This is a genomic window from Alcanivorax sp. VBW004 (genome assembly GCF_009718865.1).
Lineage (GTDB): Bacteria > Pseudomonadota > Gammaproteobacteria > Pseudomonadales > Alcanivoracaceae > Alcanivorax.
In genome coordinates this window covers 440,943-556,285 of the sequence record NZ_WNHC01000001.1, presented here as the reverse complement: position 1 = coordinate 556,285, position 115,343 = coordinate 440,943, and the positions used below count along the sequence as shown (strand labels likewise).

At 60.0% G+C, this 115,343-nt stretch carries 100 protein-coding genes (2 of these 100 cut by a window edge); 41 read left to right on the top strand and 59 right to left on the bottom strand.

The window, feature by feature from the left end; translation table 11 throughout:
* The 3 genes from F1529_RS02580 to nudE form a co-directional block, all read right to left on the bottom strand.
* Positions 1–838: the 5' portion of an alpha/beta hydrolase gene (locus tag F1529_RS02580; RefSeq protein WP_155131902.1), read on the bottom strand. Its footprint begins 50 nt before the window's first position; the window shows 838 of its 888 coding nt (coding positions 1–838); it begins with the start codon at positions 836–838; the stop codon falls past the left edge of the window.
* Between the two features lie 178 nt (positions 839–1,016).
* Positions 1,017–1,832: a 3'(2'),5'-bisphosphate nucleotidase CysQ gene (cysQ, locus tag F1529_RS02575; protein ID WP_155131900.1), complete on the bottom strand. Its 816-nt coding sequence runs from the start codon at positions 1,830–1,832 to the stop codon at positions 1,017–1,019.
* A 178-nt stretch (positions 1,833–2,010) separates the two neighbouring features.
* Entirely contained in the window at positions 2,011–2,559 is a 549-nt protein-coding gene (gene nudE / locus F1529_RS02570; RefSeq protein ID WP_155131897.1) for an ADP compounds hydrolase NudE, read from the bottom strand.
* Between the two features lie 56 nt (positions 2,560–2,615).
* Between nudE and yrfG the strand changes: the two genes are divergently transcribed.
* From yrfG to F1529_RS02535, 7 genes are all read left to right on the top strand, one after another.
* A complete protein-coding gene (yrfG, locus tag F1529_RS02565; protein ID WP_155131894.1) occupies positions 2,616–3,269 on the top strand; it encodes a GMP/IMP nucleotidase in 654 nt (217 codons plus the stop codon).
* 21 nt (positions 3,270–3,290) lie between these two features.
* Positions 3,291–3,677, top strand: coding sequence for an RNA-binding S4 domain-containing protein (locus tag F1529_RS02560; RefSeq protein ID WP_007149216.1), 387 nt, complete (start codon positions 3,291–3,293; stop codon positions 3,675–3,677).
* Positions 3,678–3,722: 45 nt separating this feature from the next.
* Positions 3,723–4,577 (top strand): Hsp33 family molecular chaperone HslO, encoded by an 855-nt coding sequence (hslO, locus tag F1529_RS02555; protein ID WP_007150498.1) that lies wholly within the window; start codon positions 3,723–3,725, stop codon positions 4,575–4,577.
* A gap of 366 nt (positions 4,578–4,943) precedes the next feature.
* On the top strand, positions 4,944–6,485 hold the full coding sequence (locus F1529_RS02550; protein WP_007150625.1) for a phosphoenolpyruvate carboxykinase: 1,542 nt from the start codon (positions 4,944–4,946) through the stop codon (positions 6,483–6,485).
* Positions 6,486–6,702: 217 nt separating this feature from the next.
* Entirely contained in the window at positions 6,703–7,995 is a 1,293-nt protein-coding gene (locus F1529_RS02545; RefSeq protein ID WP_155131891.1) for an NAD(P)/FAD-dependent oxidoreductase, read from the top strand.
* Positions 7,996–8,117: 122 nt separating this feature from the next.
* Positions 8,118–8,531, top strand: coding sequence for a 3D domain-containing protein (locus F1529_RS02540; RefSeq protein WP_155131888.1), 414 nt, complete (start codon positions 8,118–8,120; stop codon positions 8,529–8,531).
* A gap of 69 nt (positions 8,532–8,600) precedes the next feature.
* A complete protein-coding gene (locus tag F1529_RS02535) occupies positions 8,601–9,512 on the top strand; it encodes a YihY/virulence factor BrkB family protein (protein WP_007150093.1) in 912 nt (303 codons plus the stop codon).
* Positions 9,513–9,530: 18 nt separating this feature from the next.
* On the opposite strand, the gene F1529_RS02530 is transcribed toward F1529_RS02535, so the two are convergent.
* Both F1529_RS02530 and F1529_RS17755 read right to left on the bottom strand, forming a co-directional pair.
* Positions 9,531–10,892 (bottom strand): TrkH family potassium uptake protein, encoded by a 1,362-nt coding sequence (locus F1529_RS02530; protein WP_155131885.1) that lies wholly within the window; start codon positions 10,890–10,892, stop codon positions 9,531–9,533.
* On the bottom strand, positions 10,889–11,539 hold the full coding sequence (locus tag F1529_RS17755) for a TrkA family potassium uptake protein (protein WP_007150526.1): 651 nt from the start codon (positions 11,537–11,539) through the stop codon (positions 10,889–10,891). Before F1529_RS17755 ends, F1529_RS02530 begins: the two co-directional genes overlap by 4 nt.
* A gap of 186 nt (positions 11,540–11,725) precedes the next feature.
* On the opposite strand from F1529_RS17755, the gene F1529_RS02520 reads away from it, so the two are divergent.
* Positions 11,726–12,919: a lytic murein transglycosylase gene (locus F1529_RS02520; RefSeq protein WP_155131882.1), complete on the top strand. Its 1,194-nt coding sequence runs from the start codon at positions 11,726–11,728 to the stop codon at positions 12,917–12,919.
* 149 nt (positions 12,920–13,068) lie between these two features.
* Here F1529_RS02520 and F1529_RS02515 read toward each other — a convergent pair whose 3' ends face one another.
* Positions 13,069–14,460, bottom strand: a complete 1,392-nt coding sequence (locus F1529_RS02515; protein ID WP_155131879.1) for a PLP-dependent aminotransferase family protein — start codon at positions 14,458–14,460, stop codon at positions 13,069–13,071.
* A 176-nt stretch (positions 14,461–14,636) separates the two neighbouring features.
* Between F1529_RS02515 and F1529_RS02510 the strand changes: the two genes are divergently transcribed.
* From F1529_RS02510 to F1529_RS02495, 4 genes are all read left to right on the top strand, one after another.
* Positions 14,637–15,338 carry a DJ-1/PfpI family protein gene (locus F1529_RS02510; RefSeq protein ID WP_155131876.1) on the top strand — a complete coding sequence of 234 codons (702 nt, stop codon included), beginning with the start codon at positions 14,637–14,639 and terminating at the stop codon, positions 15,336–15,338.
* Between the two features lie 163 nt (positions 15,339–15,501).
* Positions 15,502–15,939, top strand: a complete 438-nt coding sequence (locus F1529_RS02505) for a carboxymuconolactone decarboxylase family protein (RefSeq protein WP_155131873.1) — start codon at positions 15,502–15,504, stop codon at positions 15,937–15,939.
* Between the two features lie 61 nt (positions 15,940–16,000).
* Complete coding sequence (locus F1529_RS02500) at positions 16,001–17,122, top strand: PQQ-dependent sugar dehydrogenase (RefSeq protein ID WP_155131870.1); 1,122 nt, start codon at positions 16,001–16,003, stop codon at positions 17,120–17,122.
* A 712-nt stretch (positions 17,123–17,834) separates the two neighbouring features.
* On the top strand, positions 17,835–19,805 hold the full coding sequence (locus F1529_RS02495) for a CocE/NonD family hydrolase (protein ID WP_155131867.1): 1,971 nt from the start codon (positions 17,835–17,837) through the stop codon (positions 19,803–19,805).
* Between the two features lie 41 nt (positions 19,806–19,846).
* Here the strand turns inward: F1529_RS02495 and F1529_RS02490 are convergent, their stop codons facing one another.
* A complete protein-coding gene (locus F1529_RS02490; protein ID WP_155131864.1) occupies positions 19,847–20,197 on the bottom strand; it encodes a VOC family protein in 351 nt (116 codons plus the stop codon).
* Positions 20,198–20,366: 169 nt separating this feature from the next.
* Here F1529_RS02490 and F1529_RS02485 point away from each other — a divergent pair, with 169 nt between their 5' ends.
* Complete coding sequence (locus F1529_RS02485; protein WP_155131861.1) at positions 20,367–21,566, top strand: MFS transporter; 1,200 nt, start codon at positions 20,367–20,369, stop codon at positions 21,564–21,566.
* Here the strand turns inward: F1529_RS02485 and F1529_RS02480 are convergent.
* The 3 genes from F1529_RS02480 to ompR form a co-directional block, all read right to left on the bottom strand.
* On the bottom strand, positions 21,560–22,165 hold the full coding sequence (locus F1529_RS02480) for an outer membrane beta-barrel protein (protein WP_155131858.1): 606 nt from the start codon (positions 22,163–22,165) through the stop codon (positions 21,560–21,562). The genes F1529_RS02485 and F1529_RS02480 overlap by 7 nt on opposite strands.
* Before the next feature lie 842 nt (positions 22,166–23,007).
* Positions 23,008–24,327 carry an ATP-binding protein gene (locus F1529_RS02475; RefSeq protein WP_007150769.1) on the bottom strand — a complete coding sequence of 440 codons (1,320 nt, stop codon included), beginning with the start codon at positions 24,325–24,327 and terminating at the stop codon, positions 23,008–23,010.
* A 73-nt stretch (positions 24,328–24,400) separates the two neighbouring features.
* Entirely contained in the window at positions 24,401–25,111 is a 711-nt protein-coding gene (ompR, locus tag F1529_RS02470) for a two-component system response regulator OmpR (protein ID WP_007150894.1), read from the bottom strand.
* Positions 25,112–25,292: 181 nt separating this feature from the next.
* On the opposite strand from ompR, the gene F1529_RS02465 reads away from it, so the two are divergent.
* The 10 genes from F1529_RS02465 (at position 25,293) to rsd (ending at position 37,989) form a co-directional block, all read left to right on the top strand.
* A complete protein-coding gene (locus F1529_RS02465) occupies positions 25,293–26,648 on the top strand; it encodes an HlyD family secretion protein (protein ID WP_155131855.1) in 1,356 nt (451 codons plus the stop codon).
* Positions 26,641–30,252: an efflux RND transporter permease subunit gene (locus tag F1529_RS02460; RefSeq protein ID WP_370456935.1), complete on the top strand. Its 3,612-nt coding sequence runs from the start codon at positions 26,641–26,643 to the stop codon at positions 30,250–30,252. The genes F1529_RS02465 and F1529_RS02460 overlap by 8 nt, the downstream gene beginning before the upstream one ends.
* A 137-nt stretch (positions 30,253–30,389) precedes the next feature.
* The gene (locus F1529_RS02455; protein ID WP_007150289.1) at positions 30,390–30,752 is read left to right on the top strand and encodes a PleD family two-component system response regulator; all 363 of its coding nucleotides are present in this window, start codon (positions 30,390–30,392) and stop codon (positions 30,750–30,752) included.
* A gap of 182 nt (positions 30,753–30,934) precedes the next feature.
* Positions 30,935–33,310, top strand: a complete 2,376-nt coding sequence (locus F1529_RS02450; RefSeq protein WP_155131852.1) for a Tex family protein — start codon at positions 30,935–30,937, stop codon at positions 33,308–33,310.
* Between the two features lie 104 nt (positions 33,311–33,414).
* Positions 33,415–34,977 (top strand): glutamate--cysteine ligase, encoded by a 1,563-nt coding sequence (gshA, locus tag F1529_RS02445; RefSeq protein ID WP_155131849.1) that lies wholly within the window; start codon positions 33,415–33,417, stop codon positions 34,975–34,977.
* 254 nt (positions 34,978–35,231) lie between these two features.
* A complete protein-coding gene (rmf, locus tag F1529_RS02440; RefSeq protein WP_007150230.1) occupies positions 35,232–35,423 on the top strand; it encodes a ribosome modulation factor in 192 nt (63 codons plus the stop codon).
* A 176-nt stretch (positions 35,424–35,599) separates the two neighbouring features.
* Positions 35,600–36,103 (top strand): disulfide bond formation protein B, encoded by a 504-nt coding sequence (locus F1529_RS02435; RefSeq protein WP_007148921.1) that lies wholly within the window; start codon positions 35,600–35,602, stop codon positions 36,101–36,103.
* 7 nt (positions 36,104–36,110) lie between these two features.
* Entirely contained in the window at positions 36,111–36,494 is a 384-nt protein-coding gene (locus tag F1529_RS02430; protein WP_007150322.1) for a CidA/LrgA family protein, read from the top strand.
* Positions 36,484–37,209, top strand: coding sequence for an LrgB family protein (locus F1529_RS02425; RefSeq protein ID WP_007151085.1), 726 nt, complete (start codon positions 36,484–36,486; stop codon positions 37,207–37,209). Before F1529_RS02430 ends, F1529_RS02425 begins: the two co-directional genes overlap by 11 nt.
* 279 nt (positions 37,210–37,488) lie before the next feature.
* On the top strand, positions 37,489–37,989 hold the full coding sequence (rsd, locus tag F1529_RS02420) for a sigma D regulator (protein ID WP_007149591.1): 501 nt from the start codon (positions 37,489–37,491) through the stop codon (positions 37,987–37,989).
* Positions 37,990–38,302: 313 nt separating this feature from the next.
* Here the strand turns inward: rsd and F1529_RS02415 are convergent, their stop codons facing one another.
* Together F1529_RS02415 and F1529_RS02410 are read right to left on the bottom strand one after the other, a co-directional pair.
* The gene (locus F1529_RS02415; RefSeq protein WP_155131846.1) at positions 38,303–39,043 is read right to left on the bottom strand and encodes an FKBP-type peptidyl-prolyl cis-trans isomerase; all 741 of its coding nucleotides are present in this window, start codon (positions 39,041–39,043) and stop codon (positions 38,303–38,305) included.
* Positions 39,044–39,065: 22 nt separating this feature from the next.
* Positions 39,066–39,407, bottom strand: coding sequence for a DUF4124 domain-containing protein (locus F1529_RS02410; protein ID WP_007149274.1), 342 nt, complete (start codon positions 39,405–39,407; stop codon positions 39,066–39,068).
* Between the two features lie 198 nt (positions 39,408–39,605).
* On the opposite strand from F1529_RS02410, the gene F1529_RS02405 reads away from it, so the two are divergent.
* Positions 39,606–40,343 (top strand): ParA family protein, encoded by a 738-nt coding sequence (locus F1529_RS02405; protein ID WP_007149675.1) that lies wholly within the window; start codon positions 39,606–39,608, stop codon positions 40,341–40,343.
* Positions 40,344–40,530: 187 nt separating this feature from the next.
* Here the strand turns inward: F1529_RS02405 and bioA are convergent, their stop codons facing one another.
* On the bottom strand, positions 40,531–41,805 hold the full coding sequence (gene bioA / locus F1529_RS02400; RefSeq protein ID WP_155131843.1) for an adenosylmethionine--8-amino-7-oxononanoate transaminase: 1,275 nt from the start codon (positions 41,803–41,805) through the stop codon (positions 40,531–40,533).
* A 213-nt stretch (positions 41,806–42,018) separates the two neighbouring features.
* Complete coding sequence (locus F1529_RS02395; protein ID WP_039927441.1) at positions 42,019–42,501, bottom strand: TIGR02444 family protein; 483 nt, start codon at positions 42,499–42,501, stop codon at positions 42,019–42,021.
* A 116-nt stretch (positions 42,502–42,617) separates the two neighbouring features.
* Between F1529_RS02395 and F1529_RS02390 the strand changes: the two genes are divergently transcribed.
* On the top strand, positions 42,618–44,534 hold the full coding sequence (locus tag F1529_RS02390; RefSeq protein WP_155131840.1) for an ATP-binding cassette domain-containing protein: 1,917 nt from the start codon (positions 42,618–42,620) through the stop codon (positions 44,532–44,534).
* 41 nt (positions 44,535–44,575) lie between these two features.
* Here the strand turns inward: F1529_RS02390 and F1529_RS02385 are convergent, their stop codons facing one another.
* The gene (locus F1529_RS02385) at positions 44,576–45,292 is read right to left on the bottom strand and encodes an anti-sigma factor domain-containing protein (protein WP_155131837.1); all 717 of its coding nucleotides are present in this window, start codon (positions 45,290–45,292) and stop codon (positions 44,576–44,578) included.
* Positions 45,289–45,834 carry a sigma-70 family RNA polymerase sigma factor gene (locus F1529_RS02380; protein ID WP_007149568.1) on the bottom strand — a complete coding sequence of 182 codons (546 nt, stop codon included), beginning with the start codon at positions 45,832–45,834 and terminating at the stop codon, positions 45,289–45,291. Before F1529_RS02380 ends, F1529_RS02385 begins: the two co-directional genes overlap by 4 nt.
* 167 nt (positions 45,835–46,001) lie before the next feature.
* Between F1529_RS02380 and F1529_RS02375 the strand changes: the two genes are divergently transcribed.
* From F1529_RS02375 to F1529_RS02360, 4 genes are read left to right on the top strand one after another with little or no spacing between them, the layout of a single operon-like run.
* Positions 46,002–47,522, top strand: coding sequence for a DUF4331 domain-containing protein (locus F1529_RS02375; RefSeq protein WP_155131834.1), 1,521 nt, complete (start codon positions 46,002–46,004; stop codon positions 47,520–47,522).
* A gap of 25 nt (positions 47,523–47,547) precedes the next feature.
* The gene (locus F1529_RS02370) at positions 47,548–47,787 is read left to right on the top strand and encodes a hypothetical protein (protein ID WP_007149977.1); all 240 of its coding nucleotides are present in this window, start codon (positions 47,548–47,550) and stop codon (positions 47,785–47,787) included.
* A complete protein-coding gene (locus F1529_RS02365) occupies positions 47,774–48,940 on the top strand; it encodes a tetratricopeptide repeat protein (RefSeq protein WP_196220354.1) in 1,167 nt (388 codons plus the stop codon). Before F1529_RS02370 ends, F1529_RS02365 begins: the two co-directional genes overlap by 14 nt.
* On the top strand, positions 48,937–50,055 hold the full coding sequence (locus F1529_RS02360) for a HupE/UreJ family protein (RefSeq protein WP_155131828.1): 1,119 nt from the start codon (positions 48,937–48,939) through the stop codon (positions 50,053–50,055). The genes F1529_RS02365 and F1529_RS02360 overlap by 4 nt, the downstream gene beginning before the upstream one ends.
* Before the next feature lie 359 nt (positions 50,056–50,414).
* Here F1529_RS02360 and F1529_RS02355 read toward each other — a convergent pair whose 3' ends face one another.
* On the bottom strand, positions 50,415–51,581 hold the full coding sequence (locus tag F1529_RS02355; RefSeq protein ID WP_007148333.1) for an acetyl-CoA C-acetyltransferase: 1,167 nt from the start codon (positions 51,579–51,581) through the stop codon (positions 50,415–50,417).
* A gap of 410 nt (positions 51,582–51,991) precedes the next feature.
* Between F1529_RS02355 and F1529_RS02350 the strand changes: the two genes are divergently transcribed.
* Complete coding sequence (locus F1529_RS02350; RefSeq protein ID WP_155131825.1) at positions 51,992–53,152, top strand: lipid A deacylase LpxR family protein; 1,161 nt, start codon at positions 51,992–51,994, stop codon at positions 53,150–53,152.
* A 188-nt stretch (positions 53,153–53,340) separates the two neighbouring features.
* On the opposite strand, the gene F1529_RS02345 is transcribed toward F1529_RS02350, so the two are convergent.
* From F1529_RS02345 to F1529_RS02285, 13 genes are all read right to left on the bottom strand, one after another.
* Complete coding sequence (locus F1529_RS02345; RefSeq protein WP_063520082.1) at positions 53,341–53,754, bottom strand: YciI family protein; 414 nt, start codon at positions 53,752–53,754, stop codon at positions 53,341–53,343.
* 26 nt (positions 53,755–53,780) lie between these two features.
* Positions 53,781–54,227 carry a nuclear transport factor 2 family protein gene (locus tag F1529_RS02340; protein WP_155131822.1) on the bottom strand — a complete coding sequence of 149 codons (447 nt, stop codon included), beginning with the start codon at positions 54,225–54,227 and terminating at the stop codon, positions 53,781–53,783.
* 104 nt (positions 54,228–54,331) lie between these two features.
* Positions 54,332–55,579, bottom strand: coding sequence for an RNA polymerase sigma factor (locus F1529_RS02335; RefSeq protein WP_155131819.1), 1,248 nt, complete (start codon positions 55,577–55,579; stop codon positions 54,332–54,334).
* A 16-nt stretch (positions 55,580–55,595) separates the two neighbouring features.
* A complete protein-coding gene (locus F1529_RS02330) occupies positions 55,596–55,979 on the bottom strand; it encodes a sirohydrochlorin chelatase (protein ID WP_007149158.1) in 384 nt (127 codons plus the stop codon).
* Between the two features lie 178 nt (positions 55,980–56,157).
* Positions 56,158–57,003 carry a histone deacetylase gene (locus F1529_RS02325; protein WP_230457690.1) on the bottom strand — a complete coding sequence of 282 codons (846 nt, stop codon included), beginning with the start codon at positions 57,001–57,003 and terminating at the stop codon, positions 56,158–56,160.
* A 136-nt stretch (positions 57,004–57,139) separates the two neighbouring features.
* Positions 57,140–58,495 carry an efflux transporter outer membrane subunit gene (locus F1529_RS02320; RefSeq protein ID WP_370456934.1) on the bottom strand — a complete coding sequence of 452 codons (1,356 nt, stop codon included), beginning with the start codon at positions 58,493–58,495 and terminating at the stop codon, positions 57,140–57,142.
* A gap of 289 nt (positions 58,496–58,784) precedes the next feature.
* Positions 58,785–60,719, bottom strand: a complete 1,935-nt coding sequence (locus F1529_RS02315; RefSeq protein WP_155131813.1) for a MacB family efflux pump subunit — start codon at positions 60,717–60,719, stop codon at positions 58,785–58,787.
* Positions 60,719–61,882, bottom strand: coding sequence for an efflux RND transporter periplasmic adaptor subunit (locus F1529_RS02310; RefSeq protein ID WP_155131809.1), 1,164 nt, complete (start codon positions 61,880–61,882; stop codon positions 60,719–60,721). The genes F1529_RS02315 and F1529_RS02310 overlap by 1 nt, the downstream gene beginning before the upstream one ends.
* 271 nt (positions 61,883–62,153) lie before the next feature.
* Entirely contained in the window at positions 62,154–62,834 is a 681-nt protein-coding gene (locus F1529_RS02305; RefSeq protein ID WP_299125151.1) for a DUF4336 domain-containing protein, read from the bottom strand.
* A gap of 59 nt (positions 62,835–62,893) precedes the next feature.
* Complete coding sequence (locus tag F1529_RS02300) at positions 62,894–63,109, bottom strand: DUF3820 family protein (protein ID WP_007149068.1); 216 nt, start codon at positions 63,107–63,109, stop codon at positions 62,894–62,896.
* Between the two features lie 112 nt (positions 63,110–63,221).
* Positions 63,222–63,842: a cation diffusion facilitator family transporter gene (locus tag F1529_RS02295; RefSeq protein ID WP_196220353.1), complete on the bottom strand. Its 621-nt coding sequence runs from the start codon at positions 63,840–63,842 to the stop codon at positions 63,222–63,224.
* Entirely contained in the window at positions 63,842–64,768 is a 927-nt protein-coding gene (locus F1529_RS02290) for a cation diffusion facilitator family transporter (protein ID WP_370457068.1), read from the bottom strand. Before F1529_RS02290 ends, F1529_RS02295 begins: the two co-directional genes overlap by 1 nt.
* A complete protein-coding gene (locus F1529_RS02285; protein ID WP_155131803.1) occupies positions 64,768–65,109 on the bottom strand; it encodes a DUF3703 domain-containing protein in 342 nt (113 codons plus the stop codon). Before F1529_RS02285 ends, F1529_RS02290 begins: the two co-directional genes overlap by 1 nt.
* A 96-nt stretch (positions 65,110–65,205) precedes the next feature.
* Between F1529_RS02285 and F1529_RS02280 the strand changes: the two genes are divergently transcribed.
* Entirely contained in the window at positions 65,206–65,619 is a 414-nt protein-coding gene (locus tag F1529_RS02280; RefSeq protein WP_155131800.1) for a helix-turn-helix domain-containing protein, read from the top strand.
* A gap of 167 nt (positions 65,620–65,786) precedes the next feature.
* Entirely contained in the window at positions 65,787–66,179 is a 393-nt protein-coding gene (locus F1529_RS02275; RefSeq protein ID WP_007148686.1) for a hypothetical protein, read from the top strand.
* A gap of 194 nt (positions 66,180–66,373) precedes the next feature.
* On the opposite strand, the gene F1529_RS02270 is transcribed toward F1529_RS02275, so the two are convergent.
* From F1529_RS02270 to F1529_RS02255, 4 genes are all read right to left on the bottom strand, one after another.
* Positions 66,374–67,486: a DUF1513 domain-containing protein gene (locus F1529_RS02270; protein WP_155131798.1), complete on the bottom strand. Its 1,113-nt coding sequence runs from the start codon at positions 67,484–67,486 to the stop codon at positions 66,374–66,376.
* A 110-nt stretch (positions 67,487–67,596) separates the two neighbouring features.
* Positions 67,597–68,631, bottom strand: coding sequence for an imelysin family protein (locus tag F1529_RS02265; protein ID WP_155131795.1), 1,035 nt, complete (start codon positions 68,629–68,631; stop codon positions 67,597–67,599).
* A gap of 36 nt (positions 68,632–68,667) precedes the next feature.
* Positions 68,668–70,062, bottom strand: coding sequence for a di-heme oxidoredictase family protein (locus F1529_RS02260; protein ID WP_155131792.1), 1,395 nt, complete (start codon positions 70,060–70,062; stop codon positions 68,668–68,670).
* A 115-nt stretch (positions 70,063–70,177) separates the two neighbouring features.
* Positions 70,178–71,467: an imelysin family protein gene (locus F1529_RS02255; protein ID WP_155131789.1), complete on the bottom strand. Its 1,290-nt coding sequence runs from the start codon at positions 71,465–71,467 to the stop codon at positions 70,178–70,180.
* Positions 71,468–71,746: 279 nt separating this feature from the next.
* On the opposite strand from F1529_RS02255, the gene nhaD reads away from it, so the two are divergent.
* Positions 71,747–72,976 carry a sodium:proton antiporter NhaD gene (nhaD, locus tag F1529_RS02250; protein ID WP_007148570.1) on the top strand — a complete coding sequence of 410 codons (1,230 nt, stop codon included), beginning with the start codon at positions 71,747–71,749 and terminating at the stop codon, positions 72,974–72,976.
* A 35-nt stretch (positions 72,977–73,011) separates the two neighbouring features.
* On the opposite strand, the gene F1529_RS02245 is transcribed toward nhaD, so the two are convergent.
* Positions 73,012–73,545 carry a hypothetical protein gene (locus F1529_RS02245; protein WP_155131786.1) on the bottom strand — a complete coding sequence of 178 codons (534 nt, stop codon included), beginning with the start codon at positions 73,543–73,545 and terminating at the stop codon, positions 73,012–73,014.
* A gap of 85 nt (positions 73,546–73,630) precedes the next feature.
* The gene (locus F1529_RS02240; RefSeq protein ID WP_230457689.1) at positions 73,631–73,906 is read right to left on the bottom strand and encodes a hypothetical protein; all 276 of its coding nucleotides are present in this window, start codon (positions 73,904–73,906) and stop codon (positions 73,631–73,633) included.
* A gap of 221 nt (positions 73,907–74,127) precedes the next feature.
* Between F1529_RS02240 and F1529_RS02235 the strand changes: the two genes are divergently transcribed.
* A complete protein-coding gene (locus tag F1529_RS02235) occupies positions 74,128–74,436 on the top strand; it encodes a hypothetical protein (protein WP_039926707.1) in 309 nt (102 codons plus the stop codon).
* Here the strand turns inward: F1529_RS02235 and F1529_RS02230 are convergent, their stop codons facing one another.
* A complete protein-coding gene (locus F1529_RS02230; RefSeq protein WP_230457688.1) occupies positions 74,437–75,585 on the bottom strand; it encodes a BamA/TamA family outer membrane protein in 1,149 nt (382 codons plus the stop codon). It lies immediately after the preceding gene.
* 122 nt (positions 75,586–75,707) lie between these two features.
* Between F1529_RS02230 and F1529_RS02225 the strand changes: the two genes are divergently transcribed.
* Positions 75,708–77,276, top strand: coding sequence for a phospholipase D family protein (locus F1529_RS02225; protein WP_230457687.1), 1,569 nt, complete (start codon positions 75,708–75,710; stop codon positions 77,274–77,276).
* Positions 77,277–77,296: 20 nt separating this feature from the next.
* Here F1529_RS02225 and F1529_RS02220 read toward each other — a convergent pair whose 3' ends face one another.
* From F1529_RS02220 to F1529_RS02210, 3 genes are read right to left on the bottom strand one after another with little or no spacing between them, the layout of a single operon-like run.
* The gene (locus F1529_RS02220; RefSeq protein ID WP_230457686.1) at positions 77,297–77,611 is read right to left on the bottom strand and encodes a hypothetical protein; all 315 of its coding nucleotides are present in this window, start codon (positions 77,609–77,611) and stop codon (positions 77,297–77,299) included.
* Entirely contained in the window at positions 77,598–78,137 is a 540-nt protein-coding gene (locus F1529_RS02215) for a DinB family protein (RefSeq protein ID WP_155131776.1), read from the bottom strand. Before F1529_RS02215 ends, F1529_RS02220 begins: the two co-directional genes overlap by 14 nt.
* 13 nt (positions 78,138–78,150) lie before the next feature.
* Positions 78,151–78,396, bottom strand: coding sequence for a serine protease (locus tag F1529_RS02210; RefSeq protein WP_155131773.1), 246 nt, complete (start codon positions 78,394–78,396; stop codon positions 78,151–78,153).
* Between the two features lie 250 nt (positions 78,397–78,646).
* Between F1529_RS02210 and F1529_RS02205 the strand changes: the two genes are divergently transcribed.
* Genes F1529_RS02205 through F1529_RS02190 form a run of 4 tightly spaced genes read left to right on the top strand, consistent with a single transcriptional unit; the run spans position 78,647 to position 83,001 of the window.
* A complete protein-coding gene (locus F1529_RS02205) occupies positions 78,647–79,438 on the top strand; it encodes a DUF3348 domain-containing protein (protein ID WP_230457685.1) in 792 nt (263 codons plus the stop codon).
* Positions 79,435–81,681 (top strand): DUF802 domain-containing protein, encoded by a 2,247-nt coding sequence (locus F1529_RS02200; RefSeq protein WP_155131767.1) that lies wholly within the window; start codon positions 79,435–79,437, stop codon positions 81,679–81,681. The genes F1529_RS02205 and F1529_RS02200 overlap by 4 nt, the downstream gene beginning before the upstream one ends.
* On the top strand, positions 81,681–82,319 hold the full coding sequence (locus F1529_RS02195) for an OmpA family protein (RefSeq protein ID WP_155131764.1): 639 nt from the start codon (positions 81,681–81,683) through the stop codon (positions 82,317–82,319). Before F1529_RS02200 ends, F1529_RS02195 begins: the two co-directional genes overlap by 1 nt.
* Complete coding sequence (locus F1529_RS02190; RefSeq protein WP_155131761.1) at positions 82,309–83,001, top strand: DUF2894 domain-containing protein; 693 nt, start codon at positions 82,309–82,311, stop codon at positions 82,999–83,001. Before F1529_RS02195 ends, F1529_RS02190 begins: the two co-directional genes overlap by 11 nt.
* A 213-nt stretch (positions 83,002–83,214) precedes the next feature.
* Here the strand turns inward: F1529_RS02190 and F1529_RS02185 are convergent, their stop codons facing one another.
* From F1529_RS02185 to F1529_RS02165, 5 genes are all read right to left on the bottom strand, one after another.
* Entirely contained in the window at positions 83,215–85,296 is a 2,082-nt protein-coding gene (locus tag F1529_RS02185) for a BCCT family transporter (RefSeq protein ID WP_155131758.1), read from the bottom strand.
* Positions 85,297–85,375: 79 nt separating this feature from the next.
* The gene (locus tag F1529_RS02180) at positions 85,376–85,948 is read right to left on the bottom strand and encodes a DUF502 domain-containing protein (RefSeq protein ID WP_155131755.1); all 573 of its coding nucleotides are present in this window, start codon (positions 85,946–85,948) and stop codon (positions 85,376–85,378) included.
* Positions 85,949–86,081: 133 nt separating this feature from the next.
* Entirely contained in the window at positions 86,082–86,459 is a 378-nt protein-coding gene (locus F1529_RS02175) for a VOC family protein (RefSeq protein ID WP_370456933.1), read from the bottom strand.
* A gap of 424 nt (positions 86,460–86,883) precedes the next feature.
* Positions 86,884–87,207, bottom strand: a complete 324-nt coding sequence (locus F1529_RS02170) for a hypothetical protein (protein WP_155131752.1) — start codon at positions 87,205–87,207, stop codon at positions 86,884–86,886.
* Positions 87,208–87,319: 112 nt separating this feature from the next.
* Positions 87,320–88,138, bottom strand: coding sequence for a serine protease (locus F1529_RS02165; RefSeq protein ID WP_155131749.1), 819 nt, complete (start codon positions 88,136–88,138; stop codon positions 87,320–87,322).
* A 326-nt stretch (positions 88,139–88,464) separates the two neighbouring features.
* Here F1529_RS02165 and F1529_RS02160 point away from each other — a divergent pair, with 326 nt between their 5' ends.
* Entirely contained in the window at positions 88,465–89,226 is a 762-nt protein-coding gene (locus F1529_RS02160) for an integron integrase (protein ID WP_196220352.1), read from the top strand.
* A gap of 177 nt (positions 89,227–89,403) precedes the next feature.
* Entirely contained in the window at positions 89,404–89,730 is a 327-nt protein-coding gene (locus F1529_RS02155; protein ID WP_155131743.1) for a tyrosine-type recombinase/integrase, read from the top strand.
* 271 nt (positions 89,731–90,001) lie between these two features.
* Here F1529_RS02155 and gcvPB read toward each other — a convergent pair whose 3' ends face one another.
* The 14 genes from gcvPB to F1529_RS02090 form a co-directional block, all read right to left on the bottom strand.
* A complete protein-coding gene (gene gcvPB / locus F1529_RS02150; RefSeq protein WP_155131740.1) occupies positions 90,002–91,468 on the bottom strand; it encodes an aminomethyl-transferring glycine dehydrogenase subunit GcvPB in 1,467 nt (488 codons plus the stop codon).
* On the bottom strand, positions 91,465–92,841 hold the full coding sequence (gene gcvPA / locus F1529_RS02145) for an aminomethyl-transferring glycine dehydrogenase subunit GcvPA (RefSeq protein ID WP_155131737.1): 1,377 nt from the start codon (positions 92,839–92,841) through the stop codon (positions 91,465–91,467). The genes gcvPB and gcvPA overlap by 4 nt, the downstream gene beginning before the upstream one ends.
* A gap of 153 nt (positions 92,842–92,994) precedes the next feature.
* Positions 92,995–93,381, bottom strand: a complete 387-nt coding sequence (gene gcvH, locus F1529_RS02140) for a glycine cleavage system protein GcvH (RefSeq protein WP_007151349.1) — start codon at positions 93,379–93,381, stop codon at positions 92,995–92,997.
* Between the two features lie 184 nt (positions 93,382–93,565).
* The gene (gene gcvT / locus F1529_RS02135) at positions 93,566–94,645 is read right to left on the bottom strand and encodes a glycine cleavage system aminomethyltransferase GcvT (protein ID WP_039926692.1); all 1,080 of its coding nucleotides are present in this window, start codon (positions 94,643–94,645) and stop codon (positions 93,566–93,568) included.
* Between the two features lie 136 nt (positions 94,646–94,781).
* A complete protein-coding gene (locus F1529_RS02130; RefSeq protein ID WP_155131734.1) occupies positions 94,782–97,742 on the bottom strand; it encodes an Ig-like domain-containing protein in 2,961 nt (986 codons plus the stop codon).
* A gap of 18 nt (positions 97,743–97,760) precedes the next feature.
* Positions 97,761–99,119: an OmpP1/FadL family transporter gene (locus F1529_RS02125; RefSeq protein ID WP_155131731.1), complete on the bottom strand. Its 1,359-nt coding sequence runs from the start codon at positions 99,117–99,119 to the stop codon at positions 97,761–97,763.
* 321 nt (positions 99,120–99,440) lie between these two features.
* Positions 99,441–102,683, bottom strand: coding sequence for an Ig-like domain-containing protein (locus F1529_RS02120; RefSeq protein ID WP_155131728.1), 3,243 nt, complete (start codon positions 102,681–102,683; stop codon positions 99,441–99,443).
* A 12-nt stretch (positions 102,684–102,695) separates the two neighbouring features.
* Positions 102,696–103,073, bottom strand: a complete 378-nt coding sequence (locus F1529_RS17570; RefSeq protein WP_230457684.1) for an outer membrane protein transport protein — start codon at positions 103,071–103,073, stop codon at positions 102,696–102,698.
* A gap of 33 nt (positions 103,074–103,106) precedes the next feature.
* Positions 103,107–104,051: a hypothetical protein gene (locus F1529_RS02115; RefSeq protein WP_230457683.1), complete on the bottom strand. Its 945-nt coding sequence runs from the start codon at positions 104,049–104,051 to the stop codon at positions 103,107–103,109.
* 718 nt (positions 104,052–104,769) lie between these two features.
* Positions 104,770–107,937, bottom strand: a complete 3,168-nt coding sequence (locus F1529_RS02110) for an Ig-like domain-containing protein (RefSeq protein ID WP_196220351.1) — start codon at positions 107,935–107,937, stop codon at positions 104,770–104,772.
* Between the two features lie 12 nt (positions 107,938–107,949).
* The gene (locus F1529_RS02105) at positions 107,950–109,314 is read right to left on the bottom strand and encodes an outer membrane protein transport protein (protein WP_039926687.1); all 1,365 of its coding nucleotides are present in this window, start codon (positions 109,312–109,314) and stop codon (positions 107,950–107,952) included.
* 427 nt (positions 109,315–109,741) lie between these two features.
* Positions 109,742–111,121, bottom strand: coding sequence for an OmpP1/FadL family transporter (locus F1529_RS02100; RefSeq protein WP_155131722.1), 1,380 nt, complete (start codon positions 111,119–111,121; stop codon positions 109,742–109,744).
* Between the two features lie 101 nt (positions 111,122–111,222).
* Positions 111,223–114,516 carry an Ig-like domain-containing protein gene (locus tag F1529_RS02095; protein WP_155131719.1) on the bottom strand — a complete coding sequence of 1,098 codons (3,294 nt, stop codon included), beginning with the start codon at positions 114,514–114,516 and terminating at the stop codon, positions 111,223–111,225.
* A gap of 298 nt (positions 114,517–114,814) precedes the next feature.
* On the bottom strand, positions 114,815–115,343 hold the 3' end of the coding sequence (locus F1529_RS02090; protein WP_007150382.1) for an iron ABC transporter permease. 1,046 nt of this gene lie beyond the right edge of the window; the window shows 529 of its 1,575 coding nt (coding positions 1,047–1,575); the start codon falls outside the window, past its right edge; its stop codon occupies positions 114,815–114,817.

The following is a 115,343-nucleotide window of genomic DNA, read 5'->3' as shown; positions in this document are numbered from 1 at the left end:
CCCGGGCCTCGCCCTGATAGATATCAAAATGGCCCACCGGGTAGCGCTTCACGCTGGGCCTTGCCATGGCCGCGGCCGCTTTTTCTGCGGCGCTGGCCGGCGCCACGGTATCGGTCTCACAAATCAGGATCAGCGCCGGGCAGGTTACCTTGCTGGCCTGGGTCACAGGCCGGAATAGCGGCAACGCCAGGGCAATTCGCCCCGCGACTTCATTGGGCACATGCGCCGGCATCAGCGCGGTATAACCGTCATAGGCGTCGTGACTGGACATGGCGGCCAGCTCACCGGGCCGCCCTGCCGAAGGCAGCATTTTGGGCCCCAGCCCCAGCGCACTGCTGCCCACATCCCACAGGCCGATGCCGGTCATTTTCAGCGCCTGCCCGATGCCCGCATAACGGATCACCTCCATTACCGACGCCATGCCGTCCATCATCGGGCACTGGGCAATAATGCCGGCCACCGGCTCCCGGGTCGCCACGGCAGTCACCAGGCCACCACCAAAAGACGTCCCCCACAGCACGATGCGTTGGTTATCCACTTCCTCAAGCTTGCGCACACAGCCCAGCGCCGCTTGCCAGTCCGCCACTTCCCGGTGGGGCAACAACACCTGACGCGGCATCCCTTCACTTTCACCAAAGTGACGGTAGTCGAACAGGAACACCGCGTAACCGGCCTCGACAAAAGCGTCGCGAAACGGCGCCAACCCGCATTCCTTGGTGAGGCCAAACCCGTGCCCCATGACCACCGTCAGGAAAGGGCCTTTCCCCTCGGGCAGATACAGATCCCCCCGGCAGGATTGCCCCTCACTGACGAAACGTAATTCACGCATTGCGCTCATGGAAACTCCTTGTCTGGTATAGCTGACGCCTGACGCCAATCATAAAACCGCAGGGTGGAAAATGCCGATCAGGCCCCCCCCTTTTTTGACTGCATTGCAATGCAGCATGCGTTTGTGACGTGGCTGCACCCCTGTCTTCAGGTTCTACTCTTTAGCGTCATGCTTCATGCATCTGGCTTCAAGCGTTCAACGCCGGGGCGATAAAACGCCATTCTTCAATGCTCTGCCCCAGCACCAGGAAGTGCGGGTTGAGAATATCTTCCTTATTGTACTGCAACGGCTCGAAGGCGGTGTTCACCACCACCCCGCCTGCAGCCGTCACCACCGCGTGGGCGGCGGCGGTATCCCACTCGCTGGTGGGTGCCAGGCGCGGGTAAATGTCCGCGCTGCCTTCCGCCACCAGGCACAGCTTCAGTGACGACCCCATGGAGGCGCGCTCCACCTCGCCCACTTCGTCACGGATAAAGGCTTCCAGCTTTTCCACCGCCTCGCCACCATGGCTACGGCTGGCGACCATCACCACCGGCGTGGTGCGGGCACGGCATTGAATCGCCTGGCGCTCACCGTTGTGCTCTTTAAAGGCACCCACACCCTGGCCACCCAGGTAGGTCACTGCCGTTACCGGCACATGCACCACGCCCAGCACCGGGGTCTCGCCTTCCACCAGCGCGATGTTGACGGTGAACTCACCATTACGCTTGATAAATTCCTTGGTGCCATCCAGCGGGTCCACCAGCCAGAAACGCGGCCAGTCCTTGCGATCCGCATAGGCAATGCCGCCGGATTCTTCGGAAAACACCGGAATCTCCGGGGTCAGCGCCTGCAGGCGGGCCTCAATGATCTTGTGCGCCGCCATATCCGCCTCGGTAATGGGCGACTTGTCATCCTTGGTTTCTACCCCCAGATCATCACGCTCATAGACAGCCAGAATGGCGTCCCCCGCTTCACGGGCAATCTCGGCAAGCGGTTCCAGCAGGGTATTAAAGTCGGTCATTTACAGATTTCCTATCGTTCAACATTGGTATTTGTAGGCGCCAGCCTGCTGACAATCATGCGAGATACGAGTAACGAGTCGCGAAAGGCAAAACCGGTTTTCGAAACTCGTTACTCGTACCTCGTCACTCTTTCGCTTGCAGGCAAACTCCAACGGCAGGTATTAGATAACGCCAGGATCAAGCCCGCTGCTCCAGCAACCGTTTGGTCATTAATAACGCTGCGATCACCCGCGCCTCGGTCACATCGTCACGTTCGATCAAACGATCCAGCTCTGACAGTTTCCAGGGCACCACGTCCAGTTCCTCCGGCTCATCGCCGGGCAGGGATTCTTCGTACAGGTCTTCCGCCAGCACCACCTTGATGCGGTGCCCCATATAACCGGGGGACAGGGTCATCTCTTTCATCAGACTCAGCTGTCGCGCGCCATAACCGGCCTCTTCCTTTAACTCCCGGTTGGCCGCATCACGCCAGTCTTCACCGTGTTCGTAAGCCCCCTTGGGCAGGGTCAACTCATAACTCTCGGTGCCAGCGCCATATTCCCGGATCATCACCACGGTGTCGTCATCCAGCAGGGGCACCATCATCACCCCCGCGATCGGCGGGGTGCGCAAACGCTCGTAGGTGCGCTCAACACCGTTGGTGAAGCGCAGGTGAAGCTCTTCGATCCCGAACAGCCGGCTCTTTGCTATCAGCCGGGTGTCGAGAATCTCCGGTTTCTCATCCATAATTACCTCTGAGCCTACTAACCGAGGCAAGACTAACCCGAACACGCAGGAAATTCATGATTGACTGGCAATCCGTCGACACCGTGCTGCTGGATATGGACGGCACCCTGCTGGACCTGCAATTCGACAACTGGTTCTGGCAACAACACGTGCCCGACTGCTACGCCCGGGAAAAGGGGCTGGAGCAGACCGAGGCCAACCGCATTATCCACGACTGGATCACCAGCCACCAAGGCACCCTGAACTGGTACTGCCTGGATTTCTGGACCGCCGAGCTGGGTCTGGAAATTGCCGGCTTGAAAAGAGCCGCTGGCGACCGCATCTCCGTGCGGCCGGGAGCAGAAGCCTTTCTGCAAAAGCTTCAGGCCTCGGACAAGCAAGTGATCATGGTCACCAATGCCCACCGCGATGCACTGCACTTAAAGCTCGAACGCACCGGCATTGACCAGTATTTCGACGAGCTGGTGTCCAGTCACGACTACGGCCACCCCAAGGAAGCCCAGGCGTTCTGGCAGCACCTGCAGCGGCACCTGCCCTTTGAGCCGGGCCGCGCACTGCTGGTGGACGACTCCCTGCCGGTATTGCACAGCGCCCGGCAATACGGCATTGGCCAGCCGGTGAGTATTCTGCACCCGGATTCCAGCCTGCCCAAACGGCTTGATACGGACCCGTTTCCGGCCATTGATGACTTCCTGGCCGTGCTGCCCTGACGGCCAGGTGTGGGGAAACCGATGGAAAGCGTACGCATAGATTCCTGGCTCTGGGCCGCCCGGTTCTTCAAGACCCGCACCCTGGCCAAAACCGCCGTGGAAGGCGGCAAGATCCATATCGATGGCAGCCGCACCAAGCCCAGCAAGGCGGTGCAGCCCGGCCAGACAGTGACCATTACCAAGGGCACCGAACATTTCGAGGTCATCGTCCGCGATCTGAGCAGCAAGCGCGGCCCGGCCAAGGTGGCCCAGACGCTCTATGAAGAAACCCCGGAAAGCGTGGCCAAACGGGAGATGAACAGCGAGCAGCGAAAACTGGCCCGGGCCGCCACCGCCGCTCCGGACCACAAACCCAGTAAAAAGGAACGCCGGGATATCCAGCGCTTCAAACGAGACAATCTGGAATAACGATTTTCACGGTGGCGTCACCGCGATCAACCTCAGGACATCATCATGCAAGACCACAAGCAGCGCTTCCTTTTCCCCGACTCCGACATTCGTGGCGAACTGGTACAGGTAGAAAGCAGCGTCAGCCGTATCCTTGAAGGCCACAGCTACCCGCTGCCCGTACAGGGGCTGATCGGCGAGGCGGTCGCGGCGGTGGCCCTGCTGGCCAGCACCCTCAAGTTCAAGGGCCGGCTGGCCCTGCAGGCCCAGGGCAAAGGCCCGGTATCGCTGCTATTGGCCGAATGCAGCCACGACGGTGAGCTGCGCGCACTGGCCCGCCACAGCGACGGCCAGGACTGGAGCCATGGCGACATTCAGACACTGATCGGCGAAGGCACCATGGTGATCACCATCACCCCGGATCAGGGCCGCCAGTACCAGGGCATCGTCCCGCTCAGCGGCGACACCCTGGCAGAATGTCTGCAAGGCTATTTCCAGCAATCCGAACAGCTGCCGACCTCCCTGTGGCTGGCCAGCGGCAACAACCGCGCGGCGGGCCTGCTGCTGCAACGCCTGCCCAACCAGCTTGCCACCACCGACGGCAACAACCAGATGTGGGAACACCTGGATGCACTGGCCAGCACCCTGCAAATGGAAGAACTGCTGAACCTGGATGACCAGACCATCCTCCACCGGCTGTTCCACGACACCCCGCCCCAGCTACCGGACGCCCAGCCGCTGCAATTCGGCTGCACCTGCTCCCGGGACCGTAACCGCAATGCACTAATTTCCCTGGGCAATCAGGAGCTGCAGCAATTACTGGACGAAGACGGCGAAGTGACCCTGACCTGCGATTTCTGCCGTCACCAGGAGCATTTTGACGCGGTGGACCTGGCGGAGATGATCCGGGAAGGCAATTAATAGTTAATAACTCGCGGTTTTGCTCTGTCTGACTTGGAACGCAAGAGGCCGCGCCCATAGCCTGGGTGCGGCCTCTTGCGTTCCGAGACAAGGCCTAGCGGCCCCGCGCAACTATTCACTATTCATTATTAACTATTAATTGCCTCTGGCGCCGTGACCGCATGGTCCGATGGGGAATCGCCACTGATTCTCTTTTCTGGCATAATCGCGCGCCTGTGCTGATCAGTGGCGCCACTACTGGTCCCTTATTGGTCTTGTCCGGTCTCTGTCCGGGCACGAGACCGGCACTGTGTATCCGCAATGCGAACTTGAAGGTTGCACGGCCATACCCGCTGTAACCGCACGGCCACAAGCCCAGGAATAACCATGACCGATCCGATTGTTTATAACGACCTCAGCCCGGCCCAGCTGGTAGAGCTGGCTGTTCAGCGCAACGAAGGCCGCCTGGCCGATAACGGCGCCCTGGTAGTGGAAACCGGCCACCGTACCGGTCGCTCGCCCATGGACCGTTACATTGTTGACGAGCCGAGCACCAGCGAGCACATCCATTGGGGCGCCATTAACCGCCCCATCGACAGCGACAAATTTGACGCCCTGTGGGACCGCGTTACCGCGGCCGTTGCCGAAAGCGACGCCTTTATTTCCCACCTGCATGTCGGCGCCGACACTGATCACTACCTGGCCGTGAAAGTGACCGCGCAAACCGCGTGGCACAACCTGTTCGCCAACACCATGTTCATCCGCCCGGAGAAGTACAACCCGCGCAGCAAGGAAGAATGGCAGATCCTCCACGCCCCGCACTTCCAGTGCGACCCGGAGCGTGACGGCACCAACTCCGACGGCTGCGTGATCCTCAACTTCGCCCAGCGCAAGATTCTGATTGCCGGCATGCGCTACGCCGGTGAAATGAAGAAAGCCATGTTCTCCGTGCAGAACTTCCTGCTGCCGGAAAAAGACGTGCTGCCCATGCACTGCTCCGCCAACGTGGGCGAAGACGGTGATGTGGCCCTGTTCTTCGGCCTGTCCGGCACCGGTAAAACCACCCTGTCCGCCGACCCGAACCGTTACCTGATCGGTGATGACGAGCACGGCTGGGGCAAGGATGTGGTCTTCAATATCGAAGGCGGCTGCTACGCCAAGTGCATCGACCTGAGCCAGAAAAACGAGCCGGTCATCTGGGACGCCATCAAGTTCGGCGCGGTACTGGAAAACGTCATCATCGACGACAACCGCACCGCCGACTACGCCGATGTGTCTCTCACCCAGAACACCCGCGCCGCCTACCCGCTGGAAAACATCGACAAGAAAGTCGACGAAAACCGTGCCGGCGAGCCCAAGCACATTATCTTCCTGACCTGCGACCTGACCGGCGTTCTGCCTCCGGTGTCCAAGCTGTCCAAGGAAGCGGCGGCGTACCACTTCCTGAGCGGCTACACCGCCCTGGTGGGTTCCACCGAAATGGGTTCCGGTGGCGGCATCAAGAGCACCTTCTCCACCTGCTTCGGCGCGCCCTTCTTCCCCCGTCGTGCCGGCGAGTACGCCGAGCTGCTGATCAAGCGCATGGAAGAATTCGGCTCCACCGTTTACCTGGTGAACACCGGCTGGACCGGTGGCCCCTTCGGTGAAGGCGAGCGTTTCAGCATTCCCACCACCCGTGGCGTGGTCAACGCGATCCTGTCCGGCGAACTGGACAATGCGGAAACCGAGCACCTGGACATCATCAACCTGGATGTGCCGAAAACCGTTTCCGGTGTGGACAGCAACCTGCTGCAGCCCAAGAAAACCTGGGCCAACCCGGAAAACTACGAAGCACGTGCCCGCGACCTGGCAGAGCAGTTCCAGAAGAACTTCGCTGACAAGTACGCCGATGTGTCCGATGAGATCCGCGCTGCCGGCCCCAAAGCGTAACTGACGCAGCACGCTTCACGCTGCAGGCAACACGCAGAAGGCGCCTCCAAGGCGCCTTCGTTGTTTGTAGGCACGCAGACGCACCTCTCACGCAAAAAAAGCATCGACGCCAGACCGTAAGTACAGCTCTTCCCCCCCAACAAGTCGTAATACCATGCGACAATTGGACATGACATGTCCAAAGGCTAGACTTGCCGTCTTAGATAAAGGACTTCTCATGAGCAAACCCAGAATTGTTGTTGTCGGCGGTGGTGCCGGTGGTCTTCCGCTGGTCACCAAACTCGGCGCCAAGCTCGGCAAATATGGCAATGCCGATATCACCCTGGTGGATTCATCCAACATCCACGTCTGGAAACCCCGCTTTCATGAAGTCGCCACCGGCGCCATCGATGCGGACCTGGATGCGGTGGATTACCGCGCCCACGCCCAGCTCAACCATTACCGGTTTGAACCCGGCACCCTGACCCAGGTGGATACCGCCGGGCAGACGCTGACCCTGGCGCCCCTGCACGATGCCCATGGCAGCGAAGTCCTCCCGGAGCGCAAGCTGAGTTACGACTATCTGGTGCTGGCCACCGGCAGCCAGAGTAACGATTTCGGCACCCCCGGGGTACGCGACAATTGCCTGTTCATGGACAGCCGCGCCCAGGCAGAACGCTTCCGTGAGCGTTTCCTCAATGCCTGCCTGCACGCCAACCATGAAAGTAAACCGGTCTCCGTGGCCATCGTAGGTGGCGGCGCCACCGGGGTTGAGTTGGCAGCGGAACTGCACCACGCCGTCAGCATGCTCAATTTTTATGGCCACGAACATCTGGACCGCAAACACCTGCAGGTGGATATCATTGAAGCGGCGCCGCGTATTCTGCCGGTACTCAGTGAGCGGGTCTCCGCCACCGCCACCAAACGCCTGGAAGGGCTGGGGGTGAAAGTGCGCACCGGCGTCATGGTGGCCGAGGCCACCCCCGAGGCGCTGGTCCCCAAAGACGGTGATCCCATCAAGGCCGACCTGCTGGTCTGGGCCGCCGGGGTGAAATGCCCGGAATGGCTGAGCCAGATTAATGGTCTGACCACCAACCGTATCAACCAGGTGGAAGTGGAGCCGACCCTGCAGGCGAAAGGCCAGAAGAACATCTTCATCATCGGTGATGCGGCCTTCCTGATCCCGGAAGGCGCGGAACGTCCGATCCCGCCGCGAGCCCAGTCCGCCCAGCAGATGGCCCAGCACACCGCCCGCAGCCTGCAACGGCTGCTGATGAATCGCGATCCGAAACCCTTCGAATACAAGGACCACGGCTCGCTGGTGTCGCTGTCCAACTACAGCTCGGTGGGCATGCTGATGGGCAACCTGAAAGGCGGCAACTTCTTTGTGGAAGGCTGGCTCGCCCGGATGATGTACATCAGCCTGTACCGTATGCACCAAGCCGCGCTCTACGGCTGGCCGCGCACGATCATGCTGCTCATCGCCGGTCGCTTCAACAAGCTGGTACGCCCGCGACTGAAACTGCACTGACCCTGACAGCTTCCTGAGCACACAGCAGGCCCGGGGCGTTTCGGCACCCCGGGCTTTTCTTTGATGGCATCTTCACACCCTCCCTGCCAGTGTGGTTCTTATCACACAACACAGGGGGAACCATGCACGACGTATTGCCACGCACCTTGCAACTCGGCCAATGGATCACCGGCCTGACGTTGATCCTGGCCATCACCGGCTGTGACAACACCACCGAAGTCAGCCGTGAAGTCAGCGCCTCTGCGTACACCCTCTCCGAAGCAGAAACCAAGAAAGGTAACGTGGGCCTGGCCGCCTGGGGCGACCAGCTGGAGCCCGGCATGAAAGCCATTGCCGTATCCCGCGACCTGATCAAGGCGGGACTCACCCACCAGACCGAAGTCCGCATTGACGGCTTGCCCGGCACCTATCAGGTGCTCGACAAGATGAACAAGCGCTGGACCGATCACATCGACATCCTGATGGAAGACCGGCAGACAGCACGGGAATGGGGCCGACAGCCAGTCACCATTCGCTGGGATGTGCCCGCGGAATAAGCCATCAGCATTCGCCTCTCCCGGCGGCAGTCGCTACACTGCCAGCAGGACACTGACGCCGGGATGACAATGAAAGCGATCGCACTCTACTGGTTCGGCATTTTCAAAAACACGGTGCGCCTGTGGCTGGAGGGCAACGCCGTCAGCTACGCCGGCTCGCTGGCTTTCTTCACCCTGTTCTCTCTTGCCCCGGTGATTATCCTGGCGGTCAAAGTCATCTCCCTGGTGATGACCAGTGACGCCGCCATGACCGAAATTCTCGGCCAGCTGGAAGCCACCATCGGCCCGGAAGCGGCCAACGAAGTCCGAAACGCCATCGCCAATACCCAAGCACCCAGCCAGGGCCTGCTCGCCGGCATGCTCAGCCTGCTGGTCATGATCATTGGCGCCACCACCGTGTTTGCCCAGATGCAGCGCTCCATGAATGCCATCTGGGAGGTGATGCCGCGCCCTTCACGCAACACCATCGCCGCCCTGATCAAAAGCCGGTTGCTGTCGCTGACGGTGGTGATTTCGCTGGGTTTTGTATTGCTGGTCTCGCTGCTGCTGAACGTGGTGGTCCAGGCAATCATCGTCTATGCGGAAAGCTGGCTACCCATTCACGGCGCAGTGGTAGTGGTCGTTGAGATGAGCGTCTCCCTGCTGGTGATCGGCCTGCTGTTCGGCACCATGTTCCGGGTGTTGCCCGATGTGGTACTGAACTGGAAAGCCGTTATGCCTGCAGCACTGGTCACCGCGATCCTGTTTTCTGTCGGCCGCGCACTGATCGGCCTGTACCTGGCCCATACAGCCACGGCGTCCACCTACGGCGCCGCCGGGTCCCTGGTGGTGTTGCTGATGTGGGTGTACTACTCGTCCATGATCCTGCTGTTCGGCGCCGCCTTCACCCGCGCTCACTGCGAAGCACGGGGCCTGAAGATTCTGGCCCGCAGCACAGCTATTCGCGTGAAGCGCCAGCAGATCGACCTCCCCGCGCAATAAGCCATTCTTCGTTATCAATTAACCGATATAAACCTCGCCTTCCGGATAACGCACCACCGGTTGGCGCGGACGGGTCAGCAGGAATGACAGCGTCAACGGGCCGATCCGGCCCACAAACATGACCAGCATGATCACCCACTGCCCCGCTGACGACAGCTCACCGGTAATGCCCCGCGATAACCCCACGGTGCCAAACGCCGACACCACTTCGAACGTGAGATCCTCAAAGCCCAACCGGGCATCGGTGACCGACAGTGCCATCAACGCCACAAACACCACCCCGCAGGCAATAAAGGTAATCGCCAGGGATTTGTACACCAGCGTTGAAGAAATCTGCCGGCCGAAGATCACCGGCAGGGGCCGCCCACGCAGGAAAGCCCGCGTTGCCAGCAGCAACACCATAAAGGTGGTTACCTTGATACCACTACCGGTGGAATTGGTGCCCGCACCGATAAACATCAGCAGCAGATAAAACAGGCTAGTCGGCAGCGACAAAGCGCTCATGTCCACCACATTGAACCCGGCAGTACGCGGCGTCACCGCATGAAACCAGGACGCCGCCAATTTGTCGCTGACACTCATATCACCCAGGGTGCCGGGGTTATTCCACTCCGCCAGCATGAAGAACAACAACGTGGCCGCCAACAACACCCCGGTGCCCACCAGCATCAACTTGCTGTGCAGGGACAACCCGCGCCAGCGCCAGCCTTTTCCGAAATCCGCCAGCACCGTAAAGCCCAGCCCGCCCACGATGATCATGGTGGTAATGATCAGCACAATGCCCCAGTGCCCACCCCAGCCGGTGAGGCTGTCGGCACTGAGCGCAAAGCCCGCGTTATTGAATGCCGACACCGCATAGAACAGGCTGTGAAACGTGCCCTGCCCCCAACCCAGCGCGGGCACCCAGACACACATCAATAGCGCCATACCCACCGCCTGCACCACCACTACCACCACCAGGATCCGGCGAATCAGCCAGGCGATATCACTGACCCGACTGTAGTTCATGCAATCACGAATCAACTGCTGCTCACCGATACCCAGCCGATGCCCAATGGCCAGCAAGGTGGCCGCCGCAAAGGTCATGATGCCAATGCCGCCGGCCTCAATCAGTAGCAGCAACACCCACTGGCCGAACAGGGTGAACTGGCTGCCCACATCCACCACCGACAGGCCCGTCACCGTCACCGCAGAGGTAGCCGTGAACATGGCCTGCAACCAGCTGATTGGCGAATGGGTAGCGATAGGCAACTTGAGCAGCAACGCGCCCAATACGATTAAAAAGAAAAAACTGCCGGCCAGCGCCACTGGCGGAGACACCAGCGGCTTGTGGATATGGGGGCGGGAAACACCAAAACGGCGTGCGAACCAGGGCCTCATTGCGCTTTGGAAAACCGCAGCAAGTCATGCAGCGTGCCCATCAGCACCAACTGGTCTTTCTCTTGCAATTCCAGCCCTTCAAACGGCGCTTGCCACACCTGGGTGCCGCGCTTGACCAGCGCCAGGCGCAGCTCTTCATCCTTCAGCGGCAGCTCGGATGCGGTCATCCCGGCAAAGCGTTTATCCACCTTCACCTCTACCACCAGCCAATCGTTACCCAGGGAAATATAGTCGAGCATTTCCGGGTGCACGATGGTCTGGGCAACGCGGATGCCCATTTCATGCTCCGGGTGAATAATCCGGTTGGCCCCCAATCGCGACAGGATCCGGTGATGGGGTTCACTGATCGCCTTGACCCATACCTGTTCCACCTCCGCACTTTTCAGCGCCAGGGTAGTCAGAATGCTGGCTTCCAGATTTTCACCAATGGCGACTACCACCGCATCAAAGGCTGGCAAATCCAGCTCGGCCACCACCTTGTCACTGGTGCCGTCGGCAATCAGGGTTTGCGACAGTTTGTCGGCGTAATACTCCACCCGCTCACCATCGATATCCACGCCCATGACATCGTGCCCCAGGCGCGTCAATTCCTGCGCAATGGTGGAACCAAAACTGCCCAAACCGATCACAGCATACTGGTGCTTCACAGGCCCTCCTTGCTTGAAGCAATGGCAATAGCAAAAGTCTGCACCTTTTATTTGCCGCTGTCATCGCGGCAATCCGGGCAACCGTAAAGACAGATTTTTTCTGTTTTTTTGTTGTTATGTGCCGCACCCCGACAACAACAGCGTTATGCTCTGTGTCGCCTTATTCCGTTTGATGGTGGAGACCCCATGCCCTCGATTCGCGCCGCCCTGTTTGCCAGTGCCACCCTGCTCGCCAGCCATGCCAGTTATGCCCTGGACAACGCCGAGTTTGAACAATGCATGGCCCAATTACGGGCCCAGGCCGATGAGGCCGGCATCCCGGCCCAGGTGATCAGCCGCAGCCTGAATACCGTCAAACTGAACCAGCGGGTGATCGAACTGGATCGCAGCCAGCCGGAATTCACCAGCAGCTTCGCGGACTATTACACCCGCCGGGTCAGCGAAACGCGTATCGAAACCGGCCGTAAAAAGTACCGCGAACAACAACCCCTGCTACAGGCACTCACCCGCGAATACGGCATCCCCGGCCATTACCTGGTCGCTTTCTGGGGGCTGGAAACCAATTACGGCGGCTTTCTGGGCAGCATCCCGGTACTGGATGCACTCAGCACCCTGGCGTGCGAAGGCCGTCGGGGCGATTACTTTTCCGGCGAGCTGATGAACGCTTTGCGCATCATTCAGTCCGGCGATGTGGAAGCCAGCCAGATGGAAGGTTCCTGGGCCGGCGCCATGGGCCAGACCCAATTCATGCCCGCCATTTTTCTCAAGTACGCGATCGATCACGATGGTGACGGCCGCCGCAATCTGTGGAAAAGCGAAGACGACGCTCTCGCCTCCGCGGCCAATTTCCTGCAAGGGCTGGGCTGGCAACGGGAACAGCGCTGGGGAAGGGAAGTCACGCTGCCTGACAATTTCGATTTCCAGCTAACCGGTTTCGCCCATCAGCGCAGCCTCAGTGACTGGGCCAAGCTGGGTGTGCGCATGCCCAATGGTCAGCCCCTGCCCCAGGCAGACATGGAAGCGGCACTGGTGGTCCCGTCCGGCCATAACGGCCCGGCCTTTCTCGCCTACCAGAATTTCCGCGTGATCATGGGCTGGAACCGGTCAGAATCCTACGCCATTGCGGTGGGCCGGCTGGCGGACCGCATTGCCGGCGGCGGCGCCCTTCACCAGGCGCCCGTTCCTGCCCCCAAACTGAATCGCGAGCAGGTCACCCGGCTTCAGCAGACGCTGAATCAACAGGGCCATGATGCGGGCGCAGAAGACGGCCTGCTCGGACCCAGCACCCGCCAGGCCCTGGCCCGTTACCAGCAGGCCAATGGTATGGTGGCGGACGGTTTCCCGGATCAGGAAGTGCTCACCCATATCGGCGTTCTTTAACCGGTCAGCTCTGCCACAGAAGCGGCACAGCGAAGACGTCGCCGACGGCGAAACAACCGCAGTCGCGAAAAGCGAGTTTCGAAAGGCAAAACCTGAAAGAGCGGAAATGTCAGGTTTTCGTAACGCGAAACTCGGACCTCGAAACGGTTTTATCGGGCCAGTGCCCCGGCCAGGGCACTGACCCCATCCTCGATGGTGTCGTCCGGCAGGGCACCGAACCCCAGCAGCACGCCCGGCACCGCCGGTTCCGCCATATATAAACTCTCCAGCGACATGGCGGTAACGCCCTCTCTGATCAAGGCGTCAGCCAAGTCCCTCACCGGCGGCGTGCGCACCGCAATATGCAACCCGGCCATCTGCGGCAGAACCGTCAGCGCCGATTGCCCCCGCAATGCAGCAAGCAGTTTTTCACGGCGTGATGCGTAGCGGCGCTGCATCCGCTTCAAGTGACGGGCAAAGTCACCCTGCTCGATCAGATAGCCCAGCGCACGCTGGGTCAGGTCGTTACTGCTCGAGTCGGTCAGCGACTTGGCCTGCAACAACGCAGCCTGCAAACCGCCCGGCATCACTATGTACCCCATACGAAAACTGGCATGGAGCACTTTTGAAAAGCTGCCCAGATACGCCACCTGCTGATGATGATCCAACCGCTTGAGCGCCTCCAGTGGTCGCCCTTCAAAACGAAACTCGCCGTCGTAGTCATCTTCCACTATCAACATCTCGGTAGCACGGGCCCGCTCCAGCAATGCCAAACGCCGGGAAAGGCTCATCGGCATGCCCAACGGAAACTGGTGCGATGGAGTCACATAGACCAGGCGTGCCTGATCTGGAATGCGATCAACACACAGCCCCTCCTCATCCACCGGCACAGGTATCACTTTTGCCCCAACCGCCTCGAACACTGCCCGGGCAGGAGGATAGCCCGGCTCTTCCATTGCCACGCAATCCCCGGGAGCCAGGCGCACCCGCGCCAACAAATCCAGTCCCTGCTGGGCGCCTTGCGTAATCAGTAATTGATCCGCGCTGCATGGCAGCCCACGGCTGTAGCCCAGATAATCGACCAACCCCAGGCGCAGACGCAGGTCCCCCTGCACCTCGCCATAAAGCAAAGTCTCCGCCTGCTGATCCCGTACCGCCCGGTTCAGACAGCGCCGCCACGCCTGCCACGGTAGCTGTTCCCGCTCGGTCACCCCACCCGCAAAATTAAAACGCCGAGCGGGCGCGCTCCCCCACACCGGATGCATCACCCAGTGGGGTCCAGGGCTCACGCCTGCCGGCAATATCGCCACCGCTTCACTGGCAGGCAAACGGGCAACAAAGGTACCGCTACCCGGCCGCGCGCAAAGAAAGCCTTCCGCGATCAGCCGTTCATACGCCACCACCACCAGTTGCCGCGACAACGCCAGTTCACGGGCCAATACCCGGCTTGGCGGCATCCGCTCCCCCACCTGCAAGCGGCCATCCTGCATAGCCTGGCGTAGCTCACGGTAAAGCTGAGCCTGCAACGGCCCTTCGCCATTCAGCACCAGATGCAGCTGCAAATTGGTCTCCTTAATAATAGAAAACTGGTCCTTTTTACCAAACCATATGGCGGTAGATTAGCATCAGGATGAACACGACTCATCGACTTTGCGCTACGGCCTCGCCCGTTAAGCCATCGTGCCATCATCAATATTGACGAATGCGAATGAACTGTTTCCATCAAAAGGCAAACCCAATGAATAGCAAAAAGCGGATAGTGAGAATCACGATACTGATTGTCGTGGCGCTGTATTCATTACCCTCCATTGCCGCAGACCAGCGAATTGGGATTCTGGTTTATGACAAGGTGCTAACGAGTGATGTCACGGCACCAGCGGAAGTGTTTGGTGTCGCGACGAGAAAGTCGTGGTTTTCAAACTATGAGGTACTTTTGATTGGCGTAGATAAAGACACAACCGTTGTGACTACCGAGGAAGGGATACGCTTGACGGTCGACAACACCATTTACGACAGCCCCAAACTGGATGCACTGATCGTAACCAGCTCCTATGTTATGGACTCGCTGTTTAAAAACGCTGATCTAACAACATTTCTTACCGAACAGGCAAAAACCGCGTCATGGCTGGCCAGCAATTGCTCCGGGGCTTTTTTGTACGCCCACGCAGGCTTGCTTGATGGCTACACCGCTACCACCTGGGCTGGTGGCGAACCCCAGTTACAGCGAGAGTTCCCCAGGATCAATGTGATCGAAGACCGCAATGTCGTCGTTGACCGCAACAGGATATCCAGCAACGGAGGCGTCCCATCCTACCAGGGCGCGCTAGTCTTGCTGGCTCAAATGAGCAGCAAGAGAAAGGCCAGGGAAGTCTTTGAAACCATCCAGTTGAACCGCCTGATTCCGTGGACCGACATAACCCAATATTTACCTGAAGAGTAAGCCTGTCTTGTGGCGGGACCCGGTCAGCGAATTGCAGCGTGTTTGCCTCCCAGCACATCGTGTGCCAGAAACACGTCTCCCGCCGCCACGGCTTTACGACGGCACAGAGCACATGACGCCGACCGTTCCCGAGTCGGAACACTGACAAAAGGACTGCATCATCATGAAAGCCCGATTCAATTACTACACCGCCTCACCGGACACCATGAAAGCCATGTTCAACACCCAGGCGGCCATCGACGCCACCGGGCTGGACAAGCGACTGATTGCCCTGGTGGAACTGCGGGCTTCGCAGATCAACGGCTGTGCCTTTTGCATGCACATGCACGCCGCCCAGGCACGCAAACTGGGGGAGGACAACGCACGCATTGATACTGTCGCTGGCTGGCGGGATACCGACTGGTTCAGTGAGCGGGAGCAGGCTGCGCTGGGCTGGACAGAATACCTGACCCGCCTCAGCCAGGGCGGCGATGGCGACGCCGCCTATGAAGCTCTGGCGGAACACTTCAGCGAGAAAGAACGCAGTGACCTGAGCTACGTCATCGGCGTTATCAATATGTGGAACCGTTTCAGCGTTGGCTTCCAGACGCACCCGGAGTAAACGGTTTTATCTGCCACAGCCCCATGGCATGCTTCGAATCATATTCGATTCGGAGCCTGCCATGCGTCCTGCCATTACCGCCATGCTGTCCAGCCTTGCCCTCATCGCCTGCGCGGACACCACCGCCACCCTGGAGCCACAAACCAACGACAGCATCACCGCTACCGAGATCACCGATGGCCTGCATCATCCCTGGTCACTGGCGTTTGTCTCAGACAACGAATGGCTGATTACGGAACGGCGCGGCACACTGCGACGGGTTGTGGATGGCGAACTGCAAGACACCAATGTGGATGGCGTACCGGACGTCGTGGCCTCCGGCCAGGGCGGGCTGTTTGATGTGCTGCCCCACCCAAACTTCGCCGAGAACCAGCGCCTGTACCTGAGCTATGCCCAACCCTGCGGCGACGAGGGCGGCACCACTGCGGTGGGCTACGGCACCTATGAAGCCGGCAGCCTGAACGACTTCCAGACGGTGTATGTGGCAGAGAAATCCTGCACCAATACCGCCAAACATTTTGGTGGCCGCATCCTGTTCGATAATGACGGCTACCTGTTCCTGACCATTGGCGACCGCGGGCAACGCGAGCGCGCCCAGAATACCCAGGATCCAGCCGGCAGCGTTCTGCGTCTGCACGACGATGGCCGCATCCCGGAAGACAATCCGTTGGTGGGCCAGGCCGACCAGGCCAGCGAGATCTGGAGCTGGGGCCACCGCAATCCCCAGGGCCTGGCCCTGCATCCACAAACCGGCAAACCCTGGTTGAACGAACACGGGCCCCGCGGGGGCGATGAGATCAATGCGGTAAAACCCGGCGTCAATTATGGCTGGCCGGTGATTACCTATGGGCGGGAATATTACGGCCCCAGCATTGGCGACACCGAGAAAAAAGGCTATGCCCAGCCCTTGCTACACTGGACCCCTTCCATCGCGCCCGCCGGCATGGCCTTCATTACCAGCGACCGTTACCCCGACTGGCAAGGCCACACGGCAAACGGTGCACTCAAATTGCAGCATCTAAACATGGTGGCGTTTGACGGGCAGCAGCCAGTCAGCGAAACCCGGCTGCTGAGTGATCGTAAACAGCGCATTCGCGACGTTCGCCAGGGGCCAGACGGTTACCTGTACCTGCTCACCGACAGCAACAATGGTCAGCTGCTGAAACTGAACCCGGCAGAGTAGTAACGAAGCGCTGATTAGCGCGACCGTCTCGTATTTCACCGCAGGATGCCTGGCCCTCAAAGCAACACCGCCTGGTGGCCAGGGCCTGTTAACACTACCGAGATGACACCTGTTGAGCCCCAAAAGCCGTCAATCTAGGCATGAGGAGTGATGTTTGGTGGCTCCAAATGAGTGACGAATAACGACGAGTGACGGCTTTTGGGGCTCAACCCGAAGGGCTGGTCCCTTTTTCCGCCCAGCAGCGCCATCCGCTGTTTATGTAGAATGACTACACGGCACACCGACTGACACCACTGGACGAAAAAACGCATCCAGCAGGCGTTATCTCGGTAGTGTTAACAGGCCCTAGTGTGTCTCACGAACCAAGACTTCAGTGACCACAACGCCACCAGCTCTTCGGCTCAGAGCCTCACACCCGGGGGAACCGGGGTCCGGCTTTCCCAACAGCAAACTGCCCAGGCAAAACGCAAACCCCAATCACCCCAAACCACTGAGCTACGCCGCACCCGGTGACTCCGCCATCAGTCCTGCCACCACAAACGTCTCCGACCAGAGACAGATTACAGTCCGTCACAAAAGCCCCAGCATCTTTCACGCTTGGGCACCAAGGTACCCACAGATTTGCACTGCCATCCCGCCTACGCTGATACACCTATAAAAAAATGTCTCGCTCCATGGCGAGCCGCCACCATAACAACACAGGGACCGCACCATGCCCGCTTCATCCTCAGCGCGCCTGAATGGCCGCACTCTGATCGTCATTCTCCTTGGCCTGGTACTGCAACTGACCGCCTGCGGCGGAGGTAGCGGCAGCGCCCCGACCGTTGCCAATGCACCCAACAGCCCCAACGCCAACACGGGCGGCGACAGCGGTGACGATACCGATAACGATGCTGGCGAGGAGGAAAGCACACCGGTGAATCTGGCCTGGAGCGAGCCCTACCAGCGCGACGAGGAATACCCGAACACCGTCAACCTGCCCCAGAAGCTGATCACCATGCGCGACGGCATTCGTCTGGCCGCCACCGTCACCCTGCCAGCGGACGAAAACGGCAATGCCATCGACGGCCCGTTCCCGGTGATTGCGACCTTTACCGGTTACAACCAGGCGCTCGGCGCCATCGGTGCCGCCGACCCGGCGCTGGTGAAAAGAGGGTACGCCTACATCATTGTGGATCTGCGCGGCACCGGGGCAGCGGAAGGCAGCTGGCAGGCATTCAGCCAGATTGACCAGGACGATATCGGTGAGTTGCTGGAGTACATCAAGGTGCAGCCCTGGAGCAACGGCAGCATCGGCATGAACGGCGCGTCTTATATGGGCATCACCGGCCTGCTGGCCGGTGCCCAGGAAGACCCGGCGGTGAAAGCCATTTTTGCCATCGTGCCCATGGGCGATGCCTACCGGGATATCGTCTTCACTGGCGGGCAGATCAACGCAGGCTTTATTCCCCTGTGGGTCACCCTGGTCACCGGGCTGGGCATCATCCCCACCCCCGCCGGGCTGGATAACGGCGAACCGGGCTATTACCTGACCACCCTGCTGCAACATTTGCAGGGCGCCCTCACCGAGTTTCAGGTACCGGTGGTGGCCGGTGCGCTGATTGGCGATGAAAACAAATACGACACCGAATTCTGGCGCATCCGCTCACCGCTGGAACAGATCGACAAGATCACCGCGCCGACCTTTGTGGTGGGCGGGTTGAATGATATTTTCCAGCGCGGCGAGCCACTGATTTATGAAGGCCTGAAAGACCACACCACCGCCAAGCTGCTGATCGGCCCCTGGGAACATCTGGACGGCTCCTCCGGGGCCGGCCTGCCCGCCGATGGCGTGCCGGCCCTGGGCCCCATCCGCTTGGCCTGGTTCGACCAGTACCTGAAAGGCATGGACACCGGCGCTGGGGATTTCCCGCCGGTGACGCAGTACTACACCGGCGAAGAACGTTTCGTCACCGCCGCCGATTGGCCACACCCGGACGCGCAAGCGGAAACCTTTTACCTCCATGGCCAGCCCGGCGCCCCCTTGTTCGGCAGTATTTCCCACAGCGCTCCAACCACCAGCAAACAGACCAGCCTGCTGCAGACGCCGGTCAATGGCCTGTGTTCCGCCAGCGCCAGCCAGTGGACTGCAGGTGTGCTCGGCCTGATCCTGCCGCCCTGCTCGGCACAGGACAACGTGGCCAATCTGCTGGAAGCGGTGTACACCAGCGAACCGCTGGAAGAAGACATGGCCATCAACGGCCCGATCACCGGGCAGATCTGGGCGTCCACCACTGCCCTGGATACCAATGTCACCGTGCGCGTCAGCGTGGTGGGCGACAACGGCATTGCCCGGCCACTAACCCACGGCATTCAGATGGCGTCCATGAGTGCCTTTGATGCCAGCCGCTCCCGTTTTATGAACGGCAAACTGATCCAGCCCTGGCATCCGTTTAGCGCAGAATCAAAACGGACGATCACCCCGCTGACCGCCTTCCGCGCCGATGTGGAAGTGTTCCCCACCAGCGCCCTGATCAAGGCCGGGGAAAAGCTGCGCATCAGCGTGGGCACCAGTGACCTGCCCCATGGCCTGAGCCCGATCCCCGACCTGCTCACCAGCCTGCTGGGCGCCATGACCATCTACAGCGCCCCGGCCATGCCATCGCGGGTGAACATTCCGCTGGTGCCAACCAGCGCCCTGTGACGCCATACCGCCTCTCCACCCTGCTCGGGCAAGAGGGGCGGTTATTGATGCTGCAAAATATTCAACAGTCGATCGAACGGGTCACGTACATAGAAGCGTCGCACGCCCCAGGGCTCATTCACCGGCCCGTATTCCACCGGCACCCCCGCCTGCTGCATCCGCTTCAATGCCTCGTCCAGATCATCCACTTCAATGGACAGGTCCGGTACCGCTGTGCCTGAACCACCCTGGGAGCCAAAACTCAGCTGCACCGTCATGGTTTCTGCCGAGCCATAGGTCTGGAACCAGCCATGATCCATAATCCGGTCCAGGCCGAGAAGGTCGCCATAGAAGGCCTGCGCCTTGCCCAGATCGCCCGTGGCCACATTGGCCATGATGCGTGTCACTTTCATCGTTTCTCCTTCATTATTTCTTTATTCTTGCGCATTGTTCCTGCTGGCGTTTTCTTGCCTGCTCCGGGCACTAAACCATTTTTCGCATGCTAGAATGAACCCTGTTCAATATCGACAGTCTCACCCCATCCGTCACAGACCTGCCCGCTGCCTTCATCCAGGAACCTTTATGTCCTCCGACTCCAGTCGCTTGCTTCGCCTTTCCCTCGCTCTGGCCCTCGGCGGCTTTGGTATTGGCAGCGGCGAGTTCGTCATTATGGGGCTGATGCAGCGCGTGGCCACCGACCTGCAAGTACCGGTTCCGGATGTGGGCTATGCCATCAGCAGTTATGCGCTGGGGGTCGTGGTCGGTGCGCCGCTGATTTCCGCTCTCGCCGCCCGGGTGCCCCGGCGAGGATTGTTGATCGCCCTGATGCTGGTGTTTGCCGTGGGCAACATGACCAGCGCCCTGGCCACGGATTTCTGGACCTTCGTGGGCCTGCGCTTTCTCGCCGGGCTGCCCCATGGCGCCTACTTTGGTGTCGCCGCCCTGGTGGCGGCCTCCGCCGTGCCGTATCACATGCGTGCTCGCGCCGTCGCCCGGGTGATGAGCGGGCTGACCATTGCCATCGTGGTCGGCGCGCCCCTGGCCACCTGGGCGGGCAATCTGTTCGGCTGGGAAGTGGCCTTTATCGGGGTGGGCGTGATTGCCCTGTGCACCGCCCTGTTGATCCGCCTGTGGGTACCCGCCCAGCCGCCGGACCCGAACGCCAGCCCGCGTCGCGAATTGTCCGCGCTGGTCAAACAGCGGGTGCTGTTCACCCTGGGGGTCGCCAGCATCGGTTTCGGCGGTATGTTCTCCGTCTTCAGCTATGTGATGCCCACCCTCACCGAGCAATCCGGCATGGCGGAAAGCTGGGGCCCCATGGTGCTGATGATCTTCGGCATCGGCACCATCATCGGTAACTTTGCCGGTGCCCGCGCAGCAGACGGCAACTTGCTGCGTGCCATACCGCGCATCCTGATCTGGTGTGCGCTGATTCAGGCCGGCTTTTACTTTGCCGCCGACTGGCCCTTGCCCGCCATCCTCTTCGTGGGGCTGGTAGGCACCAGCATGGCGCTGGGCCCGGCATTGCAGACCCGACTGATGGATGTGGCGGAAGACGCCCAGACCATGGCGGCCTCCATGAACCATGCCGCCTTCAACCTGGCCAACGCGCTGGGCGCCTGGCTGGCCGGCGTCACCATCAAGATGGGCGCACAATGGTCCGCCACCGGCCTGGTGGGGGCCGCGCTGGCTATCGGCGGATTACTGATTTTCCTGGCCGGCCGCAGCCTGGAAAAACGTCACGCCGCCGCCGGCCTGGCCACGCAATCTGACGCTCAATAACGGAAAAGATAGCCCACGTTAACGGTGGTCAGGTCATTGTCGTCATCATCCAGCTGCAGCCATTCCACTGTCAGGGCATTGCGTTCGTTCAATTTGATCGACGCCCCCATGCCGTAGGAGGGATCGCTGGCAACGTCCTCTTCGGTATCGCCGCCGGCCACGGTGACCTCGCGCTTCACCGAGGAGTGCCCAAGCAGCACATAGGGGGACAGCGGCAAACGGTAGCTCAGCCCCATTTTCAGATAGCCCCCCACCAGCCATTGCGGGTCCACGCTGACCCGGGCCGTATCCAGCCCGCCCTCATCATCGCTGACGCCATAGCCCAGCCGGGCCTCCAGCGCGAGCAGCGTATTGTACTGCCAGCCCCACACCGCCTGAACGCTGCGCGGTTGCGCATCATCGCCGGCAGAAATCTGCTGATCGAGCAGGTTGTACTGCACCCCCACATACCCGGGCAATAACGGATCATCCTTGGCAGACACCGGCCCACTGATCACACAGGCCAAGGCGACGAGTCCCGCCGCCACCGAATAAGAATACTTCCCCTGTTGTTTCATCATCGCTCCCTTAATGCCTTCAATGGCCCGCCAGCAAATCATATTCCTTTCCGAGAATAACGGGCGGCTCCGTTTCCTCAACAAGAAAGTAACACCTACAGGAAAAGAAACGAAAAAAGGGCCGCACAGGCGTGCGGCCCAAAACCTCTTATGGCACACGGGCCACAACAGGCTATCGGCATTCACAACACAAACATCAACCGGCTACAGTCAACCTGTGCGCGAATCAGCGAGTCGGGTTTGACAGGAAATAACATTCATCGTGGCGGCCGCCACGCTGCGAGGGTATTCATAAGGCTCTCTCCCAAGTCCATTTGGTGTTCGCTCCGTTGCTTGCGTTTTTTTCTTGCTTATTAGTTCCTGCTTATTGCGCCTGCTTCTTTGTCCCATTCGCCTGTTCACACTGTGTTCTTCGAACAGGTTGGCAGTGGCATCAACAAGATATTATTGCAACAGGATTCAATTTTTTATCGCTACTATAGGCTGTCTGTTGTTCGTTCTTTTCCAGTTACCCATGCCAGTAACTGCGTACCAGGGAACCTCTGAATAACTCTTTGCATGCTCAGCGTGAGCCTGAAGCGTGCAGCTGTTGAGTCTTGTCTCGATGGTCAGGGTGGCTCCCTTTCCGAGAGGCAAGGCGCAGCAGATGTGCGCTTCAGGCCGCGCCCTTCGGGTCTTCCAGGCTGGCCCGCACTCGTTGTTGCGCTTTTTCGATGGATGGACATACACCTTCAAAAACGCGCCTAGATTGCGAACCAGCCTGAAAGACTGAGTACGCAAAGAGTTATTCAGAGGTTCCCTAGAATGCACCGACCCTTGCGCCGCAAACTTTGCGCCAGCGCACATTCCGGGCCACAGAATGTGGTTTTTTGTTACCGCTGGATTTATCTCACACCGGCGGACAAGGGTTCGGGTTGCACGAATTTACCGGTTACCGGAAAACGCACCTCCACCAGCAGTCCACCATGGGGGTGATTGGCCAGCTGAATATCACCGTGGTGCATGTCCACAATCCGCTTCACGATGGCCAGCCCCAAACCACTGCCACTGAGAGTGCGCGCCTTTTCCCCCCGGGAAAACGGCTGCAGCAGCAACGGAATATCCTCTTCACGCACACCGCGACCGTGATCACGCACCGTCAACACGACCTTGTTTTCCGCCACCGCGGTGCGCACCTCCACCGGTGAGGCACCGTACTTCAGGGCATTGCCCACCAGGTTGGCCAGCATCCGTTTTACCGTCAGCCGTTTGAGCATAAGCCGGGGCAGGTCTTCCAGCTCGAACCGTAATTGCTCCGCCGGGTACTTGCCGGCCACTTCCTGAATCAGGTCATTGAGGTTTTCAAAATCCGGCTGCTCATCCGCACCATCACGGATAAAGGAAATAAATTGATCGAGGATCGCATCCATATCCTCAATGTCTTCGATAATGCCTTTTGCCAGCTCTTCGTCCTGCATGAATTCCGCCGACAGGCGCAAACGTGTCAGCGGGGTTCGCAAATCATGGGACACCCCGGCCAGCAGCAACGCCCGATCTCGCTGGGCATGCTGCAAGTCACTGGTCATCCGGTTAAAGGCGGCATTCACTGCCTGAATTTCCTCCGGGCCGATGGTGGTATCCAGCACCGGCACCGCCTCTCCACGCCCCACTTTCAAGGCCACTTTGGCCAGCCGTCGCAACGGCAAGTTCAGCCCCCGGGCAATCAGCAAGCCGCCGATGATGGCCAGCAAAGGCACGGTCACCCCCCAGCCCAACAACAGGTAGCGATCGTAATCCCGGAAGAACGCCATGGGCACCCGCACCCACTGCTCACCAAACGACGGCGCATTCACCCACAGAACCGGTTGGCGGTTGTCTTCCAGACGCACCGTCACCGGCTCTTCCAGCATGCCTTCCAGTTCTTCCTGAAAACGGCCCACCACCGGACGCGACAGCAGCATGGTGCCATCGTGAAGTTTCTCTGGAATCGCCACCGTAATACCGGTGGCATTACCCAGCCGGTCAGCCAGATCCGCATCCGCGGCCGCCCGCGAATCATCAAACGCCAGCTCTGCTTGCAATACCGTCAAGCGGGCATATTCACGGATACCGGGCAGGTAGGCATTACGGGCAAAGAACCACAGGGTCAGCGCCTGGCTGATCCCAATCACCAGGCCCACCACAATGGCGGAGCGAACAAAGGCTGTGCGGGGATAGAGTGTCATCAAGGCAGCTTACACGCTGCATGCCTCACGCAACACGCGCGTGGTGCGTGAAGCGTGGTACATGCTGCGTCTCTTAATCAGGCACAAACACATACCCCACACCCCAGACCGTCTGGATGTAGCGGGGTTTGGAGGGGTCGTCTTCCAGCAGGCGGCGCAGGCGCGAGACCTGCACGTCGATGGAGCGCTCCATGGCCGACCATTCGCGGCCCCGGGCCAGGCTCATCAGCTTGTCACGGGTAAGCGGCTCGCGGGGGTTCTGCAGCAATGCCTTGAGCACGGCGAATTCGCCCGTGGTCAGGCTTTGCGGGTCGCCGTCGCGGGTCAGGGTGCGGTTGGCCAGATCCAGAATCCAGGGGCCAAACGTCACCGACCCTTCTTCCTTGCTGGGCGCCCCGGGCAGCTCGCGCACATGGCGGCGCAGCACCGCGCGGATACGGGCATCCAGTTCCTTGGGGTTGAACGGCTTGGGCAAGTAGTCATCGGCGCCGGCATCCAGGCCTTCAATGCGCTCGGCATCATCGCCCTTTGCGGTGAGCATGATGATCGGCATAACGTTCTCGGCCTCACGCAGGCGACGGCAGATCGACAGGCCATCTTCCCCCGGCAGCATTAGATCCAGCACCATCAGGGAATACAGCTCGCGGGACAGGGCACGGTCCATCTGCTCCGCATCGCCCACCGCCTTTACGGTATAGCCAGCTTCTTCCAGAAACCGTTGCAGCAGGCTACGCAGTCGCGCATCGTCATCCACGACCAGAATCTTGTCTTGTTGTTCGCTCACGGCACCTCCGAAGGTTTACTGGTCCCTGATTTACGCGTTGTGGTCCGAACGTGCAAGAAAATGGCACGAAGAGATTGTATAAAAACATTGCCAGCGTTGAAGATAGAGGGTGCCAATAGGCACTACCACAAGAAAACGCTAGAGTATCTGGCTGAGAATCATTATCGATAAAGGACTTCCCTTGCGAGACCGCCTGAAACACATCCCCCCCGTGGCCCGCGTTATTCTGGGCACGGTGCTGGCGATCATCCTGCTTGCCACATTCAAACCGTCCGCGCCCACCCGAGACATCGTGGACAACCATGCCCGGGTGCGGTTCGTGCTGGCCGACCCGCAGGCGCGCTCGCCGCAAATCCAACTGTTCGGCCGGGTGCAATCCCCCCGGGCGGCGGGCCTGACCGCCGTGGTCACCGCCAACGTGGACAGCATCCCGGTACGGGCCGGCAACCGGGTTAGCGAAGGCCAATTACTGATCCAGCTGGACGACACCGAAGCCGCCCTGGCCCGCGACCGCGCCAAAGCCACCCGCGACGAAGCCGCCGCCCAGCTGGAAACCACCCGCCTGCGCTACCAGAGCGACAAGAAAAACCTGGCGCTGGAAAAGAAACTGGCGCAGTTGTCCGCCGATAATCTGGAGCGTATCCAGTCCCTGCGGGAACGCAAACTGGTGGCCCAGACCCAGCTGGACGAAGCCGAAGAAGCCCAGGCCCGGGCCGACCTGTCTCTCAGCCAGCGGCAACTCAGTGTCAGTGATTTCCGTAACGAGCTGGCGCGCATGGAAGCCCGCCTGGCCAGCGCCGAGGCGCAGCTGGAGCAAGCGAAGATCGACCTGGCTCGCACCACCGTGAACGCCCCATTCGACGGCACCATTACCCAGGTGAGCGTAGCCCCGGGCGAGCGGGTGCGTCCCGGCGAACCGCTGATCGACCTGTTTGCTGACACCGAACTGGAAGTACGCGCCCAGATTCCCGACCGTTATCTGCCTGCCGTACGCCAAGGCTTGATCGCCGGCGACCTGGCCGCCAGCACCCAGCTGGAAGGCCACACCCTGCCGCTGAAACTGAAACGGCTGGCCGGCGATGCCGCCGATGCCCGTGGCGGTATCGATGGCCTGTTCGCGTTCAGCCATGACAGCGTGAAAGGCTCGCCCACCGCGGCCCTGGGCCGCCCGCTGACTATCACCCTGACACTGCCCGCCCAGCCACAACTGCTGGCGCTGCCGGCCACCGCCCTGCATGGTCTCAACCGGCTCTATCGCATCGACGCCGAGGACCATTTGCAACGGGTTGACGCTCACATCGTCGGCGAAGCCATCGACGGCGACCAGTCCTTGCTACTATTGCGCGCCGACAGCCTGACCGGTGGTGAACGCATCATGACCACCCAGCTGCCCCAGGCCATCGTCGGCCTGCCCGTGGACCCGCAACCGGTGCCCGGCAGCAACGCGGACACCGGCACTGAAACGGAGAGCAAAACGGAAAACGCCACCCCGGAAACAAACCCCCACGCGGATAACCAGGGCGGTGACAGTGAGTGAGTCGCGGGGCCTGATCGCCAGTTTTACCGAGCACAAGGTTGCCTCCAACCTGCTGATGATCCTGATGATCATGCTCGGGGTGTTGGGCCTGACCCGCCTGAACACCCAGCTGTTCCCGGATTTTGACTTCGAATACGTCACCGTCACCATCCCCTGGCGCGGCGCCAGCCCGGAAGACGTGCAGCGCTCCATCACCATTCCCGTCGAGCAGGCACTGAAAACCCTGCCCAACACCCGCAAGTTGATTGCCCGCTCCCAGCAGGGCGCCAGCGCCATCTTTATTGAACTGGAAGACGGCAGTGACCTGGGCCTGGCCCTGGATGAAGTGCGCCAGCGCATCGACTCGATCCGCAACCTGCCCCAGGACGCAGAGCGGCCAGTGATTCAGAAAATTACCCGCTATTCGCTGGTCACCTCGATTCTGGTATCCACGGAAAATGGCAGCCGGGAAGAGCTGCGCCCCCTGGTGCGGGAAATGGAGGATGAGCTGCTGGCGCTGGGGGTCGGCAAAGTGGAGTTCATTGGCCTGCCGGAAGAGGAAATGGCCATTCAGGTGCCCAGCAGCACCCTGCATGATCTGGGCATGACCCTGGGACAAATCGGCGACAAGGTACGCAGCTTCAGCCAGGACACCCCCGCCGGCACCGTGGGGCGCGACGACGCCGCCAAGCAACTGCGGGCGCTGGGCCAGCGCCGTGACGAAAAGGCCTTTGCCGAGCTCCCCCTGATTACCACCGCCGACGGCCAGCAGCTAAGCCTGGGCGATGTGGCCATCATCGAACGGCGGGCACGGGATGACCAGGCCACGCTCACCTTCGAAGGCAAACCCGCCATCGAACTACAGGTGATGCGCGGCGAAGATGACGACATGCTCGACCTGGCCGAAAAGGTTCGTACCTGGGGAGGCGAATACGCACATTCGCTGCCCAATGGCGTCAAAATGACGTTCTATTTCGAGGCCTGGAAGCACGTACAGGAGCGTATTTCCACCCTGCTCTGGAATGGCATTTCCGGCCTGGTGCTGGTGATCCTGACCCTCTATTTTTTCCTCAATGCGCGAGTCGCCTGGTGGGTCACCGTGGGGATTCCCGTGTCCTTCATGGCCACCCTCGGCATCCTCTGGGCGTTTGGCGGCACCATCAACATGATCAGCCTGTTCGGCCTGATTCTGGCCCTGGGGCTGATCGTGGACGACGCCATCGTGGTGGGCGAAGACACCCTCACCCACCTGCAACAGGGCGAATCCGCCCAGCGTGCAGCCCTGGGCGGGGCCCGGCGCATGTTCTGGCCGGTGGTGGCATCATCCACCACCACCATCGCCGCCTTCCTGCCACTGGGAATGATGGGCGGCGCCATGGGCAAAATATCTTTCGATATTCCCTTCGTGATGATCTGCGTGATTCTCGCCTCACTGCTGGAATGCTTCCTGGTGATGCCCGGCCATCTGCACCACAGCTTCCGCGGCATCGAGGTCAAGGCCAGCGGCCTGCGCGAACGCATCGACATCGGCTTCAACCGCTTCCGGGATGAGCGCTTCCGGCCTTTGGTGGAATGGTCCATTAGCCACCGCAAGCTGGTAAGTGTCTCCGCCGTCTGTGCCTTCGTTATTGCCCTGTCGCTGGTATCCACCGGCTGGCTCAAATTCACCTTCTTCCCGCCGGTAGATGGTGACCAACTGCGCGCCGTGGCGGAATTCTCCTCCGGCACCGACAAGCAACAGGTGGACGACTTCCTCGCCGAGCTGGAACGCACTCTGGAAGAGACCAACGAGGAACTGGGCGGGCATCTGGTCCATACCATTATCAGCCATCACGGCGCCGCCGCCGGCTTCCCCAACATCGGCGGCCGCCAGGACAAGTTCGGTGATGAATACGGCACCCTGGTGGTCGAGGTCTACACCGGCTCGGACCGGGACATCTCCAACGACGAACTGATTGATGCCTGGCGCGAAAGACTGGCCATGCCCGCGGGGCTGGATCAGCTGACCATCTCCCAGGCCGAAGCCGGCCCCCCGGGCAAACCCATCGAGGTGAAACTCACCGGCAGTGACGCCGCTACCCTGAAAGCCGCCTCACTGGCGTTGCAGGAACGTCTTGAGCAGTTCACCGGCGTCAGCAACGTGGACGATGATCTTCCTTACGGCAAGGAACAGCTCACATTCGAGCTCACCGCTCAGGGTCGCGCCCTGGGGTTGACCCTCAGCGAAGTGGCCAGCCAGCTACGGGGCGCCTTCGACGGCAGTCTGGCGCAGCTCTACAACGAGGAAGACGAAGAAGTGGAAGTGCGGGTGATGCTGCCAGACAGCGAGCGCCGCCGCTTCAGCGCCCTCGAGCGCCTGCCCATCATCACCAATCAGGGCGAAGCCATTCCGCTACGCGACGTGGTCACGTTTGACGCCCGCAAGGGCGTGGACCTGCTGCGCCGGGTCGACGGCGAATTGGCCGCCACCGTGTACGCCGACCTGGATCCCGAACAGGGCAACGCCAACGAGATCATCGCCACCCTTAACGAAGGCATCCTGCCGGAACTGAAAAGCCGCTACGGCATCGGCGTGGGCTACGAGGGCAAGCTCCAGGAACAGGCGGAAAACCTGCGGGACCTGGCCACCGGCGCCCTGCTCGGGCTGGCGATTATCTATATCGTGCTGGCCTGGGTATTCAGCTCCTACTCCTGGCCAATAGCGATCATGGTGGCGATATTCTTCGGCCTCACCGGCGCAGTGATCGGGCATATCTTCACGGCCCCGTTCGGCATCAAGTTCTCCATGTTCTCGGCCATGGGCCTGTTCGGCCTGTCCGGGATTATCGTCAACGACTCCATCGTGTTGGTGAGTTTCTATCAACAGCTGGTCGCCGAAGGCATGGAACGCTTCCAGGCAATCACCGAAGCCTGTGTGCGCCGCCTGCGTGCCGTGCTGCTGACCTCGATCACCACGGTAGCCGGCCTCACGCCGATCCTGTTCGAAAGCTCACTGCAGGCCCAGTTCCTCAAGCCCATGGCCGTGAGCCTGGTGTTCGGCCTGCTGTTCGGCACCGGGCTGATCCTGCTGGTAGTGCCCGCCATGCTGATGCTGATCGAGGAACAGCGCGACCGCTTCCATGGACTCGGCCGCAACCTGGCGCCGCACAACTGGGGCACACTGCTGCAGCGCGTCTGGCGCTTTGATCCCGTCCACCACCGTCAGCAACCCGGTCCCCAAGGCCTGGGCGGCAATCTGTGGTGGGCCATGCTGCTCGGCCCCTTCCTGCTACTGAACGTGTTCGGCAACCTGCCCCTGCTCAAGGCAGCCGCCAGCGAAGACGCCAGCCTGCTGCTGCTCGCCCCCGCCGGGCTACTCTGGCTGCTGATGCTGGGGCTGGGGCTGGCCTTTTTGTGGTGCCTGTTCCGCCGCCGGCAGCTGGCACTGGCCTTGGCACCGCGCTGGCTCCTGCTGACCGGGGTCGGCAGCCTTGTCATTGCCGCGCTGGCACCGCTGGCCGGGCATCACGGCGACCTGCTGGCCAACAGTTTCTGGGCACTGGCCCGCTGGACGCTGGTCACCGCCCTGATTGTGTTGCCCATTCTACTCTGGGGGCGGCGCAGCACCCACACGTTTACCCGGTAAGCTGCCCCATTGCGGCACCCATGTGCCACAATTCGACAGCTTACCTTTTAAGCCGTCGCTGGTATGATTCGCGATTGGATCGAGACACATATAAAAAAACAGCCGCCTGGGATCAATAGCGGCTTGAGGAGAGCAACATGGCCAAAATTCTTGTGGTGGACGATTCCCCGACCCAGCTGACCAATCTGGTTAAGATTGTCCAGGGTCAGGGCCATGATGTCGTCACCGCCACCAACGGCATGGAAGGGATAGAAAAAGCCCGTCAGGAACAGCCCGACCTGATCCTGATGGATGTGGTGATGCCGGAACTGAATGGCTTCCAGGCCACTCGCAAGATCACCCGCGACCCTGCCACAGAAAGCATTCCGGTGATTCTGGTCACCACCAAGGACCAGGAAACCGACAAGGTCTGGGGCGAACGCCAGGGCGCTTTCGGCTATGTGGTGAAACCGCCGGTGGAATCGGAACTGGTCGCCAAGATCAATGAAGCGCTGGGCTGAGTCGTCGTCCGCGGCCTGTCGTGCGCGGTAACCGAACGTCCATGACCTGCGCCACAGCCACAGCCGCTTTTACAAGTCAATCTATCAACGACCGGATTCATTCCCTATGATTCCGGTCGTTTTGTATTTGAAGAACGCTTGCCGGCAATACGCCCGCAGGCCGCACGCCGTCAGGACATATCATGCGTAGTATCGAACAGATTATTGCCGAAGAAATCGGTTGCCAGGAACGCCAGGTCAACGCCGCCGTCGCCCTGCTCGACGAAGGCTCCACCGTCCCCTTTATCGCCCGTTACCGTAAAGAAGTCACCGGCGGTCTGGACGACACCCAGTTGCGTAACCTGGAAGAACGGCTGCGTTATCTGCGCGAGATGGAAGAGCGCCGCGAGGCCATCCTGAAAAGCATCACCGAACAGGAAAAGCTCACCCCGGAACTGGAAAAGGCGATCAAGGCTGCCGACACCAAGACCCGGCTGGAAGATCTCTACCTGCCCTACAAGCCCAAGCGTCGCACCCGCGCCCAGATTGCCCGCGAAGCCGGTCTCGAGCCGCTGGCAGACAGCCTGATGAATGATCCCACCCAGGAGCCGGAAGCACTGGCCGCCGGCTACCTGAACGAGGAACACAAGATTGCCACCGCCAAGGACGCCCTGGACGGTGCCAAACAGATCCTCATGGAGCGCTTCGCCGAAGACGCCGAGCTGCTCACCCGCCTGCGCACCTTCCTCTGGGACAAGGGCCACATCCAGGCCAAAGTCGTCGACGGCAAGGAAAAAGACGGCACCAAGTTCAGCGACTATTTCGACCACAGCGAAACCCTTAAAAGCATCCCCAGCCACCGCGCCCTCGCCCTGTTCCGGGGCCGCAATGAAGGCATCCTGCATGTCTCCATGGTGCTGCCGGAAGAGCTGGAGAATGCCCAGCCGCATCCCTGTGAAGCCATGGTCACCGCCGTAGCGGACTGGCAGCACGCCGGCCGCGCCGCCGATGACTGGCTCAAGGAAGTGATGCGCTGGACCTGGAAGATCAAGCTCAATACCCATCTGGAAACCGAACTGCTGGGCCGGGTACGGGAAATGGGCGAAGAGGAAGCCATTCAGGTGTTTGCCCGTAACCTGAAAAGCCTGTTGATGGCCTCCCCCGCCGGCCCCAAGTGCACCATGGGTCTGGATCCGGGTCTGCGTACCGGGGTGAAAGTGGTGGTCGTGGATGCCACCGGCAAGCTGCTTGAGCACACCACCGTGTTCCCGCACCAGCCGAAAAAACAGTGGGACCAGTCCCTCAGCAAACTGGCTGCCCTGAGCAAACAGCATGGCGTGGAATTGATCGCCATCGGTAACGGCACCGCCAGCCGGGAAACCGACAAGCTGGCCGGCGAAGTGGTCAAGCTGCTGAAAGATCAGCCGATCCAGAAGATCATCGTTTCCGAAGCCGGCGCATCCGTGTACTCCGCCTCGGAAATGGCCGCCCGGGAATTCCCCGAGCTGGACGTATCGTTCCGGGGTGCGGTCTCCATTGCCCGCCGCCTGCAGGACCCGCTGGCCGAACTGGTGAAGATCGATCCGAAAGCCATCGGCGTGGGCCAGTACCAACACGACGTGAGCCAGGTAAAACTGTCCCGCTCACTGGATACCGTGGTGGAAGACTGTGTGAACTCCGTGGGCGTGGACGTGAACACCGCCAGCGCCCCGCTGCTGGCCCGCATTGCCGGGCTCAACAGCACCATCGCTGGCAACATCGTTACCTTCCGGGAGAAGAACGGTGCCTTTGCCAGCCGCGCCAACCTGAAACTGGTTCCGCGTCTGGGCGACAAGACCTTTGAACAGGCCGCCGGCTTCCTGCGCATCATGAACGGCGAGAACCCGCTGGACAGCTCCTCAGTGCACCCGGAAGCCTACCCGGTGGTGGAAAAAATCGCCGGCAAACATGGCCGCCCGTTGAAGGATCTGGTGGGTGATGTGCCCTTCCTGAAGAAGGTCAACGCCGCCGAATTCACCGACGACAACTTCGGCCTGCCCACCGTCACTGACATCCTCAGCGAGCTGGAAAAACCCGGCCGTGACCCGCGCCCGGAATTCAAGGCGGCGGCACTCAAGGAAGGGGTGGAAACCCTCAAGGATCTGAAACAAAGCATGATCCTGGAAGGCACCGTCACCAACGTGACCAACTTCGGCGCCTTCGTGGATATCGGCGTTCACCAGGATGGCCTGGTGCATGTCTCCGCGCTGGCCGACAAGTTCGTGGAAGACCCCCATCAGGTGGTCGCCCCCGGCGATATCGTCAAGGTAAAAGTGCTGGACGTGGATCTGGATCGCAAACGCATCAGCCTGACCATGCGCATGGACGACCAGCCCACCGAAAAAACCGGTGGCCAGCGCCCCACCAGCAACCGCGCCAATCAGGCCAATAAAGGCAATAACCAACGCCGCGGTGGCGGTGGTAACGGCGGCGGTCAGCGTGCCGGTGGTCAGCCCCAGGGCGGCGGCGGCACCTTCGCCGACCTGTTTGCCAAGGCCAAGGAAGAGAAGCAAAAGAAGGACAGCAAGAAGCGCTCCTGAGTGGAGTGACTTCTCAGCGTCATTCTATTGCCCCATGATTGTCGGAATTCCGTCACACCCGCGGCCAGCCCCACACCCGGGCGGCCGCACGACAGGCCCCAACCATGAAGCATCTTGAACAGAGAATTCATGCCCTGCTGGATTCAGATGCCGCCGCCACCCTGGCTGGTATCCGTCGCGGCATCGAGAAAGAAAGCCTGCGCATCACCACCAATGGCACCCTTGCGCAAACCCCGCATCCCAAGGCGCTGGGCTCCGCACTGACGCACCCCTACATCACCACGGATTATTCCGAAGCGCTGCTGGAATTCATTACCCCACCCAGCACCGAGCTGCACAAGCCCATCGAGTTTCTCGAACAGCTCCACCGCTACGTGTACAGCCACATCGGTGATGAAGTGCTGTGGGTCAATTCCATGCCCTGCATGATCGGCAAGGACAGTGATGTACCCGTGGCGCAATACGGCAGCGCCAATGTGGGCCGCATGAAAACCGTCTACCGGGAAGGGCTTGGCCATCGTTACGGCCGCAAGATGCAAACCATCGCCGGGATTCATTACAACTTTTCCTACCCGGAAGAATTCTGGAAACTGAATCAGCAACTGGAAGGCGACAGCGCGCCGCTGCAGGATTACATTTCCCGTCGCTACTTCGACCTGACTCGCAATTTCCAGCGCTACTCCTGGTTGCTGGTGTACCTGTTCGGCGCCTCCCCGGCACTGTGTGCCTCTTTCCTGGCCGGCCGCGAGCACGATTTGCTGGAGCGTTTTGACCACTCCCTGTATCGCCCCCAGGCCACCAGCCTGCGCATGAGCGATCTGGGCTACCAGAACAATGCCCAGTCTTCCCTGGCGATCAGCTACAACAACCTGGATGAGTACGTCAGCACCCTCACCCATGCCATCAAGACGCCGGAACCGGCCTACGAGAAAATCGGCGTCAAGGTGGGAGACGACTACCGCCAGCTCAACACCAATATTCTGCAGATCGAGAACGAGTACTACTCGTCCATTCGCCCCAAGCGCACCATCAACCCGGGCGAGCGCCCCACCACGGCATTGCAGGAACGTGGCGTGGAATACATCGAAATCCGCGCGCTGGACCTCAACCCGTTCGAGCCGGTGGGCATCAACCAGCAGGAAATTCGTTTCCTGGACCTGTTCGCCACCTATTGCCTGCTGCGCGAATCGCCGCAACTGGAAAAATGCGACCTGCATGCCAGCAAGGAAAACCTGCGCAAGGTGGTCTACGACGGCCGCAACACCGCCACCCAGCTCTGCAACTGGGGCAAGTCGGTGAGCCTGAAAGACTGGGCCACGGAAAAGCTGGAACAGATGCAGCCCATTGCCGAACTGTTTGACCGCGCCCATGGCGGCACCAACTATGCCGAGGCACTAGCGCACCAGCAGGAAAAAGTGGATAACCCGGACGCCACCCCGTCCGCGCGGATTCTGGCAACACTGGAAAGTCGCAATCAGGGCTTCTTCCAGTTCGCCATGGATCAGGCCCTGGCCCACCGCGACCACTTCCTGTCCCGCCAGCGCTGCGACAACACCAACCAGCGCCTGGAAGCACTGGCGGCGGACAGCCTGGCCGAACAGGCCGCCGGCGAAGCGGCCGATCAGCAATCCTTCGAGGATTACCTGGCCGATTACTTCCGCGACTGACCGGCAAACAGCCGGCAGCGGTTCCCGCCCCCGCGGGAACCGCTGCCGGCCCCTTCACTCCCCAATACAGCCCCTGACATGCGCCACCCGCCTCAACGTCACATTGCACTGCGACACATTCCGTTGCATAGCCCACCGCTAACACTGCACACGGATCGCGCTTGCTGCATTTGCACAACAAAAATGCGGACTCGCACGCTATGCAAATAGCACCGTAGTGCTACTCTCAATGGAACGTGACAAGGAGCAAGGGCATGTCTCCAGACCGGGAACAGTGCGAAAAAGCGTACAATCAGGGCTGCATGTGGGGGATGTCCGGCGGCGATAGCAACCGCTGTCCCTATACGGATGCCCCGCTGACGCAATGGTGGTTTGACGGTTGGCAAGCCGGCATCGACGCCTGGCACGACCGCAACCTGCAGCAGAAAAACGCCAAACAGGCCTGACGCGGATCCGCACAAGGAGCGGCCTCTCTCCTGCCTGGTGGGAGCAGTGCTGTCAGCACCGCTTCCTGTGCTTTCCACACCCGGCACCGTACGTTAAGCATCCGCCCTCTTTCCCCCTTGCCGCCACCGGCGCTTTTGCCTACCCTTCGCCGGTCCCCGACGAAAAGAGCCGCCCCATGCCGTCCTTCATTCCTGCTCCACGCCCGCTGAACATCCTCGCGTTTCTTGCCTGTCTGGCCGCCATGGCCGGCGCCCTTTACCTGCAACACGTGGATGGACTGGAACCCTGCCCGCTGTGTATTTTCCAGCGCGTGGGCGTGATCGCCGCAGCCGTGATCCTGCTGATCGCCAGCCTGCACGGACCCAAAGGCGTGGGCGTGCGCCTCTACGGCGCGCTGACCGCCCTGGCTGCCCTCGGTGGCGGCGCCGTGGCCGCGCGCCACATCTGGCTGCAGAACCTGCCGGCGGACCAGGTGCCCGCCTGCGGCCCCGGGCTGGACTACATGCTCGACGTATTTCCCCTGCAGAATGTGCTCCAGCAAGTGCTGGCCGGTTCCGGCGAGTGCGCCGAAATGGACTGGTCCTTTCTCGGCCTGAGCCTGCCCGCCTGGTCCATGGTGGTGTTTGCCGGCCTGCTGATCGTCGCCCTGATTCAGATGTTCCGCCCGTTGCCCCGCTGAGCCCGCCATGATCGATGGTCTGCTGATCCTGCTACTGTTCCAGTTTTTCGGTGAAGTGATTATTCGCCTCACCGGCATCCCCCTGCCCGCCTCCGTGGTCGGCATGGTGCTGTTGCTGCTGGCGCTATTGCTGGAAGCCCCGTTCACGCAGCGGGTGGCCCCGGCCGCCGGCGCCCTGATCAAGCACATCAGCCTGCTAATTTTCCCCCTCGGGGTCGGCATTGTGCTGCAATGGCACCGTTACGAAGAGTACGCCCTGGCACTGGGCGTGGCGGTGGTGCTGGGCACCCTGCTCAGCATGATCGTGGTCACCCTGATGCTGAAAAAGCTGCTGGGCGGCAAACACCAGGAAGCCACCGGAAGCCACCGTGGAGACGACCATGCCGGCTAACCTGGACAACCTTGCCGGGCTGGTGCACACGCCCCTGTTTGGCGTGCTGCTGACACTGGCCAGCTACCGTTTCGCGCTCTGGATCTACGGCCGCAGCAACAGCCTGCCCATTTTCCACCCGTTTCTGGTGGCCTCCATTCCGGTGATTATCGTGTTGCCGCTGGTGAATGTGGACTACGAGGAATACCGCGACCAGACACAGATCATTGCCTTTTTGCTGGGCCCGGCCACCGTTGCCCTGGCCTGGCCGTTATATCGGCAACTGCACACCGTGCGCAGCGTGCTTACCCCCATTGTGATCGCCACCATTCTCGGCGCCTTCATCTCAGCCGCCATCGCGGTGGGACTGGCCTGGTGGCTGGGTGCGCCCGCGGAAGTCGTAGGCTCCCTGGCGCCCAAATCCATCACCACGCCAATTGCCGTGGAAGTGGTGAAATCCACCGGCGGCTACGTGTCGCTGGCGGCCGGCGCCGTGGCCATCACCGGCATTGTCGGCGCGCTTTCCGCCGGCCCCATTTTCCGGCTGCTCAAGGTCACCGACCACCGGGTAAAAGGCTTTGCACTGGGGCTGGTAGCCCATGCCATCGGTACCGCCAGAGCCTTCGAATACGGCGAGAAAGCCGGCGCCTTTGCGGGCCTGGCGCTGGGCCTGTGTGGGCTGGTCACCGCCATAGCGCTGCCCTGGCTGTGGCCCTGGGTGGCGCAATATCTGTAAGAGCCGCAACAGGCTGCACGCTTCACGCCTGCCGTTACAAAGCACTAAAAGCCCCTGCCTTATGAAAAATCCGTCTTTATCAGCAAGTGGCTGACGCCACGCTGTTTTTTCAGCTGTTTCTCCCCACTCCGCAAAAAGGTCACTTTCTGCCCATTGCGCCCTCGCCACGCTCCATCCTAGTCTCGATAGCCCTGCTGAAGAATCAGACGTCCGCTTGTACGGCACCGTTCGTACCCCCGGCCCAAGGCAGTCTCAGCCATTCACTAAGGAGGGAACACAATGGCGAGTTCCACATCTGCAGCACTGGCTCAATGGCAACGTATCGAAGCACTGGTTCAAGCCTGGCTGGATGAACGCCAACAGCTGATTGTGCTGCTGTGCACCATGCAGGGCCTGAAAGGCCTTTCTACCCCCCAACCGTACGACAACCCGCAACCCATGCACCGGCAGGTACAGCGATTCTGTCAGCTGCTGATGGACTACATCAGTGCCGGCTATTTCGAGGTATATCGGGAACTGGTTAACGAAGCCCGCCACTTCCACCGGGAAAACCCGGCACTGACCCGGCAGATTATGCAGAAGCTGGACAGCTCCACCGATGCCGCCCTGGCTTTCAATGAAGACTTCGAACACCCCAACCAGTGCCTGGCCCAGCGCAAGGTGCTACCCCAGCGCATCAGTGCACTGATGGAAACCCTGGAAGAGCGCTTTGCCCTGGAAGACCAGCTGATTCTCAGTATTCATCAACAAGAACCGCCGCGGCAGCAGGCGACGCATTAAGAGCAGCAACAAGCGACAGAGGGACAGGGTTCGAGCCCCCGTTCTGTTTCGTGCGTCAACGATAAATGCAGGAGTGCCTCTTGAGGGGCGAACCGAATCTGGCACCATCCAGTTCAAGGCAACCTGCCGAGCACGGATATGCTTGATCGCCCTGCGGCGATTTCCGCGCAAGCGCGGTTCGCACCTCCAGAGGTACTCCTACAGCAGCTTCGTAGTGATGTCAGTGTGCTCCAGCAACTAGGGAACCTCTCGTAGCCCTAAACCCAAAAGGGCGCCTTTCGGCGCCCTCTTCGTAGCAAAAAACGCTCGGCGATTATTCTTCGCCTTGCGCCTCATCACCACTGCCTTGTGATGCATCACCGCTGCCTTTCACATCCAGCAGCTCGATTTCGAAAATCAGCACCTGGTTCGGGCCGATGTCGCCACCCGCGCCTTGCTCACCGTAGGCCAGTGACGGCGGCAGAACGATTTTCCACTTGTCGCCTTCCTTCATCATCGGCAGCGCTTCCTGCCAGCCCGGAATGATCTGCTGCAGGCCGAAGGTGGCCGGCTGCTCACGCTCTACAGAGCTGTCGAACACAGTGCCGTCGGGCAGGGTGCCGTGGTAGTGCACTTCCACGGTGTCGTTCAGGGTCGGAGACGCCGCCCCTTCTTCACCGGAGGCCAGCACTTCGTACTGCATGCCGCTGTCGGTAACGGTCACGCCGTCACGTTCAGCATTGTCCGCCAGGAATTTTTCGCTGGCTTCCAGGTTCTTGCCGGCTTCTTCCTCAACCTTCTTCTGTTGAGCGGCCATCATGCGACCCTGAAAATCACGAATCAGCTGATCCAGATCTTCATCACCCAGGCGGGATTCGCCCTTCTCGTCGAAGCCATCACGCAGGCCTGCAACCATGGCATCCAGGTCCAGGTTTTCCAGGCTGCGCATCTGCTCGGCACTGCGGAAACCCAAAGCGTAGGACGCTTTCTGGTCGTCCGTTTTCACTTCTGCGTTTTCCTGACCACACGCTGCCAGCAAGACAGTTCCTGCCAGCACGATTCCCAATTTCTTCATTCTGCCTCCAATTGGCTTACTGTTATTGTTTCTGTTGTGTCTCTTCAAGCCCCTTACCACCGCGCATCTCTTCCGCGCTGATGGTGTCCGGAGCCTTTACCGTAATGGGTTCCGCCGACACACCCGGCGGCGGAATCTGGCCATACTGCCAGTTTCCATCGGGGTCACGCCAGCGATACAGCTCCGTGTCTCCCTTTTTTTCCAGCCAGGGAGACAGGCTCCCATCGAACAATTTTTCCGGCTGTTGCCAGTTCTGTTCCACATGCTGCCAGTCCAACAGTGGCTTACCGCCACCCAGCGGCACGATAAACAATGCCGCCAGCACTGCCAGCAGCAGCACCACAATAATGAGCAAGAAACGCATAATGCCGGATTCCCCTGTATTGAGCCTCTTCACGGGATCGAGTTCCCGGTGGGAGCAAAATAACATCACAATTTACATCACTTGTGCCACTTTTGCGGTAGTGTTGAATTTGTGAGCACAATCACCCTTTCTTCCGACAGTCACCGCACCGGCATTAGGGGCAGGTAGAATCATACGAAATAACCATAAAGAAACGGTATGAACAGCGCACAGAACAGCCCATCCACGGGGATCGGCTCCCAGCATCGTCCCCACGCATCGCGTTTGGTGATTCTGGTCGCAAACAGCAAAGGGGGTTGCGGCAAAACCACCATCGCCACCAACCTGGCCTGCTACTTCGAGGCCTTGGGGCGTCCGGTATGCCTGATGGACCTGGACCCGCAACAGTCTGCCACCCAGTGGCTGAAAATGCGCAAGTCACCCACCATTCAAACCCTCGGCTGGCCTGCCGGCGAACCGGTTTCCCTGGGCCGTCTGCAACAACGTCTGGACCAGGCCGGCAACCTGGTGATCATCGATTCCCCTGCCGGGCTGGATCCGCACCAGCTGGATCACCTGTTACGACTCTCCCAGGTGGTTCTGGTTCCTGTGCTGCCCAGCCCCATTGATATCCGCGCCACTACCCGGTTTCTGCAAAGCGTCATGCTTACCCCCAGCTATCGACGGCGTCCCCGCCGGCTAGCCGTGATCGCAAACCGGGCGCGCACTCGCACAAAAATGTACGAAGCCCTACGCCAGTTTCTGTCCAGCCTGAAAATTCCCTACCTGGTGACCCTGCGTGATACCCAGCTCTACGTGCAAGCCATGAGCCAGGGGGAAGGCATCATGGACGCCGCCGTCTCCCGCCATCTTGAAGACCAGCAACACTGGCGGCTAATCGGCGAGTGGCTGGAGGTGCAACGACACCTGATACAGACCATGCCGGGGTTTCGGTAAACCACCTGTAGGAGTTCCCTTCCAGGGGACGAACCGCGTGTAAACGCGGAATTGCTCACAGGGCGATCAGGTTCTGGATCGACTCATGACAGTGCGGCAGGTGAACGCTCTTGTCGCCTCGCTTCGCGAGGTTCGTCCCCTGGAAGGGAACTCCTACAGCGGGTTTGTAGAAAGTTAGGTCTTAACGTCAACTGCCCTCCGCCAAATCCCGCATCGCTCCGGTGAGCTTGCTTAAATCCTCCGGCTCAATCACGAATGGCGGCATGATGTAGACCAGCTTGCCGAACGGACGAATCCACACACCCAGCTCCACAAAACGCGCCTGCACCTGCTCCATGGCCACCGGTTCTTTCATCTCCATCACCCCGATGGCACCCAGCACCCGGGTATCGGCCACCGCAGGCAACGCCTTCAACGGCAGCAGTTCGTCCTTGAGCTGGGCTTCTATGGCGGCCACTTTTTGCTGCCAGCCGGAATCCAGCAGTAACTGGATGCTGGCGTTGGCTACGGCGCAGGCCAGCGGGTTACCCATAAAGGTCGGCCCGTGCATCAACACACCGGCCTCTCCCTCACAAATACCCGCTGCCACCTGGTCGGTACACAGCGTAGCGGCCAGGGTCATGTAGCCCCCGGTAATCGCCTTGCCCAGGCAAAGAATATCCGGGCACACATCGGCATGCTCCAGCGCAAACATTTTCCCGGTGCGACCAAACCCGGTAGCAATCTCATCAAAGATCAGCAATACACCGTATTCGTCACACAAGGCGCGCACGGCTTTCAGATAGACAGGATGATAAATGCGCATGCCACCCGCGCCCTGCACCACCGGCTCCAGAATCACGGCGGCGATCTCCTGATGATGAGCCGCCAGCATCTGCTGGATGGAATCCAGATCCGCCGTATCGAAATCACTGTCATAGGGGCACTGCGGCGCGTCGGCAAAATAATGTTTGGCCAGCACACCACTGAACAGCGAATGCATGCCGTTGACCGGGTCACAGGCCGCCATGGCGCCGAAGGTATCGCCGTGATAGCCGTTGCGCAGGGCCAGCAGCTTGTCCTTGCCGGTATGCCCCTGGCTCAGCCAGTACTGCAAGGCCATCTTGATCGCCACTTCTACGGACACCGAGCCGCTGTCAGCCAGAAACACTTTCTCCAATGGATCCGGCGTCAACGCCACCAGCTTTTTGCCCAGCTCCACCGCCGGTTCGTGGGTCAGCCCCCCGAACATCACATGGGCCATACGGTCGATCTGGTCCTTGGCCGCCTGGTTCAACACCGGGTGGTTATAGCCATGCACCGCCGCCCACCAGGACGACATGCCGTCCACTAATTCACGCCCGTCGTCCAGCGTCAGCCTCACCCCGGCGGCACTGGCCACGGGAAAGGTGGGCAGGGGTTTCGAGGTAGACGTATAAGGATGCCAGAGGTGGTCGCGATCAAAATCCAGGTCGGTGCTCATGGAAGGGTCCGAATAAAACGTGGACAGGAAGAATGGCAGCGGAGGGGGGAAAGTTCAAAGTTGAAAGTTCAAAAGCGCGCCAGGCATTTGTGCCAAATCGTTAACGCCCTCACCGCGCCACGGCTCCTTATTGCTGACCGCATCAATGTCTTTGCCTATATTGCGGCGCGACGACAGCCTGATTCGAATCCCGCCCTGCCCAGCTCGCGCCTTTCAACTTTCCACTTTCAACTCGGCCAGGCGGCTCAGCCCTTCCTGCAATCCCTCACACTGCGCCGTTTCCGGAATCAGCACCAGCAACCAGCCCATCGGGTCCACCGGCTTGCCTGCCGGCAACAGGTTCTCGCACAAAGAAGGCAGGGTGGTCAGCAACCAGCGCTCGCCCTCCAGCTCCACCTGCTGGAGTTGGCGTTTGAACTCGGGCAAGCGGTCATCCTGTGCGGCCTTGCGGCGAACCTGGCGCAGCGGGCGCAGATAATCCGCTTCGAACTGCTCCGCCAGCTCCGCCAACCGTCGACCCGTCCGGGCATCCGGCTGCTTGCCCGACGCCGCCAGCCACAAGCCGCACAGCAGCAGCGACACCGGCACCTGATAGTCGTCCTGCAGATGCAGGCAGGCTTTCTCGAACCGCTTGTCCTGCCAGCGCCCCAGCGCAAAACGCCACAGATCCGCTTTCATCTCATCATTCACAGGCATCCCCTGGTTCACCTCCCCGGGCAGGTTGGTGCTTGAACAGGCCATCGCTTACACTGCGCCGGTTTCCTGCACGCCTGTCACGGCACGCAGGCCACTGTCTTGAAAATAGGCTCACCATGCTGTCTCTCGAACATATCAACCTTCGCCGCGGCCCCGACCTGCTGCTGGAAGATGCCAACCTGGTCCTGCACAAGGGCTGGCGCGTAGGTCTGGTGGGCCGTAATGGCAGCGGCAAGAGTTCGCTGTTCAAGCTTATCATGGGCGAGCTGGAGAGCGACGGCGGCAACCTCAACCTGCCTGCCGACTGGCGCCTGGCCATGATGGCCCAGGAAGTCCCCGCGCTGGAACAACCCGCCATCGAGTATGTGCTGGACGGCCACCACGCCCTGCGTGCCGCCGAGCGCAAACTGGCGGCCGCCGAACAGGCCGGCGACAACCACGCCATTGCCCTGACCCACGGCGAACTGGACGCCCTGCACGCCTGGCAGCAACCGGCCAACGCCGCCATCCTGCTGGCCGGCCTGGGCTTTAGTGAAGCCCAACAGCAACAACCCGTCTCCAGTTTTTCCGGCGGCTGGCGCATGCGCCTGAACCTGGCCCAGGTACTGATGAGCGACGCGGACCTGTTGCTTCTCGATGAGCCCACCAACCACCTGGATCTGGATGCCATTCTCTGGCTGCAAAGTTATTTGATTCAGCAGCCCGGAGCGTTGTTGGTGATCTCCCACGACCGGGCGTTCCTGGATGCCATCGTCACCCAGATTCTGCACATCGAACATAACAGCCTGAAGCAGTACACCGGCGGCTACTCCGACTTCGAACGCGAGCGCGCCGAAAAGCTGGCCCTGCAACAGAAGATGCACGACAAGCAGCAAACCCAGGTCGCCCACCTGCAAAAATTCATTACCCGCTTCAAGGCAAAAGCCAGCAAGGCCAAGCAGGCCCAGAGCCGGGTAAAGGCGCTGGAAAAACTGGAACTGATTGCCCCCGCCCATGTGGATTCCGGCTTCAGTTTTGATTTTTACAGCCCGGAAAAACTGCCCAACCCCATGGAGAACCTGGACGCGGTGCAGTGCGGCTATCGCAATAACGGCGTCGATACGGTGATCCTGGACCAGGTCAACCTGAGCCTGCGTCCGGAAACCCGCATCGGCCTGCTCGGCCCCAATGGCGCAGGCAAATCTACCCTGGTGCGCACTCTGGTGGGCGAACTGCCCGCCTTGGGCGGCCACTTTGAAAAAAACGATGATCTGAAAATCGGTTACTTCCACCAACAACAGGTGGATCGTCTGGACGCCAACGACACCCCCTACCAGATGCTGTCACGGTTCTATCCGCAATGGAGCGAATCGCAATTGCGCAGCGAACTGGGCCGCTTCGGCTTTCAGGGCAATGATGTGTTTGCCCCCATCGGACGTTTTTCCGGCGGCGAGAAAGCCCGCCTGGCGTTGGCCATGATCGTCCAGCAAAAACCCGCCTTGCTACTGCTGGATGAGCCCGCCAACCACCTGGACCTGGACATGCGCGAAGCGCTGACCCTGGCCCTGCAAGCCTTTGAAGGGGCAGTGGTGATGGTCTCCCACGATCGCCATCTGCTGGAAACCACCGTGGACGATTTTTTCCTGGTGGCCAACGGTGGTGTCAGCCATTTCGATGGCGACCTGGACGACTACGCCCGCTGGTTGCAACAAAATCGCCGCGACGGCAAACCGGTGAAAGAAGAGAAAGCCAGCGATGGCCAGGACGCCAAGGCCCGCCGCCAGCAAGCCGCCCAACAGCGCCAGCAGTTACGGCCCTTGAAAAAACAGGTGGAAACCCTGGAAAAACAACTGGCCCAGTGCAGTGACAAACTGGCCACAGTGGAAGACGGGCTGGGCGATGACGCGCTGTACACCGACCCAAACCGCAAGGACGAAATGAACGGGCTGCTGGGGGATCAGGCTCGCCTGAAGAAACAGCACGACGCGCTGGAAGGGGAACTACTGGACGCCATGGAAGCGCTGGAAACCGCCGAAAGCGAACTCGGCACCTGACGCCGCATCAACGCAGGCCAGCACCCGGCTCGCCTGCCCTGCTATAAATCCACAAGCTGAGTCTGATACACCACCGGCCCGGTGGGCTGCCCCGTCGGCGAACCGCCATGGGGCTCCAGGCTGATCGCCAGGGAACGGGATTGCAGCAATTGTTTCACCTGCTCATGACTCAGCGTGATCCGCAACTCTGCCCCCTCGGTCGGCAATACCGATAACGAGATCGGCACCCCGGATTCTGGCAACAACCACAGCTCATAATCCTGATCATCGCTTGCCGGCAACGCGGGCGGCAATGAACGCAATGTGAGACTGTGGTCTCCCCGGGAAGCGTTCAACACCCACAATGGTTGCGCCTGTGTCCCCTGCACCACGCCCACCAATCCATTCTCCGGGGCTTTCGGCGGCACCGGCGTCCAGATCAATAACGCCATCAACCCCGCCACGGCAATGCCTGTGGTCCAGCGCCAGGGCAACGCCGACTGCCACCAGGCAGCGGCACCGGCATGGGGCTCGGGCGCCGTCTCTGGCGCGGCAAACAACCGACGCTCCAGCGCATCCCAGGCACCGGCCGGCGGCTGCATGCTGGGCGCAGAATCATTGAACGGTTGCAACCGCCGCTCCCACAGCCACACCTGCCGCCGCAATTTGGGCGACAACATCATCCACCGTTCGAAACGTTTTCGCGCCGCGCCGTGCAGGGTGCCCAGCACATATTCCGCCGCCAGCGCATGATTACGCTCAGGGTTATCCGGCTTCATGAACCCAGACACTGACGCAATACGTTGAGCCCACGGCGCACCCAGCTTTTAGTAGTACCCAGAGGCTGCCCCATGGCAACCGCCAGTTCCTGATGGGTGAAACCACGAAAATAGGCCATCTCGATACTGTTTCGATAACGCTCATCCAGATCGCGCAAACAATCACTCAAGCGCTGCCGATCCACCATGTCGCCTGCATTCTGCATGGGCCCGGGTTTCTCGCAGGCATGATTCTGCGCCACCGAATCGAACTCCACGTCCCTGCGGCGGCGCCGTATCGCATCCAGCCCCCGGTACCGACAGATCGACATCATCCACGTCAGTACCGAGCCCCGGTCCGCATGGTATTCACCGGCGTGATGCCACACCTGAATATAGGTTTCCTGCAGCACGTCATTGGCCTCGTCATTATCGCGCAACAATTGCATGCACTGTCCGTACACTGCACGGCTGGTTTGTTGGTACAGGTCGGAAAAAGCCGCGCGGTCCCCTTGCGCGACTTTTGCCAGCTGATCCACCAGCATGCTTTCCCTTGCTGCCATAACGAGGTTCTCCGGACGCGCCGTTGAGTTGACCTCCTTAATGGCAGATGACCTGTTAGTAATACGTGAAAAAACGCATTCCGGATGCAGAAAAAAACAAAATATTTTTTGCATCCGCCAGGCGAGCTGCTGCGTAACGTAGACACACAAATAAAAGGAGTGTTCGTATGTTACGCCGCCCTGTTCTCTTGCCTGCGGTCTGCACCGCCGCCGCGCTGCTGGCCAGCAGCACTGCGCTGGCATCCAGCCACCGCGAGGCCCCGTTCATCACCGGCATGCCCAAAGTCGATGGCACGGACTTCTATATGTTCAACAGCTATGAGTCCGGCCGTGACGGGTATGTGACCCTGATCGCCAACTACCTGCCCCTGCAGGATGCCTATGGCGGTCCCAATTATTTTTCCCTGGACGATGACGCCATTTACGAAATCCATATTGATAATGACGGCAACGCCATGGAAGACATCACCTTCCAGTTCCAATTCAATACGGAACGCAAAAACGCCACGGTCAATGTGGGCGGCACAGACGTGCCGGTACCGTTGATCAACATCGGCGCCATCACCGCCAACGACACCAGCGCCCAGAACGTGCTGGAAAGTTACACCGTAAAAATGATCACCGGCGATCGCCGCACCGGCAACGTTCAAAACATCACCCACGCCGGCAGTGGTGACGACACCTTTGCCAAACCGGTGGACAACATTGGCACAAAATCAATCAACGATTACGCCACCTACGCCGACAGCTTCATTTACGACGTCACACTCCCCGACTGCCCGATGCCGGGCAAAGTGTTCGTTGGCCAGCGCCAGGAAGGCTTTGTGGTGAATCTCGGCGAAGTGTTCGACCTGGTGGCGCTCGACCCACTGGGCGCCCGTGATTCACGCAGCAACACCATCGGCGACAAGAACGTCACCAGCCTGGCTCTGGAAGTCCCGGCGGACTGCCTGACCGGCGACAACACCGTTATCGGTGGCTGGACCACCGCCAGCGTTCGTCAGGCCAGTGTCATCAACCCCGCGCCGCAGGGCTCCAGCACCACCGCCAGCGCGGACGCCAAAGGCCCGGCCGTGAAAGGCGGCGCCTATACCCAGGTATCCCGTCTCGGCTCGCCCCTGGTGAACGAGGTAGTCATCGGCCTGCCCGACAAGGACCGCTTCAACGCCAGTGAACCCAAGGACGACGGCCAGTTCGCCACCTATGTGACTAACCCGAGCCTGCCCGCCCTGGTGAATGTGCTGTTCAGCGTGCCCGCCCCGGAAACCCCGCGTAACGATCTGGTCACTGTGTTCCTCACCGGCGTCCCCGGTGTCACCCAGCTGCCCACCGTAACCGCCAGTGAAATGCTGCGCCTGAATACCGGCATCCCGGCCACCGCCGCGGGCGCCCAGGTCGACCTCGGTGTTGCTGGGGGTGACTTTGCCGGCTTCCCCAATGGCCGTCGCCCTGTGGATGACGTGGTCGACATTGCCCTCACCGCCGCCGAAGGCTTCCTCTGCGGGGCCGATGTAAACGGAGCCGATCCCGGTGGTGAAATCGGTAATTGCGGCACCCAGGACAGTCAGGTCAACGGTGGTGCCATCGTCAATGACGGCGCCCTGCCCGACCCGGCCGCCTACCTGACCACCTTTCCGTACCTGAACACGCCGCTGCCCGGTGCCGACAACGTGGCCGCCGCGCCGTAACCGCGCCCCATCACAGGAGGACATCATGCGTTTATTACTGGCAACCACGGTTTCGCTGGCGACCCTCGGGCTTGTGGCCTGCGGCGGTGACGATGACAACGATCCGCCACCGCCCCGTGCACAAGCCACGGTGGACTACACGGTCTTTGTGAAAACCCAGCTGGCCGCCACCAGTGACACCACCGACCCGGTTAGCGTGAACAACCTGCGCTTCCGGAACCAGACCAACAGCAACGAGGATGCCTATAACAGTGTCCTGGATTAACCCCCAAACAGGCCGCCGGTTTCCGGCGGCCTTACTGTTGATTCTCTGCGGGGGGCTACTGGTCAGCACGACCGGGGCAGCCCCCTACACCCCGGACAATAACAACACGGTGCTGGCCACCTTGTCGGACTCCCAACGGGCCCTGACACCCGCCAGCCCACCACAAAACGAGGCCGATGCACTGCGTCTGGCCCGCGCCCAGATTGATTACGGTCGCCAGCAGGGCGACCCGCGTTTTCTCGGCTATGCACAACGCACCCTGGCCTCCTTTTCCCAGCCACCGCCCCCGGCGGTGAGCCTGCTGTGGGCGGACATCGAGCAACAACGCCACCAGTTCACCCGGGCCCGTACCCGCCTGACGCGATTACTGGAACAGCACCCCAATCAGGGCCAGGGCTGGCTGATGCTGGCCAACATCGAGCGGGTTCAGGGCCAGTTCGATGCCGCCCGGCAAGCCTGTGGCAACGCGGCCAACAGCCTGCCACCGACGACGGTGGTGTTATGTCAGGCCAGTGTGCAAGCCATGACGGACCAGCATCAGCGCGCCTACGCCACCCTGCAGTCGCTGGCCGATAGTCCACTGGTTAGCGACACCACCCAGAGCGTCTGGTTGCAGACCCTGATTGCCGAAATGGCCATTCAGCAGGGCGAACCGGAACGGGCGCAACAGGCCCTGGATGCCGCCCTGGCACTCGCCCCACAGAATGCCTATTTGCGCTACCTGCAAAACGACCTGTGGTTGCAACAAGGTCACCCCGACGCCGTGATTGCGGATCTGAAGAACTGGCAGGACCGGGACAATGCCCTGCTGCGCCTGGCCATCGCCGGCCAGCGCAGCCAGCACCCGCAGGCCGGGCAGTGGCAACAGGCCTACCAGCAACGGCTTGACGCGGCTGAATTCGCTGGCCGCACCGTGCATCAACGTGAGCATGCCCGCTACCTGCTGCAGGTCGACCCGTCGCCCACCGAGGCCCTTGCCGTGGCCCGGGACAACTGGCAGCAGCAAAAGGAGCTCACCGACCTGCGCCTGTTGCTCGCCGCGGCCACCGCCGCCGACAACGCCGATGCCCAGGCCACCGCACGGGACTTCATCGACACCCACGGCGTCCATGATGCCGCCCTCCAAGCGCACTGGCCGGAGGCCCAACCATGAAGCATTGCCTGATACTGATGCTGCTTCTCGCCTGCGCCCCGGCGTTTGCCCATAAACCCAGCGACAGCTACCTGACCCTGAACAGCACCTCCAGCAGCCCGCAAATTACCGGTCGCTGGGATATCGCCCTACGCGACCTGCAACTGGTGATCGACCTCGACAGCAACAACGATGGCAACATCACCTGGGGCGAGCTGCGTAACCGCCAACCCGAACTGGCGCAGCAAATTCTGCCCATGCTCACCGTGCAGACGGGGCAAGGGGAAACAGCCCAACCCTGCCCGCTCACGCTCACCGGTTTGCAGGCCAATGACCATGTGGACGGCACCTACGCCGCCCTGCATTTTCAGGGCACCTGCCCCGCCGCACCGTCACAACTGGGCGTTCATTACCGCTTCCTGTTCGACCGGGACCCCAGCCACCACGGCTTGCTCAGGTCGAACCACGACGGCGTCGAACTGGCGGTGACGTTCAGCGACAACCAACGTCGCCACCAGCTCGATACCAGTGGCGCAGGGCAATGGCAGGCCTTTCAGGGGTTTGTGCATCAGGGCATCCACCACATCCTGATCGGCTACGACCACATCCTGTTCCTGCTCACCCTGCTGTTTCCCGCCGTGCTGGTGTGGCAACGGGGCAGCTGGCAGCCGGCACCCACCATGCGTGGCGCCCTGACCCAGACCCTGGCCATCGTCACCGCCTTTACTGTCACCCATTCGCTGACCCTGGCGCTGGCCACGCTGGGCATCATTACCCTGCCCGCGTGGCTGGTGGAGTCCGCCATCGCCCTCACCGTCGCGCTCGGCGCCGCCGCCAATCTGCTGCCCGGGCTGTTCCCGAAACGCTGGATCATGGCCTTCGTCTTCGGCCTGGTTCACGGGCTGGGGTTTGCGTCAGTGCTGGCGGATCTGGGGCTGATGGGGGACGGCATTGTGTTGCCGCTGCTGGGCTTCAATATCGGCGTGGAGCTGGGGCAGATCGCCATCGTGTTGCTGTTTGTGCCGCTGGCTTATCTGGCGCGGGATACGGCGCTGTACAAGCGCGTCTTTGTGCCGGTGGGGTCGGTGGCCATCATGGTACTGGCCGGGGTCTGGCTGGTGGAAAGGCTCAGTTGATTCGCTGGCAATAACATCCTCCTGCGCACATGGAGGACTGTCTGCAAGCGGCCCTGCCCCGGTCGAGGAAACCGTATCGAGATACGAGTGACGAGTTGCGAAAGGCAAAACCCAAGATCTGAAGAGAGGGCTTCCGGTTCTGAACTTCGCTCCTCGAAACTCGTGACTCGTGACTGAATCCTTCGCCGTGCAGGCATGGCTCCTGCAGATAAAACCGTGCGCACAAAAAAGCCGCCCCGGAAAGCCAGGGCGGATTTTTTCAAGCTGAAAAACGCGAAGGCACGGAGCTGAATTTCAGGTGGGCGGCCACACGCCCCTCCGCGTTTTCACTTTGCACTTTTCACTTTCATCGACAACTTTTACAGCACTTCGATAATGGTCGCGTTAGCGGTTCCCAGGCCTTCACAGATGGCCAGCAGACCGTACTTGCCACCGCGGCGTTTCAGCTCATACACCAGCGTACCCATCAGCTTGGAACCGGTGGCCCCCAGCGGGTGGCCCAGCGCCTGGGCGCCACCGTTCACGTTCAGTTTTTCGTAGTCTGCACCCACCGCCTTCATCCAGGCCAGCGGCACGGAACCGAACGCTTCGTTGACTTCGTACAGGTCGATATCCGCCATGGTCATGCCGGCCTGCTTGAGCACTTTCTCGGTGGCCGGGATCGGACCTTCCAGCACCATGGTCGGGTCAGAACCCACCACCGCCATGGCGTGAATACGCGCCAGCGGCGTCAGGCCCAGTTCCTTGACCGCCTTTTCGCTGGCGATCATCACCGCCGAGGCGCCGTCGGTAATCTGGCTGGCGTTGGCGGCGCTGATATGGCCCCCTTCCTGCAGCGGCTGCAGTGCCTTGATGGCATCCAGCTCCGCTTCCCAGCGAATTCCTTCATCGACCAGATGCTCTTCCTGGGAGCCGTCTTCCAGGGTCACCGGCACCGGAATGATTTCATCCTTGAAGCGGCCCGCTTCGGTCGCCGCCGCCCCACGTTTGTGAGAGTCGTAGGCGAACTGATCCAGCTCCGCCTTGCTTACCCCGTATTTCTCCGCCATGCGCTCAGCACCATGGAACTGGCTGAACGTTTCGCCCGGGTAGCGCTTGCTGATTTCACCGGTAAACGGGTTGCCCATTTCCTTGACGGCCATCACCGGAGAACCGATCGGCACCTGGCTCATGGATTCCACCCCGCCGGCAATCACCAGGTCCTGGGTGCCACTCATCACCGCCTGGGCGGCAAAGTGGATTGCCTGCTGGGAGGAGCCGCACTGACGGTCAATAGTGACGCCCGGTACGGACTCCGGCAGGCAGGAGCTCATGATAGAGGTCCGCGCCACGTTGAAGGTCTGCGGGCCGATCTGGCTCACACAACCAAAAATCACGTCGTCGATTTTTTCCGGCGCCACCCCGGTGCGCTCGACCACTGCATCAATAACGCGGCCGCCCATATCTGCCGGGTGTACCTTGCTCAGCCGACCGTTCTTCTTGCCACCAGCGGTACGCACCGCCGCTACGATATATGCTTCTGCCACCGTGCTCTCCTTATCATCACTGTCTGTTGAGCGTCAGCTCATGAATATGTCACTGAGGCTACGCCGCCTGGGTAACGAAGCTCAATGACCGAAGAAGACGGCAGTGATGGGTATCTTGTCATCCGCGGATAAGGGCGCGTTCCGAATAAATCGAAAAATTCGATTAAATGGCCAACGCTGTCGCACTGTTTCATCGAACAGTCATCGGTGATCCTAGTCCTATTGAACACTCAGCGGCTCGACAATGGCGCCGCTGCCGCTGGCAGAACAACAACTCTCTGTAGAAACAGGCAACAACCGCCCAGCAACGCGATACCGACCATGCGCGTGCGGGGCATACCGTACGCGTCACAGAATTGCAGTTCCGGCGAGCCACTTGCGCGCTTCCGGAGTGAGACGGATACGGAGCCATGACAGAGAACACACGCGACAGCCTTTTTCCTTCCCCCGGTTTCCGGGTCGCCAGCTTACTGGCGATCATCATGCTGGCGAGCCCGGGACTGACCGCTGCCGCGTCCCTGTCCGACACCGCCTCGCCGCTGGCCCGGGCCGGGGACCCCGGATTCGCCGAAATGCGCCCACGCCAATCCCGCCCTCAACCGCAGCAGGAGCGCGAAACCGGTAGCTGGGCACTGACCCTGGATAACGACATGCTGGTGCCGGGCACCCGTGATCAGGATTACACCTACGGCCTCAGCATGGCCGCCACCGGCACCCGGGCACGGGATTTTCTGCTTTCCCTGGATACCCCGCTGGGCTGGATCGATACCGCCCTGGGCCTCAATAGCTTGTCCGGGAGCCGGGTTCGCGGCCACAGTTTTGAAGCGGGCATTTTCGGCTTCACCCCGGAACAGAAAGAGCGGCCCGAGCCCCTGTACGACGACCGTCCCTACGCCAGCATGATCTACCTTTCCAGCAGCCGCGTGCAGGTGAATCCCGACGACCAGGTGGCCTGGCACAGCACCCTGACACTGGGCGCCCTGGGGCTGGATCTGGCCGGCAACATTCAGAATGGTGTGCACAAGGTCGTCGGCAGTGAACAAGCGGAAGGCTGGGATCACCAGATCAGCGATGGCGGCGAACCCACCGCTCGCTACGCGGTGGCACGGCAGAAGAGCCTGCCCATTTCCAGCGACAATCTGGAAGTGAAAAGCACCGTGGAAGGCTCCGTGGGTTACCTCACCGAAGCACGCTGGAGCCTGAGCTTTCGCGCCGGACGCCTGCGCAGTCCCTGGTGGCAGAGCAACCCGGAGCTGACCCGCTACGGCGAGCGCAACAACACCACCGCCACCAGTGAGGATAACGAGCACTATGTGTGGGGTGGCATCGCTCTGGTCGGCCGCGCCTACAATGCATTTCTGCAGGGCCAGTTCCGGGACAGCGACGTGCGCTACGACAGCGACGAAGTGAACCATGGCGTCGCCGAAGCCTGGCTGGGTTACACCTATGCCTTCAGCGACGGCTATCGGCTCAGCTATGTCCTGCGCGGCCACACCTCCGAACTGAAAGAAGGCGTGGGTGACCGCAATGTGCTGTGGGGCGGTTTGGTGTTCGCGAAGACCTTTGATTAGGACCTGTTAACACTACCGAGATGGCGCCTGTTGAGCCCCCCAAAGTTTTAGGGAGCCTCTGAAAAAAGACAGGCAGGCTGTGGGAAGCGATGCTTGCATCGCGAAAGGACCGCCCCCCCGACGTTATTCGTGATGCAAGCATCACTTCCCACAGAAAATCAGGGGTGACGGGCGTTTTCAAAAACGCTTTAGTCCGTCACCTTCTCGTTTTCCGATACCGCGTCCGCATAAGGCACGGCATCCGACGACTCGCCGTAGATATCGCGCACCGGCCGCACCTCGATGCTGCCGTAGCGTGCCGGCGGAATACGGCTGGCCACACGGATCGCATCGTTCAGGTCATTGGCGTCGATCAGGTAAAAGCCCGCCAGCTGCTCCTTGGTTTCCGCAAAGGGGCCATCGGTGACACTCACCTGCCCGTCGCGCAAACGCACCGTGGTCGCCGTGGACACCGGTTGCAGGGCGGAGCCATCCAGCATCACGCCGGACTCCTGCAAGCCACCGCTGTAGGACTGGCACTCCTGGTTAAGCGATTGCCAGTGATCATCGCCACGTTCCTGCATCGCCGCTTCGTTGTAATACACCAGACATAGATATTTCATCGTGCTCTCCTTTTGGCCTGTTAGCACTAGTTGAAAGGTACCGGTGTGTGCTCCGGTTGCCACGTCATAATCAGCGACATGTCCTCCGGATTGAACGGGCAGGAAAAGTGTTCGTGGACAATCTTCCACTGGCCGCCATCACGTTTCCATACATGCGTACAGCGCATCCAGCCGCCCTGCTTTTCCCCTTCCATAGTGGCACCGCAATGGGTCAGGCTGTGCGACACCGCCAGTGAATCGGATGCCTCCACAACCAGGTCGTGCATCTCGAAAAACGGCTCCGCCGGGCAGGATTCCATGCACTTTTTCCAATGCGCCCGATACGCTTTCTCGCCGGACACCTGAATAGCCAGAATCGCATCGAATGAACGAATATCGGCATGATAGAGGGCCATGATCGCTTCGATATCATTATCGGCTGCGCCTTTCAGCCAACGGCGAGTAAGGTCCTGAATGGTTGTTTCAATGCTCATGTTCAACTCCTTTATGGGTCGCTTTCACAGTAGTCGAACCTGAAACCCCGCTTTCGACAACGCCCCTGTTTATTTCAAGATGCCACTGTCCGCGAATAAAACCGCTACCCGGAAAGGTCAGCAAGCCGTTGTTGCAGAAAGCGTTTTTCTGCTGGTTGCGTCGCCAATGCCAACGCTTGCGTGTAGGCCTGAGCCGCCGCGTCCTGATGGCCCAACTGCCGGTGCATATCTGCCAGTGCGGCATGGGCCAGGTGATACCCTTTCAGGGCCTTGTTCTCCATCAGCGGCTCCAGTGCCTGCAAGCCGGCCTCCGGGCCATCACGCATGGCCAGCGCCGCCGCCCGGTTAAGCGCCACAATGGGCGTCGGCATATGCTGCATCAACAGATCATAGAGCCCGACGATTTCCTGCCAGTCAGTCTCGGCACTGCTGGGTGACTGTGCATGCACTGCCGCAATGGCGGCCTGCAGGGTATAAGGCCCGAAGCGCCGTGACAGCAAGGCCTGGCGCACCAGTTGATCCGCGCGCTGGATTTCCTGCCGGTCCCAGAGGCTGCGCTGCTGGTTTTCCAGTAACACCAGCTCGCCTTGCGCATCCGTGCGCGTCGCCCGACGGGCATGGTGAAGCAGCATCAGCGCCAGCAGGCCCTGGCATTCGGGGTCCGGCTGGTCGGTACGTTCCGCCAGCAAGGCCAGCACCAGCTCCGCCAGACGAATGGCTTCCTCACTGAGATCATGACGCAGGGCCTGCTCGCCGGACGACGCCAGATAGCCCTCGTTGAACACCAGATAGATCACCTGCAGGACCGATTGCAGACGCTCCGCCAATGCCGCGCCTTCCGGCACCTCGTAGGGAATCTTCGCATCGCGAATCTTGCCCTTGGCGCGGACAATGCGCTGGGCCACAGTGGCGGGTTTGCTGAGAAAGGCACGGGCGATGGCTTCCGTGGTGAGTCCACACACTTCCCGTAATGTCAGCGCCACCTGTGCTTGCGGCGCCAGCCCCGGGTGGCAACAGGTGAAGATCAGGCGCAGCCGGTCATCCTCGATGGCGGCATTCTCAATCTCCATTTCCACCGTCGCCTGGGCGGCAAGGTGATCCGCCTGCTCACGCAATAGCGCGTCGTAACGGGCACGGCGGCGTAACTGATCGATGGCCTTGAAGCGCCCCGCAGAGACCAGCCAGGCACGGGGGTTGTCTGGCACGCCGTCTTCCGGCCATTGCCTCAGGGCAGCGACAAACGCTTCCTGCAAGGCATCTTCTGCCAGGTCGAAATCCCCCAGCAGACGAATCAGGGTCGCCAGTACCCGGCAGGACTCGCTGGTAAAAATCCGTTGAAGCGTGCTTTCCATGACAGCCGGGTCCGGGTCAGTTTTCCTGTTCCTGAAGATGCTGCACCACCAGCGGTGCGAGCCCGGCGGCACTGCCGAAATAACGCATCAATTCGATATCCAGATCCGGAAACCGCTCGCGGGCCTCTTCAATCTGTGCCGGAATATCCTTGCCCACGTGCTTGCCCTTGTTAAAGAACAACGGGTAAAGCTGCACGGTTTTCACCGGCTGATGCTCCAGCTGTTGGATCGCTTCGATCAAAGAGGGTGTCGCCAACTCGAGAAAACAGGGCAACACGGCCACGTATTCCTGCCCGGCGGCGTGGGCAGATTCCGCCACGGTGTCCACCAGCGCACGAAACTCGTCGTTGGCCGTTTCACTGCGGCTGCCATGGGCCATGATCAACAAGGCTTTGGACATGCAATAACCTCCAGGCTCTGATACAGGAGCGTCGCTGGCGGCGCGAAATAGCAAATTCGAAATACGAGTTGCGAGTTACGAGTTACGAAAATCTGAAACTTCCGTTCTTTAAGACTTTGCTTTTCGAGACTCGTTTCTCGCAACTCGCGGCTGCTGTTTCGCGCCGCCAGCGACGCTCCTACACAAAGGAATGTACTTCAGACGCAGCTTCAACAACGATTGCATGGCGCTGCGCCAGCGCGTCACGATCATCATCGTAGCCGCCCCCGATCACCGTGGCCACAGGAACATTGCGCTGACGACAGCGGGCAAGGACACCCCGGTCGCGATCGGCGATACCCTGCTCGGTAATATGCAGGCGCCCCAATGGATCGTGCTGAAAGATATCCACGCCGGCGTCATAAAAAACCAGATCCGGCTGCACCAGATCCAGCAATTGATCCAGCGTCTCAAACACCGTATCCAGATAATCCTGATCCGTCATGCCCAACGGCAACCCCACATCCAGATCGCTTTTCATCTTGCGCACCGGAAAGTTTTTCTCACAATGAATGGAGCAGGTAAAAGCCCGAGTTTCATCAGCCAGCATGGCAGCCGTGCCATCGCCCTGATGCACATCACAATCAAACATCAGTGCTTTTTTCACCACGCCCCGGTCCAGTAACTGGCGCACCGCAAACGCCTGATCATTGAAGATGCAGAAACCGGAACCGAAATCGTAATGGGCGTGATGGGTGCCGCCAGCCAGATGGCAGGCAATACCCTGCTGCAGTGCCAGCTGGGCCGTCATCAAGGTGCCCATGGGGGCAATGCAAGAGCGTCTCATCAAAGCTTCGCTCCAGGGCAACCCCATGCGCCGCAACGCCTTGGCTTCCACGGTGCCGTTCACCATCGCCGATACGTATTGCGGGCAGTGAACCCGACTTAACAGTGCAGCCTTGGCACGGCCGGGGCGAAATTCATTATCGCCACAGGCAATCCCTCTACTGCGCAGATGGTCATGCAGCCGAGCGAACTTTTCCATGGGGAAACGGTGCTCGCCGGGAAACGGGAAACTGTATTCGGGATGATAGACAAGCGGCAGCACGGGCGACCTGGCAGGCTGGAGTCGATCGCCGTATTGTGTCGGTTAACAGATGACGCGGCAAACCAATGCCACTTCAGGATTCCGCAGACGCCGTGCCTCCTTCACCCAATACCCGGTACAGGGTGATGCGCGACTGATACTGGTTGTAGATCAGATCCAGGCTGTTCTGGCGCGCACTGTTAAAGCTGCTTTGCGCGCTGAGCACGTCGGTGAGCTCGGTTTCGCCTTCCTGATAACGCACCTGCGCCACCCGATAGGCTTCCTCGGCTTGCTGGTATGCCTCTTCACGATACTGCTGCTGCTCCGCCAGTCCCTGCACATTACTCAACGATTGCTCCACTTCCTGCAGGGCCACCAGCAAGGTGCCGGTATAACTGGCCACCTGTTCTTGCCAGGCGGCCTTGCTCTGATCGATCCGCGCATTGCGGGCGCCGCCATCAAACAGGGTTTGCGCCAACGACACGCCCAGGCTGTACACCGCATCGCCATTGAACAACGAGGACAGGGCGCTGCTGGCATAACCGCCACTGCCGGTGAGGGTAATGGACGGCCAGTAGTCCGCCCGGGCGGCGGCCACCGTATAATCCGCGGCCATCAGACTGGCCTGGACCTGGGCAATATCCGGGCGCTGGGCCAGCACCTGATCCGGCAAACCGGCCTGGATCTCCGGCAGCTGCAGATTGCTCAGGGTGCCGCCGCTCACCTGGAATGCTTGCGGCATTTCTCCCACCAATACCGCCAGCGCATAACGGCTTTGCCGTAACTGGTGACGCAAGGACGGTAGCTGCGCTTTCACATTGGCAACCACGGTTTTCTGCTGGGCCAGATCCTGAGGGGAGACGGCACCGTTCTCTACCTTGGCCTGCACCACATCCAGCACTTGTTGGGCCAGCGCCAGATTTTCTTCCGACAGCGCCAGGTTGTCCTGCAGATACAGCACCTGCAGATAGGTATTCACCACACTGGCAATCACGGTGAGCTGCACGGTATCGCGACTGAACTGGCTGGCCAGCAGGGAGGCCCGCGCCACATCACGGCTATTGCGAAGCTGCCCCCACAGGTCCAGCTCGTAGCTGGCACTCACGGAGGCGTTGTAGCTTTCACTGCTACCGCTTTCGCCGAACACACCACTGCGGCTGCCCCCGGCGCCCAATCCCAGGGTCGGGAACAGGGCCGAACCAGCCTGGCTGAGTTGCGCATCCGCCTGCTCGACCCGCGCCGTCGCCGCCAGTAAATCCGTGTTGGCCGCCAGCGCCTGGTCCACCAATTGATTCAGTTCCTCACTGTTGAACTGCTGCCACCATTGCGGGTGATGCACCATGGCTTCGCTGGCCTGCTGCTGGTTAAGCCATTGTGCCGGCATGCTTTGTTCCGGCGCGTCCAGCCCGGACCGCATGGCGCAGCCGGATAGCAGAACAAAAACGGTCACCCATGCCAGCCTGTTTATTGCCTTAGGGAACCTCTGAATAACTCCTTGCATGCTCAGCGTGGTCTGAAGCGTGCAGCTGTTACGTCTTGGCTCGATGGTCAGGGTGGTTCCCTTTCCGAGAGGCAAGGCGCCGCAGATGTGCGCTTCAGGCCTCGCCCTTCGGGTCTTCCAGGCTGGCCCGCACTCGTTGTTGCGCTTTTTCGATGGATGGACATACACCTTCAAAAGCGCGCCTAGATTGCGAACCAGCCTGAAAGACTGAGTACGCAAGGAGTTATTCAGAGGTTCCCTAGTCATTACTGAGTGCCTCCACAGGATTCAGACGTGCGGCCTTCAACGCGGGGGCAAAGCCAAACAACAGGCCGATGCCGGCGGCACAAACAAACGCGGCCACCATCACCGGTACCGAGAACACAATGGCCATGCCGAAAGCGTCCAGCAGCCAGCCCACCAAAAGCCCAATCACCACACCGATCACTCCGCCCAGCGCAGACACCACCACCGCTTCGGTAAGAAACTGCTGCAGGATATTGCGCTGACGAGCGCCGGTGGCCATGCGGATACCGATTTCGTGAATGCGCTCGGTAACACTCACCAGCATGATGTTCATCACCCCGATCCCCCCCACCAATAATGAAATCGCCGCGATGGAGCCCAACAGCAACGTCAGGGTGTTCTGGGTTTCCGAGACCATGTCCAGCAAGGACGCCATATTGAAAACCCGCACATCCTCCTTGCCGTGACGCTGGGTCAACAGGTTAACCGCCGCGGTTTCGGTCTCATCGATGGCGGCAACGTCATCCACTGCCAGGGTGATGGAACGCAGATAATTCTGGCCGAACAACCGCAGGGTGCCGGTCGACAAGGGCACGAACACCACATCGTCCTGATCGTCTCCCCAGTCGGTGGCACCCTGGCGACCCATCACGCCGATAACCTGAAACGGGATGCTGTCGAGCAACAAAAACTGGCCCAAAGGATCACTGTCCGGGAACAGGTTGTCTTTCACTGTCTGCCCAATCACCGCCACCGGCGCGTAGCTGGCTTCATCACTGCTGTTGAAATACACCCCTTGCACCGGCTGCCAGTCGCGCAAGCTGGGGTAATCGGCACTCACTGCCTGCACGCTGGTAGAAATGTCCTTGCCGTTGGCCCGGGCCGTCACGCTGCCGGAAATTTCCGGCACGGCAACGCGAATATTGGGCAGGGCTTTCAGGGCTTCGGCATCCTCCGGCACCAGGGTGGCGATCACTCCGTCGGCAACACGCTGCTGACCCCGGTCCGGCCGGATCACCAGCAGGTTCACGCCACGCTCGCCAATGCGCGCCACCACGTCTTCCTTGGCGCCCTGACCAATGGCCAGCATCACCACCACCGACCCCACACCAATCACGATGCCAAGCAAGGTAAGCAAAGTGCGCAGCCAGTTGGCGTGCAATGAGCGCAACGCCATTACCACCGATTCCAGCACTTCACCCAGGTCAGGAAAGCGGCTTTCCTGTGGCGGTTCCGGCACCGAATGGGCCGCTTCTACCCGGTGCGGGCGACGACGACGATCATCAATCACGTTACCGTCGCGGATTTCCACTATCCGGTCCGCGTGCTCGGCCACCAACCCATCGTGGGTAATCACGATCACCGTGTGGCCCTGTTCCGCCAGCGCCTTGAGCTGACCCATCACCGCCTCGCCACTGACACTGTCCAGCGCGCCGGTGGGCTCATCGGCGAGAATCACCTTGCCGCCATTCATCAAGGCACGGGCAATGGACACCCGCTGCTGCTGGCCACCGGATAATTGGTTGGGGCGGTTTTCCAGTTTGTCGTGCAGCCCCAGATCACTGAGCAGGGCCTGCGCCCGTTGCTTGCGATCATCCCGGGGCAGCCCCGCATAAATGGCCGGCAAGGCCACATTTTCCCATGCACTGGCAGTGCCTATCAGGTGATAACTCTGAAACACGAAACCGAACATCTCCCGGCGCAGCCAGGCCAGTTGCTCGTGGTCCATGTCGGTCACCGCCCGCCCGGCAAAGTGATAAGCACCGTCGCTGGGTTGATCCAGGCACCCCAGAATATGCATCAGGGTAGATTTACCGGAGCCGGAGCTGCCCATGATGGCAACGAATTCCCCGGCCTCGATGGACAGATCAATGCCGTGCAACACCTCCACATCCTGCTCACCAGCCGGGTAGCGCTTGCGGATGCCCGTCAGTTCGATCAACGCCATCAGAACAGCCCACCGCGACGGCGCCCGCCTTTTTCGGCCTCACCTGCCGGGCTGGCCTGCGCCTGCCCCAACACCACGGTGTCACCTTCCTGCAGGCCATCTTGAATCACCGTGCGTACCCGGTTGCTGATGCCTGCTGTTACCGGCTGGTTTTGTGGCTTGCCTTCGCGGCCCAGTCTTTGCACCTGCCATTGACCGCGACCGCCACGCGTCACTGCGGCCACGGGCACATGCAGAACATCCCTGGCCGAATCCACCACGAAGAATACCTGGGCGGTCATGCCGGACATCAGTCGGCCTTGCGGGTTATCGATATCGAATTCAGCGGTGTACAGCACCACGTTGTTCACCACTTCCGGGGTGGGCAGCACCTGGCGCAGGGTACTGTCATAACGCACATCACCATTGCCCAGGGTATTGAAGTACACCGGCATCCCCGCAGAGAGGCTATCCACATCGGCCTCGGACACCTGAGTGGAAATGGTCATGGTGGTCAGATCTGCGATACGCATCAGCGTGGGGGTGGTTTGGTTGGCGTTAAGAGTCTGCCCTTCACGGGCCTCCAGGCTGACCACGGTTCCACTGCGTGGCGCATAGATTTTTGCGTACCCCAGGTTGGCCTGGTCGCCTTCCACGCTGGCCTGCTTCTGGCGGATCTGGGCTTTCAGTACCTTGATCTGGGCACGGGTAATGGCCAGCGTTGAACGGGCACTCTGGAAGGCATCATCACTGGTGGCATTGGCCTCTCGCAGCCGCTGCTGACGCTGATACTGCAACTCGGCCAGCTCCAGCTCCGCCTGCTGCTGTTCCCGCTGGGCACGCAGGGCTTCCAGTTCCGCCAACCCTGCATCGACCTGTGTCTGCTGTACCGACGCATCAATTTCCGCCAGCAACTGGCCCTGCTCAACGCTGTCACCCACATCCACGTGCAGCTGCGTCAGCTGGCCGGAGACCTGCGCCCCCACGTCCACATAATCCCCCGGTTCCAGGGTGCCCAGCGCGGTGACCAGCTCTTCCACATCGCCACGCTCCACCGTGGCCGTTTTCCACTGAATCGCTGGCGCCGACGCGAATCCCCAGCGCCAGCCCACAAGCAGCAGGCACACAATCAGAATGACAAACGAAAGAGCCGTTTTCGGATAACGGCGAATCCAGCGGGACATGGGCAATTCCACAAACCAGTAATGATGGTTGGGGAATATAGCGGGAAAAGTTGCAAGAAATATGGAGGGGGCGGGCGGGGCCAGCCAAGGGCCATAGGAGCGTCGCTGGCGGCGCGATTCAAAAGGTCGTATTTGCCGGCAAGCAAAACCTGTCGAGTACTGGAAGGCCTGCTCGCCCTGTGGTCGATTGCCTTGCTTCGCAAGGTCGCGCCGCCAGCGACGCTCCTACAGCGGCTTCGTAGAAAGCCCTTACCGTCACGCTAACTCGCCTCTAGAACAACCACTCCATCCCATGACGGACCTGGTTGCGGGCGTTGTCGGTGATCACCTCACCGTGGGCCAGACTGAGTTTTTCGAAAGGCCACTCCAGAATACGGGTAACGCTGGCGCGGGCCTTGCGACGATTCAGGTACACCAGGCGCAGTACCGGATGCCAGCCCGGGACTTTCCACAAACCGCCCAGCTTCAAATACCAGCGGGTGAAACCGTGGTCGCATTGATGAAAGTTTTCAATCAAGTCCGCCGCAATCAGGGTTTTGCTGGCCTGATGGTAGAACACCGTCTCGTGCAACATGGAGCCTTCAATAAAGACCAGCTCAAAGTCATCGCCCCAGTCCGGATGTGGTGTTTCCGACAGTACCGCATCCAGCGACAGATCCTTGCGCTTGCTCGCCAGCTTCGCCGGCCCGTGCAGCACCGCCTGCGGGTAGCGCTGCTTCACATCGGCGGCAAAAACATGGTGAAAAAGATTGGGGCAAACAATGTGGGTCACCTCGCCCAACGCCGCCAGCTCCTGGGCCAGAGGCTCATCCACCGGCACCGGGGAATGCAGCAGCAAACCGCCAGCAGACAATTTGACCACTGTCATGCGGGCGCCCACATGTAGCCCCATAAAACTATGGGGAACCGAATACGCCCACACATTATTGGCAACAACATCGAGTAACGGCACAGCTGGCTCCTGAACATGGCAATGACCTCAGGATACCTGCTTGATTCAGCGGATACAGCCTATTTACGCAACGGTTCCAGCAGGTTTTCCGTGCCGTCCATTTTCAGCATCAAAGCCAGCGCCATCAGCCGCCCCAACTCGCCCTTCGGAAAGCCTTTTTTGGTGAACCACAGCAGATAAGGCTCAGGGAGATCAATCAGCACCCGCCCGGCATATTTACCAAACGGCATGGTGCGTTCGACCAGAGCGGTCAGGTCTTCCTGTTTGAAATCCATAGGTCTCAATCGTGATGGCAGAGGGAAAAGCCGTGGAGGCTGGCAGCTTCGCCGCCAATACGGCCATGCAGCGTACCGCCCTGCTCACTCACCGCCAAGCCCCATCGCACACTCAACCCTCGCATCGATCCTTCATCGCCGATTCGCTGCCGGCCTGACGCAGAATCGAGATAGCACTGTGGGTGAACAGGCCGGCAATCGCCACGGCCACCAGCAGGTCCGGCCAACGACTGTCCAACCAGAACACCAGGCTGCCAGACATCAGCACCGCCAGATTGGCCAGCGCATCGTTGCGCGAACACAACCAGGCGGAACGGATATTGGCATCCCCCTGACGGTGACGCAGTAGCAATAACGCACTGATCACATTGGCCGCCAGCGCCACACTGGCCACCCCCATCATCAGCCCACCCTGTGGCGCACTGCCCTGCAACAGCGCCCAAACGCTGTTCGACAGCACGATCACGCCCATTACCAATAACGACACCCCTTTAATGCGCGCGGCACGTACCCGCCAGGCCATCGACTGCCCCAGCGCCCAGAGGGTTAACCCATAGGTGGCGGTATCGCCCAGGAAATCCAGTGCATCGGCCTGCAACGCCCGAGAATCCGCCAGCACCCCCGATGTCGCCTCCACCACAAACATCACCGCATTAATGGCCAATACGATCCATAGCACTCGCTGGTAAGCCGGGGCCGGGTTTTCCACTATCTGGTGATCACAACACCCCATCATCCACTCCTTTCACCACTCTGCTCCAGGTTACGGCACACCTCGTCCGGCCATTCCAGTTCGATGGTGGAATGGGCAAAACCGTATTCCTTCACCAGCGCACTGAAGCGGGCTTTCAATCCCCGCACTTGCTCCATGGGCGGCTCACAGCCCAACTTGATATGGGCGCTGAACACATGCTGCTGACCGTCCAGGCTCCACACATGCACATGGTGCACCTCAGCCACCGCTTCCGGTGCCTGCAGTGCAGCAACCAGGGCCTCGGTATCTATCTCGCCAGGCACCGCTTGCAGGAAGACTTTCAACGATGCCCACACATTGCGCGCCACATTGAACAGAATGAACAGGGTGAAACCGATGGACAGAATGGGATCGAGAATCGGGATTTCCCAGACCATCAGCACCAGCGACACCACCAGCACGGCCACCCAGCCCAGCACATCCTCCAGCAGATGCCAGCGAATCACACTGGCATTCAACGAGGACTGGCGCAGTAACCGCCAGGCACCAATACCGTTTACCGTCACCCCGAGAATGGCCAACGCCAGCATGCCGGTGGCATTGGGCATTTCCGGTGCCCACAGGCGGGGAATGGCTTCGCTGATCACGAAGATCGACCCGGCAATCAGCACCAGTGCATTGAGCAACGCAGCCAGCACTGACAACCGCTGGTAGCCATAGCTGAATCGCTGGTCCGCCTGTTTGCGGCTGACTTTGCCCAGCACCCACCCCATGCCGATGGCCAGGGTATCGCCCAGGTCGTGTACCGCATCGGACAGAATCGCCACCGAATTCACCATCAGCCCACCGACAAATTCGATGATGGTGAAGGTGAAATTCAGCCAGAACGCCATTCCGATGGCCCGGTCCTCATCACCGTGACCGTGGGTATGTGAATGTGGCGCATGTGAAGAGTGATCATGCATCATCGTTCCTCCATCACGTCGCGCAGCGCATCGGGAATCGGCATGGGCTGCAGCGGGTTCACATTGGCGCCGCCGGTATTGCCGACGGGCACCCATAACCGCGACATCACCAGCGCGGCCAACAGGCGCAGCACCTGCCCGCGGATTTCCCGCGCCTCGCGGCGTTGCCAGCCCACTTTCAACATCCACCAGTGGCTCAGGGTATGGGCGCCAACCCGTCGCTGCCCCAGAATATGCGCCCGCTCCAGTTGCGCGAACGCCCGGCTCCAGTCCTGCCTGGCATAGGCACACCGTGCCGCTTCCATGGCGGCGTCAAACGCCCGTCGCTGTCTCTCCTGCATCGCCCTGCTCCTTGATTCTGTTTCACCTTGGCCCCATTTAAAAAGCTATAGTGACTACAGGTTCAAGTCCGATTTTCCCTTTGTGATGAGGTCATCATGTCTACCCTTTTTTCCATCGGCACCCTCAGCAGCGCCACCGGTTGCAAGGTGGAGACCATCCGCTATTACGAAAAAATTGGCCTGATGCCCGAACCCGCCCGCAGTGAAGGCGGCCAACGGCGCTACCACCGCAACCATCGGGAACGGCTGCAGTTTATTCGTCACAGCCGGGAACTGGGGTTCACACTGGAAGACATTCGTGAACTGTTAACCATGAGCGAACAGCATGGTTGCGCTGATGATATCGCCCGCCGTCACCGGGACGCCGTACAAAACCGCATCAGCGCACTGACCGCCCTGCGCAATGAGCTGGACCGGATGATTAGTGAATGCGAGCAAGGGCAACCGGGCGAATGCCGGGTGATTGAGGTGCTGAGCGATCACGGACAATGCCTGAACGACCACAGCTAATCCCACCGCAGCTCCCTGAGCGGCTGGACGCTGACACTTTTACAACAGGTTCCATACCGATATACCCCATATGGGTGAGGCGGATTTTTACCAGCTTCCTACAATTATTGTGACGGGGTCGTCGACTGAATCGATGATGTCGATAACGAAGGGAACAAGGGAAAATCATGAAATGGACCATTGGCATTGCCGCACTATTCGCCTCACAGTTTGCTGCCGCTGATTATTATTCCAGCGTCGACGACGACACCTGCTGGGATGCCCGCAACAGTAGCGGTGGCCCCTGCATGGTGGTGCACAAAACCAAATGGAGTGAATACAGCAAGGACAACTTCATCATTACCTACCGCAACACCTGCAGCCACCGCATCTATGCCCGCTTCTGCAACGAGCGCAAGAACGGTTCCGAGGATTGCGGCGCTTCCGGCATCGGCGCGGGCAACACCAAAAGCTGGTCTACCCACAATGCCAATGGCCGCTACAGCTACAACTCCATTGGTGTGGTAAAAGGCTCCAAGGACTGGGTGTGCTCCGGCAAGGTGTCCAACTGGCACGACTGACACCCGCATGGCAGATATTGAAAAACGATAACGTTTAAGCCCGGCTTTCCGGGCTTAAACGCATTGCCGGTTTCTCGCTCTGAGGTTCGCGCCTCAAGAGGCGCTCCTACCGAAAAGCCGACGTCCCCTGACTGGTGAGAGCGGTGGTCCCACCGCGATGCAAACGACGTTGGTTAAGCGGCAGGATGCACGCCTTAACTCAGCCACAGGTGGTTATCCCACCACCCCCCCGGCAGTTCCAGCCACTGGCTTTGTACCTCTGCGGTGCGGCTATCGTAGTAGCGGCATTTGCCCTGCCCCGAGGTCACCGCAAAACCGCCCGGCACCGCGCCAACACCGGCACAGTCAGACATGGGCGCATCCAGCAGCGTGTCACCGCTATCCAGATCCCAGATAAAGAAACGGTTTCCCCGTGGCGCGGTCATGGCCACTTGCCGCTGCTCGCTGTGAATGGCAATGCTGGCCGTGTATTGATCCATCATCGCCAGTTGCGCCCGGCTGACCGGGAACGGTTGATAGGCTTCCCCGGGCCGCTTGATCGCCAGCAACGGCACACTGTTGTAGGCCGGGCCATGGTACTGCTGGCCGGTAATCACGGTGCCATCGGCAGCCACATCCAGGTGGCGGATGCTGCTTTGAGCGTCGGCCAGGGTTTCCTTGCTGATCAATTCGCCATGGCGGCTCATGATCACCAGGCTGGGCGCCATGGCGTCCAGGTTCATTTCCTCACGGCTGCCGCCTTCGGTACGAATCCCTCCATTACCGATCACCAGGGATTCGCCGTCCGGCATCCAGGCCAGCTCGTGGGGACCGACACCGTGGGTGGTCGCCTCGCCGTCATGGACTAGCTGCAAAGCAGCGCGATCCAGCCGGTACCGCCCCAGCACACCGCGCCCCGGTTCGCGGGTATCGTTTTCGGTGCTGTATAGCCACTCGCCGCGGGCATGGAATACGGCATGGCCATAGAAGTGCCGATCCGGCTGACTGTGCAGGGTTTGCAGCAGTCGGCCATCGCGCAGGTCAATCAAGTAACTTTCCCGGGCCGGGCGGCGCCCCACATACAACGCCACCGGCAGAAACGGATGGCGGGCCACCGCGTGGCAGCGCTCGGGCACCGGCGTGGCAAACGCCCGTTTGCCGTTCAGGTAGTAACCCACGGCATAGTGCTGACCGTCGTCATCGTTGCGCGCAGAAAGCAGCAGGGGTGATTCACCCGCCGTGCCGGTCCACAGTGACCAGCCACCCAACGCGGCCAGGCCGGCCATCGCCGCACCAGCCCCCAGCAACTTCCGTCGTGTTAGTGGCATAACGCTCTCCGCAAACCCGCTATGGCATCGCAATGAAGCGCGGGCACGACGTTGAATTATCGACACACCCTCCCGCGCTTTTTTTAACTTTTAACTTTTAACTCGCAACTCTAGTCGCCGTCGTTGGCGTTAAAACCAATCTGGATATTGAGATTGCGAGCCAACTCCGTTTGCTGACGGTTTTCCAGATTATCCAGCGCGGCATAGAGCGTCGTCAGCGTCTCGCTGTCTGTCGGCTCCTGCACCAGTTCCATCAACGGCGCAGGCAAGGCCGCAAGCTGGTTGGCCACATCCGCATAGGCCTGGTCGATGTCTTTCACCAGGGCCGCATCGCTCACCAACGAACGCACCCGCTCCCATACCGCCTGCGCGCCCTGCAACGACGCCTGCAGGTTTTCAATGGACTGCCGGCTACGCCACGCTTCCGCCTGGTAAGGCTGCGCCACGCCCTGATTCAGCCGCCCCATGGGGGTGCCCAGTTTTTTCTTCAGCACATCCACCCCGGTGATCTGCGTGCGCAGAATCGCCGCCAGGCCTTCATCCGCCGTGGCGTAACGCTCATTGGGGAAGTCGCGCAACTGCGCCAGCATGCCGCCCGGCTCATTCCACAGCGCCAGCACCGACTCGGACAGCGCCAGCTGGTGGCGGGCAATGCCGGTGAGCAGCGGGCAGTAGCGGTCATGCTTCTCCGCCAGGGCGACCGATTGATCAAACAGCACATACTCAAACGCCGTCAGCCCCTGCACCACCACGCTGGCCTTCTCCAGCTGCTCACCGGTCAACGAATCCGTCTCGTCCAGCAACGATTCCGTCTGGCGAACCACCATGTTGCGTTTGTCCGGCCAGAACTGAACCTGCCAGCTGCGGTTGCCTTCGGATAACGGCCCGACCATTAACGGTTGCAGGTGCGACCACCGGGACTGGGCCTGATAAAACGCGGTTTCCAGATCATCCACGGATGCCTGTGGGGCCGCGCAGTACGCCTCCACCGCGTCTACCAGGGCAGCATTGCTGTCGCGCCACTGCTGATGGGCCGGCAGTAGCACATCGTTGGCCAGCTGCACGGTGACTTCCTGACGTGGGTTACTGCACGCCGTCAGCAGCACCGACAAGGAAACTGACACCAGCACAATCAAAGCACGCATGATCCATCCTCAACCTTAAAATCGTTACAGAAAAAATCACAAAGAGTTCAGAAACGCCAACAGCGCAGCCCGTTGCTCGGCGTCAAACGCCAGTACCGCGTCCCGCGACCCGGCCGCTTCGCCACCATGCCAGAGGATCGCCTCCATCAGGTTGCGGGCGCGGCCATCGTGCAAGAACTGGGTGTGGCCATTCACCGCCTCGGTGAGGCCGATACCCCAGAGCGGCGGCGTGCGCCATTCCTGACCATTGGCCAGGAACTCCGGGCGACCGTCTGCCAGACCCGGCCCCATGTCATGCAGCAACATGTCGGTGTAAGGCCGGATGGTCTGATTCGCCAGCTCCGGTTCGGCGGCGTCGGCCCCGGTGGTGAACACCGGCACATGGCAGCCCTGGCAGTTAGCCTGGAAGAACAGGCTCTTGCCCGCCAGCACCTGTGCATCATCCACATCCCGGCGGGCGGGAACGGCCAGATTGCGGGTATAGAAAGTGACGTTGTCGAGAATCGAGTCGCTGACTTCTAGCTCGCCGCCATTGGGCATGGCCAGGCAATCGGGCTGGGCCGAGGAACAGGAATCTGTCGGCACCAGATGACTGCTCAGCCCCATGTCATTGGCGAAGGCTTCCGCATTCTGCTGGCGCAAACTGGGCTGGCCGGCTTTCCAGCCGAAGCGCCCCATGGCGGTGGTGTTGTTGCTGCGATCCCAGACCCGGTTGGCCCGACCGCTGATACCATCACCGTCCTTGTCTTGCGGGTCGGCGTGGGCCAGCAGGTCCGCTTCCGGGATCGCTTCCAGCAGCCCCAGTCCAATCACTGGTGGAGCAATACGCGCGGAAAACAGCGTCGCCGGGTGCATCTCTCCATAGGCCAGGTTGCTGAAGCTCAGGCGAGGCTCGCGCAACTCCACCTGATGGCCATCCTCAAAGGTGATCGTGCGGGGGCGGTAATCCACCCGTACCCGCCCTTCCGGTTCAATACCCGGGATGGCCGCATCCTGAAACTGCCCGCCGTAGATCGGCTCAGGCATCAATCCGCCCTGGGTCAGGTCATCGTCGGCCGCCGCCGGCACGGACAACCGCACCAGCATGGAGACCGCCTGCTTGGCGTCAGGCCCGGGCGGGTGCCCGCGGCCATCCTTGATATGACAGTTCTGGCAGGCATTGGTATTGAACAGCGGCCCCAGCCCGTCACGGGCATCGGTGGATGCTGGCGCAATCACCCAGGGGTTGCGAAAAAAACTGTTGCCCACACTGAAGTCCAGCCGCCGCGACGGCGACAAATTGGCCAGCGGCAGAGAGAAGGCGTTCTGGTCCGTCTTGGTCACCGTGGCGTCGCCTGCAGATAACTGCTCGCCGGGTTCGGCCTGGGTAAAGGAGGGACCGGTGTCACACGCCGCCAGCAGGGCAGCAAACGTCAGCGGGAGATATCGCAAGAGCAGGGCTTCCTTCTTTCTTGATGGCTGGCGGGCAGCTCGCTACAGGGGCGCGCCTGCACCCCAGAGAGGCCTCTGCCCCCTTGCGTGCATGCGCGCCTTTCAGGTTCTAACGTCAGAAGCTGTGATTGGCTGTATCCGGGTTCAGGGCTTGAATGTTCAGCACCCGCGCCGCTTTTTCAATGCTGGTGGTTTGCACGACCAGGGCGTCAATGGCGGCATTCACCGTGTCGGCACCCTGCGCATTGCCCGGGGCAATCAGCTGGTCGAAATGGGTGCCCTGGTTGGCGCTGTCTACCAGCACCTGCAGCGCCACCTCGCTGGCGTTCAGGTCGGTTTTCAGCTGGCTGTCCGCCGCCGGCTGGTTCGCCGCCACCAGGTCGCTGAGCGAGGGGCCGGTCAGGGTTTCACCGTTGGTCCGCTGATACTCGCCCAGGTACACATTGCGAATGCCCTTGCCGTTATAGAAGTGCGACGCATGGGTGTTATCGCTGAAGCAGTCGTGCTCGTCTTCCGGGGAGTGCGCCGCCAGCGCCACTTTCATGCGCTCGCCGGCCAGCTCGCCCAGGGACAGGCTGCCCATGCCGAACAGCATCTTGCGCAGGCCGTTTTCCACGCTGTCCGCTTCCAGTTCGGCCCGGTAGTTTTCTTCACCCGGTCGCCATTCATCCACCATCACTTCCAGATCGTCGATAAGCAGATCGGTGACCACTGACAGGTATTCGCGGCGACGCTCGTTGTGACCACCCGTTGCGTCCGGGCCGGTGGCGAAATCCGTTGCCGGGCGCTGGCCGGCACCGGCGTCAGTACCGTTCAGGTCCTGGCCCCACAGCAAGAATTCAATGGCGTGGTAACCGGTAGCCACGTTTACCTCGGAACCGCCCAGTTCGTTGAGGCTGGCCAGCAGTTCCGCGTTCAGGTCGGTCAGATCCAGGGTCTGTTCACCGATTTTCAGTGACTCGCTGGCAATAATATTGGCGCGGGCCCCGGGGTTGCCCATCACCGCCTGATAGTCCTCGTCCACGTAATCAATCAGGCCTTCATCCAGCGGCCAGGCATTCACCTGCCCTTCCCATTCATCCACCACGGCATTGCCGAAGCGGAATACTTCAGTCTGCATGTAGGGCACCCGCGCGGCACGCCAGGCATCACGGGCGGCGGCCAGGTTGGCCTCGGTGGGCGCCGCCAACAGGGCATCGATCTGTGTTTTCAAGGCGCGGGCACCGGACAGTGCGTCGCCAAAGGTGGCCAGCGCCACATCAGCGTAATGGCTCACCACCCGCTTGCCCTGTGCCTGGTCATAGGCCGGAGCCTTGTCGGCGTCGGTGGATTGCGGGTCGTCGCTGCAGGCAGACAAGAACAGGGAAGCCAGTAGCAGGCCCCCGGCGGACAGGCGGGTCAGCATGAAAATTCCTCGATGACATCAGGCACAATAAGCAAAATGAATAAGCAAAACGCACCGGCACACCGATGCGAAAGCAATCAGGGTGCACATAATGCGAATTATTCTCATCTTTTTAAAGGGGGACGGGCAAAATTTGCCCACCTTTGCCCGTTTTTCGTCCACAATTGGCCGGACAACCACGGATAAACAGGCCGTTTCCGGTGAACCCTGTTCACAAAACGCCTAATATAGCGCCGCCCTCCACTCTCCACCTTCTGCCTACAGTGCGAGTCGCCCGTTATGACTACCGTTTTGCTGATCCTGGTGGCGCTGGGCTTTTTGTCCATCGTCGTCGAAGACATCGTTCATATTGATAAAGCGAAAACCACCCTGTTTTTCGGGTCGTTCGCCTGGCTTTTGTTCTTTATTGCCCCCCCGGCCCACCTCAGCCACGACGCGCTGATGGAAAGCCTGAACGAAAACCTGCTGGATATTGCCACCCTGTGGCTGTTCCTGATGGCCGCCATGACCTTTGTGGCCTACCTGTCCAGCAAGGGCATTATCGATAGCCTGGTCAACAAGCTGCTGCCCGAGCACATCAGCGAACGCAAATTGATGCTGCTCACCGGCCTGTTTGCTTTCCTGTTCTCTTCCATGGCCGACAACATCACCGCCACCCTGGTATGTATCGCCGTGCTGATGAACCTGAACCTGCCGGCCAAAAAGCTGATGCGCTACGTGGTGCTGGTGGTGTTCTCGGTGAATGCTGGTGGCACTGCCCTGATCACCGGTGACGTCACCACGTTGATGATTTTTCTGGCCGGCAAAGTGGAAATTCCGGACCTGCTACTGCTCAGCCTGCCCGCCGCCGGCGCCGTGGCCGTGCTCGCCTTCATGCTCTCGCTGGGCCTCAGTGGCGACGTGCATATCCAGAAAAAAAGCAGCGCCATTGAGCGCGGCGACAAGGTCATTGCCCTGCTGTTCTTCGCCACCATTGTCGGCACCATCGCCGCCAACGTGGCGTTCGGCATTCCGCCGGTGCTGTGTTTCCTGTTCGGCCTGTCACTGATGTTCATGGTGGTGCAGTTCCTGAACAAGGACGAACCGGTTCTGGAATACATTCGCAAAATCGAGTTCGACACCCTGCTGTTCTTCCTGGGCGTATTGCTGCTGGTCGGCATGCTCAAGGAGCTGGGAATGCTCGCCTACTTCCCGGCACTCTATGAAGTGATGCCGCCGGTGGCCGCCAACTTCCTGGTGGGCCTGGCGTCGGCGCTGTTTGATAACGTGCCGCTCACCGCCGCTCTGCTCAATTCCGGCATCGAAATGAACCTGGCCCAGTGGCTGTCGCTGACGTACTCGGTGGGGGTAGGTGGTGCGCTTCTTGTCATCGGCTCCGCCGCCGGGGTGATCGCCATGAGCAAGATCGAAGCGCTGACGTTCGGCAGCTACCTCCGGTACTTCGGCTATCTGTTGGTGGCGTATAGCGTTGGGTTTGTCGCTGTACTGGGGCTAGGCCAGCTGCTGTAGGCATACCCCGCCGGACCGGGGCAGCCCGGTCCGGCCTACCAGCGCCCTTCGCGCTGTAGCTGATTTTTCCATTTTCGCCAGCGGGGTTCTGCATACGCCGGGCGTGGCTTGAGTGCCCGTAACGGCGCCCAGTCATTCTCACCCAGCCGGCTCACCCATTCCTCATCCGGCAGAACCGCCTCCCCTTCATGGGGTTGCCCATGGCAGCTATAACGGAAACGCAGCAACCACAGCGTTTCCTCTCCGTCCTCTGGCTCATTGTATTGCGTCACTGACAACACCGCCCCATCCACATTGGTGCCGTGCTCTCTGAGCAAGGCCCGCTCGTAGTAATAGCCGATGCTGCTGACACTGGTGACCAGCGCCATGATCATGACCCCAATGCCGACCAGCGCAAAGAAGGCCCCGCCAAACGCCGCCCCCCAATCATCGCCACCTTCAAACCAGAGTAGGCCGACGCCAACCGCCGCAAACGGCAAGCCGAGAAAGAAGAAGAGCATGAAGAAAAGGGAAAAATGCCGGCGCACCGAGTGCAGCAGCAGCGGCCAGCTGAGCGGCCCAATGGCCATAGAGTGACTCCCGTCCCTGGAAAAACCAGACAGAAGCATACCGAAAAAGCCCCCGGACCCCGAGGGCTAATAGGCGGTCATCGAATCAGTTGGCGCCGTAAAGATCGCTGCCCAGATCCTTCAGGTCATTGTCCAGCTGTTGCCAGTTAGCCTGGCCATCCACGCTGTCTGCACCGGTCAGTTCATGGTATTCGTCAATGCGTTGCTGCAATTCTGTCAGCACATCCTGCAAAGCCAGCTGGTGTCGCTCCGCTTCGGTGCTGCGGTCTCCAGCCCCCTGCTTTTCCAGTTGATCCAGCTCGGCTTCCAGTTCATCCAGCTTGCCTTTGATATCGGCAATCATTTGTTTACCGGTTTCCATAATCGCAACTCCTTGTTCGATCAGGGATTCACAGGTGAACCCGGTTTCAGAGTGGCCCCATTTATTGAACAGGGTCAAGTCTGTCACCGGCAACGGTACAGACGGTCAGACAATCGGGCATCAATACGTGTTCCCGGCGCCCATAATGGTTATGGTCGTTGTTAAAGGTTTCCGCTACATTGCGGAACAGCCCCTTACCCGATTGACCATGCAGGCCAACAATGAAAAAAACAGCAGAACGAGCAGAGCTGCTCAAGGACATGATTCAGGAAGCCATTGAAGATGGCGCTACCACCGTGGAAGACGTGCACCAGCATATTGCCGGGCTACCGTTTGACGCGCTGGAGAAGCTGGGCCTCTTTGAAGACAAGGCCCCGGCACTGAAAGAAAAACAGCGCAAAACCATTGGCCTGGTGTACGACACCATTCGCAAGGTGAATCAGGAAGTGGGCGCGCTGATCTCCGAACAGTTTGCGGCGCTGGAAGATGCCCGCACCGCAGCCAAAAACATGGACGAAAAAGAAGACTGATCAGCGCCAGCTGGACCCCGCCTGAATATACCAGGCGGTCTCCTCTGGCCCCCGGGCAATATCCACCCCCATTGTCATCCCGTACCGGCGAGCAATCAGATAGCGAAACCCGGTACCGTAGCTGTTGGCCACCTCGGCGTCTGACAAATCCGAAAAGCTTTCTGCGGCACGTCCACCGCCACCAAAGAAGTTGAACCGCCAACGAGGACTGGCTTTCCAGATCGCCTCCACTTCTGCCACCGCGACCGCCTTACCCTGATAGCGCACCGCCGGAATGCCGCGCATATCCACATATGGCAACACATAAGGTGGCAATCGGGTACTGTCGCTCACATCGACACCGTCATACTGAAGGCGCAGGGCAAAATTGAAATGCTCGTTGGCATTCCAGTAATTCAGACCCTCCAGCGTATAGCTGCCAAAGTTGATATCACTGCCAACACTCCCCCCATACCACACGTAATTACCGGCATAGTAGAGCCCGGACTGGGGGGCCAGAGGGTTATCCCGGCTATCGTATTCCGCCAGCACACCCAACCCGGAGGTATGAATCTTATCCCCCAGATTGTTACGTAGAAAGGTATTTACCGCCTGCTCCAGGCGCGGGTTGGGTAATGAAATATCTTCCTCAAGAGACAGCTCAACCTGCCGGTAAACCTGTCTTGCCCCCAACATCCAGCGGCTTGCGCCGAGCCTGAACTTCAACTCCTGGACCGCCGCCGGTCCTTTCACATTCAGCTCGACAGGGTCACGGAGGTCACGCCCGCCCAATGAATAAAAATCCAGATTCAAATCAGGGAACAAGGCAAAGCCGCGATAACGAATGCGGTCATTATGCCAGAAGCCCATGTGCCCCAGCCCCGCCGCGCGCGTTCCATTTTCCGTGGCTCCCAGCCCCACCACACTGATGTTATTCGGCAAAATGGCCGGACTGTTACCGGACACCCGCTGCTTTTTTTGCTCTTCACTTTCGTGGAAAAAAATCGCGCCCATGCCCAGGCCCGCGCCCACTGCAGGTTCGGTGATAATCATCGGAATCGGCAAGAAACCCTGCGGCACCTCGGAAAGATAACGGCTACCATCCAGCATGCCGTCTTCCGGGTCGATCATGTAATCCTGAAAGAAATCGGCCTGGACCGTTCCCGTCATCAGACCTGCAACTATCGCCAGCACCCCTCGCTTCAACATGGCCCGTTCCCTGTTCGCGTTCAGTTTGAAATTATTGCGCTGTTGCGCTTTGATAATCGCAGACTTGCTGCGATGACTCCACCATGCCTCATATGCCGCCCCTGATCGGGCTATTACTGATCACCCTGCTCTCCACCGCCTGCCAGGCACAGCCCGACTATGACCCAGGCAGCCGCCCTGCCAGCACCGCCCTGCCCAGCCCAGCGGAGGGGCCTATCGCCGCAGGCCTGGAACAACTTCACGAAAACCCCGAGCATGAAGGTCAATCCGGCTTTTACCTGTTGCATGAAGGGCTGTCCGCCTTTGTGGCACGCGTTGCCCTGATCGAAGTGGCCCAGTCCTCGCTGGATCTGCAGTACTATATTGTTTCCGACGACACCTCGTCGCGCATCATTGTCGCAAAATTGCTGGAAGCAGCAGATCGGGGGGTTCGGGTACGTCTTCTGGTCGACGATCTGGGCACGCGTGTGGCAGAGCCCCTCGTTGCCACCCTCGAACAACATCCCAACATTCATATTCGCATTTTCAATCCGGTTGCTGCCCGCAGCGGCATTAGCCGGGCGTTTCAAATGGCCACACATTTCGGGCGCACCAACCACCGCATGCATAACAAACTGATGGTGGCGGATAGCAGCGTCATGATCACTGGCGGTCGCAATCTGGGCGACGAGTATTTTTCCAATACCAATGTGGATTTTCAGGATGTGGATGTGATGGCCGTGGGCAAAATTGTCCCTGACGGTGTTGCCAGTTTTGACCGGTACTGGAACACGCCCGCCTCGGTGCCGATCAATCGCGTTCTTGATGCCGACGACGCAGACATGGACCTGCCCACCCTGCAACGCACGCTGCTCCGTTTTCTGGATGAACAAAAGAACAGCGAGTTTGCCAGCGCCCTCTCCGGCTCCAGCCTGGGCCGCCGCCTTGTGGAAGGAAAAGTGCCACTGGACTGGGGGCAGGCCACCCTCTATGCCGACCCACCGGAAAAAGCCACCGCCCGCGACACACTGAGCCGCGATGATTATCTGGGCGCCTCCCTCAAGACCATTCTCGAAAGCGCCCGGCAACGGCTGCAAATCAGCTCCGCGTATTTTGTACCCGGCGATGCCGGAGTGGCATTGTTCTCGGCACTGTCTGAACGCGGCGTAAACATTGGCATCCTTACCAACTCACTCAGCACCACCGACGTGGCCATCGTGCACAGTGGTTATGTGAATTACCGCAAACCGCTACTGGAAAATGGCATCACCCTGTGGGAGCTTCGCGCCGAAGCCGGGCAACAGGAACGCATTCACTGGTTCAAGGGAAAATCCCGCGCCAGCCTGCACGCCAAAACCTTTGTGATTGATGACGACCGCACTTTCGTTGGCTCCGTGAACCTGGACGGCCGCTCGATTTTGCAAAATACGGAAATCGGTTTGCTGATTGAAAGCGAATCACTGAATCAACAACTCAGCCAGCTGTTTGCCAGCTGGGTCAGCGACGATTCAGCCTGGCATGTCAGCCTTGATGACGAGGGGGAACTGCAATGGCAGGCGAGAGATGCAGACGACCACACCCCACTGACCCTGGACCACGACCCGGAGACGTCCCGCTGGCAACGCATGAAGGTGTGGATGCTGTCATGGCTGCCCATTGAATCGCAAATTTGACGCTAACCTGTAGCGGCTCGCTACTGTTCGCTGTCGTCCGCTTCTTTTTCCTCACTGCCGTCCCCCCTTCCGCCACCGAAAATTTCCTTGGCGGTATCACGAAAGAAGTGCCCGGTTTCACGGGCCGCATCGCGGGTAGCGTGGCCGATGTCACGGGTTACATCTCGGGTGGTTTCACCCACCTCGCGACCGCCCTCTTTTATTTCCTGTTTCTGCTGACTGGAACAGGCGGATACCATCAATAACGCCGCCAAAACCATGACACCCTTGTTCATTACTACCTCGTCGTTGTTTACGCTACCACCGGCATATCCACCGGTTTCACTGCATTTCATCAGCAATACGCACCAACAAGTCCGTCACGCCAACATCCACACCCGCTTGCGACAGCAACGTGGTTACCTGCCCGCGATGATGGGTCTGATGATTGAAAAAATGCGTCAGCAAGCTGCCAAACCGTCGCCGCGCCGCAACGCCCTTGCTGTTACGATACGACAGCACGTAATCCAGATCGGCGTCACGTAAATCGCCACACCAATCCACTATTTGTTGATCCAGCCATAGCCGGTGCAAATGCAGTTCGGCAAAGGTCTCCCGTACCGGGGCATCCAGCGCCGGCGGCGTGGGCAGCAGGGTGATCGGCGCAAGGCTGTCGATACACGCAGGATGCACCGCAAACCGCTTCAGCCACAGCGTGTCCGCCACCAGCAAATGGTTCAGCGTGTTCTCGATGGAACCGAAAAAAGCGCCCCGGTCTTCCCGGCGCACGGCTTCAGCCAGGGTAGCGGTGGCCTCATAGACGCGCCCGTTCATCCATTGGTTATAGTCCGCCAGCATGCGGATGGCGCTCAACTCACTCATGACACCCTTCGTCTTACTGGTCTGTTGCCGAATCGGTGCAAAACGCCTCGAACCCGGCCTGGGTATTGTCGAAGCCGCGGGCCTCAGCCAGTTCCCACGGGCGCTCACAGGCCCCGGTAGCCGGGCACCACTGATAACCCGCAGAAGGCAGGCAGCCGAAACGATCACGGTCACCACCTGCCACCTTGTCCGGCTCGCAGCCGCTGAGTAGTCCCGCTACCAGCAGCAGGGCAGGCATTACCGTCGTCATTGCCTTCATATCGCACTCCTTTGCTTGTCGATTCATCGGTTTTGGCAGAGACGCTCATCACCTCTCTCCGCCCTGCCCCCAGTCTACGACGGATTTCGCAACTCATCTCTCAACCGACCAGCGCATTATCATCGCCGGCCTTTCCCGATTAGAATGGGCGGCTGGCCCACCGATCCATTCCAATCGGCACAGGCAGCGCCTCGCTGCGGCCACCGACAAGCCCGTTTTTACAGTACCTGCAGTCGCCATGGACAACAGTATGCATAGGACGCAAACACCCGCGCAAACCGGCCCCGCCGGCAGCCGGCTGGTTCAGCTGCTCGCCAGCCTGGACCCGAAAACCGCCGCGTCCTCTCACCCCTGTTTTGCCGAACGGCTGGGGCGTCTGTTTGACCTGTCCGACACCATTGCCCTGGATGCCGCCACCCAGCACCGTCCCAACGGCCCGTTTACCCCCCGGGACGATATCACCGACACCCTGCAGGCCGACCTGCTGAAAACCCGTAACACCCTGCTGGAGAACCTGAGCCACAGCTTCGCCGGCAAACAGGCGGCTTCGGTGATCAGCCTGCCCACCGTCGATCTCGACGCCCCGGCAGACAAGCGCCCCAGCTTTGGCCCCTACGAACGCTTCCACCAGGCCCACCAGCGGCAAATGATCGCCGCACTGACCAACCTGCGCCTGCGCGCCCGCCGCCAGCTCACCGCACACAGTGCCGAGCTGGCCCGGCTGGCCGAGCTGGATGCGGTGTTCGAGCACAGCCTCTCGGCCTACGTTCGCCGCTGCTTCAGCGCCCTGCCCGCCTTTCTGGAAAAGCGTTACCGCACGCTCTGGCAGCAGGGCCAACACACACCACCGCAGGACTGGATGGCCGTCAGCGGCTGGCTAGCGCAGTTCTGTCAGGAAATTCAAATGCTGTTGCTGGCTGAACTGGACGCCCGTCAGGAGCCCATTCTGGGCCTGCTGGGCGCCGCCACCGCCGCGTCCTGCGACGCAACCACCGGCTCCACGTTCGCCGACATTGATCACAAGGAAAGCACCACCCCATGAGACGTTTTTTATTTGCTCTGCCCTTTGCCCTTGGCGCCGTGGCCGTTATCTGGATTGGCGCCACCTTTTTGCGCAATCCGGTGGCCCTCACCGTTACCCTGCTGATCGCCGCCGTCTACGGGCTCGGCTTTCTGGAACTGCTGCGCTATCGCCGCGACACCGCCCGGCTGGATCAACAACTGCAGCAGCTCCCCGAGCCCGATGCCGGCCGGGAATCACTGACCCGCTGGCTCACCGACCTGCCCGGCACGTTGCGCCATGCCGTGCAACGCCGCGTCGACGGCCAGCCCGCCGCCCTGCCCGGCCCGGTGTTGACCCCTTACCTCACCGGCCTGCTGGTGATGCTCGGCCTGCTCGGCACCTTTGTGGGCATGATCGTGACCCTGAAAGGCGCCGCCACCGCCCTGGACGGCAGCAGCGAACTGACCGCCATCCGCAGCGCCCTGTCCGCGCCCATCGCCGGCCTGAGCCTGGCCTTCGGCACCTCCATTGCCGGGGTAGCCGCCTCCGCCATGCTGGGGCTCACCGCCACCCTGTGTCGCCGCGATCGCATGGACGTATCCCGCCAGCTCGATGATGCGGTGGATGGCCAGCTGTACCGCTTTTCCCTGAACCATCAACGTGAAGCAGCCTACGCCGCCCTGCAAAGTCAGTCACAGGTGTTCCCGGAACTGGTCACCGCCCTGCAGACCCTCACCGGGCGCATGGAGCAAATGGGCGAGCAGCTCACCGGCAATCAACAAGCCTTCCACAACGGACTCCAGGAGCAATACCAGGGACTGGCACGCTCCGTGGGCGACTCCCTGCGTGACACCCTCGCCGACAGCAGCCGCCTGGCGGCGGAAAGTGTGCAGCCGATTATGGCCCAGTCACTGGCCAGCCTCAGCGAGCAGGTTCAGGGCACCCACGAAAAGCTCAACGCCATCACCGAACAGCAGCTCGGCACACTCACCGAGCGCTTCCGCGACACCACCGAACACGCCGCCGAACAATGGCGCGCCGGCCTCGCCGAGCACCAGCAGACCAGCGCCCGGCTGGTCAACGACATCAGCACCTCCCTGGCCGCTCACCACGACCAGTTCCAGCACAACAGCAACACCCTGCTGCAACAGGTCCGCGATACCCAGCAACAACTGGGCAGTGCCAGCGAGCAACAACTGGCCAGCATCACCGGTGAATTTCAGACCGCCACCCGTCAGGCACTACAAGACTGGAACGCCGGACTGGAAGCCCACCGGGCCAGCGGCGCGGACCTGCTTGAACAGCTACAGAGCAGCCAACAGGCCGTAGCCGAACACAGCGAGAAGCAGTTTGCCGCCATCGCCGGACAATTCCAGGCCAGCACCGAACAGGCCGCCCAGCACTGGCAAACCGGCCTCGGCGAACAACAGCGCACCGTGGCCACGCTGGTCAGCGAAATCCGTAGCGCCCTGCACGAACACAACAGCGAATTCCGCGACAGCGCCGCCGGGCTACTCAGCGGCCAGCAAACCGGCATGGACAGCCTGATCAAACAACTGGGCGAACAGTTGAATGCCCTGCGTGATCAGGAAGCGGCCCGCGGCGACGCCGCCAGCGAACGCCTGGCCGGGCTGGAAGCCACCGTCACCGAGCACCTGGGCCGCCTGGGCAGCGCTCTGGAAGCGCCCATGACTCGCCTTATCGAAACCGCTTCGGAAACCCCCAAAGCAGCCGCGGAAGTGATCACCCGTCTGCGCGAGGAAATGACCCATAGCAGCGAGCGGGATAACGAACTGCTGGAAGAGCGCCGCCGCATCATGGCCGAGCTGGACTCCCTGCTCACTGGCCAGCAAGCAGCGGCCGGCGCCCAACGCGACGCCATCGACACCCTGATCCGCACCTCCAGCGAGACGCTCAGCCAGGTCAGTGACACCTTCTCGCAACAGGTCAGCGACCAGGCCAGCCGCCTTAATCAGGTGGCCGGCGACGTCACCGGCAGCGCCGCCGAAGTGGCCAGCCTCAGCGACGCCTTTGCCGCTGCCGTGCAGGTGTTCAGCAGCGCCAACGACACCCTGCTGGACAACCTGCAGCAGGTGGAAACCTCGCTGGAGAAATCGTCCGCCCGCGCCGACGAGCAACTGGGCTATTACGTGGAGCAGGCCCGCGAGGTAATCGAGCTGAGCATGGCCTCACAGAAAGACGTGATCGATGCCCTGGCCAGCCTGCGTCATAGCGAGGCGCCCGCGCAGGATGGCCAGCGCCCGGCTTCCGAGGTCAATTGATGGACGAATTACACGACAGCGATGCCCAGGCCTCGCCGGTCTGGGCCATCTTCTCCGACCTCATGGCTGCTCTGGTGGGCATTCTGGTGCTGTTGCTGGTGTGGGTGATCGGCATCCAGCTGGAGCTGAGCCAATCCCTGGAACAGGAAAAAGCCAAGCGGCTGGCCGAAGAACAGCGCCGCATGGCACTGGAAGAAGCGCTGGCCGACCCATTGGCCAGCGGCCGGGTGACCTTTCACAATGGCCGCATCGGTATCAGCGGCAGCGTGCTGTTCCAGCTCAACTCCGACCAGCTGCAACCGGAAGGCGAAGCCCTGCTCAGCGATCTGGTCAAGCCGCTACAGGTCTTCCTCAGCCAGCATGACGACATGCTCATGGTCAGCGGCTTCACCGACGACCTGCCCATCAACCGGGGCAATGGCCGTTACGCGGATAACTGGGGCTTGTCCGCCCAGCGAGCACTTACTGTCACCCGCACCCTGATCGAGCAGGGCATGCCCGCCGACCAGGTCTTTGCCGCCGCCTTCGGCGACAACCAGCCGGTGGCCCCCAACGACGACGCCGACAGCCGGGCCCGTAATCGCCGGGTGGAGCTGACCACCGTGCCCAGGCAGAGTGAGCAAGCCGATGCACCCTGATCATGCCGCGCCCTCGCCCACACTCGGCGCCCTGCTGGATCGACTAGCCGCTCTGCGTGAACAGGGCGCAGAACATTTCGAGCCGGTGCAGTTCCATTACCTGGACAGCCTGGCCCAGCGGCTGGCTGCCCTGCCTGAGCCCCCTATCGGCACACAGGGCAAACTGACCGCCCAACTGGCCGAGTACGAAGACGCGCTGCATCAGGCAAGAGAGACCCTGCAACGCGCCGGGGAACCCACCGACAACCCCGGCCAGTTCCGCTCCCTGCTACGGCGGCGCCAGCCGGCACAAGCGTCACCGTTTGCGCCCTTACAGCAGGCTTATAGCAACCCACCAGCGGATGACAGCCCGGAAGAGGGCAACACCCTGGCAGGCTTGCTGAAACAACAGGAAACCCGGGTACTGGCAGATAATGGCGCCAGCGCCCCTCCACCGCCGCCCAGGCAGCGGGAGCTGAGCGCCCTGCGCCAGCTTCGCCACCAGCGCCAGGCACACCGGGCACGCCAGCGCATCGACGATGCCATCACCCAGACCCCCAGCGACGCCGGCCCGCTCAACTCCCACCGGCTGGTCACCCGCTCCATCGAAACCCTGCGCGAGCTGTCGCCTGCGTATCTGGAACACTTCGTGAACTATCTGGATACCCTGATGAGCCTGGAAAAACTGGCGCGCAAACGCTGAACTCTCACCCTTCGAGTTTTGACGACCCTAAATGTTGGATTACGCCTTTCAGGCTAATTCAACCTACAAAACCAGAGAGTCGTCTGGTTTTGCAGGTCAGATTTACCCAAGGGCACAGAGAGCCTAAAGGCGTAATCCGACTTCGCCCTGAAACGAAAGACGCCCCAACATGTGGGGCGTCCAGCCGATAACAGCGTTTCGGTTAGTGACTCATTACACCGGCTTTACGCTGCCATCGTCTTCTCCGTCATTGCCTTCACTGTCGTCACCCTGATCGCGCAGAAGATCATCGTGCTCGGCCATTTCCCAGGGCAGCTTGCCCGGGGCCACATTCAGGAAGTGCAGGTAGTTTTCAAACTGGTCGAGCATGTCGCGGATGATATCCACCTCATCGTAACCGAACACATCGTAGGAACGGCCACCACGACGCAGGAACACCTCGGCGCGGCAATACTCATGGGCATCGCTCACCTTGGCCTCGCGGCTGCTGTAGGCATATTCCGGCACTGGCGTGGTAATCAGGCGGATGTCATAGATAAAGCCCACGTGCTCATCGCGGTTCACCACCAGCTCGGCACGGATAAACTGCTCGTCGAAATTCACCGTGGCATCCCAACCGGCCTTGCGTAGCTCTTCCACTACCTTGTTCATGCTGGACATGGCCGTTTCACGAATAAAGGATTCCACCTCCTCGCGGGTGGGGTAGCGGATCATGGCGGTGAGGCGATGGCGCCACTGGCTGCCGGTCATATGCCGGCTATGGGCCATGTGCGCCTGCAAACTGGTTTCCCGGTGCCCCTCGATCACCAGCGCCCGCCACATCCCCACGGCGGCCAGCAGAATGATGATCGCAAACGGCAACGCACTCACCATGGTCATGGTTTGCAGTGCGCTCAAGCCGCCAGCCAACAACAGCACAGACGCGATGGCGCCTTCCAGTACCGCCCAGAAAATCCGCTGCCAGGCCGGGGTTTCCAGCACACCACCGGACGCCAGGGAATCCACAACAAGCGAGCCGGAATCCGACGACGTCACAAAGAAGGTCACAATCAGGCACACCGCCAGGAACGACACCAGCGTGGACCAGGGCAAGTGATCAAACAGCTGGAACAGCGCCACCGCCTTGTCCGCCTGCACCTGAGTGACCAGCTCGGTATAGCCTTGTTCCATGATCGCGTTCAGTGCCGTATCGCCAAACACCGAGAACCACAGGAAGGTAAAGATACTGGGCACCAGCATCACCCCGACCACAAACTGGCGAATGGTCCGGCCACGGCTGATTTTGGCAATAAACAAGCCCACGAAGGGCGCCCAGGCGATGGTCCAGCTGAAAATAAACAGGGTCCAGTTGCCGATCCAGTCACTGTGCGTATACGCCTGCAAATTGAACGTACGCTCGACAATATTGCTCAGGTAACTGCCCGTATTCTGAACAAAACTTTCCAGAATATGCACGGTGGGGCCAACCACGAACACGAACAGCATCAGCACCACGGCCAGCACCATATTCAGAATCGACAGGCGCTTCACGCCCTTGTCCATCCCGGCCACCACCGACACCGTCGCCAGCGCGGTAACAATAGCGATAGCGCTGATCTGCACCATGTTGCCCACCGGCACATCCCACAGGTAATTCAGCCCGGCATTAATCTGCGCCGCCGACAAACCCAGGGTGGTAGCGATACCAAACATGGTGCCGAGAATGGCAAACACGTCGATGGCATGGCCGATCGGGCCGTAAATTTTTTCACCAATAAGGGGATAAAACGCCGAACGCATGGACAACGGCAAACCGTGACGGAAAGCGAAATATGCCATCACCAGGCCGACCAGGCCGTAAATCGCCCAGATATGAAAGCCCCAGTGGAAGAATGCAATCTGCATGGCCTGTTTCGCCGCATCCACCGTTTGCGCAGCGCCCACTGGCGGTTCGGCATAATGCAGCACGGGCTCGGCCACACCAAAGAACAACAGCGCGATGCCATAACCCGCCGAAAACAACATGGCGAACCATTCCGGAAACGAATACTCCGCTTCACAATGGTCGGGCCCCAACTTGATGTTGCCCCAGGAAGTCAGGCTGATGCCGACGATAAAAATAAAGAACAGTGCCACCACCAGCATATAGAACCAGCCGAAGTTAACGGTGATCCAGGACTGGGCAGCCGAAAACGCCTCCCCCGCCAGCTGCGGATCACTGATGGTGCCAATAATCAGTAATAACGCAACGATAACCGCCGGCACGAACACCGGCACAAGAATGGTTGAATTTCGCAACACAGCATTCTTCGCCATACAAAATATCCCTATTCGGCAAACAGACTGGTCAGTGGTAGCCGCACAAACCCCAGGTTCTCTATGACCATACAGACCGTTAACTCGCCTTTCCAGCACCTCGCTCACGGCCCAGGTTACGAATATAACTCACCGCCTGCGGCATACTGATTGTCAGCCGTTCAACACGATCCGCTGTAACCCGAATCAACGAACCCGACCAGGGATCCGGCGCACCGGGCAGATAAATCGTCACCTCACCGTCATCGGCGCGCCCCACCTCAAAACACAGTTGCGAATAATCATCAAAGCGCACCTGCACCGGCACCATTAATGCCTCCCCGCTTGCGTCCAGCGACAAGGACTGAGAAAAAGATTTGATAAAGGCATAACCGGGCAACAGCATTAACAGCCCATCGAGACGATGGTAAAACCGCCGCGCCACCCGGCTCATGGCAAACAGACCGGCGAGGAAGCACACCAGCACCATCGCCAAAACGGCCACCAGGTCCGCCACCGCAACCCCGCCAATCGACTCCAGTGGCACAAAGCGCTGCACCGGCGCCGCCAGGCGCGACATAAGCTCAAACGCCTTGCCAAACACCACCATGAGCACAACAACCGGGATAAGAAATGCCACCCCGCCAATCAAGGTTGCCTTGAGAAAATGCATCCATTCATCCTCATTGCTGAATGACTTCTGGATAGCATATTAATGGCCGGGGGACTAGCGGGGAGGGGGCGTGTTCACTGAAACGGAGAATGAGGGGCCTGGCGTGCAGCCCCGTAAGTCGTATCGGCCTAATTTACGGCCCGTCTGAATCAATATCTTCACCAAACATGATCCGGTGACCGTCCGGTGTGGCTACGCCAAACTCACGCAATCCCCATGGCTTATCCGCTATCTCCTGAAAAATATCAGCGCCACGCTTCTGATAATCCTGGTAAAGGTCGTCGATGGACTCACAGTTCACATAGGCGAAATACGAATGCTCGCGAGTATCACCGGCAGACATTTCGTCCGGGCAATGGCCTACCATTAGATGAAAACTGCCCAGGCTCAGGAAGGACCAACCGTCCACACGAAAGCGGACGGAAAACCCAAGCTTGTCCAGAAAGTAGTTTTCCGTGGTTTCGAGATCCTTGACTGCCAGCACATGCTGGGTTGCTTTTACTTTAAACACCGGTGATTCCTTTCAGGGGTTCACTTGGAAATATAACATCAGCAGTCATGCATTTGTCGCGTGGACGGACTTGCTAGCTTTACACAATCCTAATTTCATACGGCGTCCCCACAACCAGGCTCGCGACCAAAAAGCTAAAGACCGCTAGCCACAGACAAACCGCCCTTCTCTTCAGGTTGCTCTTTGGCACCCTTTTTATCAATGGAATGAAGATCAAGCATGAGATTATGACAGGAAGCACCCCGCCAACCATTCCGACAAGAGCGCTGAAGAAAAATACACAGCCAGCTTTAAAGGCCAATACAAAGAACTCTTTGTGGCCTATATTTCCTACGTCCATAGAATCAAGCGTAACGCCCCAAGCAGAGGCAGATTTTGCGTTTTGAGCGCAGCGAAGCAAAATTTTTCCCACTGCCTTGGCTTGTTATATGAACCACAGCACAGCTAACCAGAAAATCATTCCTACTGGAGCAAATGAGCAGCTCGCCCAAGAATTACGGGGGCGATAAATGACAAACCCCAAGAACCCCAGCAGTACCGGAGAGAAACCAAAAACCACGCATGCACCCCAGCTCCAATCGCTTACCACGAAAGGTACGACGTAATTTATCCACCACGCCGGTCCCCAGGCATCAATTATCCGAACAAGTGTTTTGGCAAAAAACCAATAGCCAAAGAACACTGAAGCAGCCCTTAGGGCCTCTTCAATTCTGGCCCCGCCCATTTCATTTAACTCGCGCAGGCGCATGGCTCTCCACTCATATAACGCCTGAGTTCAGCGGCGTTTGAGGCGACGCCTGCTTTTGCGGCAGCAAAAGTAGGTGGCGGGTCAAACGTCCGCTGCAACGATTTGTTCGGCGTCACCTCACCATCCCCTCAAAAACAAGCAACTGCTCAGATTTGATTATGATCCCAAGGTTATTTGGAATGCCTGCAACCGCAACAGCCTTTTGTTGGGTTGGCACCGTTACAACCTTAATGTCGCCCTCGACAGTGTGCTGCGGACCGGCATAAAGCACCCCAAGAAGCCTGATGCGAGAACCCATGACCGTGGCTTTTCGAGTTTTGTAGCTACCGATCTCGAACAACAATACGGGCGACCCACTAGAGCCAGGAAAACATGCAGCGTCGATTAAGAACTCTTTACGACCATTCCAGTCTTGCTTGTAATCTGATGCCAAAACGCCTTTTCGAAATATGGGGAGGTTATTGACTCTGTCCCACAGGCCGTTGGGGTACCCGACCATCATGATGCTTTCGAGCCCAAGCATATCTTCGAGATCAGCGGCGGATGGAATCAGTTCCTTGTCCATAGTGATGAAGAAGAACTGCGTGTTCGTAGCCTCTGCTTCACGTAGTAGAGGGGCAATCGGCATAACACACAGGTCAACATCCGCATCGGGATGAGGGATCCAACGCCCCTGGAAATTATCGAGTTGAAAAGCCTTGGTATTTCCGATGTCTGGACCGCCTTCACCGTTGCGAAGGGTCAGTAGAAACCTACCCCGGACAGCCCCATCAACGACATGCTTGTTTGTAACGATGACTGGCACATGCTGCGTATCGCTGCGATTAAGAGCGTAAAAAAATCCTGTTCCAGTACTGACACCGCCGCCGTTTAGATCGCATTCGATACGGACCGTCGAATGAGCGAACTGTTCTGCCGGGCTAAGCTCCATGACAACTCCTCAGTGACGCCGAACAGCGTATTCAGTCGAACGGTTCGACATATCTTTTTTCGACATAATTCTTAACAGGCTACAGCATGTAATGCTGAAAAACCCATAACCCTTAACAACTTACCCCAAAAGTGAGAACCCTTCCCATCTGACAAAACTCGAACGAGCGGCCTATTTCCGGGGCTTCGATGCACATTTAAGTCGCAACCCGAACCAAAGATCAACGACTTAGCGAATTTTGCGATATCTCCTACGGCTATTTACGCCCCGTTCTGTTGAGCACGGGGTCTCCCGTGCCCCAGCCTGCTATGGGTAGGGAGAATATGATGAACAATAGAACCAGAGATATTCCGGTTTCCATTCCTGATAAGCCTGTCAGGCTACTGGATCAATTCCGCGCCTGGCTGCGCACCAATCATTATCGTTATCAGACTGAACGAACCTATGTTCATTGGGTGGTTACCTATATCCGCCACCATGACCGCAAGCATCCTCGCGAAATGAGCTCCCCGGAGATACAGGCTTTTCTGACTCATCTCGCTACCCAGAGGCATTGCAGCCCCGCCACGCAGAAAATAGCCCTGAATGCATTGAACTGCTTCTACCGAAAATTTCTCAAGATCGAGTTCCCGGCGCTGGATTTTCGCCAATCACGCAAGCCTCGCAGGCCTCCCGTCGTTTTTACCGACGAAGAAGCACGCGCCATCATTGAGCAGCTAACAGATCCATTCAAACTGATGGCTGAGCTTATGTATGGTTCCGGATTGCGAGTTTCCGAAGCCTTGCGACTAAGAATCAAGGATATTGATTTCGGCCAGTGTCAGCTCATTGTTCGCGAAGGAAAAGGAAACAAGGATCGCGTCACCGTACTTGCCGGACAATTACATGGGCGCCTGAAGCTTCAGATCGATCTGGCCAGCAGTTATTACAAACAGGACAGGGAGAACGGGGTTGGCCCCGCATGGGTGCCCTATGCGCTGGCGAGAAAGTACTCCGGCCAAGCATCACAGCTGGGCTGGCAATTCATTTTCCCTTCCCGCGAGCCCGCCCGGGACCCACAGACTGGCATTATTCGCCGCCATCACTAGGGAACCTCTGAATAACTCCTTGCATGCTCAGCGTGTCCTGAAGCGTGCAGCTGTTGTGTCTTGCCTTGATGGTCAGGGTGGCTCCCTTTCCGAAAGGCAAGGCGCAGCAGATGTGCGCTTCAGGCCACGCCCTTCGGGTCTTCCTGGCTGGCTCGCACTCGTTGTTGCACTTTTTCGATGGATGGACATACACCTTCAAAAGCGCGCCTAGATTGCGAACCAGCCTGGAAGACTGAGTACGCAAGGAGTTATTCAGAGGTTCCCTATCATCCGGACACCATTCGCAAGCAGATCAAGCATGCTGCGCAGGAAGCCGGGATTGTTAAGCTCTGCGGCCCGCATACTTTTAGACACTCATTTGCTACAAGGTTACTGGAGAGCGGCTACGACATTCGCACAGTGCAGGAACTACTGGGCCACAGCGATGTGTCGACCACCGAGCGCTATCTGCATGTGATGAATCGGGGAGGCCTGGGGGTAATCAGTCCGCTGGATCGGGGGTAGGCGGGTGGGAGATTCAGCTTGCCGAACGAAGGGTCTTTGATCCTGGGTTTTGTTCGCCCCTCCAGTGGGGCTCCTACAGCGAGAACAGCAATACTCCGAAATCCACCCTCCGTGAACTCTGAGCCCTCTGTGGTAAATCCGCTTTTGATTTTTGTGTGCTGCATGTTGCGTGAAGCGTGTTGCAGCCGCGAAGCGGCATAAAAAACCCGGCTTTCGCCGGGTTTTAATCGCTTCATGCGTATTGCATGAAGCCTGTTGCGTGCTGCGTCTCTTATTCGCTCCAGGTCAGGTCCAGCTCTCTTGCCGCCTTCACATCATCCAGGCGACGGACCGGTTGGGTGAAGGGCGCTTCTTTCACCATGTCGGGTTCGTTGCGCGCTTCTTCCAGAATCGCGGCCATGGCCTCCACGAATTCGTCCAGGGCTTCCTTGCTTTCGGTTTCGGTGGGCTCGATAAGGAAGCACTCCGGCACCAGCAGCGGGAAGTAGGTGGTGGGCGCGTGCTGGTTGTAGTCCAGCAGGCGCTTGGCGATATCCATGGCGGTAACACCCAGCTCTTTCGCTTCTTTCGCGAAGGTGAGGATGAACTCGTGGCTGGCACGACGATCCGGATAGGCAGCGGTGCAGCCCACGGCTTCCAGTCGCTTGAGCAGGTAGTTGGCGGCCAGGGTGGAGAATTCACCCACGCGGATCATGCCTTCGCGGCCCAAGGAACGGGCGTAGAAGTAGGCGCGCAGCAGCACACCGGCATTGCCCATGAAGGCACTGAGGTGTCCGATGCTGGTATCCAGAGTATCGGTATCGATCCAGTGGTAGCTGCCGTCGTCCCGCTGGCCGGCCATGGGCGTGGGCAGGTAAGGCAACAAACGCTCAGACACACCCACCGGGCCGGCACCGGGACCGCCGCCACCGTGGGGAGTGGCGAAGGTTTTGTGCAGGTTCATGTGGATCACGTCGAAGCCCATGTCACCAGGGCGTACCTTGCCAAGGATGGCGTTCAGGTTGGCGCCATCGTAATAGAGCAGCCCGCCGGCTTCGTGGACGGCTTTGGCGATGTCTTCAATCTGCCGTTCGAACACGCCACAGGTGGACGGATTGGTCATCATCAGGCCGGCGGTCTGTGGGCCGCAGGCTTCTTTCAGGGCGTCCAGGTCCACGTCGCCATCCGGGCCGACCGGCACTTCACGGACCTTGTAGCCACACATGACGGCAGTGGCCGGGTTGGTGCCGTGGGCGGCGTTGGGGATCAGGATTTCAGTACGCTGATCGTCACCACGGGCATCGTGATAGGCACGGATCATGGCGACGCCGGCAAACTCACCCTGGGCACCGGCCATGGGCGCCAGGGAGACGCCTTTCATGCCGGTGACTTCTTTCAGGAAGTTCTGCAGTTCGAACATGCAGCTGAGAAAACCCTGGCTGTGGCTTTCCGGCGCCAGCGGGTGACGATTGAGAAAGCCCGGCAGCATGGCGGCCCGGTTGGCACCACGGGGGTTGTACTTCATGGTGCACGAACCCAGCGGATAGAACTGCTTGTCGATGGCGAAGTTCTTGCTGGACAGGTTGGTGTAGTGACGCACCACCTGCATTTCAGACACTTCCGGCAGCCCCGGCTTTTCCTTGCGACGCAGGTGCGCAGGAATGGCGGACAGCTTGTCCTCCGCCAGCGCCTTGGGCGCTTGGGAGGTGGCGCTACGACCCGGGTGAGACAGTTGGAAAATCAGTTGTGTCTCGCTCATGCCATTTCCCTCCATTCGTTGAGGACACTCTTCAGGGCTTGTTCGAACAGCTGCAAATCCTGCTCGGAATGGACTTCGGTGGCATTCACCAGGATCGCATTGTTCATGTCATAGTCGCCGGCCAGGCTCACACCGCCCAGCACGTCTTTCTCGGCCAGGGCCGCCAGCACCTGATCCGCCGGTTTCGGCAGGATCAGCACCACTTCGTGGAAGGTGGGCGCGGTGAAGGCACGCTCTACACCGTCGATGGCGGTGAGCTTGTCGGCCAGCGCCTGGGTGTTGGCATGGCAATGGGCCGCCACATTGCCGAGGCCGTCCGGCCCAAGCAGGGAGGTATAAATGGTCGCCGCCGTCATGGCCAGGCCCTGGTTGGTACAGATGTTACTGGTGGCCTTGGAGCGGCGAATATGTTGTTCGCGGGCCTGCAGCGTCAGGGTGAAACCCTGTTTGCCTTCCATGTCCACGGTGCGGCCGATGATGCGGCCCGGCATTTGCCGAACGTGTTTTTGCTTGCAGCACATAAAGCCGAAATACGGGCCACCGGAGGACAACGGCACACCCAGCGGCTGACCTTCACCCACAACGATATCCGCACCCTCTGTGCCCCACTCACCGGGAGGCGTCAGCAGCGCCAGAGAGGTGGGGTTCACCACACCGATGACCAGCATCTTGTTGGCATGGGCCCAGTCGGTGAGCGCATCCACTTCTTCCAGTGAACCGAAGAAGTTAGGCTGGCTGATCACCAGCGCCGCATAGTCTTCGCCTTCAAAGTCTTTCAGGGCATCCAGCGGGGTCTGCCCGGTAGCGGCATCAAACCCGACCCTTTGCAGCGCCACGTCCTGGTTTTCCACGATGGCCTGGGTGGCGCTGGTGTAACGCGGGTTCAAGGCAGTGGGCACCAGCACCTTGCGGGACTTGCTCTTGCGATTGGCACGCAGGCTCATCAGCACCGCTTCGGCCAGACCGGACGCACCGTCGTAGACGGAGGCATTGCTCACGTCCATGCCGGTGAGGCGAGTCATCAGGGTCTGGAATTCGTAGATCACCTGCAGGGTGCCTTGGCTGGCCTCCGCCTGGTACGGGGTGTACGCCGTGTAAAACTCACCCCGAGTGGCAATTTCCCATACCGCCGCCGGCACGTGGTGCTGGTAAGCACCGGCACCGATGAAACTGACCGCGCCGGTATCCTGGGCAGCACGGTCGCTCATCAGCCGGGTCACTTCCATTTCGCTCAGGCCTTCTGGCAAGGCATCGAGCTTGCCAGCGGCTTTCAGGTGCGCAGGAATCTCATCGAACAAATCTTCGATGCTGTCGGCGCCAATGGCGTCGAGCATGGCGCGAACGTCATCGGGGGTATGGGGGATATAGGGCATGGGGCTACCTGGATAGGTTGGGTTTGGCTTTGGGTCCGCAGCGCTAAAAAACGCTGGGGATCAGCTATGAGTTACGAGCTACGAGCAGCTAGAAAAATCTTTTCCTGGCAGCTCGTAGCTCGCGGCTCGCAGCTGCGAATAATCGCTACGCGATTATTCGCTATCGATCTGCGCCTGGTACTGGTCGGCGGTGAGCAGGTTGTCCAGCTCGCCTTCGTCGGTCAGCTGCACTTTGAACAACCAGCCGCCTTCATAGGGAACGTTGTTGACCAGTTCCGGCTCATCTTCCAGAGCTTCGTTGATTTCAACGATTTCACCGGACACCGGGCTGTAGATGTCGGAGGCCGCTTTCACGGATTCCACCACACCGGTTTCATCACCGGCGGCCACCACCTGGCCCACTTCCGGCAGTTCCACATAGACCAGATCGCCCATGGCATCCTGAGCGTGGTCACTGATACCGACGGTGGCAACACCGCCTTCTACCTTGGCCCATTCGTGGCTGGCGGCATAACGCAGCTCGGCTGGAATCTCGCTCATTGTTGTCTCCTTGGTTTAACGCTTCACGCGGCATGCTGCACGCATGACGCCGAAATCTGTATGTTCTGCAGGCTTGTCGTTGAAGCCATGCCTGGGTGCCAATTTCTTCGTCATGCAAGCATGACTTCCCACAAACCCCGGTCCAGTTCAGATGCCGTGGGAAGCGATGCTTGCATCGCGAATGCTACAGCTCTTTATAAACTACCTCGCCATTACGCACGAACGGCGGTTTGACCACCTGGGCAACCTGGCGCTTGTTGCGGATTTCCACATCCACCTTGCCGGTAGCGCCAGCGGGCAACCGCGCCAGGGCGATGGATTTGCCTAACGTAGGCGAGAAAGTACCACTGGTGATTTCCCCTTCTTCGCCATTGGCCAGCAAGACTTTCTGGTGGGCGCGCAACACGCCCTTGCCTTCCAGAATCAGGCCCACCTGTTCGCCATGGCCATTTTTCTGCTGGTTGAGCAGCGGCTGGCGGCCGATGAACTCCCGGTCGTTGAGCATCACCGTCCAGCCCATGTTGGCTTCCCACGGCGTAATGGTGTTGTCCATATCGTTGCCGTACAGGTTCAGCCCTGCTTCCAGGCGCAGGGTGTCACGGGCACCCAGGCCGATGGGCGCAACGCCGGCGGCCAGCAACTGGCCCCACAGGGTCACCGCATCCGCGTTGGGCAGCATGATTTCCACGCCGTCTTCGCCGGTGTAGCCGGTGCGGGCGATCATCCAGTCACCGTCCTGCGCGAAGGCAAAAATTTTCAGGCTGCTGACTGCCTCGGCACGGGCGCCGCTGAGCAGCTCCGCAAGGATTTCACGGGCCTTCGGCCCCTGAATCGCCAGCATGGCCAGTTCCGGGCGCTCGTGAATATCCACGGCAAAACCGCCGGCCTGCTTTTCCATCCAGTCCAGGTCGGTCTCGCGGGTCGCGCAATTTACCACCAGTCGGTAGCCATTGTCCTGTTTATAGACGATAAGGTCGTCGATCACGCCGCCATTGTCGTTAAGCATGCCGGTGTACAGGGCGCGGCCCGGATCAATGCGGTCCACGTCGTTGGCCAGCAGCTGGCGCAGGTAATCACGGGCACCGGCGCCGGCAATATCCACCACGGTCATGTGGGAGACATCGAACACGCCGGCGTTTTGACGCACGGCGTGATGCTCCTCGATCTGGGACCCATAGTTGATCGGCATATCCCAGCCGCCGAAGTCCACCATCTTGCCGCCGGCGGCGAGATGGGCGTCGTATAAAGCTGTGCGGTGAGCCATAAAAAGCACCATGGAACGAGTGAGTGGGGAATTATATCGACACGGGGCCGGGCGGCATAGGCTGGGCCGGGAATCCGTATCCACAAAAAAGCCGGCCCGCAGGCCGGCTTGAGTATCACCGTCAGGGACGGTGGCGTTACTGCGGTTTCTTGATGGACCCGCTCTGGAAGGTAAGGTTCACCCCACCCTCCGGGATCTGCAGATCAATGGTGGCCAATGCCCCGCCAATACGCACGTCGATATTCTGCGCAGCCAGGCTCACCAAACCGATGACCAGACGGCCATCGGGAAGGAAATCCACCGGACCGGACAGCTGGAGGTCATCCAGCGGGTAACTGTGCAGGTTGAATGGCAGCCCCAGCGGCGCTTCCATTTCCGGCGCATCGAGCAACAAATCCAGCGTGGTGTCGAACATCAACTGATCTTCAGCGGCGTCGTAGCGGATCCAGCCGGTTAGCGGCTGCGTCCGGTTGCCACTGCCATCGTCGGCATAACGGGCACGCATGACCAACGGCTCGGTGGGCACGTTCGGGCTGACCAGACCGGCAATCTGCGCGTAGACGTCGGTGTTGGTTGTCATCAACACCGGCGGATACAGCGTCACCTCTACCGCCTGTTCAGCTTCGTTCCAGCCCACAATATCCGCGTTGATACCGCCATTGAGATAGGTGAATTTATCTGCCGGGCAGGTTTCGTTGATATTGCAGCCAATGTTTGCCGCCGTGGCGATGCCGCCGGTGTCCAGCACCGCCAGCTTGGCGGCATTGGTCGGGGTGGGATACTGGCCGCTGCCCGGTGGCTCTTCCTGGGCCTTGGTTTCGCTGTCGTCGAGCAGGAAGTTGGCATTCACATCCGCCTTGGGCAGGTTGCGCAGCGGCAACAACACATTGTCGGTGGCCGCGGCGCCAGTGAAGGCAATCGCCATATCCGGCCCGCCTTTGTCCGCATCCGGCCCCAGTAACTGGGCGGTCTGCAGAGGCATGTCATCTTGCGAACAGATCACCTCACCGGCGCAACCGGCCTGCTCATGGGATGCCAGCACATACCGGTAAAGCACTCCCTCTTCCCAGGGCTGTTGCGGGGTAATGGTCAGTTTGCGGGTATCCACGCTCAGGTGAGCGGGCACCGCTTCCTGGCAATTACCGGCGGTGTCGATTTTCTCTACCCGTACACTGCCTTGCCCGCAGGCGCTGCCCAGCACCATGCTGTCGGCCGCCATGTTGCGTGAGAACTGCACTTCGATGGCACGGTTGGCGGGCAATGTGGGCACGGGCAGCAGATCACCGGCCTGATCCTGATAAGCACTGGCGCACTCACCCTGGATACCGTTGCCCAGGTCTTCACTACCGGGATCAATGGCGCAGCCATATCCGGGGTACACCGTGGTGGTGTAGGGCGTGCGCGGGCTGTTGGTGGTGGCATCCACCATGGTGAAATCGAGGGTTTCCGGGTTCGCCGGGTTACCACTCAGATCCTGCACGCCATCGGTGAACGCCACCTGGTAGTCGCTGCCGAAGGCCAGCGGATCGTCCGGTGTCAGCACCAGGGACGCACCGTCGAGACGCCACTGGAACAGCACATCCGCGCCCTGTTCGGTAAGCGTCACGGTGGAACCGGGGACGATGGACTCCTGGTTCGGGGTTTCGTCGAAGTTCAGCACCACCGGGTCGCCAGGGCGGAAACGGTCGGCGAAATCACCGGGCTGCCAGCTTTGCAGGCTGGGGCCGGTGATATCCACCTCAGGTTCCGGGGCGGTGGTCTGGTCCGCGTAGGATTCCATGTGGAAACTCAACACCCCGTAGGCGGTTTCCACCCCTAACACTTCCGGTTCAATCACCCCGATCGCATCAATCACCATGCGGCCATCGACCACAATGGCGCGCCCCACCAGCTCGACCTGCAACAGCGTCTGGGTGAAGGCGCCGTTGGCGCGGGAGTCGGCGGTGGAAAAAGCCAGATCCAGGGTCAGCTGCACCCGCCGCGGCGCTTCCGGGGCGGCACTGTACGGGGCCGGCGACAAATAGCCGGAGGCATCGGACAGGAAGCTGACGGTGACATCGCCGGAATCAAAACCCGCCGGCAACTGGCCGCCAATCAGCACCTCAAGGGGCTCACCCTTGAGCAGTGAGCCCTTGCTGATACGCAGCGGCGTGGCGTCCGGAAAGTCCGGCACAAAGGCCAGTTCCGCAAACACGTTGCCGGACAATTTGGATACCGTGGTGTCACCCAGCAACTTGGCGATCAACGGCACGCAGTTGATCGGCTCGCCACTGAGCGGCGACAGCATGACACCGTCCTCGCCACAATCCTTGGTGGGATCCGCGGCCATGGCTTCCAGCACCAGGGTTTCCCGCGGGGTGGAATCTTGCGGGGTCAGAGTGAAGCTGTTTTCCCCGCTGTAGGCGACACCGGTCTTGCTGGTCAGGGCGCTGTCCAGTTCCAGGGTGTAATCGCTGCCCGGTGTGAGGTCGTCCTGCGGATCCAGGGTCAACCGTGTGCCGCTCACCAGTAAGGTGGCCGCCACCGGGTTGCCGCCGGCATCGTTAAGGCTGACCGTGGTGTTATCCACGGTGGTGCGATCCAGTGGCTGCGAGAACTGCAGGTGAACGGTGGAGAAGTCCATGAAGGGCTGGTCGCCGCCACCCGACGGCATTTGCCGGCTGATCACCAGCTCATCCGCGTTCTGCTGCTGATCCTGCGGCCCCGTGCCGGCGGAGCCAGTGGTGAAGTTCAGGGTGCCATCACTGAAACCCTGCAAATCCATACCATTCAGGCTCAGGGTGTAGTCGCTGTTGAATGCCAGCGGCAGACGCGGGGTGATCACCACGGAGCGGCCCTGATCTGCCTCACTCATATCCACATCAACGGCACCATCCGGGCCGGTGAGTGTGATGTCGGCCAGCGTCAGGTCCGGCGCCTCGGAAAACTGCACCACCAGTGGCGCGTGCACCGATATCTGCGTTTGCTGGTCCGCCGGGTAGCTGTAGAACACCTGCCCGCTGTTGCGGCCGCTGTAATCCACGGTCTGTTCACTGCCACCACCACCGCAGGCGGTCAGCACCAGTGCGGTGGCGAGAAGTACGCTCGTTCGCATCATTGTGTTTGCCTCCCGGGCTTAAAATTTCAGGGTGATGGAGCCGCTGATCACATTCACGTCACCGCTGGCTTCCACCTGCTCACTGGGCTGCGGGTAGACGGCGGACTGGGTGTCGTAAATATCGAAGGTGCGGTCTTCCAGAATCTGGTGCTGGTAGGCCAGATCAAAACGGACCGGGAAAGCGAGGAAGCGTGTTTTCTTGTACTTCGCGGTGACGCCCAGGCCGATGATCCACTTGTCTGTATCCAGGTAGTTCACATCTACCGATGCATTGGATTCCAGCGGTGACTCGCTGTAAGCCACCCCACCGGTGAACGAAAAGTTTTCATTAAGACGGAATTCGGTGCCGATGCGCGGGATGATCACGTCCTGAAAGGTCAATTGCCCGGGCTGACCACTAACGGTCTGATCCTTGATGGTGTCATTCTCGAACTCCTCTTCCAGTGCGGACCATTCCTGCCACTCAATGGTCACCCCGGTGCGCCAGCGGCCAGCCTGGTACTGCACGCCACCGGCGAGAATGTTCGGCTGATAGGAATCCAGGGTGTTGATGTTGAGCATCAGGCCCGGGTTGGGAATCACCCCGGGAATCACCGCATTGGCGTTCACTTCGGTTTGGGTGTTGGAGTAACCGCGATAGGAAAACGCGGTTTCCAGGCCGTTGAACCAGCAATCGTCGCCTTCACCGCAGAAAGTCTCGCCCCAGTCCATGTTGATACCGAAGATCGGGCGAATGGACGGTTTGGCGGAGACATCCAACTCTTCGTACTGGGTGTTGCCGGCCAGGTCCGTGGTGGCGGACAGATCCGCCGCTGCATGCAGGGTAATCCGCGCGGTGGCGCCCACGTCGATGCCTCGCCACAGCTGGGTAGCGCCGCCCAGGTTCAGGAACAGAGGCTGGCGGCCATATTCAAAATACTGGCCTTGCTGGGACGTGGAGGAATCAAACGCCAGCATTTCTTCACCGTACTTTTCCACCCCCAGCATCAGGCCAAAATAAATCGGATGGTTGTACTGGGTGAGCGAGGTCAGGTCGGTTTTCATGCCCAGCAGTATTTGCTGGGAGGGGGAATCCTGCAGCACATCACCATTGCGGATCGGCGCATCCGCGCCGCCCAGGCTTTTCGCACGCAGCTCGTGCTCAGCATGCATCAGGCCGGTGGTCAGCTCACCACGGGGATCCTTGGCCAGCGCCGCCGGGTTGTAGTACGTCGCGGACACCTGATCATTAAACAGGCTGAGCGCCTGCGCAGAGGCAATGTCCGAGGGCAGTACGCCATAAGTGGTGCCGATATTACCCATGCTCGCCAAGGCAACAGATTGCACCAACACACCACCGACAACGGCGGCGACACGTCCCGAAAAAGACACAGTCATTTGTTGTACTCCTACACTGTTTTCTTGTTGCTTTTACGTTGTCTGTCGCCAGGGCGGCGACGGGGGGAGCTCACCCTATGCAAAAGTGAACAGACACTCACATAGGTAAAAAGCGCTATTTGGCGTCAATCACGACGGCAAACCGTAAAATTCTTTTAAACAGTGACAGGGTAGACAGAGTATCCACCGACGAGTTCGGGCACGGCCGTGCCACCTTGAGGGGTTGGGCGGGGTTTCACGACAAGCGGCCGCTGGCGGCCGACAGAAAAAGCAGCGCCCCGACAAGCGGGGCGCCACATGATGCACAAAGCACGATCCGATTTACTGGATAGACGCACTCTGGTAGCTGAGGTTGATACCGCCCGGCGGGATCACCAGTTTCACTTTACCGCCTTCCAGGCCGGCCAGGGTGATTTCCAAGTCCACATTTTTCGGCTGGGCATTCTGCAAACCAATGAACAGGCGCCCATCGGGCAGGAAGTCCAACGGCCCTTCCAGATCCACATTATCGATGGGCAGGCCTTTAACGTTGTGCTCCAGGCCCAGTGGCAGGCTCAGTGCCGGGGCATCGAACAACAGATCGAAGGTGATGCGGAATACCGGGCCATCCGGGGTGTCCACGATGTAGCCCACCGGCGGAATGGTACGGTCGCCGTTTTCATCTTCGTTATAGCGTACCCGCATGATGTTCGGTCCGGTGGCGGTATCGATGGGCACCAGCCCCACATCACCGACCACCGACAGCAGGCTGTTCAGCACCCCGTCGCCACCGAACTCACCCGCCAGCGCTGAAACGGTGTCGTTCACCAGCCCCAGGGTGACTTCCAGTACGCCGCCCAGAATCGGGCCAAGCACCGGGATGGAATCCAGGGTACTACCGCCATCCAGCACATTCAGGTCCAGCCCAACCACTGCCGTGGCATCCAGGTTGGTCAGCGCCACGGTGGTCGGATAAATCACCACCGGCACGCCCTGCTCCACCGGGTCGAAGTCCAGGATCTCGGTGTTCAGCAACCCGCTGATATAGAGGATACGGTCACTGTCACACTGCGCCTGATCATCCGCGGTAAACGGCGGCGTCCCCTCATAGCCACACCCGGTATTCGCGGTGGTCACCAGCCCTTCACCACCGCCATCGCGGGGCAGGATCATGGTCGCGTTGGCTGGCGTATCCAGCGGATCGATTACGTCACCAGTGAGAACCGGCTCATCAGTATCAATCTGGAAGTTGTTGTTCACGTCCACACTGGGCAGGTTGGCCAGTTCCTGGAAAATGGTGTTGAAGGGCACGCCACCACGGAACAGGATTTCCATGTCCGGGCCGCCTTCCTTCAGACCACCACCCAACAGCGGTGCAGTCTGCAAGGGCAGGCCGTCCACCGAGCACATGCCCGCACAGCCCGTGCCGCCACCATTGGAGGCCAGCACATAGCGGTAGAGTGCATCTTCTTCCCAGGCTTGCTCAGGGGTGAAGATCAATGCCCGGGGCTCAAGCGTCAGCTCACCGTCCACATCTTCCCAGCTGCCGCCATTGTCTTTCTGCACCAGTAGGGTGTCGCCCAGAGTGATGGTGGCCGGGTCCATGTTCTGGGAGAAGCGCACCTTGATGGGCCGGTTTGCTGGCAGGTCCACAATGGGCAGCTCGTCCACTTCAACCTGTTCGCCTTCCGGGCTGGACGAAATGCAGACACCCTGGGTTCCCGCATCAATTTCACCCTGGGTAGCAGTGGAACTGGCACACGGGAAGCCGGGATACACGGTGGCCGCAAACGGGCCACGACGCACATCGCCGCCATCGTCAACCACGTATTCGGGCAGGGTGAAGTCGAGCGTGCTGTCCCCTTGCAATGAATCAAGAACCTGCAGGGCATTACCTGCCAGATCCGTGATCGCCGGGGTCGTCGTCACTGCGTATTCCACGCCGTATTCCACCGGAGAATCCGGCGTAATCACCAGCGCATTACCGCGCAGCTCCCACTGGAAGGGCTCATCAAGGCCGCCCTTGGTCAGCAGCAGGGAATCACCGGCCACAATGCTGTTCGGGTCCAGCGCTTCGTTGAAGTGAATGACGATGGGCTCACCGGGTTCCATGCGATCCGCCACATTACCGGGCTGCCAGGACAGTTCCTGACCGTTGTCACCATCCAGTACCGGCACAAACGGGTTGATCGCATCCACCGGTTTCAGCGGTGCATTTTCCTGGTCCTGGTAAGACTCCATGCGGAAGCTGAGCACGCCGTAGCTGTTTTCCACACCCAGTACACGGGGCTCTACCACGGTGATCGCATCGGTGTTGAGCTGGCCATCTTCAATCAGGCCGGTGCCCACCAGTTCCAGATGCATCAGGTTCTGGGTAAAGGCACCATTGGCACGCGCATCAGTGGTGGACGTGGCGACGTCCATAAACAACCGCAGCTGCTTAGGCGCGTCGTCACTTTCCGCATTGGGGTTGGGGAACAGATAACCGGTGGCATCGGAAATGATTTCCACGGTCACTTCACCGGAGTCGAATCCCACCGGCACTTCACCGCCAATGAACACTTCCAGCGCATCCCCTTTCAGGATCCCGCCACGCTGCACCCGCAAGGGCGTCACGTCGGGGAAATTAGGGGTGAAAGCCAGTTCGGCGTACACGTCACCGGACTGCTTGGACACGGTCTTGTCCTGCAGCAAGGTGCCAATAACCGGGACACAGTTGATCGGCTGGCCGGTCAGTTCCGACAAGCGGACGCCGTCGTCCAGGCAGCCCAGCGAATCATCGGCTGGCGGTGCATTGGTTACCAGCACCGCACGCTCCCCGGTGGTGGGAGAGGTGGTGTCCTGGGGTACCGTGGAGTGCGAATAGGCGGCAATATCTTCGCCCAGCTGACTCTTCACACCGTTGACACTCAGCTCATAGGTATCACCAGGCGTCATGTCTTCCAGCGGATCCACGGTGATGGTGGTCCGACCGACCAGCAGCAAGGCGGGTACAACCTCACCATTGTTCATCAGGCTGATGGTGTCGCCGTACACAGCGGAAGAAGCATCAATGGGATGGGTGGTGCGCAGACGGAACGAAGAAAAATCCATGCTCTTGAATTGCCCGTCATCCGGGAAGATGGATTCTACTTCAAAGCTGGCAGCGGTCTTCTGGGTCTCAATGGGGCCTTCCAGTGCTGCACGGGTGGTAAAATTCAGGGTGCCGTCTTTAAAGGTGGTGGTTTCACCCAGCACGGTGACACCATTCATCACCACCTTGTAGTCCGACGCCGGCTTCAGGGCATCGTCCGGCGTTAACACCACACCCCGGCCGTCGGCCACGGATTCCAGCGTAAACGGTACCGCTTCATCATCCGGGCCCGTCACGGTGAAGTTGCTGGCGTCCGCCGTCACTTCATGGCTGAACTGCAAGGCAATGATGGCACGCGGCGCGACCTGCTGCTGATTATCCAGCGGGTAGGTGTAGTGCAGATTGCGAGCGTCAAAGGTCGGTGTATTGAAGCTCACGCTATCGTCGCTGCCGCCGCAACCGGCGACCAGTGCGGCCGCCAGTGCAGTGAGAGCCAGTTTGTTATTTTTCATGGGGCACCTCCGTTAGAACTTCAGCGTGATGGAGCCGGAAAACACATGGACATCGCCATCAGCCGTCACGACTTCGTAAGGATTGGCCACGCCAGGGCGTGTGGTCGTCAGCTCGAAATCACGCTCTTCCAGTTTCTGGAATTGGTAACCAAAATCCAGGCGCAGCGGGTAGGCCAGGATCGGCGGATTTTGAATGATCAGGGAGCTACCCACGCCAGCAATAATCTTGTCGCTATCCAGGTAGTTCACGTCCGGAGTCTGGATACTTTCCAGCGGGCTTTCCTGGTACGCCACACCCGCAGACAGAATCAGGTGTTCGTTGACCGTCCACTCTGCGCCCACGCGGGGCACCACGATATCCTTGAAGGTCGCAAAGGCCTGATCTTTCACGGTGTCACGGGCCAGTTCATCTTCCAGATCGTTCTAGTTCTGTTGCTCAACCGTCACCGCCGCGCGGAAGTTATCACTGAAGTGATAAAGAATACCGGCACTGAAAATATCGGGCTGATAGGAATCGATGGTATCGATGAGTACGGTAATACCCGGGTCAATCACGGTACCGGGGATGGTCAGGTTGGACTCCACCGAGGTGCGCGCTTCGGTGTGGCCACGGAACGCGAACGCGGTTTCCAGGCCGGTCCAGATGCCGCAATCTTCCTTGCCGCAAAACACTTCGTCCCATTCGAAGTTGATCGACAGAACCGGACGAATCACCGGCTTGGCTGTCACGTTCAATTCTTCGTATTGGGTTTCACCAGACAGATCCGCACTGGCCACCAGCTTGGCGTCGGAACGCAGGGAGATATGTGCAGAAGCCCCGGAGGTAATCCCGTTGGCCAGCTCGATGCCGCCACCCAGGTTCAGGAACAATGGCTGACGACCGTAGTTGAAAAACTGCCCTTCCCGAGAATTTTCGGATTTGAAGGCCAGCATTTCTTCACCGTACTTTTCCACGCCGGCAATGATGGCGAAGTAGATGGGATGCCCAAACTGGGTCAGATCGGTGAGATCGGTTTTCAGGGCGATAATCTGTTGCTGGGAATCGGTATCGTTGAGCACATCGCCGTCACGAATAACCGCCGCGCCACCACCGTTGGGATTGCCCTGACTCACCGCCCGGAGTTCCTGCTCACCGTGCAGCAAGCCCACTGTCAGCTCCCCACGGGGATCCTGGGTCAGGTAGGCCGGGTTGTAGTACAACGCGGACGCCTGGGTGTTGAACATGGAAAGCGCTTGCGCGGTCCCCACATCCGTCGGCAACAGGCCATAGGTGCTGGCCGTATTGCCCATGGCGGCATAAACAGGACTGGACAAGGCAGTTGAGATAATCGCAGCAGCCCCCCAGCGGGACAGGTTCTTGGTTGTCATAGCGCGTCTCCGGCGTTTGTTATTCGGTTTTTCGCCCAAGGTTTACCGTCTCAGGCGCTGGGAGAACAACACGTGAAGGCTATGCAGCCTCTCGCTATTCCCCCCTGTGTATATGCAATAAGTAAAACAAAACGCCCGTGCTACAGCCGTTGAGAAAAGGTTGGGATTGGTTGAGAAAGGTACGCGCAAGGGCGGGATATGCAGCGAAGTGTTATGGATCTGTAACGGGGAGCGGCCAGTGGTGAAGTCGGTTACCGGGCCGAAAAGGTAGCAGGCCGATTACGGCAGCCAGCCCGAGCGCCTGTGCGACAGGCATAAAAAAGGTTCATCGCGGAATTGAGTGATCCGCCGGCTGCAGAGCTTGTCTGATTATCCCGCTTTGGCCGCCGCTGGACGCCGGATGCCCGACGACGGACGCTGGCATTCAAAACCTGAAAACCTTGCCCGCCATACTCTCTGTGCAAAATGTATTACCCGATTATTGCCTCAATGATGGCCCTGACAATTCCTCAAAATACCCCTCAAAAAAGATGCCGGAATAACGACAGTCTCTCAGGCGATGGAGGTTTACGTCAGGCATCCGGCGTCGAGCGTTTGGCAAAGTGCCGGGTATTCGGGATAAACCGGGCAGATGGCGAGAAGCGTTTTATTCACTCTAATCCGCGAAAAACCATAAAAAAGCCGGCCCAAAGGCCGGCTGTAAAAACACAAACATCCGTTATTGCTTGATGGGCTCACCCAGGTACTGGAGTTTGACGCCACCCACCGGGATCTTCAGGTAGATCTCCGGGCTGGACAGCAACACACTCAGCACCACATTCACCGGAATCATATTGGCATTGACCTGGTTGATCACCATGCGGCCATCCGGCAGGAACGTGACCGGCCCGGAAAGCTTCATGGTAATCGGATAGCTATGCTGGTTGTGTGATCCGCCGGCGACGATATGCATGTAAGGCGCATCCAGATACAAATCCACATTGGCACGAAATTCCGGGCCATTGTCGGTCTGCACAATCCAGCCGGGGATCAATCCCTGGCGCTCGATTTCATCGTAGACATAGCTGCCATCCGGGTTCTGTTTGCCACAGTAGTTGTCGGCATCGTCCGGCCAGGGCACACAGTGATACCGCATGCGCATGAACTGGGTTTCCGTTGGCGTTTCACTGGGAATGAAGCCCAGGATTTTCACCAGCAGAGTCACCGAGGATGCCTGAATCATGGTTGGGTACAAACCAATACGAACCGCCTTCATGGGTTCATTCGTGGCGGGATCGATTACCTCTTCACCGGTCTCCAGATCGGTATAGACCGCCGAGCCGAATACTTCTGAATTCAGCGCACCCGTGACATGGATGTCGCACTGTTCCGTCACGTCGCACAGCAGCTCCGGATCGTACAAAAGCCCTTTTCCATCATAGCCGTCGAGGATGAGATCCGTGGTATTCACCCCGGGTTCATTCCCTCCGTAACCCGGCTCACCACTATCAAAATGGCCATTACCATTGAGATCCGCGGTGGGCAGGTTTTTCAGCGGCTGGTACACCGACACCCTCGGCGCGGCCCCGATAAAGTGGTTCTCTATATCCGGGCCACCCATATCGTTGGCAGGGGCTCGCAACATGGCGGTCTGCAAACGTTTACCATCGGTAGCGCAAATGGCTTCGCCGGAGGTGCAATCATCCGGCAACTGGCCGCCGGTCGCGTTCACACTTTGCAAGGCGTAGCGGTAATACACCCCTTCTTCCCAAGGCTCGTCCGGGGTAAAGACCAGGCTGCGCGTCCCCACCTCCAGTGAACCGGTGACGCCGGCTTCGCAGCGATATTTACGCTTTTCGCCATCGTCATAACGCATCGGCGTACCCGTGGCCGGGTTCAACTCCACTTTCTCTACCCGGAAGCTGCCCACATCACAGGCGGTGGTGTTCTCGAAGACCACAGAGGCCGGGGCAATATCGCGGGTGAAGTTAATCCGGATAGCCCGGTCTGCCGGCAGGCTGGACACCGGGTTGCGATCATCTTCGGTCTTACCGCCCTGACAGAAGCCGTGGTTGCCAAACTCGATTTCCCAATGCTCCTTGTCACTGGCGCACGGGAAGCCCGGGTAGGTCGTCAGCACACGGGGCGGCGGCAAATCGCCGACACGGCTAGCCAACTCGAAACCCTGGTTGACCGGGTTGACCGGATTACCGGCCAGATCCGTCACGGAACCCTCCACCACAGCGGTATAACTTTCACCAAAGGCCAGCGGCTGGGCCGGTCGCATCACCAGGCTGGCACCGTCCAGGTACCAGTCGGTATCCACGTAACTGCCGTTGTGCTGCAGGCCAAAGCTGGTGCCGGCATGCAGGCTGGCGTTATCCAGTGGCTCACTGAAGTTCAGAATCACCGCATCGCCCGGGCGTGCATTCATGGCCATGCCATTGCCATCCACAGCGGGCACCATGGATTGCAGTACCGGAGCGGTCATATCCGGCACCGGCTCAGGGGCGTTTTCCTGATCCTCGTAGGATTTCATGTGGAAACTGAGCAGGCCGAAGGCGGTTTCCTGCCCCAACACTTTGGGTTCCACGATACCCACCGCGTCAATTTCCATGCGGCCATCCTGCACCAGCGCCATGCCGTTCAATTCCACATGCATCAGCGTCTGACTCAGCGCGCCGTTGGCTTCCGGGTTTTCCGCCGTCATGGACACATCCATGTACAGCTTCACCTGTTTCGGCGCTTCATGGGCATCGCTGTAGGGGTTGGGCATCAGGTAGCCGGAAGCATCGGACAGGAAGGTCACGGCGATGGCACCGGTCTCGATACCCGCCTTCACTTCGCCGGCCACTTTCACTTCGATGTTGCTGCCGCTAAGCAGGCTGTTGCGGGGAATGCGCAGCGGTGATACTTCCGGGTAGTTGGGCAGAAATGCCAGCTCGGCGAACACATCGCCGCCCTGCATGGTGGCATCCTTGCTGCCCAGCAAGGTGGACTGCACCGGCACACAGTTCATGGTGGCACCGGTCAGCTTGGCCACCAGCGCGCCGTCCGCGTTACAGGGATCGTCCGCCTGGTCGGTGGCACTGACCACGTCCTGCACCAGGGTTGCGCGGGGCCTGGAGTCTTTGGCCACCCAGGTCTGCTCGAAACCACCGGTAAGGCTGTCATCGGATTCGCCACGCACCGAGGTGCTGAACGACAGGGTGTAGCTCTCGCCCGGTGTCAGGTCTTCCAGTGGATCCACCGTGACCGCATTGCCTTTTACCAGCAGGGCCGCAGGTACCAGACCGTCACTGCCTTCCAGCGTCACGGAATCGCCATACACCAGGGTGCCGGCATCCAGCATCTGGTTAAAGCGCACCCGCAGGGTGGAAAAATCCATGAACGGCAGCTGTTCACCATCCGGGATCACATTACGCACCGCCAGGTCCGGGGAGGCCATGCGGCTGGACATAGGGCCATCGCTGGACAACCGGGTAACGAAATCCAGGCCGCCATCCGGGAACACCGGGGAGCCGTTTTCCGTTTCTATGCCATTCAGCACCAACCGGTAGTGGGTATGGGTTTGCAGCGACGCATCCGGCTGCAACATGACACCCATGCCCCCATCCACCGGTTGTGGCGCCTGCAGGGCCACCTGATTATTGCCGGTATCGGGGCAATCCCCGTCCAGCTGGGCACATTCCAGCAACGTAAAGTGGCTGGCATCCACTGTGACCGGATGGGAAAACCGAATGGACAGCGGCGTCTTTGGTGCCAGATCCTGCTGACCGTCGTAGGGGAAACTGTAATAGACCTCACCGGTCTGCCAGTTTTCCAGGGTGGGCTCGTCACCGGCCTCACCGCCACAGGCCGCCAGCAAGGCAGCTGCTGTAGCCAGAGATAGCGCTTTTAATTTCATCGCCATTACCTCCTAGAATTTGAGGGTGATGGAGCCGGAGAAAACGTGTACATCGCCTTCCGCTTCCACGGTTTCGTAGGACTGCGGGAAGCTCGGGGAACGGCGGTCGTACAGATCGAACTCGCGCGAGTCGAGCTGTTGATACTGGTAGGCCAGATCAAAACGCACCGGGTAAGCCAGCACCGGGACGGACTTGTACTCTGCAGTGAGACCCAGGCCCAGAATCATCTTGTCGGCATCCAGGTAGTTCACTTCCAGTGATGCGTTGGAATCCAGAGGCGATTCACTGAACGCCACGCCGCCTGTTAGCTTGTAGGTGTCGTTGATATTGAATTCGCCACCAATGCGCGGCACCACAATATCCTTGAAACGCAGCTCGTAAGGCGCGCCGCCGGTGTTAACGGCCTGGTCCTTGATAGTGTCGCCTTCCAGCTCTTCTTCCAGGCTCGACCATTCCTGCATTTCCAAGGTTACCCCAACGCGCCAGCGCTCCCGGCCATAGGCCAGACCGGCGGCATAGATATTCGGCTGGTAGGAATCGATGGTGGTAATCGCCAGGTTGATGCCCGGGTCCAGCACGGTGCCGGGGATAGTGATAGTGGAATCCACCGTGGTGTTGGTGTTGGAGTAACCACGGTAACTGAACGCGGTTTCCAGCCCATTGAACCAGCAGCTATCACCTTCACCGCAGAAGCTTTCGCCCCAGTCCATGTTGAGGCCGAAGATTGGTCGAATGGAGGGCTTGGCCGACACATTCAGGGTTTCGTAGCTGGTTTCCCCAGCCAGTGTGGACGTCGCGACCAGCTCCGCTTCCGAATGCAGGGTAATCCGTGCGGACAGCCCCATATCCAGGCCACGCCAGATTTGCGTACCGCCCCCCAGATTCAGGAACAGCGGCTGGCGACCGTATTCGAAATACTGGCCGGAGGTGGAGGTCTGCGAATTGAATGCCAGCATTTCCTCGCCGTATTTTTCCACGCCGAGCATAAAGCCGAAGTACAGGGGATGGTCATACTTGGTCAGGGAAGTAAGGTCGGTCTTCATGCCCAGCAAGACCTGCTGGGACGGTGAATCCTGGAGAATATCGCCATCGCGAAGCGGGGCAGACCCGCCACCGACGGAACTGGCACGCAGCTCATGGTCCGCGTGCAACAGGCCGGTGGTCAGCTCACCGCGGCTGTCCTTGGCCAGATAAGCCGGATTGTAATAAGTAGCGGATACCTGACTATTGAACATGGACAAGGCCTGGGCGGAGGCCAGGTCGGAGGGCAGCACCCCATAGGTAGTGCCGATATTCCCCATGCTGGCCATTACCGGTGACACAGACACAGCGCCAATTCCCGCCAGAACGGCAGGAAGTAATTTCCGTATTGTCATGAAGCTCTCCACAAGACGCGCCCGAAACGGGGCCGTTGTTATTATTTGGCGGTACGCAAATTCAAGCGCACCTGACCGTTATGCTGAGCAGTTTTTTGCTCACTATTATTGGCATCATCGTGCCAAATAGTAGAAACATTTAATCACGACAATGTCGCAAAACCTCACTGGGTTTACATATATACACAGAAACACACAGATGAACCACATTCGTAATACGCCGTTTTCCTTAGAAAATAGCCTGGAAGTCACGCTTTTGTCCCGATAAACGGCAATCCCCCACGACAAGACACCGGGACGATTGCACGGCTGTTAACCTCATGAGGCGCTCAACAAGCTGACACCCACGGGCCGCACCAGGCACAAAGAAGAAGGCCGCAGGTGGCACCGCCAGGACAGCGGGCCACAGGCAACCTCGAAGGGGGGATCAGAACTTAACGGTGATGGAACCGGAAAAAATATTGGCCTCACCATCCGCCGACACGGTTTCATAGGGGTTGGTCACCCCTGGCCGGGTCGTCGTCAGCTCAAATTCCCGCTTTTCCAGCCTCTGGAACTGGTAACCAAAATCCAGCCGCAACGGAAAGGCCAGGACGGGCGGATTACGAACAATCCAGGAGGCGCCCACCCCAACAATCGTCTTGTCACTATCCAGGTAATTCACATCCGGGGTTTGCAGGCTTTCCAGCGGGCTTTCCTGCCAGGCCGCCCCGGCGGTGAGGATCAGGCTGTCGTTTACCGTCCACTCGGCCCCGATGCGTGGCACCACAATATCCTTCAACGCCACATTGGCCTGATCCTTGATGGTGTCACGGTCCAGCTTGTCTTCCAGGTCCTGCCAGTTCTGCTGCTCCACCGCCAGCGCCAGGCGGAAACGATCGCTGAGATGGTACAGCAGGCCCGCGCTGTAGATATCCGGCTGATAGGAATCCAGTGTATCGATCAACAGCGTAATGCCCGGATCCACCACGGTACCGGGAATGGTGATATTGGATTCCACCGAGGTGCGCGCTTCGGTATGCCCGCGAAAAGCCAGCGCGGTTTCCAGATCGCCAAGAAAACCACAGCGATCGTTATTTCCGCAGAACACTTTCCCCCACTCGAAGTTCACCGACACCACCGGGCGAATCACCGGCCGGGCGGTGACGTCCAGCCTTTCATACTGGGTGTTGCCGGCCAGATCCGCGCTGGCCACCAGGGTGGCATCGGAGCGCAGGGACACGTGCGCCGAGGCACCGCCGGTAATACCATTGAACAACTCGACACCGCCCCCCAGGTTCAGGAACAGGGGCTGGCGACCGTATTGGAAAAATTGCCCTTCGGTGCTGGTTTGTGAATTGAAGGCCAGCATTTCCTCACCATACTTCTCCACCCCGGCAATGAAGGCAAAGTACAGCGGGTGGTTGAATTTGGTCAGGTCCGTCAGGTCGGTCTTCATGGCGATCAACACCTGCTGGGAAGGCGCATCGCTGAGCACATCGCCTTCGCGGGTCACCGGCGAGCCGCCGCTGGGGCTTCCCTGGCTGGCCGCCCGCAACTCCTGGGCGGCGTGCATCATGCCCAGGGTCAATTCGCCGCGCGGGTCGCGGGTCAGGTAGGCCGGGTTGTAATACAGGGCTGACGCCTGGGCATTGAAAAGCGACAACCCCTGCGCCGACGCCACATCCATGGGCAGCAATCCATAGGTACTGGCCGTATTGCCCATACCCGCCTGGGCCGGGGTACTGACCCCGGCGCCCAATCCTGCAGCCAGAACCGCGCCGCACAGCAACGTCGCCAGCCGGCGATACGCTTTATTGATGATCATGCAACTTCTCCACTTTTTTTATCTGCGGGCTGCCTGCCCTGCATCGCGACACAGAGCAGGCAGCAGCGCGTTTGTTATTACTGCCACCTCCGGCAGATGGATCAGGGCTTCACCGGCTCGCTCACATAATTGAGCTCGGTTCTGCCTGCCGGAATCTGCATGTGAATGGCATCCACCCCCTGAACCAGATCCGCCACCATGCCGCCCAGATACACATCCACCGGCAGGGCCTGGGTGCTGAGTTGATGAATGTCCAGCCGGCCGTCGTCCAGAAAAGTCACCGCCCCGGATAGCCCCAGCGTAAGCGGGTAACTGTGCAGGTTATGGGTGAAGGGCTGCGCCATCCCGGCCAGCACGGCGACCGGCTCCAGTTGCGGCGCATCCAGATACAGATTCAGGCGGGTGACAAACTGCGGCTCGCTGGCGCCTTCAACAATCCAGCCTTTCACCCGGCCCTGGTCCTGGGCGGCGCAGGGTGCCGAGGCCGCGGGGTTGGCGTCACAGGCATAACGGATACGCATAAGCTGCGGACCGGTGGGTGCGGGCATCACCGCCTGGGTCAGGTTGGCGGCGATGGGGGTCAGGATCGGGTAGACGGTAGTGCCTGTGGTCACGATCCGGCTGGGGTGAATGTAGGCCAGCACGCCCCCCTGTGTCTTCACCACATCGGGAATCAACGGATCATCACCGAAACGGGCAAGCACGTCCTCTGCGCTCAGGTAGCCGTCGATCTCCGCTGTCAGGTTGCCGCTCAGGAACAGGTATTGGTTATCCGGGCAAGGTGCCTCGGGCATATCCGTATAGAGATGGCTGTACTGCGCTTCCAGGGCCGGAAACGCACTTAGGTCCGGGGTGACATAGTCGTCACCGGGGCAGCCGATATCAAAGTCGGCAATAAGCTGGCCCTGTGCCGCCGGCGTTCCTTTTTCCAGAAACGCACTGTTAAGAATGGCGCTGGCCTCCGTGGAGGGGGCTGCCTCACTGGACTCACGGATCAGGCTGGCATTCACGTCTGCCGTAGGCAGGTTCCGCAGCCCCTGCAGCACCTCACCGCTTGCCTCATTGGCGCGGAAATACACCACCAGCGATTCGCCGCCCTGTTGTGCCCCGGGTACGTTTTCCGGGCCCTGATACAGCAGCCGGGTTTGCAACGGCAGGCCTCGCCCATCGCAAATGGCGTCCACCCCACAGGCCGGATTATCGACCACAGAATGCAGGGTATAGCGGTACAACTCTCCAGCCTGCAACGCCTCCTCGGGGGTAAAGGTGAGCGTGCGCCCCCGGGCATTCAACACGCCGGGCAGCGCATTGCCTTGCGGCTGGCCCGCATCGTCGACGGCCTCCAGCACAAAGGTATCGGCATTCACGGAATCCGCATCCAGGGCCTGGGAGAAGGTCAGCTTGATGTCGCGATTAACCGGCAAACGGGCCAGGGGAAGGTGGTCATCTTCCACCACCGGGCCCGCTCCCTCCGGCGCGGTGCCGGTGCCATCACGGCCACCGACGCAGCGCCCGGCACGATTGGCAGCCAGATCCCGGCCCACGGTATTACAGGGAAAGCCCGGATAGGCAGACAGCACCAGCGGCGCCCTGGCGTTCCCGGCGGCATAGTCCGGCAGGGAAAAAGTCAGGGTATCGGCCAGCGCGCCGTTGCCGGCGATGTCGCGAATACCGTCGGTGAACAACACCTGATACTGCGCACCATGGGCCAAAGGCTCTTCCGGCTGCAGCACCAGGGCCGCGCCATCCACGCGCCACTGAAACGGCTCCGGCATGCCGTCGCGGGTCAGCAACAAGGTGTCATCCGCCTCACCGGCGGCCTGCACGCTGCCCGGGTCCAGCGGTTCACTGAAGTTGAGCACCACCGGGTCCCCCGGCCGCTGCATCAAGGTGGCTTCACCCGGCTGCCACGCTTGCAAAGTCGGGGGTGTCATATCGTCCTGCGGTGCCGGGGCATTGTTCTGGTCCGGGTAGGACTCCATATGGAAACTGAGCACCCCGTAGGCGGTTTCCACCCCCAGCACCTCCGGCTCCACCACGCCCACCGCATCGGTGACCAGGCTGCCGGTGCTGGTATTGGCCTTGGCTGTGCCGACCAGCTCCACCTGTAGCAACGTTTGGGTGAAGGCGCCATTGGCACGCGGTTCTTCAGTGGCAAACGCCACATCGATATTCAGGCGCAGCTGCCGAGGTGCATTGGGGCTGACACTATTGGGGTTGGGGATCAGGTAACCGGTGGCATCGGACAGAAACATCACGGTGACCTCACCGGAATCAAAACCGGCATCCACCTGCCCACCGATCATCACTTTCAGCGGGTCCCCTTTCAGTAACGCACCACGGGGAATGCGCAGCGGAGTCACTTCCGGAAAATTTGGCGCGTAGGCCAGCTCCGCAAACACATCACCGGACTGCCGCGACACGGTGGTGTCACCCAGCAACCGGGCGATGACCGGCACACAGTTGATGGCCATGCCGGTGAGCATGGAGGTACTGGAAGGTGACGGCTGATCGCAGTCGTCAGCGGCGGCGGCACGCTGGACCATGGTGGCTCGCGGCTCCGTACTTCTGGCTACCCAGCTTTTCAGCATCGGGCTGTCCAGCCCATCGCCGGCCAGCCCTTTCACTCCCGGCATAATCAACAGGCTGTATGACTGACCGGGGATCAATGTTTCCTCCGGGTCGAGCACCAGTGCGCTGCCCTTCGCCCACACTGCGGCGGGCACTTGCTCACCGCCGGATGTCAGATTGACGGTATCGCCATACTTCACCGTTTTCGGGTCCAGCGGCTGATTGAAGCGCACACTCACGGTGGAAAAATCCAGTAGCGGCAAGTCGCCGTCCGGCACGATACGGGTGATCGCCAGCTGCGGGTCCGGCACCTGATCCCGGATCGGCCCTTCGCGGGCTATCCGGGTGCGAAACGCCAGGCTGCCGTTGGGCAGGCTCACCCTCTGATCATCAATGACCAGATCATTCAGCACCAGGGAATAACCCGTGCCGGTTTTCAGTGCACCGACGTCCGGCGCAAGCACGACGCCCCGGCCGTTGCCACTGCTGTGCGGCGCCGCCAGTGCCACGCTGGCCACAGCGCTACTCGCATCACAACGGCGGGCATCCGGGGCGCATTCGTAGAGGCTGACATTGCTGGCGTCCAGCGACACCGGGTCGGAAAAACGCAGGACGATCGGGGCATGGGGAGGCACCGCCTGCTGTCCATCATAGGGGTAACTGTAATAAAGCCCCCCTTTCCCGCTGTCATCGAATGCGGTGGCCCCCTCCTCGCCGCCACAGGCAACCAGCAAGGCCAACAAACTCACGCCCATCAGGCTCTTCAACCATGGGCACAAGCGCAGAAAAACGCGCCGATCGAGAAGCACGGTCAGGGTTTGCATTGGCATCTCCGTGCACCGGCATGCCATCGTCACGACGAAGCCGGGCTTTATTGTTATTGCGGGCAGGCATCCATTGCCTGCCACCGCACCACGGCAATTCATCCATGGCGAAAGGAGAAAGTAGCAATACAGACAGGGAAAAAAACGATGACCGGATCACACTATTGAAAATAATGCTCACAACTGTTCACAAGAGAGCTAAAAGCATAATGAATCAGTAGTAAGTCATTAACTAAAAACAACTTTACTACTAGAAAATGGAGGGTTAAATGTGAACGATCGTGCAAATAAAGCCTGACTAACGGCGGCGACTAAGCACGATGACAGGCACCAGCCCCAGCAACACCAGGGTCAGTGACGGGGCGGCGGCGCGTTGCCACTCCCCTTCGGCGGTAAGCTCATAGATACGCACTGCCAGCGTGTCCCAGCCAAAGGGTCGCAGCAGCAGAGTGGCAGGCATTTCCTTCATCACATCAATGCCCACCAGAAGCAGCGCGGTGAACAGCCCCGGCAGCATCATCGGCAGGTAGATCCGGCGCCCCACATCGGAGGCGGAAGCACCCAGGGTACGGGCTGCTTCCACCAGGCTGGGGCGCACCTGTTGCAACGCGTTTTCCACCGGGCCGAAGGCCACCGCCAGAAAACGCACCACATAGGCCAGAATCAGCGCCGCCAGCCCGCCCACCAGCGGAATCGCCAGACCCCACTGGTCCAGCCGGGCTTCCACGGCGCTGAAGCTGACCATGATGCCCACCGCCAGCACCGAGCCGGGCAATGCATAGCCCAGGGTGGCCAACTGCACCGAACCGGATACTGCCCGCGACGGC

Coding starts and splice junctions, on each gene's coding strand:
- F1529_RS02155 (WP_155131743.1), top strand. CDS start 89,404: ATGGATGGACATACACCTTCAAAAGCGCGCCTAGATTGCGAACCAGCC.
- F1529_RS02550 (WP_007150625.1), top strand. CDS start 4,944: ATGACCGATCCGATTGTTTATAACGACCTCAGCCCGGCCCAGCTGGTA.
- gshA (WP_155131849.1), top strand. CDS start 33,415: ATGAAGCATCTTGAACAGAGAATTCATGCCCTGCTGGATTCAGATGCC.
- F1529_RS02115 (WP_230457683.1), bottom strand. CDS start 104,051: ATGACAACCAAGAACCTGTCCCGCTGGGGGGCTGCTGCGATTATCTCA.
- F1529_RS02425 (WP_007151085.1), top strand. CDS start 36,484: ATGCCGGCTAACCTGGACAACCTTGCCGGGCTGGTGCACACGCCCCTG.
- F1529_RS02120 (WP_155131728.1), bottom strand. CDS start 102,683: ATGAAAAATAACAAACTGGCTCTCACTGCACTGGCGGCCGCACTGGTC.
- F1529_RS02540 (WP_155131888.1), top strand. CDS start 8,118: ATGCACGACGTATTGCCACGCACCTTGCAACTCGGCCAATGGATCACC.
- F1529_RS02370 (WP_007149977.1), top strand. CDS start 47,548: ATGCGTTTATTACTGGCAACCACGGTTTCGCTGGCGACCCTCGGGCTT.
- F1529_RS02485 (WP_155131861.1), top strand. CDS start 20,367: ATGTCCTCCGACTCCAGTCGCTTGCTTCGCCTTTCCCTCGCTCTGGCC.
- F1529_RS02535 (WP_007150093.1), top strand. CDS start 8,601: ATGAAAGCGATCGCACTCTACTGGTTCGGCATTTTCAAAAACACGGTG.
- gcvH (WP_007151349.1), bottom strand. CDS start 93,381: ATGAGCGAGATTCCAGCCGAGCTGCGTTATGCCGCCAGCCACGAATGG.
- F1529_RS02110 (WP_196220351.1), bottom strand. CDS start 107,937: ATGAAATTAAAAGCGCTATCTCTGGCTACAGCAGCTGCCTTGCTGGCG.
- F1529_RS02315 (WP_155131813.1), bottom strand. CDS start 60,719: ATGGCGTTGATCGAACTGACGGGCATCCGCAAGCGCTACCCGGCTGGT.
- nhaD (WP_007148570.1), top strand. CDS start 71,747: ATGACTACCGTTTTGCTGATCCTGGTGGCGCTGGGCTTTTTGTCCATC.
- F1529_RS02185 (WP_155131758.1), bottom strand. CDS start 85,296: ATGGCGAAGAATGCTGTGTTGCGAAATTCAACCATTCTTGTGCCGGTG.
- F1529_RS02380 (WP_007149568.1), bottom strand. CDS start 45,834: ATGGCAGCAAGGGAAAGCATGCTGGTGGATCAGCTGGCAAAAGTCGCG.
- F1529_RS02200 (WP_155131767.1), top strand. CDS start 79,435: ATGAGACGTTTTTTATTTGCTCTGCCCTTTGCCCTTGGCGCCGTGGCC.
- F1529_RS02160 (WP_196220352.1), top strand. CDS start 88,465: ATGAACAATAGAACCAGAGATATTCCGGTTTCCATTCCTGATAAGCCT.
- gcvPB (WP_155131740.1), bottom strand. CDS start 91,468: ATGAGCGAGACACAACTGATTTTCCAACTGTCTCACCCGGGTCGTAGC.
- F1529_RS02560 (WP_007149216.1), top strand. CDS start 3,291: ATGGAAAGCGTACGCATAGATTCCTGGCTCTGGGCCGCCCGGTTCTTC.
- F1529_RS02195 (WP_155131764.1), top strand. CDS start 81,681: ATGGACGAATTACACGACAGCGATGCCCAGGCCTCGCCGGTCTGGGCC.
- F1529_RS02205 (WP_230457685.1), top strand. CDS start 78,647: ATGCATAGGACGCAAACACCCGCGCAAACCGGCCCCGCCGGCAGCCGG.
- F1529_RS02510 (WP_155131876.1), top strand. CDS start 14,637: ATGAATAGCAAAAAGCGGATAGTGAGAATCACGATACTGATTGTCGTG.
- F1529_RS02220 (WP_230457686.1), bottom strand. CDS start 77,611: ATGAAATGCAGTGAAACCGGTGGATATGCCGGTGGTAGCGTAAACAAC.
- F1529_RS02255 (WP_155131789.1), bottom strand. CDS start 71,467: ATGCTGACCCGCCTGTCCGCCGGGGGCCTGCTACTGGCTTCCCTGTTC.
- F1529_RS02345 (WP_063520082.1), bottom strand. CDS start 53,754: ATGAAATATCTATGTCTGGTGTATTACAACGAAGCGGCGATGCAGGAA.
- rmf (WP_007150230.1), top strand. CDS start 35,232: ATGTCTCCAGACCGGGAACAGTGCGAAAAAGCGTACAATCAGGGCTGC.
- F1529_RS02520 (WP_155131882.1), top strand. CDS start 11,726: ATGCCCTCGATTCGCGCCGCCCTGTTTGCCAGTGCCACCCTGCTCGCC.
- F1529_RS02295 (WP_196220353.1), bottom strand. CDS start 63,842: ATGGGGTGTTGTGATCACCAGATAGTGGAAAACCCGGCCCCGGCTTAC.
- F1529_RS02340 (WP_155131822.1), bottom strand. CDS start 54,227: ATGAGCATTGAAACAACCATTCAGGACCTTACTCGCCGTTGGCTGAAA.
- F1529_RS02230 (WP_230457688.1), bottom strand. CDS start 75,585: ATGACGGGAACGGTCCAGGCCGATTTCTTTCAGGATTACATGATCGAC.
- F1529_RS02245 (WP_155131786.1), bottom strand. CDS start 73,545: ATGGCCATTGGGCCGCTCAGCTGGCCGCTGCTGCTGCACTCGGTGCGC.
- F1529_RS02430 (WP_007150322.1), top strand. CDS start 36,111: ATGATCGATGGTCTGCTGATCCTGCTACTGTTCCAGTTTTTCGGTGAA.
- F1529_RS02325 (WP_230457690.1), bottom strand. CDS start 57,003: ATGGAAAAGTTCGCTCGGCTGCATGACCATCTGCGCAGTAGAGGGATT.
- F1529_RS02415 (WP_155131846.1), bottom strand. CDS start 39,043: ATGAAGAAATTGGGAATCGTGCTGGCAGGAACTGTCTTGCTGGCAGCG.
- yrfG (WP_155131894.1), top strand. CDS start 2,616: ATGATTGACTGGCAATCCGTCGACACCGTGCTGCTGGATATGGACGGC.
- F1529_RS02265 (WP_155131795.1), bottom strand. CDS start 68,631: ATGCGTGCTTTGATTGTGCTGGTGTCAGTTTCCTTGTCGGTGCTGCTG.
- F1529_RS02125 (WP_155131731.1), bottom strand. CDS start 99,119: ATGACTGTGTCTTTTTCGGGACGTGTCGCCGCCGTTGTCGGTGGTGTG.
- F1529_RS02435 (WP_007148921.1), top strand. CDS start 35,600: ATGCCGTCCTTCATTCCTGCTCCACGCCCGCTGAACATCCTCGCGTTT.
- F1529_RS02545 (WP_155131891.1), top strand. CDS start 6,703: ATGAGCAAACCCAGAATTGTTGTTGTCGGCGGTGGTGCCGGTGGTCTT.
- F1529_RS02275 (WP_007148686.1), top strand. CDS start 65,787: ATGAAATGGACCATTGGCATTGCCGCACTATTCGCCTCACAGTTTGCT.
- F1529_RS02495 (WP_155131867.1), top strand. CDS start 17,835: ATGCCCGCTTCATCCTCAGCGCGCCTGAATGGCCGCACTCTGATCGTC.
- gcvPA (WP_155131737.1), bottom strand. CDS start 92,841: ATGCCCTATATCCCCCATACCCCCGATGACGTTCGCGCCATGCTCGAC.
- F1529_RS02225 (WP_230457687.1), top strand. CDS start 75,708: ATGCCTCATATGCCGCCCCTGATCGGGCTATTACTGATCACCCTGCTC.
- F1529_RS02375 (WP_155131834.1), top strand. CDS start 46,002: ATGTTACGCCGCCCTGTTCTCTTGCCTGCGGTCTGCACCGCCGCCGCG.
- gcvT (WP_039926692.1), bottom strand. CDS start 94,645: ATGGCTCACCGCACAGCTTTATACGACGCCCATCTCGCCGCCGGCGGC.
- F1529_RS02385 (WP_155131837.1), bottom strand. CDS start 45,292: ATGAAGCCGGATAACCCTGAGCGTAATCATGCGCTGGCGGCGGAATAT.
- F1529_RS02170 (WP_155131752.1), bottom strand. CDS start 87,207: ATGCGCCTGCGCGAGTTAAATGAAATGGGCGGGGCCAGAATTGAAGAG.
- F1529_RS02270 (WP_155131798.1), bottom strand. CDS start 67,486: ATGCCACTAACACGACGGAAGTTGCTGGGGGCTGGTGCGGCGATGGCC.
- F1529_RS02455 (WP_007150289.1), top strand. CDS start 30,390: ATGGCCAAAATTCTTGTGGTGGACGATTCCCCGACCCAGCTGACCAAT.
- F1529_RS02285 (WP_155131803.1), bottom strand. CDS start 65,109: ATGCAGGAGAGACAGCGACGGGCGTTTGACGCCGCCATGGAAGCGGCA.
- rsd (WP_007149591.1), top strand. CDS start 37,489: ATGGCGAGTTCCACATCTGCAGCACTGGCTCAATGGCAACGTATCGAA.
- F1529_RS02215 (WP_155131776.1), bottom strand. CDS start 78,137: ATGAGTGAGTTGAGCGCCATCCGCATGCTGGCGGACTATAACCAATGG.
- F1529_RS02165 (WP_155131749.1), bottom strand. CDS start 88,138: ATGGAGCTTAGCCCGGCAGAACAGTTCGCTCATTCGACGGTCCGTATC.
- F1529_RS02105 (WP_039926687.1), bottom strand. CDS start 109,314: ATGACAATACGGAAATTACTTCCTGCCGTTCTGGCGGGAATTGGCGCT.
- hslO (WP_007150498.1), top strand. CDS start 3,723: ATGCAAGACCACAAGCAGCGCTTCCTTTTCCCCGACTCCGACATTCGT.
- F1529_RS02235 (WP_039926707.1), top strand. CDS start 74,128: ATGAAAAAAACAGCAGAACGAGCAGAGCTGCTCAAGGACATGATTCAG.
- F1529_RS02095 (WP_155131719.1), bottom strand. CDS start 114,516: ATGCAAACCCTGACCGTGCTTCTCGATCGGCGCGTTTTTCTGCGCTTG.
- F1529_RS02190 (WP_155131761.1), top strand. CDS start 82,309: ATGCACCCTGATCATGCCGCGCCCTCGCCCACACTCGGCGCCCTGCTG.
- F1529_RS02405 (WP_007149675.1), top strand. CDS start 39,606: ATGAACAGCGCACAGAACAGCCCATCCACGGGGATCGGCTCCCAGCAT.
- F1529_RS02310 (WP_155131809.1), bottom strand. CDS start 61,882: ATGTCCCGCTGGATTCGCCGTTATCCGAAAACGGCTCTTTCGTTTGTC.
- F1529_RS02530 (WP_155131885.1), bottom strand. CDS start 10,892: ATGAGGCCCTGGTTCGCACGCCGTTTTGGTGTTTCCCGCCCCCATATC.
- F1529_RS02210 (WP_155131773.1), bottom strand. CDS start 78,396: ATGAAGGCAATGACGACGGTAATGCCTGCCCTGCTGCTGGTAGCGGGA.
- cysQ (WP_155131900.1), bottom strand. CDS start 1,832: ATGACCGACTTTAATACCCTGCTGGAACCGCTTGCCGAGATTGCCCGT.
- F1529_RS02180 (WP_155131755.1), bottom strand. CDS start 85,948: ATGCATTTTCTCAAGGCAACCTTGATTGGCGGGGTGGCATTTCTTATC.
- bioA (WP_155131843.1), bottom strand. CDS start 41,805: ATGAGCACCGACCTGGATTTTGATCGCGACCACCTCTGGCATCCTTAT.
- F1529_RS02395 (WP_039927441.1), bottom strand. CDS start 42,501: ATGCCTGTGAATGATGAGATGAAAGCGGATCTGTGGCGTTTTGCGCTG.
- nudE (WP_155131897.1), bottom strand. CDS start 2,559: ATGGATGAGAAACCGGAGATTCTCGACACCCGGCTGATAGCAAAGAGC.
- F1529_RS02335 (WP_155131819.1), bottom strand. CDS start 55,579: ATGGAAAGCACGCTTCAACGGATTTTTACCAGCGAGTCCTGCCGGGTA.
- F1529_RS02240 (WP_230457689.1), bottom strand. CDS start 73,906: ATGGAAACCGGTAAACAAATGATTGCCGATATCAAAGGCAAGCTGGAT.
- F1529_RS02300 (WP_007149068.1), bottom strand. CDS start 63,109: ATGGATTTCAAACAGGAAGACCTGACCGCTCTGGTCGAACGCACCATG.
- F1529_RS02100 (WP_155131722.1), bottom strand. CDS start 111,121: ATGATCATCAATAAAGCGTATCGCCGGCTGGCGACGTTGCTGTGCGGC.
- F1529_RS02390 (WP_155131840.1), top strand. CDS start 42,618: ATGCTGTCTCTCGAACATATCAACCTTCGCCGCGGCCCCGACCTGCTG.
- F1529_RS02475 (WP_007150769.1), bottom strand. CDS start 24,327: ATGACACTCTATCCCCGCACAGCCTTTGTTCGCTCCGCCATTGTGGTG.
- F1529_RS02360 (WP_155131828.1), top strand. CDS start 48,937: ATGAAGCATTGCCTGATACTGATGCTGCTTCTCGCCTGCGCCCCGGCG.
- F1529_RS02130 (WP_155131734.1), bottom strand. CDS start 97,742: ATGATGCGAACGAGCGTACTTCTCGCCACCGCACTGGTGCTGACCGCC.
- F1529_RS02490 (WP_155131864.1), bottom strand. CDS start 20,197: ATGAAAGTGACACGCATCATGGCCAATGTGGCCACGGGCGATCTGGGC.
- F1529_RS02290 (WP_370457068.1), bottom strand. CDS start 64,768: ATGCATGATCACTCTTCACATGCGCCACATTCACATACCCACGGTCAC.
- F1529_RS02500 (WP_155131870.1), top strand. CDS start 16,001: ATGCGTCCTGCCATTACCGCCATGCTGTCCAGCCTTGCCCTCATCGCC.
- F1529_RS02350 (WP_155131825.1), top strand. CDS start 51,992: ATGACAGAGAACACACGCGACAGCCTTTTTCCTTCCCCCGGTTTCCGG.
- F1529_RS02330 (WP_007149158.1), bottom strand. CDS start 55,979: ATGTCCAAAGCCTTGTTGATCATGGCCCATGGCAGCCGCAGTGAAACG.
- F1529_RS02450 (WP_155131852.1), top strand. CDS start 30,935: ATGCGTAGTATCGAACAGATTATTGCCGAAGAAATCGGTTGCCAGGAA.
- F1529_RS02480 (WP_155131858.1), bottom strand. CDS start 22,165: ATGATTTGCTGGCGGGCCATTGAAGGCATTAAGGGAGCGATGATGAAA.
- F1529_RS02280 (WP_155131800.1), top strand. CDS start 65,206: ATGTCTACCCTTTTTTCCATCGGCACCCTCAGCAGCGCCACCGGTTGC.
- F1529_RS02505 (WP_155131873.1), top strand. CDS start 15,502: ATGAAAGCCCGATTCAATTACTACACCGCCTCACCGGACACCATGAAA.
- F1529_RS02410 (WP_007149274.1), bottom strand. CDS start 39,407: ATGCGTTTCTTGCTCATTATTGTGGTGCTGCTGCTGGCAGTGCTGGCG.